The sequence below is a fragment of the Sulfitobacter sp. 15WGC genome (assembly GCF_005068605.1).
In the GTDB taxonomy this organism is placed as follows: Bacteria; Pseudomonadota; Alphaproteobacteria; order Rhodobacterales; family Rhodobacteraceae; genus Sulfitobacter; species Sulfitobacter faviae.
This window is the reverse complement of sequence record NZ_SZNL01000001.1, coordinates 167,962-274,706: the sequence shown is the minus strand read 5'-3', so window position 1 is coordinate 274,706 and position 106,745 is coordinate 167,962. Positions and strand designations below refer to the sequence as shown.

95 protein-coding genes and 4 pseudogenes (1 of these 99 running past the window's edge) are annotated in these 106,745 nt (G+C 63.5%); 57 read left to right on the top strand and 42 right to left on the bottom strand.

Annotated elements, in window-relative coordinates; genetic code table 11:
* From FCK22_RS01375 to cysE, 17 genes are all read left to right on the top strand, one after another.
* On the top strand, positions 1-1,250 hold a 1,250-nt coding region (locus tag FCK22_RS01375; protein WP_248646399.1), incomplete at its 5' end, for a terminase family protein.
* 131 nt (positions 1,251-1,381) lie between these two features.
* Entirely contained in the window at positions 1,382-2,560 is a 1,179-nt protein-coding gene (locus tag FCK22_RS01370) for a phage portal protein (RefSeq protein WP_067261861.1), read from the top strand.
* On the top strand, positions 2,553-2,777 hold the full coding sequence (locus tag FCK22_RS01365) for a hypothetical protein (protein ID WP_067261871.1): 225 nt from the start codon (positions 2,553-2,555) through the stop codon (positions 2,775-2,777). Before FCK22_RS01370 ends, FCK22_RS01365 begins: the two co-directional genes overlap by 8 nt.
* Before the next feature lie 23 nt (positions 2,778-2,800).
* A complete protein-coding gene (locus FCK22_RS01360; protein ID WP_067261863.1) occupies positions 2,801-3,415 on the top strand; it encodes an HK97 family phage prohead protease in 615 nt (204 codons plus the stop codon).
* 29 nt (positions 3,416-3,444) lie between these two features.
* Complete coding sequence (locus tag FCK22_RS01355; protein WP_067261865.1) at positions 3,445-4,623, top strand: phage major capsid protein; 1,179 nt, start codon at positions 3,445-3,447, stop codon at positions 4,621-4,623.
* Positions 4,624-4,789: 166 nt separating this feature from the next.
* Entirely contained in the window at positions 4,790-5,389 is a 600-nt protein-coding gene (locus FCK22_RS01350; protein ID WP_067261866.1) for a head-tail connector protein, read from the top strand.
* On the top strand, positions 5,386-5,724 hold the full coding sequence (locus tag FCK22_RS01345) for a head-tail adaptor protein (protein WP_136720133.1): 339 nt from the start codon (positions 5,386-5,388) through the stop codon (positions 5,722-5,724). The genes FCK22_RS01350 and FCK22_RS01345 overlap by 4 nt, the downstream gene beginning before the upstream one ends.
* On the top strand, positions 5,721-6,131 hold the full coding sequence (locus tag FCK22_RS01340) for a DUF3168 domain-containing protein (protein WP_067263138.1): 411 nt from the start codon (positions 5,721-5,723) through the stop codon (positions 6,129-6,131). Before FCK22_RS01345 ends, FCK22_RS01340 begins: the two co-directional genes overlap by 4 nt.
* A gap of 35 nt (positions 6,132-6,166) precedes the next feature.
* Positions 6,167-6,589, top strand: coding sequence for a phage major tail protein, TP901-1 family (locus tag FCK22_RS01335; RefSeq protein ID WP_067263135.1), 423 nt, complete (start codon positions 6,167-6,169; stop codon positions 6,587-6,589).
* A gap of 2 nt (positions 6,590-6,591) precedes the next feature.
* The gene (locus FCK22_RS01330) at positions 6,592-6,906 is read left to right on the top strand and encodes a gene transfer agent family protein (protein ID WP_067263133.1); all 315 of its coding nucleotides are present in this window, start codon (positions 6,592-6,594) and stop codon (positions 6,904-6,906) included.
* A complete protein-coding gene (locus tag FCK22_RS01325) occupies positions 6,903-7,115 on the top strand; it encodes a rcc01693 family protein (RefSeq protein WP_067263130.1) in 213 nt (70 codons plus the stop codon). The genes FCK22_RS01330 and FCK22_RS01325 overlap by 4 nt, the downstream gene beginning before the upstream one ends.
* Positions 7,108-7,767 carry a phage tail tape measure protein gene (locus FCK22_RS01320; RefSeq protein ID WP_067263128.1) on the top strand — a complete coding sequence of 220 codons (660 nt, stop codon included), beginning with the start codon at positions 7,108-7,110 and terminating at the stop codon, positions 7,765-7,767. Before FCK22_RS01325 ends, FCK22_RS01320 begins: the two co-directional genes overlap by 8 nt.
* Before the next feature lie 27 nt (positions 7,768-7,794).
* Positions 7,795-8,427, top strand: a complete 633-nt coding sequence (locus FCK22_RS01315; protein WP_067263125.1) for a DUF2460 domain-containing protein — start codon at positions 7,795-7,797, stop codon at positions 8,425-8,427.
* Entirely contained in the window at positions 8,427-9,314 is an 888-nt protein-coding gene (locus tag FCK22_RS01310) for a DUF2163 domain-containing protein (RefSeq protein WP_067263123.1), read from the top strand. The genes FCK22_RS01315 and FCK22_RS01310 overlap by 1 nt, the downstream gene beginning before the upstream one ends.
* Positions 9,311-9,757, top strand: coding sequence for an NlpC/P60 family protein (locus tag FCK22_RS01305; RefSeq protein WP_067263120.1), 447 nt, complete (start codon positions 9,311-9,313; stop codon positions 9,755-9,757). Before FCK22_RS01310 ends, FCK22_RS01305 begins: the two co-directional genes overlap by 4 nt.
* Positions 9,757-13,686, top strand: a complete 3,930-nt coding sequence (locus FCK22_RS01300) for a glycoside hydrolase/phage tail family protein (protein WP_136720132.1) — start codon at positions 9,757-9,759, stop codon at positions 13,684-13,686. The genes FCK22_RS01305 and FCK22_RS01300 overlap by 1 nt, the downstream gene beginning before the upstream one ends.
* Positions 13,687-13,784: 98 nt before the next feature.
* The gene (gene cysE, locus FCK22_RS01295; RefSeq protein WP_067265375.1) at positions 13,785-14,597 is read left to right on the top strand and encodes a serine O-acetyltransferase; all 813 of its coding nucleotides are present in this window, start codon (positions 13,785-13,787) and stop codon (positions 14,595-14,597) included.
* A 72-nt stretch (positions 14,598-14,669) separates the two neighbouring features.
* Here the strand turns inward: cysE and FCK22_RS01290 are convergent, their stop codons facing one another.
* The 5 genes and pseudogenes from FCK22_RS01290 to FCK22_RS01270 all read right to left on the bottom strand — a co-directional run bounded on the left by FCK22_RS01290 (position 14,670) and on the right by FCK22_RS01270 (position 20,243).
* Positions 14,670-16,025, bottom strand: a complete 1,356-nt coding sequence (locus FCK22_RS01290) for a pyruvate dehydrogenase complex dihydrolipoamide acetyltransferase (protein ID WP_067265378.1) — start codon at positions 16,023-16,025, stop codon at positions 14,670-14,672.
* A gap of 10 nt (positions 16,026-16,035) precedes the next feature.
* Positions 16,036-17,427 (bottom strand): pyruvate dehydrogenase complex E1 component subunit beta, encoded by a 1,392-nt coding sequence (locus FCK22_RS01285; RefSeq protein WP_067265379.1) that lies wholly within the window; start codon positions 17,425-17,427, stop codon positions 16,036-16,038.
* Between the two features lie 4 nt (positions 17,428-17,431).
* On the bottom strand, positions 17,432-18,439 hold the full coding sequence (gene pdhA, locus FCK22_RS01280) for a pyruvate dehydrogenase (acetyl-transferring) E1 component subunit alpha (RefSeq protein ID WP_067265381.1): 1,008 nt from the start codon (positions 18,437-18,439) through the stop codon (positions 17,432-17,434).
* Between the two features lie 205 nt (positions 18,440-18,644).
* Complete coding sequence (locus FCK22_RS01275) at positions 18,645-18,944, bottom strand: septum formation initiator family protein (RefSeq protein WP_067265383.1); 300 nt, start codon at positions 18,942-18,944, stop codon at positions 18,645-18,647.
* A 112-nt stretch (positions 18,945-19,056) separates the two neighbouring features.
* Positions 19,057-20,243: pseudogene (locus FCK22_RS01270) on the bottom strand (phosphoglycerate kinase).
* A gap of 127 nt (positions 20,244-20,370) precedes the next feature.
* Here FCK22_RS01270 and FCK22_RS01265 point away from each other — a divergent pair.
* Entirely contained in the window at positions 20,371-20,877 is a 507-nt protein-coding gene (locus FCK22_RS01265; RefSeq protein ID WP_067265388.1) for a peptidylprolyl isomerase, read from the top strand.
* A complete protein-coding gene (locus tag FCK22_RS01260; protein WP_067265390.1) occupies positions 20,870-21,424 on the top strand; it encodes a peptidylprolyl isomerase in 555 nt (184 codons plus the stop codon). The genes FCK22_RS01265 and FCK22_RS01260 overlap by 8 nt, the downstream gene beginning before the upstream one ends.
* A gap of 229 nt (positions 21,425-21,653) precedes the next feature.
* Here the strand turns inward: FCK22_RS01260 and FCK22_RS01255 are convergent, their stop codons facing one another.
* The 4 genes from FCK22_RS01255 to FCK22_RS01240 all read right to left on the bottom strand — a co-directional run bounded on the left by FCK22_RS01255 (position 21,654) and on the right by FCK22_RS01240 (position 24,955).
* A complete protein-coding gene (locus FCK22_RS01255) occupies positions 21,654-22,154 on the bottom strand; it encodes a polymer-forming cytoskeletal protein (RefSeq protein WP_067265393.1) in 501 nt (166 codons plus the stop codon).
* Complete coding sequence (locus FCK22_RS01250; protein ID WP_067265396.1) at positions 22,144-23,472, bottom strand: M23 family metallopeptidase; 1,329 nt, start codon at positions 23,470-23,472, stop codon at positions 22,144-22,146. Before FCK22_RS01250 ends, FCK22_RS01255 begins: the two co-directional genes overlap by 11 nt.
* 194 nt (positions 23,473-23,666) lie before the next feature.
* Positions 23,667-24,485: a ferritin-like domain-containing protein gene (locus tag FCK22_RS01245; protein ID WP_067265398.1), complete on the bottom strand. Its 819-nt coding sequence runs from the start codon at positions 24,483-24,485 to the stop codon at positions 23,667-23,669.
* Positions 24,482-24,955: a peroxiredoxin gene (locus tag FCK22_RS01240; protein ID WP_067265401.1), complete on the bottom strand. Its 474-nt coding sequence runs from the start codon at positions 24,953-24,955 to the stop codon at positions 24,482-24,484. The genes FCK22_RS01245 and FCK22_RS01240 overlap by 4 nt, the downstream gene beginning before the upstream one ends.
* A 108-nt stretch (positions 24,956-25,063) precedes the next feature.
* Between FCK22_RS01240 and FCK22_RS01235 the strand changes: the two genes are divergently transcribed.
* The 8 genes and pseudogenes from FCK22_RS01235 to uvrA all read left to right on the top strand — a co-directional run bounded on the left by FCK22_RS01235 (position 25,064) and on the right by uvrA (position 37,846).
* Entirely contained in the window at positions 25,064-28,405 is a 3,342-nt protein-coding gene (locus FCK22_RS01235) for a DUF3971 domain-containing protein (protein WP_067265404.1), read from the top strand.
* Positions 28,406-28,445: 40 nt separating this feature from the next.
* Positions 28,446-29,510 (top strand): tRNA preQ1(34) S-adenosylmethionine ribosyltransferase-isomerase QueA, encoded by a 1,065-nt coding sequence (gene queA / locus FCK22_RS01230; RefSeq protein WP_067265406.1) that lies wholly within the window; start codon positions 28,446-28,448, stop codon positions 29,508-29,510.
* Between the two features lie 72 nt (positions 29,511-29,582).
* Entirely contained in the window at positions 29,583-30,917 is a 1,335-nt protein-coding gene (locus tag FCK22_RS01225) for an MFS transporter (RefSeq protein WP_067265408.1), read from the top strand.
* Between the two features lie 66 nt (positions 30,918-30,983).
* A complete protein-coding gene (locus FCK22_RS01220; protein WP_067265411.1) occupies positions 30,984-31,583 on the top strand; it encodes a DUF924 family protein in 600 nt (199 codons plus the stop codon).
* A gap of 97 nt (positions 31,584-31,680) precedes the next feature.
* Entirely contained in the window at positions 31,681-33,075 is a 1,395-nt protein-coding gene (gene lpdA / locus FCK22_RS01215) for a dihydrolipoyl dehydrogenase (RefSeq protein ID WP_067265413.1), read from the top strand.
* Positions 33,076-33,147: 72 nt separating this feature from the next.
* Positions 33,148-33,711: a methyltransferase domain-containing protein gene (locus tag FCK22_RS01210; RefSeq protein ID WP_067265416.1), complete on the top strand. Its 564-nt coding sequence runs from the start codon at positions 33,148-33,150 to the stop codon at positions 33,709-33,711.
* Between the two features lie 6 nt (positions 33,712-33,717).
* Entirely contained in the window at positions 33,718-34,893 is a 1,176-nt protein-coding gene (locus FCK22_RS01205) for an MFS transporter (RefSeq protein ID WP_067265419.1), read from the top strand.
* 66 nt (positions 34,894-34,959) lie between these two features.
* Positions 34,960-37,846, top strand: a pseudogene (gene uvrA, locus FCK22_RS01200) (excinuclease ABC subunit UvrA).
* Between the two features lie 35 nt (positions 37,847-37,881).
* Here the strand turns inward: uvrA and FCK22_RS01195 are convergent.
* From FCK22_RS01195 to FCK22_RS01170, 6 genes are all read right to left on the bottom strand, one after another.
* Positions 37,882-38,946: a hypothetical protein gene (locus FCK22_RS01195; protein WP_067265424.1), complete on the bottom strand. Its 1,065-nt coding sequence runs from the start codon at positions 38,944-38,946 to the stop codon at positions 37,882-37,884.
* An 80-nt stretch (positions 38,947-39,026) separates the two neighbouring features.
* A complete protein-coding gene (mmsB, locus tag FCK22_RS01190) occupies positions 39,027-39,911 on the bottom strand; it encodes a 3-hydroxyisobutyrate dehydrogenase (protein WP_067265427.1) in 885 nt (294 codons plus the stop codon).
* Positions 39,908-40,951: an enoyl-CoA hydratase/isomerase family protein gene (locus FCK22_RS01185; RefSeq protein ID WP_067265436.1), complete on the bottom strand. Its 1,044-nt coding sequence runs from the start codon at positions 40,949-40,951 to the stop codon at positions 39,908-39,910. Before FCK22_RS01185 ends, mmsB begins: the two co-directional genes overlap by 4 nt.
* A gap of 8 nt (positions 40,952-40,959) precedes the next feature.
* A complete protein-coding gene (locus tag FCK22_RS01180) occupies positions 40,960-42,102 on the bottom strand; it encodes an acyl-CoA dehydrogenase family protein (RefSeq protein WP_067265439.1) in 1,143 nt (380 codons plus the stop codon).
* A gap of 81 nt (positions 42,103-42,183) precedes the next feature.
* Positions 42,184-43,293 (bottom strand): carboxylate-amine ligase, encoded by a 1,110-nt coding sequence (locus FCK22_RS01175; protein ID WP_067265459.1) that lies wholly within the window; start codon positions 43,291-43,293, stop codon positions 42,184-42,186.
* A 55-nt stretch (positions 43,294-43,348) separates the two neighbouring features.
* Positions 43,349-44,848 carry a CoA-acylating methylmalonate-semialdehyde dehydrogenase gene (locus tag FCK22_RS01170; RefSeq protein ID WP_067265442.1) on the bottom strand — a complete coding sequence of 500 codons (1,500 nt, stop codon included), beginning with the start codon at positions 44,846-44,848 and terminating at the stop codon, positions 43,349-43,351.
* Positions 44,849-44,958: 110 nt separating this feature from the next.
* Between FCK22_RS01170 and FCK22_RS01165 the strand changes: the two genes are divergently transcribed.
* From FCK22_RS01165 to coaD, 3 genes are all read left to right on the top strand, one after another.
* Positions 44,959-45,879, top strand: a complete 921-nt coding sequence (locus FCK22_RS01165) for a LysR family transcriptional regulator (protein WP_136720131.1) — start codon at positions 44,959-44,961, stop codon at positions 45,877-45,879.
* A gap of 61 nt (positions 45,880-45,940) precedes the next feature.
* Complete coding sequence (locus FCK22_RS01160) at positions 45,941-46,375, top strand: CBS domain-containing protein (RefSeq protein ID WP_067265447.1); 435 nt, start codon at positions 45,941-45,943, stop codon at positions 46,373-46,375.
* Between the two features lie 124 nt (positions 46,376-46,499).
* Positions 46,500-46,997 (top strand): pantetheine-phosphate adenylyltransferase, encoded by a 498-nt coding sequence (gene coaD / locus FCK22_RS01155; RefSeq protein ID WP_067265450.1) that lies wholly within the window; start codon positions 46,500-46,502, stop codon positions 46,995-46,997.
* Between the two features lie 121 nt (positions 46,998-47,118).
* Here coaD and FCK22_RS18815 read toward each other — a convergent pair whose 3' ends face one another.
* Positions 47,119-47,262: a hypothetical protein gene (locus FCK22_RS18815; RefSeq protein ID WP_169306043.1), complete on the bottom strand. Its 144-nt coding sequence runs from the start codon at positions 47,260-47,262 to the stop codon at positions 47,119-47,121.
* 59 nt (positions 47,263-47,321) lie between these two features.
* The gene (gap, locus tag FCK22_RS01150) at positions 47,322-48,323 is read right to left on the bottom strand and encodes a type I glyceraldehyde-3-phosphate dehydrogenase (RefSeq protein WP_067265452.1); all 1,002 of its coding nucleotides are present in this window, start codon (positions 48,321-48,323) and stop codon (positions 47,322-47,324) included.
* Positions 48,324-48,542: 219 nt separating this feature from the next.
* Here gap and FCK22_RS01145 point away from each other — a divergent pair, with 219 nt between their 5' ends.
* Positions 48,543-49,517: a DUF808 domain-containing protein gene (locus tag FCK22_RS01145; protein ID WP_067265454.1), complete on the top strand. Its 975-nt coding sequence runs from the start codon at positions 48,543-48,545 to the stop codon at positions 49,515-49,517.
* 78 nt (positions 49,518-49,595) lie between these two features.
* Here the strand turns inward: FCK22_RS01145 and tkt are convergent, their stop codons facing one another.
* On the bottom strand, positions 49,596-51,611 hold the full coding sequence (tkt, locus tag FCK22_RS01140; protein ID WP_067265456.1) for a transketolase: 2,016 nt from the start codon (positions 51,609-51,611) through the stop codon (positions 49,596-49,598).
* Between the two features lie 338 nt (positions 51,612-51,949).
* Here tkt and FCK22_RS01135 point away from each other — a divergent pair, with 338 nt between their 5' ends.
* From FCK22_RS01135 to rpiB, 4 genes are all read left to right on the top strand, one after another.
* Entirely contained in the window at positions 51,950-52,531 is a 582-nt protein-coding gene (locus FCK22_RS01135) for a hypothetical protein (RefSeq protein ID WP_156505810.1), read from the top strand.
* Positions 52,531-52,923 (top strand): cell division protein ZapA, encoded by a 393-nt coding sequence (locus FCK22_RS01130; RefSeq protein ID WP_067268217.1) that lies wholly within the window; start codon positions 52,531-52,533, stop codon positions 52,921-52,923. The genes FCK22_RS01135 and FCK22_RS01130 overlap by 1 nt, the downstream gene beginning before the upstream one ends.
* Positions 52,920-53,255: an MliC family protein gene (locus FCK22_RS01125; RefSeq protein WP_082852169.1), complete on the top strand. Its 336-nt coding sequence runs from the start codon at positions 52,920-52,922 to the stop codon at positions 53,253-53,255. The genes FCK22_RS01130 and FCK22_RS01125 overlap by 4 nt, the downstream gene beginning before the upstream one ends.
* Before the next feature lie 98 nt (positions 53,256-53,353).
* Positions 53,354-53,803 (top strand): ribose 5-phosphate isomerase B, encoded by a 450-nt coding sequence (gene rpiB, locus FCK22_RS01120; RefSeq protein WP_067268219.1) that lies wholly within the window; start codon positions 53,354-53,356, stop codon positions 53,801-53,803.
* 94 nt (positions 53,804-53,897) lie between these two features.
* On the opposite strand, the gene grxD is transcribed toward rpiB, so the two are convergent.
* From grxD to FCK22_RS01105, 3 genes are read right to left on the bottom strand one after another with little or no spacing between them, the layout of a single operon-like run.
* On the bottom strand, positions 53,898-54,260 hold the full coding sequence (gene grxD, locus FCK22_RS01115; protein WP_067268220.1) for a Grx4 family monothiol glutaredoxin: 363 nt from the start codon (positions 54,258-54,260) through the stop codon (positions 53,898-53,900).
* A 1-nt stretch (position 54,261) separates the two neighbouring features.
* A complete protein-coding gene (locus FCK22_RS01110; RefSeq protein ID WP_082852170.1) occupies positions 54,262-54,606 on the bottom strand; it encodes a hypothetical protein in 345 nt (114 codons plus the stop codon).
* 2 nt (positions 54,607-54,608) lie between these two features.
* Positions 54,609-54,845: a BolA/IbaG family iron-sulfur metabolism protein gene (locus FCK22_RS01105; protein ID WP_067268222.1), complete on the bottom strand. Its 237-nt coding sequence runs from the start codon at positions 54,843-54,845 to the stop codon at positions 54,609-54,611.
* Positions 54,846-54,990: 145 nt separating this feature from the next.
* Here FCK22_RS01105 and FCK22_RS01100 point away from each other — a divergent pair, with 145 nt between their 5' ends.
* The 6 genes from FCK22_RS01100 to FCK22_RS01075 all read left to right on the top strand — a co-directional run bounded on the left by FCK22_RS01100 (position 54,991) and on the right by FCK22_RS01075 (position 62,959).
* Entirely contained in the window at positions 54,991-55,950 is a 960-nt protein-coding gene (locus FCK22_RS01100; protein ID WP_067268224.1) for an XdhC family protein, read from the top strand.
* On the top strand, positions 55,947-56,948 hold the full coding sequence (locus FCK22_RS01095; protein ID WP_067268226.1) for a molybdopterin-binding protein: 1,002 nt from the start codon (positions 55,947-55,949) through the stop codon (positions 56,946-56,948). The genes FCK22_RS01100 and FCK22_RS01095 overlap by 4 nt, the downstream gene beginning before the upstream one ends.
* An 86-nt stretch (positions 56,949-57,034) precedes the next feature.
* Positions 57,035-57,520 carry a (2Fe-2S)-binding protein gene (locus FCK22_RS01090; RefSeq protein ID WP_067268228.1) on the top strand — a complete coding sequence of 162 codons (486 nt, stop codon included), beginning with the start codon at positions 57,035-57,037 and terminating at the stop codon, positions 57,518-57,520.
* A 115-nt stretch (positions 57,521-57,635) separates the two neighbouring features.
* On the top strand, positions 57,636-60,011 hold the full coding sequence (locus FCK22_RS01085; RefSeq protein ID WP_067268230.1) for a xanthine dehydrogenase family protein molybdopterin-binding subunit: 2,376 nt from the start codon (positions 57,636-57,638) through the stop codon (positions 60,009-60,011).
* Between the two features lie 65 nt (positions 60,012-60,076).
* Entirely contained in the window at positions 60,077-60,865 is a 789-nt protein-coding gene (locus FCK22_RS01080) for a xanthine dehydrogenase family protein subunit M (RefSeq protein WP_067268232.1), read from the top strand.
* 162 nt (positions 60,866-61,027) lie between these two features.
* A complete protein-coding gene (locus tag FCK22_RS01075) occupies positions 61,028-62,959 on the top strand; it encodes an OmpA family protein (protein WP_067268233.1) in 1,932 nt (643 codons plus the stop codon).
* A 108-nt stretch (positions 62,960-63,067) separates the two neighbouring features.
* Here the strand turns inward: FCK22_RS01075 and infC are convergent, their stop codons facing one another.
* A complete protein-coding gene (gene infC / locus FCK22_RS01070) occupies positions 63,068-63,616 on the bottom strand; it encodes a translation initiation factor IF-3 (RefSeq protein WP_067268235.1) in 549 nt (182 codons plus the stop codon).
* Positions 63,617-63,815: 199 nt separating this feature from the next.
* Between infC and FCK22_RS01065 the strand changes: the two genes are divergently transcribed.
* The gene (locus FCK22_RS01065) at positions 63,816-64,085 is read left to right on the top strand and encodes a hypothetical protein (protein WP_067268237.1); all 270 of its coding nucleotides are present in this window, start codon (positions 63,816-63,818) and stop codon (positions 64,083-64,085) included.
* A gap of 84 nt (positions 64,086-64,169) precedes the next feature.
* On the opposite strand, the pseudogene purF reads toward FCK22_RS01065, so the two are convergent.
* The 5 genes and pseudogenes from purF to alr all read right to left on the bottom strand — a co-directional run bounded on the left by purF (position 64,170) and on the right by alr (position 70,066).
* Positions 64,170-65,655: pseudogene (purF, locus tag FCK22_RS01060) on the bottom strand (amidophosphoribosyltransferase).
* 233 nt (positions 65,656-65,888) lie between these two features.
* Positions 65,889-66,443, bottom strand: a complete 555-nt coding sequence (locus FCK22_RS01055) for a CvpA family protein (protein ID WP_067268241.1) — start codon at positions 66,441-66,443, stop codon at positions 65,889-65,891.
* Positions 66,444-66,472: 29 nt separating this feature from the next.
* Positions 66,473-67,840, bottom strand: coding sequence for a DNA repair protein RadA (gene radA, locus FCK22_RS01050; protein ID WP_067268243.1), 1,368 nt, complete (start codon positions 67,838-67,840; stop codon positions 66,473-66,475).
* Positions 67,841-67,944: 104 nt separating this feature from the next.
* Complete coding sequence (locus FCK22_RS01045; protein WP_067268244.1) at positions 67,945-68,742, bottom strand: DNA repair protein; 798 nt, start codon at positions 68,740-68,742, stop codon at positions 67,945-67,947.
* A gap of 280 nt (positions 68,743-69,022) precedes the next feature.
* On the bottom strand, positions 69,023-70,066 hold the full coding sequence (gene alr / locus FCK22_RS01040) for an alanine racemase (RefSeq protein WP_067268246.1): 1,044 nt from the start codon (positions 70,064-70,066) through the stop codon (positions 69,023-69,025).
* Positions 70,067-70,195: 129 nt separating this feature from the next.
* Between alr and FCK22_RS01035 the strand changes: the two genes are divergently transcribed.
* Both FCK22_RS01035 and FCK22_RS01030 read left to right on the top strand, forming a co-directional pair.
* Positions 70,196-70,921 carry a sterol desaturase family protein gene (locus tag FCK22_RS01035; protein ID WP_067268248.1) on the top strand — a complete coding sequence of 242 codons (726 nt, stop codon included), beginning with the start codon at positions 70,196-70,198 and terminating at the stop codon, positions 70,919-70,921.
* A 100-nt stretch (positions 70,922-71,021) separates the two neighbouring features.
* Positions 71,022-72,329, top strand: coding sequence for a dienelactone hydrolase (locus tag FCK22_RS01030; protein WP_067268250.1), 1,308 nt, complete (start codon positions 71,022-71,024; stop codon positions 72,327-72,329).
* A gap of 427 nt (positions 72,330-72,756) precedes the next feature.
* On the opposite strand, the gene FCK22_RS01025 is transcribed toward FCK22_RS01030, so the two are convergent.
* From FCK22_RS01025 to FCK22_RS00990, 8 genes are all read right to left on the bottom strand, one after another.
* Positions 72,757-74,256 carry a replicative DNA helicase gene (locus FCK22_RS01025; protein ID WP_067268251.1) on the bottom strand — a complete coding sequence of 500 codons (1,500 nt, stop codon included), beginning with the start codon at positions 74,254-74,256 and terminating at the stop codon, positions 72,757-72,759.
* Between the two features lie 150 nt (positions 74,257-74,406).
* Positions 74,407-75,084 carry an orotate phosphoribosyltransferase gene (locus FCK22_RS01020; protein WP_067268253.1) on the bottom strand — a complete coding sequence of 226 codons (678 nt, stop codon included), beginning with the start codon at positions 75,082-75,084 and terminating at the stop codon, positions 74,407-74,409.
* Positions 75,085-75,139: 55 nt separating this feature from the next.
* The gene (pyrC, locus tag FCK22_RS01015) at positions 75,140-76,171 is read right to left on the bottom strand and encodes a dihydroorotase (protein ID WP_067268255.1); all 1,032 of its coding nucleotides are present in this window, start codon (positions 76,169-76,171) and stop codon (positions 75,140-75,142) included.
* A gap of 45 nt (positions 76,172-76,216) precedes the next feature.
* Complete coding sequence (locus FCK22_RS01010) at positions 76,217-77,176, bottom strand: phosphoadenosine phosphosulfate reductase (RefSeq protein ID WP_067268257.1); 960 nt, start codon at positions 77,174-77,176, stop codon at positions 76,217-76,219.
* Between the two features lie 143 nt (positions 77,177-77,319).
* Positions 77,320-78,015, bottom strand: a complete 696-nt coding sequence (locus tag FCK22_RS01005; protein WP_331711067.1) for an FkbM family methyltransferase — start codon at positions 78,013-78,015, stop codon at positions 77,320-77,322.
* 3 nt (positions 78,016-78,018) lie between these two features.
* The gene (locus FCK22_RS01000; protein ID WP_067268264.1) at positions 78,019-80,373 is read right to left on the bottom strand and encodes a glycosyltransferase family 2 protein; all 2,355 of its coding nucleotides are present in this window, start codon (positions 80,371-80,373) and stop codon (positions 78,019-78,021) included.
* Complete coding sequence (locus FCK22_RS00995) at positions 80,373-80,999, bottom strand: sulfotransferase (protein ID WP_067268266.1); 627 nt, start codon at positions 80,997-80,999, stop codon at positions 80,373-80,375. Before FCK22_RS00995 ends, FCK22_RS01000 begins: the two co-directional genes overlap by 1 nt.
* Positions 80,996-82,015: a glycosyltransferase family 2 protein gene (locus FCK22_RS00990; protein ID WP_067268268.1), complete on the bottom strand. Its 1,020-nt coding sequence runs from the start codon at positions 82,013-82,015 to the stop codon at positions 80,996-80,998. The genes FCK22_RS00995 and FCK22_RS00990 overlap by 4 nt, the downstream gene beginning before the upstream one ends.
* Positions 82,016-82,200: 185 nt before the next feature.
* On the opposite strand from FCK22_RS00990, the gene FCK22_RS00985 reads away from it, so the two are divergent.
* Positions 82,201-83,109, top strand: coding sequence for a MoxR family ATPase (locus tag FCK22_RS00985; RefSeq protein WP_067260723.1), 909 nt, complete (start codon positions 82,201-82,203; stop codon positions 83,107-83,109).
* A 5-nt stretch (positions 83,110-83,114) separates the two neighbouring features.
* Complete coding sequence (locus tag FCK22_RS00980) at positions 83,115-84,374, top strand: VWA domain-containing protein (RefSeq protein WP_067260720.1); 1,260 nt, start codon at positions 83,115-83,117, stop codon at positions 84,372-84,374.
* A 211-nt stretch (positions 84,375-84,585) separates the two neighbouring features.
* Here FCK22_RS00980 and purL read toward each other — a convergent pair whose 3' ends face one another.
* Positions 84,586-86,745: a phosphoribosylformylglycinamidine synthase subunit PurL gene (gene purL / locus FCK22_RS00975; protein ID WP_067260719.1), complete on the bottom strand. Its 2,160-nt coding sequence runs from the start codon at positions 86,743-86,745 to the stop codon at positions 84,586-84,588.
* 285 nt (positions 86,746-87,030) lie between these two features.
* Entirely contained in the window at positions 87,031-87,942 is a 912-nt protein-coding gene (locus FCK22_RS00970; protein WP_067260717.1) for a LysR family transcriptional regulator, read from the bottom strand.
* A gap of 169 nt (positions 87,943-88,111) precedes the next feature.
* Here FCK22_RS00970 and FCK22_RS00965 point away from each other — a divergent pair.
* The 10 genes and pseudogenes from FCK22_RS00965 (at position 88,112) to FCK22_RS00920 (ending at position 99,371) form a co-directional block, all read left to right on the top strand.
* A pseudogene (locus tag FCK22_RS00965) lies at positions 88,112-91,527 on the top strand (indolepyruvate ferredoxin oxidoreductase family protein).
* Between the two features lie 57 nt (positions 91,528-91,584).
* The gene (locus FCK22_RS00960) at positions 91,585-92,457 is read left to right on the top strand and encodes a lysophospholipid acyltransferase family protein (protein WP_067260712.1); all 873 of its coding nucleotides are present in this window, start codon (positions 91,585-91,587) and stop codon (positions 92,455-92,457) included.
* A gap of 9 nt (positions 92,458-92,466) precedes the next feature.
* Positions 92,467-93,276: an aspartate/glutamate racemase family protein gene (locus FCK22_RS00955; protein WP_067260710.1), complete on the top strand. Its 810-nt coding sequence runs from the start codon at positions 92,467-92,469 to the stop codon at positions 93,274-93,276.
* Positions 93,277-93,314: 38 nt separating this feature from the next.
* Positions 93,315-94,343: an N-acetyl-gamma-glutamyl-phosphate reductase gene (gene argC / locus FCK22_RS00950; protein WP_067260708.1), complete on the top strand. Its 1,029-nt coding sequence runs from the start codon at positions 93,315-93,317 to the stop codon at positions 94,341-94,343.
* Positions 94,340-94,783, top strand: coding sequence for a cytochrome c maturation protein CcmE (gene ccmE, locus FCK22_RS00945; RefSeq protein ID WP_067260705.1), 444 nt, complete (start codon positions 94,340-94,342; stop codon positions 94,781-94,783). The genes argC and ccmE overlap by 4 nt, the downstream gene beginning before the upstream one ends.
* 81 nt (positions 94,784-94,864) lie before the next feature.
* Positions 94,865-95,476, top strand: coding sequence for a holin-associated N-acetylmuramidase (locus FCK22_RS00940; RefSeq protein ID WP_067260702.1), 612 nt, complete (start codon positions 94,865-94,867; stop codon positions 95,474-95,476).
* Positions 95,467-96,042: a holin family protein gene (locus tag FCK22_RS00935; protein WP_067260701.1), complete on the top strand. Its 576-nt coding sequence runs from the start codon at positions 95,467-95,469 to the stop codon at positions 96,040-96,042. Before FCK22_RS00940 ends, FCK22_RS00935 begins: the two co-directional genes overlap by 10 nt.
* A gap of 74 nt (positions 96,043-96,116) precedes the next feature.
* On the top strand, positions 96,117-98,081 hold the full coding sequence (locus FCK22_RS00930; RefSeq protein ID WP_067260698.1) for a heme lyase CcmF/NrfE family subunit: 1,965 nt from the start codon (positions 96,117-96,119) through the stop codon (positions 98,079-98,081).
* Positions 98,078-98,530 carry a cytochrome c-type biogenesis protein gene (locus FCK22_RS00925; RefSeq protein WP_067260697.1) on the top strand — a complete coding sequence of 151 codons (453 nt, stop codon included), beginning with the start codon at positions 98,078-98,080 and terminating at the stop codon, positions 98,528-98,530. The genes FCK22_RS00930 and FCK22_RS00925 overlap by 4 nt, the downstream gene beginning before the upstream one ends.
* A gap of 67 nt (positions 98,531-98,597) precedes the next feature.
* On the top strand, positions 98,598-99,371 hold the full coding sequence (locus tag FCK22_RS00920) for an enoyl-CoA hydratase-related protein (RefSeq protein ID WP_067260694.1): 774 nt from the start codon (positions 98,598-98,600) through the stop codon (positions 99,369-99,371).
* 3 nt (positions 99,372-99,374) lie between these two features.
* Here the strand turns inward: FCK22_RS00920 and FCK22_RS00915 are convergent, their stop codons facing one another.
* The 3 genes from FCK22_RS00915 to gltX all read right to left on the bottom strand — a co-directional run bounded on the left by FCK22_RS00915 (position 99,375) and on the right by gltX (position 102,956).
* Positions 99,375-99,674, bottom strand: a complete 300-nt coding sequence (locus FCK22_RS00915) for a hypothetical protein (protein WP_067260691.1) — start codon at positions 99,672-99,674, stop codon at positions 99,375-99,377.
* 471 nt (positions 99,675-100,145) lie between these two features.
* Entirely contained in the window at positions 100,146-101,441 is a 1,296-nt protein-coding gene (locus FCK22_RS00910; protein WP_067260690.1) for a citrate synthase, read from the bottom strand.
* Positions 101,442-101,555: 114 nt separating this feature from the next.
* The gene (gene gltX / locus FCK22_RS00905; protein WP_067260687.1) at positions 101,556-102,956 is read right to left on the bottom strand and encodes a glutamate--tRNA ligase; all 1,401 of its coding nucleotides are present in this window, start codon (positions 102,954-102,956) and stop codon (positions 101,556-101,558) included.
* A 115-nt stretch (positions 102,957-103,071) separates the two neighbouring features.
* Here gltX and FCK22_RS00900 point away from each other — a divergent pair, with 115 nt between their 5' ends.
* A complete protein-coding gene (locus FCK22_RS00900; protein WP_067260683.1) occupies positions 103,072-105,099 on the top strand; it encodes a ComEC/Rec2 family competence protein in 2,028 nt (675 codons plus the stop codon).
* Here FCK22_RS00900 and lexA read toward each other — a convergent pair.
* Positions 105,093-105,788: a transcriptional repressor LexA gene (lexA, locus tag FCK22_RS00895; protein WP_067260680.1), complete on the bottom strand. Its 696-nt coding sequence runs from the start codon at positions 105,786-105,788 to the stop codon at positions 105,093-105,095. The two genes, FCK22_RS00900 and lexA, sit on opposite strands and share 7 nt — an antisense overlap.
* Before the next feature lie 72 nt (positions 105,789-105,860).
* Positions 105,861-106,745 carry the 3' portion of a gephyrin-like molybdotransferase Glp gene (gene glp, locus FCK22_RS00890; protein ID WP_067260678.1) on the bottom strand. It continues 288 nt past the right edge of the window, so only the last 885 of its 1,173 coding nucleotides appear in the window; its start codon lies beyond the right edge, outside the window; it ends in the stop codon at positions 105,861-105,863.

The following is a 106,745-nucleotide window of genomic DNA, read 5'->3' as shown; positions in this document are numbered from 1 at the left end:
CTTTTTTGTTTGAGTTCTGGGCGCTCAACCACCAACTGCCGCCCGAGGGCGATTGGCGGACATGGGTGATCATGGGCGGGCGCGGCGCGGGCAAGACGCGGGCCGGGGCGGAATGGGTCCGCAGCAAGGTTGAGGGGAGCCGACCGCTTGACCCCGGTGCGTGCAGTCGCGTGGCGCTGGTGGGCGAGACCATCGAGCAGGTGCGCGAGGTGATGATCTTTGGCGACAGCGGCATTCTGGCCTGTAGCCCGCCGGATCGGCGGCCCGATTGGGAGGCGACGCGCAAGCGGTTGGTCTGGCCGAATGGGGCGATTGCCACGGTGCATACGGCGCATGACCCCGAAGGGCTGCGCGGGCCGCAGTTCGATGCGGCTTGGGTGGATGAATTGGCAAAGTGGAAGCGCGGGCAGGAGGCTTGGGACCAGTTGCAGTTTGCGCTGCGTTTGGGGGAGCGCCCGCAGGTCTGCGTGACGACGACACCGCGCAACGTAGATGTGTTGAAGGCGCTTTTGGCCGCGCCCTCGACGGTCACGACCCATGCGCCGACGGAGGCGAATGCGGCCAATCTGGCGGGGTCGTTCCTTGAAGAGGTGCGGGCGCGCTACCGGGGCACGCGGCTGGGGCGGCAGGAGTTGGACGGGGTTCTGTTGGCCGATGCCGAAGGGGCGCTGTGGACCTCGGCCTTGTTAGAGGCGGGGCGGCTGCGGGAGGCGCCGGAGTTGGACCGCATCGTGGTGGGCCTTGACCCTGCCACGACCAGCGGGGCGGGATCGGATGAATGTGGCATCGTGGTGGTGGGGGCGCAGACCAAGGGGCCGCCGCAGGATTGGCGGGCGGTGGTGCTGGCCGATTGCACGGTGCAGGGGGCCACGCCGATGGGCTGGGCGCAGGCGGCGATTGCGGCGATGACGCGCTACGGGGCGGATCGGTTGGTGGCTGAGGTCAATCAGGGCGGGCAGTTGGTGGCCGAGGTCTTGCGGCAGGTCGATCCGCTGGTCTCGCTCAAGACCGTGCATGCGGCGCGGGGCAAGGTGGCGCGGGCCGAGCCTGTGGCGGCGCTTTATGAGCAGGGCCGGGTGAGCCATTTGCCGGGGCTCGATGCGCTGGAGGATCAGATGTGTCTGATGACGGCGCGGGGGTACGAGGGCAAGGGCAGCCCGGACCGCGCCGATGCGCTGGTCTGGGCGCTGCATGAGCTGATGATCGAGCCTGCCGCGCAGTGGCGCAGCCCGGGGGTGCGGAGCCTGTGAGCGGGCTGTTGCGCGGGGCAGCGCACGGTGGGTTTCTCCAGCGTTAAGGGATTTCAGGGAAAGTCTGACAACGCCGGGCAATGCGGGGCAGGTCTTCGCCGCCGGGGCCGGGCAGAATGAGGAGCGACGACATGGTATTCGATTTTCTACGGCGTGGGGCGGCAGGTGAGACAGCAGAGCGCAAAGCATCCGCCACGGGGCCGGTCGTCGCCTATCAGTCCTCGGGCCGTGTCGCTTGGAGCCCGCGCGATAGCGTGAGCCTGACGCGTGCCGGGTTCTGTGGCAATCCGGTTGGGTTCCGCTCGGTCAAGCTGATCGCTGAGGCTGCCGCAGCGTTGCCGCTGGTCGTGCAGGACAGCGCGCGGCGCTATGACGAACACCCGCTGATCGAACTGATGCGCCGCCCGAATGCGGGCCAAGGCCGGGCGGAGATGCTTGAGGCGCTGTATGGGCAGATGCTTTTGAGCGGCGATGGCTATGTCGAAGCCGTGGGCGGTGAGAGCGGTTTGCCGGTAGAACTGCATGTACTTCGCTCGGACCGGATGAGGGTGGTGCCGGGGGCGGATGGCTGGCCTATCGCCTATGAATATGCGGTGGGCGGGCGCAAGCACCGTTTCGATGCAAGCGGTGCGGCGACGCCGGTTTGTCATATCCGCAACTTTCACCCCCAGGACGATCACTATGGGTTCAGCCCCATGCAGGCGGCGGCCATGGCAATGGATGTGCATAACGCGGCGAGCCGTTGGTCGAAGGCATTGTTGGACAATGCCGCGCGGCCCTCCGGCGCGATCGTCTATCGCGGGGCCGAGGGGCAGGGCAAGCTGAGCGAGGATCAGTATGACCGGCTGGTGAGCGAGATGGAGAGCCATCACCAAGGCGCGCGCAATGCCGGGCGGCCGATGCTGCTGGAGGGTGGGCTCGACTGGAAGCCGATGGGATTTTCGCCCTCGGATATGGAGTTTCAAAAGACCAAGGAGAGTGCGGCGCGGGAGATTGCGCTTGCCTTTGGGGTGCCGCCGATGCTGATCGGGGTGCAGGGCGATGCCACTTACGCGAATTATCAAGAGGCGCATCGGGCGTTCTATCGTCTGACAGTGCTGCCTTTGGCGACACGGGTGACGGCGACGCTGGCGGAGTGGTTAAGCGGGTATTTGGGGGCGGCGGTGAGTTTGAAGCCGGACCTCGATCAAGTGCCTGCATTGGCTGCGGAGCGTGATGCGCAATGGGCGCGGGTGTCTGCGGCGGCGTTTCTGAGCAATGCGGAGAAACGCAGCCTGTTGGGGCTTCCAGCGGTGGCCGATGATGCCTGAGCTGCGTGAAATCGAGCGCTTCGAATGCGCGCCGGGGTTGCGGCTTCAAGCGCATGAGACGCTCAGCGCGGTGCACCGGGAGAACATGCAAAAGCGGCTCGACCGGATTGAGCAGATGATGGAGCGGTTGGAACGGCGGCTGTGGCTTACGGTCTACGGCGTGGTGGCGGTGATCTTGGCGCAGGCGGTGCAATCCTTTCTGGCGGTGGCACCATAGCGGGCTGAACGAGGAAAAATACGATGACTTATCAATTGGATGCCTCCGGCGGCTGGCCGGAGAACGGGGAAGTTGCGCCTACGGGCAGCGGGTTGGAGCATAAATTTGCCCGCTTCGGCAGCGTGACGCCGGTCGAGGATGGGCTGGAAATCAGCGGCTATGCCAGCCTCTTTGGCGCGGTCGATCAGGGCGGCGATGTGGTCGAGCCGGGGGCCTATGCAGCGAGCCTTGCGGCGGTCGCGAAGGCGGGACGCAGCGTCAAGATGCTGTGGCAGCACGATCCGGCCCAGCCCATCGGCGTTTGGGACGAGGTGCGCGAGGATGGCCGGGGCCTTTGGGTCAAGGGGCGCATCCTTAGCACTGTGGCCAAGGGCCGGGAGGCGGCGGCGCTGATCGAGGCGGGGGCCATCGACGGGCTCAGCATCGGCTACCGCACCGTGAAGGCGGGCAAGACCACCAAAGGGCTGCGGCTGTTGTCGGAACTGGAGCTTTGGGAGGTGTCTTTGGTGACCTTTCCGATGCTGCCCTCGGCGCGGGTCGGGGCGAAGGGGGAGTTCAGGGCCGTGGGCTATGTGCTGCGCGAGATGGCGGCGGCCTTTGATGCCGCGCGGGCCGAGATGGTGCGGGGCAGAGCCTGAGTTTGACTGAGCAGATCGAAGGAAAAGCGATGACCAAGAGTGAGATGAGCACAAAGGCGGGCAAAGACCTGTCTCCGGCGGAGGAAGTGCGGCAGGCCGTGAGCGGTTTTGTCAGTGACTTCAACGGCTTTCGGGCCGAGATCGATACGAAACTTCAACAATCAGAAGAGCGAATTGCCATGATCGACCGCAAGATGACCCTGCCTGCCCGCAGCCCTTTGGGGGGCGCGATCGATCACGATGCGCCGCATAAGAAAGCCTTTGACGCCTATCTGCGCAACGGCGATGACGACGGGCTGCGGGGGCTGGAACTGGATGGCAAATCGATGTCGACGGCGGTGAATTCGGATGGCGGCTATCTGGTGGATCCGCAAACCGCCGACCGGGTGCAATCTGTGCTGAATGCGGGCGCGTCGATCCGCGCAATTGCCTCGGTGGTGCAGGTGGAGGCCACGTCTTATGACGTGTTGGTCGATCACGCCGATGTGGGCGCTGGTTGGGCGACCGAGAGCGGCGCGCAGGCCGAGACGGACACGCCCCAGATCGACCGGATCACCGTGCCGCTGCATGAGTTGAGCGCGCTGCCCAAGGCGAGCCAACGTCTGCTGGATGACAGCGCCTTTGATATCGAAGGTTGGCTGGCGGGGCGTATCGCTGACAAATTTGCACGGGCCGAAGCGGCGGCTTTTGTCAGCGGTGACGGCATCGACAAGCCTACCGGTTTTCTGAGCCATCCGGCGGTGGACAACGGCGTCTGGACCTGGGGCAATCTGGGTTATGTCCCCAGCGGCACCAACGCCAACCCCGAGGCGGATGCGATCATTGAGTTGGTCTATGCCCTTGGCGCGGCTTACCGCAAGAATGCGGTTTTCGTGATGAACTCAAAGACCACGGCAAAGGTGCGCAAGTTGAAAGACACCGATGGACGGTTCCTGTGGTCCGACGGGTTGGCGGCGGGGGAGCCTGCGCGGCTGATGGGCTATCCGGTGCTGGTGGCCGAGGACATGCCCGATCCGGCGACCGATGCGATGGCCATCGCCTTTGGCGACTTTTCGGCAGGCTACACCGTGGCCGAGCGCCCCGATCTGCGCATCCTGCGCGATCCGTTCAGCGCCAAGCCGCATGTGCTGTTCTATGCCACCAAACGTGTCGGCGGCGACGTGAGCGATTTCGCGGCGATCAAGCTGATGAAATTCGGCCTGGCGTAAGCCGGTGCCGAAGCCGGGGCCGGGGCAACTTGGCCCCGGTCCGGACGTGCGCCTGCGAGGTTGCGTTGTCTAGCTGCTCCCCTCCGACCGAGCAATGCAACCGGTGCGCGTCCGGGAATAACCGCATGGCCCCGAGGGGCGCGGGAGCGATTTTTGGAGACGTTCGATGATGTTGATCGAAGAGACAAATGTGCCGGATGCGGTCTTGCCGGTTGAGGCCTTCAGAATGCATCTGCGCCTTGGCACCGGCTTTGCGCAGGACGGCCTTCAAGACCCGGTGTTGCGCAGCTTCCTGCGCGCGGCGATGGCGGCGGTGGAGGCGCGGACGGGCAAGGTGTTGATCATTCGGCGTTTTGCCCTGTCGCTGACCTTTTGGCGCGATGCCGCGGCGCAGGTCTTGCCCGTGGCCCCTGTGCAAGAGATCGCGCGGGTGGCGCTTGTGGCGCGGGACGGGGTGGAGACGGCGGTGGACCCCGAGCGCTATTGGCTGGAACGCGATGCGCAAGCGCCGCGTCTTCGGGCCAGCACCGCCGCCCTGCCGCGCATCCCGAGTGCGGGGGCCGCGCTAATCAGTTTCGACGCGGGCATGGCCGCTGATTGGGGCGGGTTGCCGGATGATTTGGCCCAAGCGGTGATGCTGCTGGCCGCGCATTACTATGAATACCGCGACGATACGGCGCTTGGCGAAGGGTGCATGCCCTTTGGCGTCAGCAGCCTGATCGAACGCTACCGCCGGGTGCGCCTCGGCTTTGGGGGAACGGCATGAGCCGCCCGCAGTTGAACCGGCCCCTTGTATTGGAAGCGGCGCAGCGGGTGAGTGATGGCGCGGGAGGGCATCACGAGGTCTGGCAGCCCGTGGGCACCCTCTGGGCCGAGGTGCGCGCGCGGACGGGGCGGGAGACTGCGCAGGGCGGGGTGGCCGTCAGCCGGATGGGGGTCAAGATCACAGTGCGTGCGACGCCGGAAGGTGCCCCGCAGCGACCAACCCCCGAGCAGCGGTTTCGCGAGGGCACGCGGGTCTTCGTAATCCGGGCGGTGGCCGAAAGCGATGCGGGCGGGCGGTATCTGATCTGCTTTGCCGATGAGGAGGTGGCGGTATGACCTATGCGCTTTCAGGGGCATTGCAGGCGGCGGTTTATGACCTGTTGCAGAGCGATCCGGGGCTCACCGCGCTGATCGGTGACGCGGTCTATGACGCGGTGCCAGGGGGGAGCCTGCCAGAGACCTATGTGCTCTTGGGCCAGGAGGTGGCGAAGGATCTGTCGGATCCCGAAGGTGCAGGGGCGGAGCATCGGCTGACCCTGTCGGTGGTCACCAGCGCGCCGGGGTTCAGCACGGCGAAGGGCTGCGCGGCGGTGATCTCAGACCTGCTGCATGGGGCGGTGCCGGCGCTCAGCCGGGGGCGCGTGGTGGATATGGCCTTTCTCAAAGCGACGGCGCGGCGGATCGATGGGGCCTCTGCCCGACGGATCGACCTGCAATTCCGCGCCCGGGTCGCGGACGCATAAGACTTTAGATTTCAGATTGGTGCGAGGAGACAGTGATGGCAGTTCAAGCGGGCAAGGACCTTTTGGTCAAAGTGGATATGACCAGCGATGGGCAGTTCGAGACGATCGCCGGGCTCAGGGCCAAACGGGTGAGTTTCAACGCCGAAACGGTGGATGTGACCTCGCTCGATTCAAGCGGCGGTTGGCGGGAGTTGCTGGCGGGTGCCGGTGTCCGCTCAGCCGCGATCAGCGGGTCGGGGGTGTTCCGCGATGCGGGCACCGATGAACGGGCGCGGCAGTTGTTTTTCAACGGGCTGACGCCGGATTTTCAGGTGATCATTCCGGATTTCGGCGTGGTGCAGGGGCCGTTTCAGGTCTCCGCTTTGGAATACGCGGGGTCGCTGAATGGGGAGGCCACCTTTGAGCTTAGTCTGCAATCGGCGGGGGAGCTGATCTTTACGCCCGATGTGGTGGTGTGAGCATGGCGAACCCGTGGCGCGGCGAGGTGAGCCTCGTGATTGATGGTGAACGTCATGAGGCACGGCTGACCCTTGGGGCCTTGGCCGAGTTGGAGGCGGGGTTGCAGGCCGACAGCCTTGTGGCCCTGGTAGAGCGGTTTGAAAGCAATCGTTTTTCGAGCCGCGATGTCTTGGCCCTGTTGCTGGCCGGGCTGCGCGGAGGTGGGGCGGAGATGGATGCCGCAACGCTTGAGCACGCGCAGATCGAGGGCGGGCCGATGGCGGCGGCGCGGGCCGCGGCTGAATTGCTGGCGCGGGCCTTTACGGTGCAGGCGTGAACGCGGCAAGCGGCTTTGACTGGCCCGCGTTGCTGCGGGTGGGGCTGTCACGATTGGGGCTGCTGCCGGATCAATTCTGGGCGCTGACGCCGGCGGAGTTACAGTTGATGCTGGGGCCGAAGTCTGGCCCCGCGCCACTGCTGAGCGACGGTCTCGCCGCGCTGATGGCGGCCTATCCAGATGAGACGAAAGGGGCCGGTGATGGCTGACTTTGACGATTTCGATGACCTTGAGAGCCGCGCCGAGGGGCTGAATGAGACACTGGCGCAGACCAGCGGTTTGGTGGCCGGGTTCGACGGTGAGCTGCGGCGGATGCGCGGCGCGCTTGCCGCGACGGGCAAAGACGTGGCGACCCTTGAGAAAGGGCTGAGCCGTGGGTTGCGGCGGGCCTTTGATGGGGTGGTCTTTGACGGGGCCAAACTCTCGGACGCGCTAAGCGACTTGGCGCAGTCGATGATCCGCACGACTTACAATGCCGCGATGCGCCCGGTGACGGACCATTTCGGCGGGCTGATCAGCGAGGGCGTGGGCAGCATCGTAGAGGGGATATTGCCCTTCGCCGATGGCGCGCCTTTCTCGCAAGGTAAGGTCATGCCTTTCGCGCAGGGCGGGGTGGTTACCTCGGCGACCGCCTTTCCCATGCGCGGCGGCACGGGGCTGATGGGTGAGGCCGGGCCGGAGGCGATCATGCCCTTGGCGCGGGGGGCGGATGGCAAGCTGGGCGTGCGCGGTAGCGGCGGCGGCGCGACGACCATCGTGATGAACATCACCACTCCCGATGTGCAGGGGTTTCAACGCAGCCAAAGCCAGATCGCCGCACAGTTGAGCCGTGCCCTCAGCACCGGCAACCGCAACCGATAGGCCGCGCGGCGGATAAAGGAGCAGATCATGCAGTTTCACGAGGTCAGATTTCCCCCGTCGCTGAGCTTTGGCTCTGTCGGGGGGCCGCAACGGCAGACAGATGTGGTCAGCTTGGCCAACGGTCATGAGGAGCGTAACACGCCCTGGGCCCATTCGCGGCGGGTCTATGATGCCGGGCTGGGGATGCGCTCGATCGATGATCTGCAGGTGCTGATTGCCTTTTTCGAGGCGCGCATGGGGCAGATGTACGGGTTTCGCTGGAAGGATTGGGCTGATTATAAGTCGGGCAAAATGGCGCTTCCGGTGGCTTTCGACGACCAGAGCATCGGCTATGGGGATGGGGTTCGGGCGGCGTTTCAACTGACCAAGACCTACCGCTCGGGCGCGCAGTCTTATCGCCGTCCGATCACCAAACCGGTCGCGGGGACCGTGCGCGTGGGGCTTGAGCAGGATGAGCTGCGCGAGGGCGTCGAATATGAGGTCGACGCAGAGAGCGGGATTGTCACCTTTGCCCATCCGCCTGACCCTGAAATCGAGATTTTTGCGGGCTTCGAGTTCGACGTGCCGGTGCGATTTGACACCGACCGCATTCTGGTCTCGGTCGAGAGTTTTCAGGCCGGACAGGTGCCCGACGTGCCGGTGATCGAGGTGCGGGTCTGATGGCGGGGCTGGACAGGGGCTTTGGAGCCCATATCGCGCAGGGTGTGACGACACTCTGCCATTGCTGGCAGGTGACGCGCGCGGATGGGGCGATATTTGCCTTTACCGATCACGACATGCCGCTGATGTTCGACGGGGTCACTTTTCGCGCCGATACCGGGCTGAGCGCGCGGGCGCTGGCACAAACCAGCGGGCTGGCGGTTGATAACACAGAGGCGCTTGGCGCGCTCAGCGATGATGCGATCCGCGAGGGTGAGATCGAGCAGGGGCGCTTTGATGGGGCCGAGGTGCAGGCGTGGCTGGTGAACTGGGCAAACCCCGCGCAGCGGCGGCTGCAATTTCACGGCTCAATCGGTGATCTGCACCGCGCGGGGGGCAGCTTTCGCGCCGAGTTGCGGGGGCTGACGGAACCGCTCAACCGGCCCATGGGGCGCGTCTATCAAAAGCCCTGCTCGGCGGTGTTGGGGGATGGTGATTGCCGGTTCGATCTCACCGCGCCCGGCTATGCTGAGACGCGTGTGGTCGAGACGGTGGCGGAGGCGCAGTATTTCCGTTGGACCGCGTTCCCGGGCTACGAGGAAGGTTGGTTCGCCCGGGGGCGGCTCGATGTGCTGGAGGGGCCCGCGGCGGGACTCTGGGGCATGGTAAAACGTGACTACCATGAGGACGGGCAGCGCGTGATCGAGCTTTGGCAACCGATCCGCGGGGCGGTGGCGTCGGGCACCCGTGTCCGGCTTACCGCAGGCTGCGACAAGCGGATGGAGACCTGTCGGCTGAAGTTCAACAACCTGCTGAACTTTCGCGGCTTTCCCGATTTGCCGGGGGAGGATTGGATGATGGCGGTGCCCCGGTCGGACGGTGTGAACGGCGGCGGGTCGCGCCGATGAGTGCTGCGGGAGAGCGTTTGGTGCAGGCCGCCCGCGAATGGATTGGCACGCCCTATGTGCATCAGGCCGCGACAAAGGGGGCGGGCTGCGATTGTCTGGGGCTGATCCGGGGGCTTTGGCAGGAGTTGCTGGGCGCGGACCCTGAGGCGGTGCCACCCTATTCGATGGATTGGTCCGAGCCGCAGGGGGAGGAGCGGCTCTGGGCGGCGGCGCTACGGCATATGGCGGTGAAAGACAGCGGTGATGCTGCCCCCGGTGACGTGCTGCTTTTCCGGATGCGGCAGGGTGCGGTGGCAAAGCACCTTGGACTGCAGGCGCGCGTCGGGGCCAGCGCCAGTTTCATTCACGCCTATGCGCGGCACGGGGTGGTGGAAAGCCCGCTCAGCCCGCCATGGCAGCGGCGCATCGTGGCGCGATTTGTATTTCCTGAGGAGGCCTCCTGATGGCGACGATTGTTCTTTCGGCAGCAGGGGCGGCGGTTGGCGGCTCCATCGGGGGCACGCTGGCGGGGCTGTCTTCGGTCGCGGTGGGCCGCGCGGTGGGGGCGAGCCTTGGGCGATTGGTGGATCAACGCTTGCTGGGCCAAGGCGGAGAGGCGGTCGAGACCGGTAAGGTGGATCGCTTTCGCCTGACAGGCTCGGGCGAGGGGGCGGCGATCCCGCAGCTTTACGGGCGGATGCGACTGGCGGGGCATGTCATCTGGGCGTCGCGGTTCCAAGAGGTCACCGAAGTCAGTGGCGGCGGCAAGGGTGGCCCGCCAAGGCCGAAGACGTCCGAGTACAGCTATACCGTCAGCCTTGCCATCGCGCTCTGCGAAGGGGAGATCACCAGCGTTGGGCGCATCTGGGCGGATGGGGAGGAGATTGCCCCGGACGATCTGAACATGCGCGTTTACCGAGGCGCGGCGGACCAGCAGCCCGACCCGACCATCGCCGCGATCGAGGGCGCGGACCGGGTGCCCGCCTATCGCGGCACGGCCTATGTGGTGATGGAAGACCTCCCGCTTGCGCAATTTGGCAACCGGGTGCCGCAGTTCTCTTTCGAGGTGATGCGCCCCGAACAGCCGCAAGCGCCGGGCTGGGAGCACGCCCCCGCCTATGGGGTTCAGGGGGTCGCCTTGATCCCCGGCACGGGGGAATACGCGCTGGCGACGACCCCGGTGCATTACACCGACGGCCCCGGCAGCCGGTGGAGCGCCAATGTGAACTCGCCCGCCGCCAAGACCGATTTTGCGGTTTCCTTGGAAAGCCTGACCGAGGAATTGCCACGGTTGGAAGCGGCCTCTCTCGTCGTGTCGTGGTTTGGCAGCGATCTGCGCTGCGGTGACTGTCGCCTGCGGCCCAAGGTCGAAGACCCGGATATTGACGGCGAGAACATGCCTTGGCGAGTCTCTGGCGTGACGCGTGGCACGGCAGAGGTGATCACCCAGCAAGACGCGCGTCCGATCTACGGCGGCACGCCCGCCGATGCCGCGGTGGTCGAGGCCATCCAAGCGCTGAAGGCGGCGGGTAAGGCGGTGATGTTCTATCCCTTCATCTTGATGGATCAGACCGAAGGCAACGGGCTGCCGGACCCCTATAGCGATGCCGAGGACCAGCCCCGCCTACCGTGGCGCGGGCGGATCACGCTTTCGGTGGCCCCGGGGCGGCCGGGCAGCCCGGATGGTACGGCGGCGGCAGAAGCTGAGGTGGCGGCGTTTTTCGGAACCGTCACGGCTGCGGATTTCGCGGTGGGCGACGGCTCGGTCGTCTACAACGGCCCCGAGGAATGGACCCTATCGCGCTTCATCTTGCATTACGCCGCGCTTTGCGCCGCGGCGGGCGGGGTCGAGGCGTTTTGCATCTCCTCGGAAATGCGGGGGCTGACGCAGACACGCGCGGCGGGCAACAGCTTTCCCGCGGTGCCCGCGCTGCGGGCCTTGGCCGGAGAAGTGCGCGCCTTGTTGGGGCCGGAGGTTAAGATCAGCTATGCCGCTGATTGGTCTGAGTATTTCGGCTATCACCCGCAGGATGGCAGCGGCGATGTCTTCTTTCACCTTGATCCGCTATGGGCCGATCCGCAGATCGATTTCATCGGGATCGACAACTACATGCCGCTGTCCGATTGGCGCGATGAGGAAGGGCATCTGGACGGCGAGAACTGGCCCGCGATCTACGATGTCGGCTATCTGAAATCCAACATCGAAGGCGGCGAGGGCTATGACTGGTACTACCATTCGCCCGAGGCCCGCGACGCGCAGATCCGCACGCCGATCACCGATGGCGCGCATGATGAGCCTTGGGTGTACCGCTACAAAGACCTGCGCCAATGGTGGGAGAGCCCGCACCACCCCCGTATCGGCGGGCAGCGGCAAGCCGCTCCAACGGAATGGCAGCCGATGTCGAAACCGATCTGGTTCACGGAATACGGCTGCGCGGCCATCGACAAAGGGGCGAACCAGCCCAACAAGTTTCTCGATCTGAAGAGCTCGGAAAGCGCCTTGCCGCATTATTCCACTGGCGCACGGGACGATCTGATGCAGATGCAATATCTGCGGGCGATCTCGGACTACTGGCGCGATCCGGCGCATAATCCGATCTCGGAAGAATATGGCGCGCCGATGCTGGATATGACACGTGCTTTTGTCTGGGCATGGGACACGCGGCCTTTTCCCTTTTTCCCCAATAATGTCGATCTCTGGAGCGATGGAGAGAATTACAGCCGTGGCCACTGGCTGAACGGGCGGGCCTCGGCGCGGTCGCTGGCCTCGGTCGTGGGGGAGATTTGCCGACGGGCGGGTGTGGCGCATTTCGATACCTCCGCGCTGTTCGGCTATGTGCGCGGCTACACAGTGGCCGAGGTTGGCGAGGCACGTGCCGCGCTGCAACCGCTGATGCTGCGTTATGGGTTTGACGCGATTGAACGCGACGGGATCTTGCAGTTTCGGATGCGTGACGGGGCAGATGCGCTGCCCCTCGACCCCGATCGCCTCGCGGTTCACCCCGATCTGAGCGGGGTGACCGAGCAGTCGCGTGAGGCGGAGGCCGAAGTCTCGGGCCGTGTGCGGCTGCGGTTCATTCAGGCCGATGCGGATTTTGACCCGATTGCCGAAGAGGCGGTTTTGGCGGATGAGGCGACCCATGCGGTCACCGGGACCGAGCTGAACATGGCCTTGACCCGAGGTGAGGGGCGGCAGGTGGCCGAACGCTGGCTGACCGAAGCGCGCGTCGCGCGTGAGATGCTGCGGCTGGCATTGCCGCCGTCGGGGATGGCTGTCGGGGCGGGGGATGTGATCGAACTGCCGGGCGATGGGGCGGAGGGGCCGGGGCACTACCGCGTCGACCGGGTGGAACAGGCCGGTTCCCTGCTGATCGACGCCGTTCGGATCGAGCCCGAAGTCTATGATCCCGCACCGCTTGAAGAAGAGCTTGCAGCGCTGCGCCCCTTCGTCCCCCCGCTGCCGGTTCTGCCGCAGTTCATGGACCTGCCGCTTTTGCGTGGGGATGAGGTGCCCCATGCGCCGCATCTGGCGGTGACGGCGACCCCTTGGCCGGGGTCCGTCGCGGTCTATCGCTCTGCCGTGGATTCGGACTATGCGCTAAACGCCATCGTGGCGAACCGGTCGATCATGGGCGTTACCCAAACGCCGTTGCACGCAGCACGACCAGGGTTGATTGACGCGGGGCCGGTGCTGGAGGTCAAATTAACCAGCGGCAGCCTTCAGTCCGTTAGCAGAGAGGCGCTTTTGAATGGGGCGAACCTTGCCGCCATTGGGGATGGGAGCGCGGACCGTTGGGAGTTGTTCCAGTTTGAGGAGGCGCAGCTTGTCGCCCCGATGACCTATTGGCTGACGGGTCGTTTGCGCGGGCAGGCGGGCAGCGATGGGTTGATGCCCGAGGTTTGGCCCGCCGGGTCGCGCTTTGTGCTGATGAACGGCACGCCACAGCAGGTCGAGCTGAGCCCGCATCTGCGCCGCGTGGCACAGCATTACCGCATCGGGCCTGCGCGGCGACCGGTGGATGACCCCTCTTACCTGCATCAGGTTCATGCCTTTGACGGGAATGGTCTGCGGCCCTACAGCCCCTGTCATCTGCGGGCCGAGGCTGGGGCCAGTGGCGATATCACCCTTAGCTGGATTCGCCGAACGCGGACCGACGGCGACGCTTGGGAGGGGCCGGAGGTGCCGCTAGGTGAGGAGAGTGAACGCTATCTCTTACGCGTTTTCGAAGGCAACGAGCAGCGGCGGGAGGTGCTGCTTGATACGCCGCGGTGGACCTATAGCACCGCGGCACGGGCGGCTGATGGCGTCAGCGGAGCGTTTGACGTGACGGTGGCGCAGGTCTCGGCCACATATGGCGCGGGGCCGACTACAGGTTTGACCATCCCCGGATAGGCCCGCGCGTTATCACGATTTTGAGCATGTGCGGATTTACAAATGGTCCTACGCTATTGCATGAGCTACCCTTACGGCAGAGTGAAGGAGCCCGTGCCATGGCGCAGACACGCAGAAATATCTCGAAAGTGGACCCGGTCTGGGACCAGATTCAGCAAGAAGCCGAGGATGCGGTGCGTGATGAGCCGTTGATCGGCGGCTTTGTGCATGCCTGTATCCTGCACCATAAATCTATCGAGAATGCGCTTTCCTACCGCATCGCGGCCAAGCTTTCGTCGAACGAGATGTCGATGATGGTCGTGCGCGAGATGGTCGAAGAAGCCTATGCCGAAGACCCCGATCTCGTCGCCGCGGCGCGTGCCGATCTCGTGGCCATCTATGACCGCGACCCGGCCTGCCACCGGCTGTTGCAGCCGATTCTGTATTTCAAAGGCTATCAGGCGGTGCAGGCCTACCGTGTGGGCCACTACCTCTATGCTAAGGGCAAGCGCGATCTGGCCTATTTCATCCAGATGCGGGTGAGCGAGATTTTTGGCTTGGATATCCATCCGGCGGCCAAGATGGGCAAGGGCATCATGATCGACCACGCGCATTCCATCGTCATCGGTGAGACGGCGGTAGTGGGTGACAATGTCTCAATGCTGCATTCGGTGACCCTTGGCGGCACCGGCAAAGAGGAAGAGGACCGTCACCCCAAGATCGGCAATGGCGTGTTGATCGGTGCAGGCGCGAAGGTTTTGGGCAATATCTCTATCGGCCATTGCAGCCGCATCGCGGCGGGGTCGGTTGTGCTGGAGCCTGTGCCCGCCTGCAAAACCGTCGCCGGGATCCCCGCGCGGATCGTTGGGGAGGCGGGCTGTGATCAACCGTCAATGTCGATGAACCATCTCTTCGGGCCAGACGCCGAATAGGGTCAGATGCCAGTATCGCAATAAAAAAAGCCGGGGCATGCCCCGGCTTTCTTCGTTTGTGAGGTGCAGCCTTTAGGCCAGCATGATCATCGGATTTTCAAGGTTCTCGACAATCGCGTTCAACAGCTGGGCCCCGAGCGCCCCGTCGATCACGCGGTGATCGACCGAGAGGGTCACGGACATGACTGTCGCCGCTGCGATCTCACCGTCCTTGCCGATGATCGGCTTTTTGACACCAGCCCCCACGGCGAGGATCGCACCATGCGGCGGGTTGATGACCGCGTCGAAATTGTCGATCCCGAACATGCCGAGGTTGGAGATCGCGAAGCTGCCGCCCTGATACTCATGCGGTGCCAGCTTGCGGTCGCGGGCGCGGGTTGCGAGGTCTTTCATCTGCGCCGAGAGGGTCGAGAGCGACTTGGTGTCGGCGTCCTGAAGGACCGGGGTGAAGAGCCCGCCTTCGATGGCCACGGCCACGGCCACGTCCGAGGGTTTGAGCTTCAGAATACGATCCCCGGCCCAGACCGCATTGGCATCGGGCACCGATTGCAGCGCCAACGCACAGGCTTTGATGATGAAGTCGTTGACCGAAAGCTTCACGCCCCGGGCTTCGAGCTGCTTGTTGACCTCAGCCCGGAACGAGAGCAGCGCGTCGATCTGGATGTCGCGGCGTAGGTAGAAATGCGGGACCGTCTGCTTGGCCTCGGTGAGGCGCGCGGCGATGGTCTTGCGCATCCCGTCGAGCTTGACCTCTTCGACCTCGCGGTCCTCGTACATCTTGCGCACGGCGTCGGAGGAGGGGCCAGCAGGAGCAGGCTGTGTCACCGGCGCGGCGTCTTTGGTGGCGGCGGGGCTGTCAGCCTTGGCAGCCGTCGGCTGGGCGCTTTCCACATCGGCTTTGACAATCCGACCGCGCGGGCCGCTGCCTTCGATCTGGGCGAGGTCGAGACCCTTGTCCGCAGCGATCCGGCGGGCGAGGGGGGAGGCGAAGATGCGCCCACCCTTGTCGTCCTTGGGCGCGGCGGGGGCTTTGGCGTCGCTCTTGGGCGGCGCGTCATTCGCATCCGTCGCACCGCGGCCATAGCCCGCTTCGGGCGTTTCGGCCTCGGCTGCTTTGGGCGTTTCCTCTGCCTGAGGTTTCTCTTCTTTGGCCGGGGCGGCGCTGTCGATGGCGTCGGCGCTTTCGCCTTCTTCGAGCAGCACGGCGATCGGCGTGTTTACCTTCACGCCTTCGCTGCCTTCTTCGATCAGTATCTTGCCGATGGTGCCTTCGTCGACGGCTTCGAACTCCATCGTGGCCTTGTCGGTTTCGATCTCGGCGAGGATGTCGCCCGAGGCGACCTCGTCACCCTCTTTGACCAGCCACTTGGCGAGCGTGCCTTCCTCCATCGTGGGCGAAAGGGCGGGCATGAGAATTTCTGTGGGCATGATCCGCTCCTTACCGGTAGGTGACTTTGCGCACGGCCTCGATCACCTCGTCGGTGGTGACCAGCGCGTGTTTTTCGAGGTTGGCGGCATAGGGCATGGGCACGTCCTTGCCGGTGCAGGTGATGACCGGAGCGTCGAGGTAGTCGAACGCCTCCTGCATGATCACGCCGCTGATGTAGCCGCCGACCGAGCCCTGCGGCCAGCCTTCTTCGACGGTCACGCAGCGGTTGGTCTTCATCACCGATTTCAGCACCGTTTCGGTGTCCATCGGGCGCAGGGTGCGCAGGTCGATGACCTCGGCCTCGATACCGTCCTCGGCCAGTTTCTCTGCCGCTTCCAGCGCATAGGTCATGCCAATGCCGAAGCTGACGATGGTGACATCCGCACCCTCGCGCCAGATCCGGGCCTTGCCGAAGGGGACCGTGTAATCCTCAATGTCCGGCACGTCGAAGCTGCGACCGTAGAGGATCTCGTTCTCAAGGAAGATCACCGGGTTCGGGTCGCGGATTGCGGACTTCATCAAGCCTTTGTAATCGCTGGCCGAATAGGGCATCGCGACCTTGAGGCCGGGGATCTGCATGAACCATGCGGCGTAGTCCTGGGAGTGCTGGGCGCCGACGCGGGCCGCCGCGCCGTTGGGGCCGCGGAAGACCATGGGCGCGCCCATCTGCCCGCCGGACATGTAAAGTGTCTTGGCCGCGGAGTTGATGATCTGGTCCATCGCCTGCATGGCGAAGTTGAAGGTCATGAATTCGACGATGGGGCGCAGACCGCCGAAGGCCGCGCCGACGCCGATGCCGGCAAAGCCATGCTCGGTGATCGGCGTGTCGATCACGCGCTTGGCGCCGAATTCGTCCAGAAGACCTTGGGAAATTTTGTAGGCGCCTTGGTACTCGGCCACTTCCTCGCCCATGAGCAAGACGTTCTCGTCGCGGCGCATTTCCTCGGCCATGGCGTCGCGCAGCGCTTCGCGGACGGTCTGCTGCTTCATTTCGGTGCCCTCGGGCCAATCGGGGCTGGTATCGGGCTCGGGCTGTTTCTTGCCCTCGGCAGGCGTTTCGCGGTCATCGTCCGGGGATTTGGCCTGCGCGGGCTTAGCCTCTTCGCCCTTGTCCTCGGCGGGGGCGGATTTCGCGGTGTCGATGTCGTCGGCGCTTTCGCCTTCTTCGAGCAGCACGGCGATGGGGCTGTTCACCTTCACGCCTTCGGTGCCTTCCTCGACGAGGATCTTGCCGATGGTGCCTTCGTCCACGGCTTCGAATTCCATCGTGGCCTTGTCGGTCTCGATCTCGGCGAGGATGTCACCGGAGGAGACTTCGTCGCCTTCCTTGACCAGCCATTTCGCCAGCGTGCCTTCTTCCATGGTGGGGCTGAGGGCGGGCATGAGAATTTCGGTTGCCATTGCTTCAGGCCTCCTGCGGAACTTCGGTTGCGTAGATGTCGGTCCAGAGCTCGTCGAGGTTGGGCTCCGGGCTTTCCTTGGCGAAATCGGCGCTTTCGTTCACGATCTGCTTGATCTCCTTGTCGATGGCCTTGAGATCTTCTTCGCTCGCGTGGTTGCCCTCCAAGAGCAGGCTGCGCACGGCCTCAATCGGGTCGCGTTCGTCGCGCATCTTCTGCACTTCCTCGCGGGTGCGGTATTTCGCGGGGTCAGACATGGAGTGGCCGCGGTAGCGGTAGGTCTTGATCTCCAGAATATAGGGTCCGTCCTTGCGGGCGTGTTCCACGGCCTTCTGACCGGCTTCCTTGACCGCCAGCACGTCCATGCCGTCAACCGCCTCACCGGGGATGCCGAAGGCGCGGCCACGTTCCCAGATCTCGGCCGAGGAGGTCGAGCGCTGCTGCGAGGTGCCCATGGCGTATTGGTTGTTCTCGATCACGAAGATCACGGGCAGTTTCCACAGAGCGGCCATGTTGAAGGTCTCGTAGACCTGGCCCTGGTTCGCCGCACCGTCGCCGAAATAGGTGAAGGTGACGCGCCCGTTGCCCTTGTATTGATCGGCAAAAGCAAGGCCCGCGCCAAGCGGCACCTGCGCCGCGACGATGCCATGGCCGCCGTAGAAGTGCTTCTCTTTCGAGAACATGTGCATCGAGCCGCCCTTGCCCTTGGAATAACCGCCCTCGCGGCCCGTCAGCTCAGCCATAACGCCGTTAGGGTCCATGCCGCAGGCCAGCATATGCCCGTGGTCTCGGTAGGAGGTGATGCGCTTGTCGCCTTCCTCGGCGGCAGCCTCAAGGCCGACAACGACCGCTTCTTGTCCGATATAGAGGTGACAGAACCCCCCGATCAGCCCCATGCCGTAAAGTTGTCCGGCTTTCTCTTCAAACCGCCGGATCAGCAGCATGTCGCGGTAGTAGCTGGTCAGCTCCTCCGCCGAGACATTGGGTTTCTTGCTCGATTTCCTCGCGGCCATGGACGTCTCCTCCGTCGGCTTTGGTTAGGTGCCAAAAGTAGTTTAGCGTTAAACTATTCCCTAACGCATTCCAGAATGGATTGCGAGAGACTTTGTGACGTGGTGCGCGCACCACGGCTGACAAGGCGAAGGAGGCCAGAGATTTCGTGTGATTGCAAGGCCGCAGGCGCGGGGCAGGGGCCGATAGACGATAAGCCGCGAAAGCTTAGCGAATGACGATCTCATCGGTGCGGACCATGCCCAGCACCTTGCGCGCGCGTTCGTCCAGAAGATCAAGGTCGAGGTAGTCGTCCGACAGGCGGCGGGTCAGGTTCTCCATCCGGGCCACCTCGGCGCGGACCTCGGCCAGACGGTCGCTCAGCTTTTGGTTCTCGGCCACGATCTCGGTCCGGCGGAACAGGCCGAAATCCCCCTGCACGGCGGCGAAGGTGAAATACAGGCTCAGCGCGAAAGCGATTGCGAAGAACAGCAATGTGCCGAAAGCCGGACGGGTGTTGCGTGTCATGGTTCTGCCTCTGCGTCTCTTGGCGGACGTGACATCAGTATGACACAGGCGATTCGTTATGGGAATCCCACAATTGCGGGAAACCCGTTGTTTTTAGCGGTAAATCGCCTTTCTACGCAGCCGACCCATCCAATGCGGCCACGCCGGGCAGGGTCTTGCCTTCCATCCATTCAAGGAAGCGCCCCCGGCGGTGGAGATATAGGTGAAATCATCCGCCACGCCCGCTTGGTTCAGCGCCGCGACCGTGTCACCGCCCCCGGCGACGGAGGTCAGCGTGCCCTCGCGGGTCTTGGCGGCGGCGGCTTGGGCCGCGGCGACGGTGGCGGTGTCGAAGGGCGGGATTTCAAAGGCTCCCATGGGGCCATTCCAGATCAGGGTGCGCAACTCGGCGAAGGCCGTCTCGACCAATGCAACGGTCTCGGGGCCCGCGTCGAGCACCATCTGATCTGTCGCGAGTTTCGCATCAGGGCCAAGCGGGGCGACCTCATGGGCCGCACCCTTGGCGAACTCCCGCGCGACCAGACCGTCGACTGGCAGGATGACCCGGCAGCCTGCCTTTTCGGCCTGCGCCATGATGTCCTTGGCCGTGTCGTAGTAGTCCGGCTCTTCCAACGATTTGCCCAGATCGGCCCCGAGTGCGGCGAGGAAGGTGTTCGCCATGCCGCCGCCGATGACCAAGACGTCGAGCCGGTTCACGAGGTTTTCCAAAAGCGCGATCTTGGTCGAGACTTTGGCCCCGCCCACGACAGCGCCCACCGGGCGCTTGGGCTTGGCCAGTGCCGCCTCCAGCGCCGAGAGCTCCGCCTGCATCAAGCGCCCTGCGCAGGCGGGCAGCAGCCGCGCCAGCGCCTCGGTCGAGGCATGGGCGCGGTGCGCGGCAGAAAAGGCATCGTTGCAATAGATATCGCCGAGCGCGGCCAATTGGCGGGCGAAATCTTCGTCATTGGCCTCCTCACCGGGGTAGAAGCGGATGTTTTCCATGAGTTGCAGATCGGCCTGCGCGTCGCCTGCGGCGTCTAGCGATGGCAGGAATGCCACGTCGCGGCCCAGTGCCTTTTCCAGTGCGGGAAGGACTTGGCGCAGGCTCATCTCTTCGACGACCTTGCCCTTGGGCCGTCCGAAATGCGCCAGCAGCGTCACCTTGCCGCCGCGCGACAGGATGTCGTCCACCGTGGGCACGATCCGCTCAATCCGCGTGGCATCGGTGACGCGGCCCTCTTCGACCGGCACGTTGATGTCGACCCGCAAGAGCACGCGCTTGCCGTCCAGTTCCATATCGTCCAGTGATTTCCAGCCCATCGGTCTTCTCCCAATCCAATCTCTTGCGCTGTGTTTTGCTGTTATCTGGCCTCAGGTCAATGCGCGGCTTGGCAATCGCGGCCAAGCTCCTTAGGTATCTGGCAAAGACAAAGCAAAGGATTGCCCCATGGCCGAGATCAAAGACCCCGAGAACACCATCCTGATGGAACTGAAAGGCGGCACCGTCGCCATCGAGTTGATGCCCGACCTTGCGCCCAAGCACGTGGAGCGGATGAAGGAACTGGCCCGCGCCGGTAAATACGACAACGTCGCCTTCCACCGCGTAATCGAAGGTTTCATGGCCCAGACTGGCGACGTGGCCAATGGCAACATGGAAGACAACTTCAACCTGCGCGCGGCGGGCACTGGCGGGTCGGACCTGCCGAACCTGCCTGCAGAATTCTCCAAGGTTCCGCACGCGCGCGGCACCATCGGTGCGGCCCGTTCGGCCAACCCCGACAGCGCCAACAGCCAGTTCTTCATCAATTTCAAGGACAATGACTTCCTCAACGGTCAATACACCGTTTACGGGCAGGTCATTTCCGGCATAGAGCATGTCGACGCAATCACCCGTGGCGAGCCGCCTGCGAACCCTGACCGCATGATCTCCGTCAAGGTGGCCGCAGATGCCTAAGATTGCCACCTCCAGCGCAGTTCTCGCGCTTCTCGGCTCGGCGGCGATGGCCACCGGGCTTGAGATCGAGGTCGCGGGCGAGGCCAATGGCACCGTCAAGATCGACCTGCTCGAAGACGTCGCGCCTAACCACGTGGCGCAGATCACCGAACTGGCCGAGGAAGGCGCCTATGACGGGGTGGTCTTCCACCGCGTGATCGACGGTTTCATGGCGCAGACCGGCGACGTGCAGTTTGGCCGCGCCGATGGCGACACCGCACGCGCCGGCATGGGCGGCTCCGAGAAGCCCGACCTCAAGGCCGAGTTTTCGGACATCGCCTATGAGAAAGGCGTCGTCGGCATGGCCCGTAGCCAGAGCCCGAACAGTGCCAACAGCCAGTTCTTCATCATGTTCGACGAAGCACCCTTCCTCAACGGTCAGTACACCGTTGTCGGCAAGGTTACCGAAGGGCAGGACGTGGTCAATGCCATCAAGCGCGGCACCGGCCCGAACGGCGCCGTCGTGGGCACGCCGGACGTGATGAAAACGGTCACCGTGACCGAGTAACGTCCCAACTAGCGGCGCGTGGGGTGGGTTTGCTCTCCCCACGCATCGGCGAGCTCAGGCCGTGATGAAATGAGCTTTATCGCCAGTGGTCTGCCAGCAGCACAGCGCGGCGCATATTCCGACCTACTGATATTGGCGAAGCGGGCAGGGCGCAGCGTAGACCGTCCCCCCAAAAGCAAACAGGCGCCGCATTGTCTGCGACGCCTGCGACTGTTCAGCCTGCCGAAGCTTAGGACGCGGGGTTCGGCTTCTGCGCCGGTGCGGATTTCGCGCCGGGGTTCAGCGGATCGTCCTGACGCTGCACAGATCCTTCGAAATGCGCGCCGGATTCGATCGCGATGGTTTTGTGGATGATGTCGCCCTCGACCCGTGCGGTCGATGTCAGGCGCACCTTGAGGCCCCGCACGCGGCCCACGATGCGGCCATTGATCACCACGTCATCGGCAACCACTTCGCCCTTGATCGTCGCCGTCTCACCGATGGTCAGCAGATGGGCGCGGATGTCGCCTTCGACGGTGCCTTCAACCTGAACGTCGCCCGTCGTTTTCATGTTGCCGGTCACATGGAGATCCGAAGACAGAACGGATGCAGGGGGCTTGGCCTTGGGCGCGCTGGCCTTGAATTCGCTCTGCTTAGAGGGCGCGGGGGCCGAGGATGCACCGGAGGGTGCCGGTTTTGACACTTCTGCATCCTGAGGGGCGGGATCGTTGATTTTGCTTTTAGAAAACATCGTTTGCAGCCTTGATATAGATCATGGGGTTAACAGCCTTGCCACCTACGCGGACTTCATAGTGGAGATGGACACCGGTGACCCGTCCTGATGCTCCCATATCACCAATATGCTGCCCGCGCGAGACTCTTTGACCAACTTTCACGCGCAGCTTGGACATGTGGGCATAACGGGTCTCAATGCCGAACTCATGCTGGATCTTGACCAGACGGCCATAGCCCGAGGACCAGCCTGCGTGAATCACCACGCCATCGGCGGTCGCATAAAGCGGCGTGCCCATCCCGGCGGCAAAGTCGACGCCCTTGTGCATCCGGCGGCCGCCGGTCTTGGGGTCGCGACGATAACCGAACTGGCTGGTGAAGCGGAAAGCGTTTTTGACCGGGTTCGCGAAGGGCGCCTTTTCGGCGGCGATGCGGTAGAGGTTCAACCGGTCCATCTGGCCCAGCAGCTTGTTCGCGCGCAGCGTGTCGGGGCTCAGCTCTTCGCCGCGGGTGGTGAAGGAGAGCGGCGTCATCGGCCCGCCTTGGCCCGAATAGCCCCGGCGCACGGTGGCGAGGATCCGGTCGGTCGGCATGCCCGCGCTGCGGAACATCTTGTCGAGCGGGGCGACGGAAACGCTCATCGCCTCTTCCAGCTGGCGGAAGATCGCGTCGTTCTGATCGCGCATCAGGGCGATTTCCTGGGCCATTTCGTCGGCTTGCAACAGCGCATCCTGCGCGTCGACCACGACCTTGTCGCGCTCTGCCGCGGTCCGGGCAAGGGCTTGGGCAAGGAAATCGACCGGCGCTTGATCGGCATCGGCGCGCAGGCTGCCCGCTTCGCCATTCTCAAGGCTGCCTTCCAGTTCGGCCAGTTTCAGCCGGGCCTTCTGGCGGTCTTTCATCGTGTCGCGCAGGGTGGATTGGATCACCTCGATCCCGGTTTCCAATTCGCGGCGGCGGGTCTCAGAGGCCAGCAGTTCGGACTGCATGACGGAAATCTGCGTGAGCGCCGCGTTAAAGCGGTCTTGGGCGGCAAGCGCTTCTTCGGCGCGCAGGTCACGCTGTGCGGAAAGCTCGTTCAGCCGGGCTTGATAGGTGCGCTGGTCGCGTTTGGCCTGTTCGCGAAAATTGCCGGAGCCAATGCTGTCCATCAGGATGATGGCGGTGGCAATGATGGCCCAAGAGACCAGAAAGGCCGATCCCGCCAGCCCGAGGATCTGGGTGCCGGGCCGCAGGCGGATGAAACGTGTGTCGCTGTCGGATTTCAGAAAGACGCGGCGTTCGGGAAAGTAATGCTCAAGCAGAGCATGCGTCTTGATGGCAATCCGTGTGCGCACGTTTTCGTCCTTTGTCCCGTCCCGTCGGTGCGCGGGGCCTCGCCCCCTTCGCGCCCAACGTCAATAGCCAGTGCCCGCGAATGGGGCAACCCTATTGACCCGCGCCTGCGCGGCATTCCCCCATTCGCCCAAAAAAGCGCTTTTTCGTTGGCAAAAATCCGCCGATACCAAGCACTTGCTGCGTCAGACCCTGATCAGCTTGGCCCGCCATCCGCGGTCAGGGGCCAGTAGAAATCGGGCGGGATTCCCGCCTCGGCGCGCTTTTCCTCGTTGAAGGGCGGCTTGAGATCGCCGTGGAAATACTTGCGCACGAGGGCATGAAAACGGTCCTTTGGGTCGTCATCATGGCGGCCACAGAGAAAGTGAAACCACTTGCTGCCATAGGCCACATGGGCGACCTCTTCGGCATAGATCGTTTCAAGCGCGGCCACGGCGCTGTCGGCCTTCGCCTTGCGGAAAATCTCGATCATGCCGGGGGTCACATCAAGGCCGCGGGCCTCCAGCACCATGGGCACCACGGCGAGGCGGCCCATCAGATCGTCCACCGTGTCTTCGGCGGCGCGCCACATGCCCGCATGGGCGGGCATGGCACCGTAATGGCTGCCCATTTCCTCAAGACAATCGCACATCAGGTTGAAATGTTTGGATTCGTCATCCGCCGCTTTGACCCAATCGTCATAAAAGCCCAAGGGCAGCGGCACATGGGAGAAGCGGGCGATCACATCCCAATGCAGGTCCACTGCGTTCAACTCGATATGCGCCACGGCATGAAGCAGCGCCGCGCGGCCTTCGGGCGTGCCGGGACGGCGGCGCGGGACGTCGCGGGGCGAGAGCAACTCGGGCTGTGCGGGCCGGGCAGGGTGCAGCGGCGGGTCGGCGCGGCCCACCTCGGGGCGCTCACCTGCCGCGCGGGCCGAGAGCCACTGCGCCGCATATTTCCGCGACAGCGCCGTCTTCTCGCGCCCATCCGCCGTGCGCAGCACCGCCTCGGCCATTTCTGCCAGCGGCATCATGCGCCGCGCACCGCGTCGAGCACGGCATCCACATGGCCCGGCACCTTCACCTTGCGCCAGACCTGCGCAATCTGCCCTTCGGGGTCGATCAGATAGGTCGCGCGTTCGATGCCCATCGATTTCTTGCCGTACATGTTTTTCTCGACCCAAACCTCATAGGCTTCGGTCACCGCGCCATCGGTGTCAGACAAAAGCGGCACCGTCAGCGCGTGTTTGGCGGCGAATTTGTCGTGTTTGTCCATACTGTCGCGCGAAATGCCAAAGACCTGCACGCCTGCCTCGGCGAACTCAGACAAACGCTCGGAAAAGCCGATCGATTCCTTGGTGCAGCCGGGCGTGTCGTCGCGCGGGTAGAAGAAAAGAACCACCGGCGCGCCGCGCAAGGCAGAGAGCGTGATCTCGCCACCGCCGGTCACGGGAAGGGTGAAATCCGGGGCCGGTTGGCCGGGCTGGGGTCCGATCTGCGACATGGGGCGGTTCCTTTGGCTTGTGAAGGGTCGTTCAGGGCTGTCATACTGCATCTGATTTGACAACGTCAAAGCCGCCCCAGAAAGCCGCCCTATCCGAACCGGAGCCCGATGCGCGACCCGTCCCCTTCCAGCCCCCCTGCGCCAGATGGCGAAGGGCCGCCGCGCCGCCGGTCGCGCCGCCGCGCGGGGATCGTTTCGGCTGTGGTGCTGGTGCTCTTGGCGGCGCTGGCCACCGGGGCGGCGGTCTATTTCACCGGGCGTCCGATTCCGGCGCCGCTTTGGGTGCAGACACGGATCGAGGCGCGGATTGCTTCGGCCCTGCCGCAGGCGCGGGTGGATTTCGGCGCGATGGAATTCGTTGTCGATGAGGGTTGGCGCCCCCGCGTGCGTTTGCAAGACATCTTTGTCACCACGCCCGAGGGCGATGAGATCGTCAGTTTCAATGAGTTCAAGGCCAGCCTGTCGATGCGGTCCTTGCTGCGCGGTATGGCGCAGCCGCGGGCGATTTCGCTATCGGGCGTGGTGGCCAACCTGCGCCGCGGGGCGGATGGCCGGGTGAGCCTGAGCGCCGGGGCCGGGATCGCCCCACCGGAGCGGGAGGCGGCGACCCTGCCGCAACTTATCGGCCAGATCGACGAGGTATTGGCCGCCCCCGCGCTATCCGCCCTCCGCTCAGTCGAGCTGCGCGCGCTGACGCTGCGGTTCGAGGATGCCCGCGCGGGCCGCGCTTGGACCGGAGATGGCGGGCGGCTGCGCCTGTCGCGCAATGGTGACGCGCTTGACCTCTCGGCGGACCTCGCGGTGCTCAGCGGGGGCGCGGGGGTGGCCACGCTCACCGCCAATTACAGCAGCCAGATCGGTGAGAATGCCGCGACCTTTGGCGTGACCTTCGACGGGGTCGATGCGCGCGACATCGCGGCGCAGGGGCCAGCCTTTTCGTGGCTCGAAGTGCTGCGGACCAATATCTCGGGCGCGGTGCGCAGCGGCATCGATAGCGCGGGCCGTTTCGCACCGATCAACGCTTCTTTGCAGATCGGCAAGGGCGTGTTGCAGCCCAACCCGCAGACCAAGCCGATCCCCTTCGATGGGGCGCAGAGCTATTTCAGCTACGACCCCGCGCGCCAGCTGCTGCGCTTTGACGAGATGTCGCTCGACAGCCCTTGGGTCTCGGGCAATATCACCGGGAGCTCGCAACTGGGCGATGTCACGGGCGGCATTCCGGGACGGATGGTGGGGCAGTTCAGCCTGCGCGACCTGCGGGCCAACCCGGCGGAGGTCTACCCCGAAACGGTGGCCTTGGACCAGGCGGATATCGATTTTGAACTCAGCCTTAATCCGTTTCAACTGAAGCTGGGGCGTCTGGAGATCAGTGATCAGGGCCGCAACCTGCGCCTTGATGGCGCATTGGTGGCCGAGGCGGCGGGCTGGAACCTGTCTCTCGATGGGCGAATGGACCGGCTCAGCCCCGAACGCCTGCTGGCGCTCTGGCCCGAGGGGGTGAAGCCCAAGACCCGCAAATGGCTGGATGAGAACCTTCACGCGGGCCGAATGCGCAACCTCGATCTGGCGCTGCGCATGGCGCCGGGGCAGGCGCCCCAGACCTATGTCGCCTTTGACTATGCCGGGGCCGAGGTGCGGTTTCTGAAGACCCTGCCGCATATCACCGATGGCAGCGGCCATATGAGCCTGCTCGACAACCGCCTTGTCGTCACGGTGGACGCGGGCGAGGTCATCGCGCCGCAGGGCGGGGCGGTGACGCTGGATGGATCCTCCTTCATCATTCCCGATGTGCGGGTGAAAGACGGCAGCCCCTCGGTGATCCGGCTCAACACGCGCTCCACCCTGACCGCGGCGCTGTCGCTGCTGAACCAGCCGCCGATGCGGGTGATGGATAAGGCCGGGCTGCCCGTGACGCTCGCGGATGGGGAGGCGGTGCTGAAAGGCACGCTGGCGCTGCCGTTGAAAAAGGGCGGCAAGCCCGAAGATGTGCGCTATCACTTCGCGGGGGATCTGCTGGCGCTCTCGACCGATACGCTGGTCAAAGACCGGAGCCTTCAGGCCAGCAAACTGTCCATCACCGCCGACAATGACCGTATCACCATCGGCGGCGCGGGGCGTATCGACGGGGTGGGCTTCGACGGGGAATGGTCGCAGGCGATCGGCCCCGGCTCGGATCAAAGCCGTCTAACGGCTCAAGTGGCGCTGACCCCGGCGGGGCTCGAAGCCTTTGGCGTGGCACTGCCCCCCGGCAGCCTTCGTGGCGAGGGGCGCGGGCAGATTGCCGTGGACCTCAAGAAGGGCGAAGCGCCGCGCTTCACCTTGCAGAGCGATCTGGCGGGCTTGGGTGTCTCCGTACCGCAACTGTCATGGAGCAAGGCGCCGGGCACCGAGGGCAAGTTGCGACTGGCGGGGCGTTTGGGCGAGACGCCGAATATCGACGCCTTTCAGCTAAACGCGCCGGGGCTGCGGGTGGCGGGCTCCATCCACCTTGCCCCCGGCGGCACATTGGACCGGGTGCGGATCGACCGGCTGCGGCGGGGCGACTGGCTGGATATCCCGCTGCAACTGATCGGGCAGGGCAAGGGCAACCCGGTGCAGGTGGTGCTGGGCGGCGGCACGCTTGACATGCGCCGGGCCGAGTTCGGCGCGGCCGAGGGGCAAGCCGGGCCGCCGATGCGCGTAGCGCTGGACCGGTGGCAGATCACCGACACGATTTACCTGACCGATCTTTCGGGCACATTCGACACCGCCAAGGGGATGGACGGCGCCTTTACCGCCCGGCTCAATGGCGGCACGCCGGTGCAGGGGCGGGTGCTGCCCCAAGCGGGGCGCAGTGCGGTGCGGGTGGTCTCGGATGACGCGGGCGGGGTTCTGCGCTCAACCGGGTTGGTGAAACAGGTGGTCGGGGGGAACCTGTCGCTCACCCTGCTGCCGGTGGGTTCGGGCGGCGCCTTTGACGGGCAGCTCACGGTCAGCGATGTCGCTATTCAGGACGCGCCGGGGATCGCGGCGCTGGTCAATGCCATCTCGGTCGTCGGGCTAATCAACGAGCTCAACGGCGACGGGATTTACTTTGACGATGTGGAAGCGAACTTCCGCCTGACCCCGAACCGCCTGACCCTGACCGAGGCCAGCGCCGTGGGCGCCTCCTTGGGCCTGTCGATGGATGGGGTCTATGCGCTCGACAGCGGGTTGATCGACATGCAGGGCGTGATCTCTCCGGTCTATATGTTCAATGGGATCGGGTCCCTTTTTACCCGCAAGGGCGAGGGGCTGATCGGGTTCAACTACCGGCTCACGGGGGCCGCGAAAGACCCCAGCGTTTCGGTCAACCCGCTCTCGGCGCTCACCCCCGGCATGTTCCGCGAGTTGTTCCGCCGCCCGCCGCCCCAGCCGCCACAGGTGCAGGGCCAAGCGAATCCGGTTGCCCGGGTGCCGGAGGAGCGCTAAGCGCCGGGGCGACCCTGCCGCCAGACCCGGAGCCGCGCCGATGAAGCTTTCCGATTTCGATTTCGATCTGCCTGAGACCCTGATCGCCACCCGCCCCGCCAACCCGCGCTCCTCTGCGCGGTTGCTGGTGGCGGAGGGCGCCGCTCTGCACGACCGACGCGTGACCGATCTGACCGACTGGCTGCGCCCCGGCGACCGATTGGTGCTGAACGACACCCGCGTGATCCCCGCACGGCTGAGCGGCATTCGCCACCGCGCCTCGGCCCAAGGGGCGGTGCAAGCCAAGATCGAAGTCACCCTGTTGGAGCCGCGCGGGAACGGCACTTGGTCGGCGCTGATCAAACCGCTGCGCAAGCTGAAGATCGGCGAAGAGGTCGTCTTTTCCGATGATTTGCGTGCCACGTTGGAGGCGGTGGAAGACGGGCAGGGGCATCTGCGGTTCAACTGTTCGGGCGACGATTTCGATGCGGCGCTCAATGCCGCGGGGGCGATGCCGCTGCCGCCCTATATCGCCGCCAAACGCGCCGCCGATGCGCAGGACATGACCGACTACCAAACCGTCTTTGCCCGCCACGCGGGCGCGGTCGCGGCGCCCACAGCCTCGCTGCATTTCGACGAGCCGCTGCTCGAAGCGCTGGCCGCGAAGGGCGTGAGTTTTAGCCATGTTACCCTGCATGTCGGCGCGGGCACCTTCCTGCCGGTCAAGGTCGACGACATCTCGGAACACAAAATGCACGCCGAATGGGGCCGGGTCAGCGCAAAGGCCGCTGAAGAGATTGCCGCCACCCGCGCCGCCGGAGGGCGCGTGATCCCCGTGGGCACCACCGCCCTGCGCCTGATTGAGACGGCGGCGCGCGAGGGTGAGATCACCGCATGGGAAGGGGATACCGATATTTTCATCACGCCGGGGTTCAAGTTCAACGTGACCGACGGGCTGATGACGAATTTCCACCTGCCTAAATCGACGCTGATGATGCTGGTCTCGGCCCTCATGGGGGTGCAGCGGGTGAAAGACATCTATGCCCATGCCATCGGCGAGGGCTATCGCTTTTTCTCCTACGGCGATTCCTCCCTTCTGCTGCCTGAGGCGCAAAAACCCGCTTGAATGTCGCGCCAGGGGGTGACTAGCCTGCGATTGCCGTCCATGGGAGGGCTTGGGCGAACAAGGAATTGACTGATGATTCAAGTGGTTTCAAGCGCATGGGCGCTTTTGCTGGGCATGTGCCTTTTGATGGTCGGCAACGGCATGCAGGGCACATTGCTGGGTATCCGTGGCGGCATCGAAGGCTTCTCGACCTTCCAGATGTCGATCGTCATGTCTGCCTATTTCTTGGGCTTCCTTGGTGGGTCGCGCATGGCGCCTGGGATGATCCGGCGGGTGGGCCACGTGCGGGTCTTCGCGGCATTGGCCTCGCTGATCTCGGCGGTGATGATCATCTATCCGACCTTCCCCAACACCATCGTCTGGTCGCTGGGTCGGGTGCTGATCGGCTTTTGCTTCTCCGCCGTCTACGTCACAGCGGAAAGCTGGCTGAACAACGCCGCCACGAACGAAAACCGCGGGCAGGCGCTCTCGGCCTATATGATCGTGCAGACACTGGGCATCGTGATCGCGCAGGCGCTCTTGCTGACCGCCGACCCCTCGGGCTTCGTGCTCTTCGTCATCCCCTCGGTGCTGGTGAGCATCGCGGTGACCCCGATCCTTCTGTCGATCAGCCCGACACCGCCTTTTGACACCACCAAACCGATGAGCCTGCGCGAGTTGATGGATTTCTCGCCCTTGGGCTGTGTGGGCATGTTCCTTCTGGGCGGCGTCTTCTCGGCGCAATTCGGCATGGCGGCGGTTTACGGCGCCGAAGCCGGGCTGAGTGTCGGGCAGATTTCACTTTTCGTGGCCATGTTCTTCGTCGGCTCCGTAATCCTCCAATACCCCATCGGCTGGATCTCGGACCGCATGGACCGCCGTAGCCTGATTGTCATCGTTGCCACGCTCGGCGGTATCGGCTCGGTCATCGGGATGACGCTGGGCCATGTCTTCCCGATCCTGCTGGCCACGGCCTTTCTGGTGGGGGGCATGTCGAACCCGCTCTACTCGCTGCTCATGGCCCACACCAACGACTTTCTGGAGCATGAGGACATGGCCTCGGCCTCGGGCGGGATGATATTTATCAACGGCTTGGGTGCGGTTCTGGGCCCGGTGATCACTGGTTGGATGATGGGCACGGCGCTTGGGCCGGGGGGCTTTTACCTGTTCACCGCCGTGCTTTTCGCCGCTCTGGCCGCCTATGCCTCCTATCGTAAGACACAGCGTGCCGCGGTACCGGTCGACGAGACAGGCAACTACGTGCCGATCTACCCCTCGGCCACTGCCGTGGCCGTGGAGATCGCGCAGGAATATATCATTGAAACGGAACAGGAGGCCGCCGAGGAAGCTGCCCAAGAAAACGCCGAAGCAGAGAAAAACGCCCCTGATAGCGATAACGATGTCGCGGATGACATAAAACGTGACTAGGCTTTTTGCGGTAAGACGTTCTTAACTTTAACGAAACGCCCAGATTGCGGCAAAGGAGTGTGCGGGATGGCTGCCACAAATGCAGAACCCCAAGATGTACTGAATTTCTGGCTCGAAGACGTAGGTCCGGCCGGATGGTACAACAGTTCCGAAACGCTGGATGCCGATATCCGTGCGCGTTTCGAGGGGCTTTGGGATGAGGCGCAGGCTGGCAAGCTGAACCATTGGCTGACCAATCCCACCGACGCGCTGGCCTTTCTGATCCTGACCGATCAATTCCCGCGCAACATGTTCCGCGACACGGGCAAGGCGTTTTCCAGCGACCGTATCGCGCTGGCGGCGGCAAAACTGGCGATCGAGAAAGGCTGGGACATGCGCGTTGAGGCGCCCGCGCGGCAGTTCTTCTATCTGCCGCTGATGCATTCCGAGAACCTCTGCGACCAAGATCGCTGCGTGCGTCTGATGTGCGAACGGATGCCGAAAAGCGATGGCAGCAACCTGTTGCATGCCCGCGCCCACCGCGAAGTGATCCGCCAGTTTGGCCGCTTTCCCTATCGCAACGCGGCGCTGTCACGCAGTTTCACCGCGCAGGAGACCTCCTATCTCGACGCGGGCGGCTATGGCCGGACGGTCAAGGACCTGCGCGCGGAACTTCAAGCGGCCTGAGCCTTGGGCAGGCCGGGGCAACACGCGTGGTTGTGGCGATTGCAAATATGGTTTAGCGGTAAACTATATTTGCAAACCCTAACGCGAGGTCCTTGCCATGGCTGCCAAATCCTTTGATCTGATCGTGATCGGTGCGGGGCCGGGCGGCTATGTCGCCGCGATCCGTGGTGCCCAGCTCGGCCTGAAGGTCGCGGTGGTCGAACGGGAGAACCTCGGCGGCATCTGCCTGAACTGGGGCTGCATCCCCACCAAGGCGTTGCTGCGCTCTGCCGAAGTGTTCCACCTGATGCACCGTGCCAAAGATTTCGGTCTGGCGGCGGATAAGATCGACTATGATCTTGCCGCCGTGGTCAAACGCTCGCGCGGCGTGGCCAAACAGATGGAAGGCGGGGTCAAACACCTGCTGAAGAAAAACAAGGTCGAGGTCTTCATGGGCGAAGCCTCGATCCCCGCAAAGGGGAAGGTCTCCGTTAAAACCGACAAGGGCAGCGAAGAGTTGACGTCCAAGAATATCGTGCTGGCCACCGGCGCGCGCGCCCGCGAATTGCCGGGGCTAGAGGCGGACGGCAAACGCGTCTGGACCTATCGCCACGCCCTGCAACCTGTGCATGACCCCAAGAAACTGCTGGTCATCGGGTCCGGTGCTATCGGAATCGAATTTGCGAGCTTTTACAACACCCTCGGCGCCGATACCACCGTGGTCGAGGTGATGGACCGCGTGCTGCCGGTCGAAGACGAAGAGATTTCGAAATTCGCCAAAAAGGCATTCGAAAAACAGGGCATGACCATCATGCAAAAGGCCACAGTCAAGAAGCTCGACCGTGCCGAGGATAAGGTCACCGCCCATATCGAACGGGACGGCAAGGTCGAGAAGCTTGAGTTCGACACCGTGATCTCCGCCGTTGGCATCGTCGGCAATACCGAAGGGCTGGGGCTGGAAGAGCTTGGCGTCAAGGTTGACCGCACCCATGTCGTGACGGATGAATACTGCCGCACCGGGGTCGATGGGCTCTTTGCCATCGGCGACATCGCCGGCGCGCCCTGGCTTGCGCATAAGGCGAGCCACGAGGGCGTCATGGTGGCCGAGCTGATCGCGGGCCAGAAACCCCATCCCGTCAAACCCGAAAGCATCGCCGGCTGCACCTATTGCCACCCCCAAGTCGCCTCCGTCGGGCTGACCGAGGCGAAGGCCAAAGAGCAGGGCTATGACATCAAGGTCGGGCGCTTCCCCTTCATCGGCAATGGCAAGGCCGTGGCTTTGGGGGAGCCTGAGGGGCTGGTGAAAACCATCTTCGACGCCAAAACCGGCGAACTTCTGGGCGCGCACATGGTCGGGGCCGAGGTGACGGAGCTGATCCAAGGCTATGTCGTGGGCCGCCAGTTGGAGACCACCGAAGAAGACCTGATGAACACCGTCTTCCCGCATCCAACGCTCAGCGAGATGATGCATGAATCCGTGCTCGACGCTTTCGACCGCGTGATCCATATGTAAGGTGCGCGGGGCAGGGCGCGCCCAACGCGCCTCGCCCCCTCGCACTTCGGCCAAACCGTCGGGAGCCATGTCGTGGTCAGCCTAAACCGTGTCGTCATGCACCGCAGCACCCGCCGGATGATTGACCGTTTGAACCCTGAAGCGCTGGATGCCGCCGAGATCTCCGGCAAGTTCGGCAAACGGTTCACGTTCAAGAGCTACACCCAGTTCGCCTATCCGACCTATGACATCTGCGCAGGGCCCTTCACCGATCCTGCGAGCGGTGCCGCGCGGCAGTTCGATCTGATCCTCGCCAATCAGGTGTGGGAGCATCTCGACCGGCCCTATACGGCCTTGGGGCATGTTCAACAGATGCTCAGGCCGGGCGGATATTTCTGGATCGCCGTGCCGTTTTTCATCCCCTTTCATGCCGCCCCAAATGACAACTCCCGTTGGTCCGCCCGGGGCCTGAAGAACCTGCTGATCGAGGCCGGGTTCGACGCGCACCGGATCACCGCCAAACAATGGGGCAACCGTGCCGCCGCCGCACGCAATCTAGAACCCGACTGGCCCCCGGCTTTCGACAAGACCACAGATGATCTGACCAACGATCCCGAGATGCCACTCTGCGCATGGGCGCTGGCCCAAAAGGCTTGAGGGCGGATGGCTGAACAAACCTCCTTTCCGCGCGTCTTCGCGCTTTGGGCTGCGGGGCTGGGGGCGGCAGCGCAATATGGCAAGATGAGCGTCATCTTCGATCTGTTGCCGGATATCTACCCGCAGGCCGGGGCGGCGCTCGGGTTTTTGGTCTCATTGGTGGGTGGTGTCGGTATCCTCCTTGGTGTCGTGGCGGGGCTGGTGGTCGCCCGAGTCCGCTATCGCCGCGCGCTTCTCTTCGCCCTCTGGCTCGGCGCGGCCGTGTCGGCTTTTCAGGCGTTCTTGCCGGGCTTTGGCTGGATGCTGGCCAGCCGTGTCGTCGAAGGGCTGTCGCATCTGGCCATCGTCGTCGCCGCGCCGACCCTCATCGCGCAGCTGAGCGCCGTGAAAGACCGCGGGTTTACCCTGACCCTCTGGGGCACCTTCTTCGGCGTGGCCTTCGCGGTCCTGACGCTTTTCGGCCGTCCGCTCGCATTGAGCTGGGGTGTGCCAGCGCTCTTCGCTGTTCACGCGGCTTATATGGCGGGCTGCGCGCTGGTGCTCTCCGCCAGCCTGCGCAGCTTGCCGGAGGAGGGCGCGCAGCCCCCGTTCTCCCTGCCGCAGATGCTCCGCGATCACCTTGCGATTTACCGGTCACCCTTTCTCTCCGCTCCGGCGGCGGGTTGGCTGTTCTATACATTCAGCTTCGTCTCCATCCTCACTGTCTTGCCGCCCTACCTCCCCGAGGCATGGCGCGCGGTCACAATGGCCGCGATGCCGCTCACCAGTATCGCGGTGTCGATGACCATCGGCGTGGCACTGCTGCGCCGCCTGCCAGCGGTCTACGTCGTGCAAACGGGCTTTGGCCTTTCGGCCCTTTCAATGGTTTGGCTCTGGCTCGCCCCCGGCACCCCGCTGGCCTGTCTGGCACTTGCAGGGGCCATGGGGCTGATCCAAGGGGCAAGTTTCACCGCTGTGGCGCAGCTAAATACCGGCGCCACCGCGCAGGCGCAGGCCAACGGCGCGGTGGCGCAGATGGGCAACCTCGGCAACAGCCTTGGCACGCCGGTCATGGCCTTCGGCCTGGCAAGCTTCGGCGCTGCGGCGCTGCCGCTACTCGCGGGCGGGGCTTTCGTTATGGGGCTTGTGGCACATCTTCTCCTCGGTGCGGCCCGACGTCGCAGGCGGCACGTTCCTGTTTAGTTCTCACTTTTCCGTTGGAAAACACTGCATCAGCACCTATGTACAAATCGTTAAGAGGGGCATGTGATGGCTGAGCTGAAGAATATTGAAGTGCGCGGCGCGCGCGAGCACAATTTGAAGAACATCGACGTGGATATTCCACGGGACCAACTGGTTGTAATCACCGGGCTTTCTGGTTCCGGTAAGTCGAGCCTTGCCTTCGACACGATCTATGCCGAAGGGCAGCGGCGCTATGTGGAATCGCTCTCGGCCTATGCGCGGCAGTTCCTTGATATGATGCAAAAGCCGGATGTGGATCACATTTCCGGCCTCAGCCCCGCCATCTCGATCGAGCAAAAAACCACGTCGAAGAACCCGAGGTCGACCGTCGGCACGGTGACCGAGATCTACGATTACCTGCGTCTGCTTTTCGCCCGCGTCGGCACGCCCTATAGCCCCGCCACCGGCAAGCCTATCGAGGCCCAGCAGGTGCAGGATATGGTCGACCGGATCATGACGATGGAAGAGGGCACGCGGGCCTATCTGCTGGCCCCCATCATCCGCGACCGGAAAGGCGAATACCGCAAGGAATTCATTGAGTTGCGCAAGCAGGGCTTCCAGCGGGTCAAGGTGAATGGCGACTTCTACGATCTTGATGAGCCGCCCACCTTGGATAAGAAATTCCGCCATGACATCGACGTCGTCGTCGACCGGATCGTGGTGCGTGAAGGTTTGGAAACGCGGCTTGCGGACTCGCTCCGCACAGCGCTCGACCTTGCCGATGGGATCGCCGTTTTGGAGACGGCCCCCAGTGAAGGCGAACCGGAACGCCATACGTTCTCTGAGAAATTTGCCTGTCCCGTCAGTGGCTTCACCATTCCAGAGATCGAGCCTCGGCTGTTCTCTTTCAACGCGCCCTTTGGGGCATGCCCGTCTTGCGACGGCCTTGGGGTTGAGCTTTTCTTCGACGAACGTTTGGTGGTGCCAGATCAAAACCTAAAGATCTATGATGGGGCGTTGGCACCATGGCGTAAGGGGAAGTCTCCGTACTTTAAGCAGACCATCGAAGCCATTGCGAAACATTATAATTTTGATCAGAAGACACGTTGGAAAGACCTGCCTGAAAAGGTTCAGAACGTCTTCCTCCACGGCTCCGGCAAAGAAGAGATCATCTTCCGTTATGACGAAGGCGGCCGCGTCTATGAGGTGAAGCGGGTGTTCGAAGGTGTCATCCCCAACATGCAGCGGCGCTACCGCGAAACCGATAGTAATTGGGTGCGCGAGGAGTTCGAACGCTATCAGAATAACCGCCCCTGCGGCACCTGCGGCGGCTATCGCCTGCGGCCCGAAGCGCTGGCGGTGCGGATTGGCCCGCGCGACGGCGGTGAAGATGAATTGCTGCATATCGGCAAAGTGGTCGAGATGTCGATCCGCGAGGCTTTCGACTGGTGCAAGACGGTACCAGACCATTTGACCGATCAGAAGAACGAGATTGCCCGGGCCATTTTGAAGGAAATCCGGGAGCGTCTCGGATTTCTAAATAACGTTGGTCTTGAGTACCTTACGATGTCACGTTCAAGCGGTACTTTAAGTGGTGGTGAGAGCCAGCGCATTCGTTTGGCGAGCCAGATCGGCTCGGGGCTGACGGGCGTTCTCTACGTTCTTGATGAGCCATCGATTGGTCTGCACCAGCGTGACAATGACCGTCTCCTCGATACACTGAAGAACCTGCGCGATCAGGGGAATACCGTGATCGTGGTGGAGCACGATGAGGAAGCCATCCGCGAGGCGGATTACGTCTTTGACATCGGGCCGGGGGCTGGGGTCCACGGCGGGCAGGTTATCAGCCATGGAACGCCGCAAGAGGTTGCAGCCGATCCGAATTCTGTGACGGGTCAATACCTTACCGGCGTTCGCGAGATCTCTGTCCCGGCGAAGCGGCGCAAGGGGAATAAGAAGAAGTTGCAGGTGGTAAAGGCCACTGGCAACAACTTGCAGAATGTGACGGTGGACTTTCCGCTGGGGAAATTTGTCTGCGTGACGGGCGTGTCGGGGGGCGGCAAATCAACCCTGACGATTGAGACCTTGTTCAAGACCGCTTCGATGAATCTGAACGGTGCGCGACAGACACCTGCACCGTGTCAGACGATCAAAGGGTTGGAGCATCTCGATAAGGTCATCGACATTGACCAACGCCCGATTGGGCGGACTCCGCGTTCTAATCCAGCGACTTACACCGGGGCCTTCACCCCAATCCGCGACTGGTTTGCCGGTCTGCCGGAGGCCAAGGAGCGCGGCTACAAGCCCGGGCGCTTCTCCTTCAACGTGAAGGGGGGGCGTTGTGAAGCCTGTCAGGGCGACGGGGTCATCAAGATCGAGATGCACTTCCTGCCGGATGTCTATGTGGAATGTGAGACCTGTAAGGGCGCGCGCTATAACCGCGAGACGCTGGAGGTGAAGTTTAAGGGCAAGAGCATCGCCGATGTTCTTGATATGACTGTAGAAGATGCGCAGAGCTTCTTTGCCGCAGTGCCGTCGATCCGTGAGAAGATGGATGCGCTGATGCGGGTTGGACTTGGGTATATCAAGGTCGGTCAGCAGGCGACGACCCTTTCCGGCGGCGAGGCGCAGCGGGTGAAGCTTAGCAAGGAACTGAGCAAGCGTTCCACGGGTCGCACGCTCTATATTCTCGATGAGCCGACCACCGGTTTGCATTTTGAAGATGTGCGTAAGCTCTTGGAAGTGCTTCATGAATTGGTGGATCAGGGCAACTCCGTTGTGGTGATCGAGCATAATCTCGACGTGGTGAAAACCGCGGATCATATCATTGATATTGGCCCCGAGGGGGGGGGACGGCGGGGGTCGGGTCGTGGCCACGGGCACGCCGGAGAAGGTCGCCGAAGTGGCTGAGAGCTACACGGGCAAATACCTGAAGCCGATGCTGCATAAACAAACGAAAGTGGCGGCGGAATAACCGCCGCCACCCACTCCCTTCGCCAGCGCTGTGTTTTAGAGCACGGCGCGGGCGATGCGGATCAACTGCAAGGTTTCATAGGCGCTGTCTTTCAGCGCGATGACCTGACCGTTCAAAACCGCGTAGTTATAGCCGTCTTGTGGTGCCTCCAAGCCGTAGAGGTTAATCAGATCGGCCTGAGTAAGCGCTGCGGTCGGTGCGACGTTGATACCCGATCCGATGGTCGGCACCCGGGCCAGTTCGTTAATGCGCAGCAGAGCGGTGTGATCTTCGTTGCTGAGCAGCACAGGCTGGCCGTCGATCAAGGCGTAGCGATGCCCGTCGGGGGCAGCGTCTAGGTTGTAGAGTTGCGCGATTTGATCCGACCGCAACAAAAGCAATTCGCGTTCCGTAAGGGGGTCGGCCTCCAGATAGGGTTCGCGGCGCTCTTCCAACAGCGCATCGAGTTCATCATCGGAATAGCTTGCCCATTGTTCATAGGACACGCCTTGTTTTGCCAAGCCCGGCGGGACACAGGGCGGGTCTTTCTTGGCCAGTCCGGGCGGGCAATTGCGATAGGTGATCAACTCCTCCTCGGGAAGCGCGGCGGCATTCAGGTCAGGCGCGGCCAATGCCAAGGCTGCGGCGCCGAGGATGACGGCCATGTCGCGCCCCTCGGGGGCGGGGGTGTTCAGAAGACGGGTGACGGTGGTCTCGCGATCTTGGGTAAATCGGGTCACGCGCTGATCAAACTCGGCACGGTCAACGCCCTTCGGCAGTCCGACCTTATCGCCCTTGATCTTGACCTTGTCGCCATTGAGCTTGATCTCGACCTTGTCGTCCTTCTTGTTTTTCTTGGCCTTTTTCTCTTTGTGCTTTTCAGCCGTCTTGTCGCGCTTGTCTTTCTTTTTCTCCGCCTTCTTTTCGTGCTTTTCCTTCTTCTTTGCCTTTTTGTCTTTCTTGTCCTTGCCCTTATCGTCTTTGGCGAGCCAAAGCGTCCCAGGGCCATTGGTGTCGACAGCGGTGGCAGACAGGGCGGGGGTAAAGCCGGTTCCGGCGGCGGCCAGCGGGCCCGCCGCGCAGGCGATCGTCAGGATCGTGGTGATGAGCAGGCGTCGCATCAGGTGATCTCCATAGATAGTGTCATTCTGAAGCCAACGCCTGCCCGGATCAGGTCGTTCCCGAGAAGAATGCGATCAGCTTAACCTTGCCAACCGCGCTGTTCGAAACGAGGTAGCATGGCAGAGAAATCTTTGCCCTTGCCGCCTTCCTCTTCGACGAAGCGGGTGTAGAGCTCTTTCGCCAGCGCGCCCATGGGCGTGTCGGCGTTGGCCATTTCAGCAGCTTGTTGCGACAGGCCGAGGTCTTTCAGCATCAGCTCCGCCGCGAAGCCCGGTTTGTAGTCATTGTCGGCAGGCGACTGCGGACCGACGCCGGGGGCAGGGCAGTAGGCGTTCATTGACCATGAATAGCCGGAGGACGTGCTAACCACGTCGAACATCCGCTCCCGATCTAGGCCCAGCTTGTCGGCGAGTGCGAAGGCTTCGCAGGTGGCGATCATCGTGGCGCCGAGGATCATGTTGTTGCAGATCTTCGCGGCTTGGCCCGCGCCCGCGTCGCCGCAGTGCACGGCCTTCTGACCCATGATGTCGAAAAGCGGCTTGGCTTTCTCAAAGGCCGCCTCGGCACCGCCTGCCATGAAGGTCAGCGTGCCGCCCTGCGCGCCGCCGATGCCGCCCGAGACGGGGGCGTCGACGAAGAGCAGCCCGGCTTTCTGCGCCGCCTCTGCCGCGAAACGCGCGCTTTCAACGTCCACGGTGGAGCAGTCGATCAGCAGCGCGCCGGGGGCCATATGGGCGACCGCCTCCTCGGCGACTTGGCGCAGGATCGCGCCATTGGGCAGCATGGTGATGACGACATCGGCCTCGGCGACCGCTTCGGCGATGGTCTTGGCTTCGGCGACCCCTTCGGCGGTGGTGCCAGCCACGTCATTGCCGCGCACCGTATGGCCCGCGGCAGCGAGGTTGGCCGCCATCGGGCCGCCCATATTGCCCAGACCGATGAAACCGATTGTGAGTTTGCTCATGAATTTTCCTCCAACTTCAATTCGTTGTCGCCCAAGGGGGCGAGCATGGCTTCGACATCGGCCTGCGGTACGTCCCAATCGGCATGTTGCCAGTTGGGGCTGCGATCCTTGTCGATGATCGCGGCGCGCACGCCTTCGATGAAGTCGCCTTTTTCCAGTGACCGCGTGGTAAAGCGGTATTCCTGTTGCAGCGCCGGGACCATGCCGATGCCCGGGCCGCGCAGACGGCGGAGCATTTCCAGCGTGCAGGCCATCGACAGGGGGGAGTTGCGGCGCAGGGTCTTCAACGTCTCGGCGGCGAAGGCGCTTTCCGATATGGAAAACGTGGCTTCGATCTTTGCTAAACTCTCCGGGGCGAAGAGGTGGTCTACCTCATCCTGAACCTCGGCCAGTTTGGACGGGGGCGGGGTGGTCGCCGCGCGGTCGAGGATGAAGGGATCGCCGTTTTCTTCCAATTGCGCGATCAGCGCGGGCCATTGGTCTTCGGGGATGAAGTAGTCGGCAAAGCCCGCGTGCAGCACATCAGCCGGACCCATGCGTGCGCCGGTGAGGCCGAGGTATTCGCCCATTCGCCCCGGCGCTTGCGCCAGCAGCAGCGTGCCGCCCACGTCTGGTACCAGACCGATGCCGCATTCCGGCATGGCGATCTTGCTGCTCTCGCCCACGACGCGGTGCGAGCCGTGGCAACCGATTCCGACGCCGCCGCCCATCGTGAAACCCTGCATGAAGGAGATCACCGGCTTGGGGTAGCTATGTAGCTTGTTGTTAAGCCGGTATTCATCGGCCCAGAACTGCCGGGCGAAGTCGAAGTCGCCGTCCTTGCCGGTCTGGTAGAGCTGCGCGACGTCGCCGCCGGCGCAGAAGGCTTTTTCGCCCTCGGCGTCCAGCACCACTACGGCAACCTCGGGGTCGTCGCGCCAGTCGTCGATTGCCTTCTCGATGGCGATACACATGTCGTAGCTCAGCGCGTTCAGCGCTTTGGGCCGGGTCAGGGTGATGCGGCCCGCGCGACCCGTTTTTCGGACGTCGATGTCACTCATGGGTGGCCTCAGCGGTTCTTGAGCATGTCGCGGGCGACGATCACGCGCATGATCTCATTGGTGCCTTCGAGGATCTGGTGCACCCGCAGGTCGCGGACCAGCTTCTCGATCCCGTAGTCGGCGAGGTAGCCGTAGCCGCCGTGAAGTTGCAGACATTGGTCGACGACCTTGCTGCCGGTCTCGGTCACGAATTTCTTGGCCATGGCGCAGAACTTGGTGGCGTCCGGCGCACCGGTGTCGAGCTTCCACGCCGCTTGGCGCAGGAAGGTGCGCGCGGCCTGCAACTCGATCTCCATGTCGGCGAGGCGGAATTGCAGCCCCTGGAACTGGTCGATGGTCTGGCCGAAGGCCTTGCGATCGCCCATGTAGTCTAGCGTCTTGTTCAGCGCGGTTTGCGCCGCGCCAAGCGAGCAGGCGGAGATGTTGAGACGCCCACCGTCGAGCCCGGCCATGGCGTATTTGAAGCCCTTGCCCTCTTCGCCGACGAGGTTCTCGGCCCCGATCTTGCAATCGTCGAACTGCACCAGCGCGGTCGGCTGGCTGCGCCAACCCATTTTGTCCTCGAGCCCGCCGAAGCTGAGGCCCGGGGTGCCATCCTCGACATAGACGGTGGAGACGCCGCGCGCGCCCTCGTCGGAGGTGCGCACCATGGTGACATAGGCGTCCGAATAGCCGCCGCCCGAGATGAAGGCCTTGGTGCCGTTCAGGGTGTAGCCCTCGTTGCTGCGCTCGCAGCGGGTTTTCAGCGCCGCCGCGTCGGAGCCAGAGCCGGGTTCGGTCAGGCAGTAGCTCAGCACCGTCTCCATGGTCAGCACCTTGGGCATGACGCGCTCTTTCATCTCGTCACTGGCGAAAGTGTCGAGCATCTTGGCGCACATGTTGTGGATCGAAAGAAAAGCCGCGACCGAGGGGCAGGCCATCGACAGCGCCTCGAAGACCAGCGTGGCGTCGAGGCGCGTGAGACCCGCGCCGCCGGTTTCCTCGGAGACGTAGAGCCCGCCGAAGCCCAGCTCGCCGATCTGCGGCCACAGCTCCTTGGGGATGGTGCCGTCCTTTTCCCACTGCTGGGCATGGGGGGCGATATTGTCCTGCCCGAAGGCATGCGCCATGTCGAAAATGGCGGTCTGTTCCTCGTTCAATGCGAAATCCATCGCGGCTCCTCCCTGAAGTCATGTGTCCTTGGAACTGAACACTTGTTTAATTCTATCAGCCGAAAGGAGCGGCAACAAGCGTCACAGATCGGCGTGGTATTCCTCTATCAATTGGCGCACGACCGCTTCGCCGCCTTTGCCCTCGGGCGCTTCGGCCCAGACTTTGCGCTGCCGGTCGGCGGAGGTGCCTTGTTTGACGACATCGCGCAGGGCGCAGACCTCATCCAAACAGCCAAGCGCCTCAGCGTCTTCGGCGATCAGGCCAATGATCTCTTCAAACAGTTGGTCAAAGGGTTTGAGCGTCGGCCCGCCAAAGTCGATCAGCGTCTCGTTCACCCCGTAGCGCTGCGCGCGCCAGCGGTTTTCTTCGATCAGGAAACGGTCATACTCGCGCCAGCGCAGATTGCTGTCGCGCAGGCGCAGCAGGAAGCGCGCGATGGATTGGGTCAGACCCGCCAGCCCAAGCGCATGCGACAGGCGCGGTTGCACATCGCAAATGCGGCTTTCCAGCGTGGGGTAATGGGTCGAGGGGCGCAGGTCCCACCAGATTTTAGACTGATCAGGGATGATGTCGAGGTCGATCAGCGCCTGCGTGCTGCGCTCATATTCCCCCCAGCTATGAAGCAGCGGTGGCAGGCCGGTGCGCGGCATGCTCTCCATCACCGCAAGGCGGTAGGAGGCTAGGCCGGTATCGGCGCCCTGCCAATATGGGGAGGAGGCCGAGAGCGCGAGCAGATGGGGCAGGAAATAGGAGAATTGCGGCATCAGGTCGACCCGCAGGTCGTCGCCGTCGATGCCGACATGCACATGCATGCCGCAACTCAGCATCCGGCGGGCGATGTTTTCCAACTCGCTCTCGATCTTGGCGTAGCGTTCCTTGTGGGTGATCTCTTGGTTCTTCCAATCCGAGAAGGGATGGCAGGACACGGCGATGGGGGCGAGGTTGTGTTTGGCGGCATGTTTGGCGATGGTGCTGCGCAGGTGGCGCAGATCGTCGCGGGCCTCGGCCACAGTGCCACAGGGTTTGCTGCCAATCTCGATCTGGCAGAGCAGCATTTCGGGGCTGACCTGATCGCCAAGGTCTTTTCGGCAATCCTCCATCAGCCCTTCTGGCGTGTCGGCCAGCGCCAGTGAATCCTTGTCGACCAGAAGATACTCTTCTTCGATACCGATGGTGAATTCTTTTTGCATGGCGCTGGCCTCGTTCATTGGGGCCGACCGCCGCTGGGGCAGCCGGCGTGATGGATCACTCCATCACGGGGATGGAGAACTCGCCACCCTCCTTGATGCCGCTCGGCCAACGGGCCGTGACGGTTTTGGTGCGGGTGTAGAACTTGAACGCATCGGGGCCGTGCTGGTTCAGATCGCCGAAGACGGATTTCTTCCAGCCGCCGAAGGTGTGATAGGCCAGCGGCACCGGGATCGGCACGTTCACGCCGACCATGCCGATGTTGATGCGGTTGGCGAAGTCACGCGCCGCGTCACCGTCACGTGTGAAGATCGCCGTGCCGTTGCCGTATTCGTGGTCCATCGCAAGGCCAAGCGCCTCTTCATAGTCCTTGGCGCGGACGCAGGTCAGCACGGGGCCGAAGATTTCCTGCTGGTAGATGTCCATGTCCTTGGTCGCGCGGTCAAACAGGTGCGGGCCGACGAAGTAACCGTTCTCGTAGCCCTGCAGTTTGAAGTCGCGCCCATCGACGACCAGCTCCGCGCCCTGATCGATGCCGGTCTGGACCAGACGCTCGATGTTGGCCTTGGCGGCGGCGGTGACCACGGGGCCGTAGTCCACGTCATTGCCCGCGGTGTAGGGGCCAACTTTCAGCTTTTCGATGCGCGGCACCAGCTTCTCGATCAGGCGGTCGGCGGTTTCCTCGCCCACCGGCACGGCGACGGAGATTGCCATGCAGCGTTCGCCAGCTGCACCGTAGCCTGCACCCACCAGCGCGTCGGCGGCCTGGTCGAGGTCGGCGTCGGGCATGATGATCATGTGGTTCTTGGCACCGCCGAAGCACTGCACGCGTTTGCCGTTGGCGCAGCCGGTGGCATAGATGTACTCGGCGATCGGGGTGGAGCCGACGAAGCCGATGGACTGGATCACGTCGTGGTGCAGGATCGCGTCGACCGCTTCCTTGTCGCCGTTGACGACCTGAATGATGCCCTTGGGCAGACCGGCTTCTTCCAGAAGTTCGGCCAGCATCAGCGGGACGGAGGGGTCACGCTCCGAAGGCTTGAGGATAAAGGCATTGCCGCAGGCGATGGCGGGCGCGAACATCCACATCGGGATCATGGCCGGGAAGTTGAAGGGCGTGATGCCCGCGGTGACACCCAAGGGCTGGCGCATGGAGTACATGTCGATGCCGGGGCCCGCGCTGTCGGTGAAATCACCCTTCAGCAGTTCCGGCGCACCGATGCAGTATTCCACCACTTCGAGGCCACGCTGCACGTCGCCGGCGGCGTCGGGCAGGGTCTTGCCGTGCTCGCGGCTCAGCGCCTCGGCCAGCTTGTCCATGTCGCGGTTCAGCAGGGCCACGAATTTCATCAGCACGCGGGCGCGACGCTGCGGGTTGGTGGCGGCCCATTTCGGCTGCGCGGCTTGAGCGTACTCCACGGCCTTGTTCAACTCGTCGCCATTGGCGAGCGGCACCTTGGCCTGCACCTCGCCGGTGGCGGGGTTCATCACATCGGCAAAGCGCCCGGAGGTGCCCTTGACGTGTTCGCCGTTCAGGTAATGCGTCATCTCTTGCATGATCGGTCTCCTCTATGGTTGGCGGCACGATAGCCTTGCAAAAAGAACCGGAACAGAGGAAGGATGACAAAACCGTCTTGCATTTTTGCAAAGCGTAGGAGGGCAGGTAAATGGATCAGAATTGGGACGACCTGCGGCTGTTTCTGGCCGTCGCACGAGAGGAAAGCCTGTCTGGCGCGGGCAAGCTGCTGCGGCTCGATCCCGCAACGCTGGGCCGCCGCATGGCGCGGTTGGAAAAGGCGCTGCAGACCGTCCTCTTCGTGAAATCGCCACAGGGCTATATGCTGACCGAGGCGGGGCGAGACCTGATGCAGCGGGCAGAGCGGGCTGAACAGGCGATGCGCGCGGCCACCGCCGGGGTGCAGGTGCAAAGCGATCAGCTTTCGGGGCAGATCCGTGTCGGCGCGCCCGATGGGGCGGCGAACTATCTGTTGCCTCAGGTCTGTGCGGCGATTGCCGCGAAGAACCCCGATCTGGACGTGCAGATCATCGCATTGCCGCGCGTATTCAACCTATCCCGGCGCGAGGCGGATATGGCCATCGGGGTGAGCGCCCCCACGGCGGGGCGGCTGGTGGTGCAGAAAGTGACGGACTACCACCTCCATCTCGCCGCCGCCGAAAGCTACTTGGCACAGCATCCTGAGGTGACCGCCGTGGGCGATCTGCAAGGGCACCGGATGGTCGGCTATATCCCCGATATGATCTTTGACCGTGAGTTGGATTACCTTGCGGACCTTGGCATCAGCCGGGTGGCGCTGGCGTCGAATTCCGTCTCGGTACAGGTGCGGATGATCCAGCAGGGCGGGGGGATCGGGGTCGCGCATGACTTCTCGCTCGCCGCGACGCAGGGGGTGCGGCGCATCCTCACCGATGCTATCAGCCTCAAACGCGCCTTCTATCTGATCCGCCACGCCGATGACCGCCGCAATGCCCGGTTGGCGGCTTTTGCCGAGGCGCTGGCCACCGGGCTGCGGGCCGAGACCGCGCGGCTGGAGGCGCTGGCCTCGGGCAGGGCTGCGCCAAAAGCTTGACAGAAAAGGATTTCGCGGTGACGCTGGAGGTGACTTTGCCCTGTACCCAAGGAGGCGCCAGATGCTCGTATCGCAGATTCTCAAGACCAAGCCCGATGACAAGGTGGTGACGGCCAAACCCGGATTGGCGATCTCCGAGGCGGCGGCGATGCTGGCCGAGAAACGGATCGGGACGCTGGTGATCTCGGCGGATGGCAAGACGCCGGATGGGATCCTGTCCGAGCGGGACATCGTGCGCGAGCTGGGCCGCGCGGGCGCGGGCTGTCTGGAGCAGGCGGCCGAAACCCTCATGACCCGGAAATTGGTAACCTGTAGCCGCGACGACCGGTCCGATGCGGTGCTGCAAAAGATGACCGATGGTCGCTTCCGCCATATGCCGGTGCTTGAGGACGGCGAATTGGTGGGGCTGATCTCCCTCGGCGATGTGGTCAAAGCACAATTGCAAGAGCTGTCGATGGAGAAACAGGCCCTTGAAGGCATGATCATGGGCCACTGAAGCGGCCTTTGAACTGTGGTCCCCGCCGACTGACGGCGGGGCAATGCTACCGCTAACCGACTTGCGCTTGGGGCGGTGAAATGATTGGCTGTGCCGCAACGCAGCAGATACGCAGGAAAATTACATGCGCATAGCCCTTTACCCCGGTACGTTCGACCCGATCACGCTGGGGCATATCGACATCATCCGCCGCGCGGCCCGTATGGTCGACCGGTTGGTGATCGGCGTGGCCATCAACCGCGACAAGGGGCCGTTGTTCACCCTCGAAGAACGGGTCGCCTTGATCGAAGCGGAATGCGCGCAATTGGCCGAAGAGACCGGGGTCGAGATCGTGGTGCATCCTTTCGAAAACCTGCTGATCGACTGTGCCCGCGACGTGGGCGCCCAGACCATCGTGCGCGGCCTGCGCGCCGTGTCCGATTTCGAATATGAGTTCCAGATGGTTGGCATGAACCGGCAGTTGGACGATTCCATCGAGACGGTCTTCTTGATGGCCGAGGCCACTCATCAGGCGATTGCCAGCAAATTGGTGAAAGAGATCGCGCGGTTGGATGGGGATGTCAGTAAGTTCGTGACGCCGGCGGTGAATAAGGTGCTGATTGAGCGGTTTTCGCAGAGGTAGCGTTTGAAGTGGTGAGTGGGTCGCGTGAGGCGCGGTTCTGCGAGGTATTTTTAAAAGGATGAAGGGGGAGGGGCGTGGTGCTTGATTGGTGGCCGCGTCTTTTTGGTTCTGCGGGGGGAGGTTACCGCCAGAAGGCCATCCATTCGATCAGCGCGAAGAGTTTCTTGCCGAGATAGATCATATGGTCGGCCCCATAGACATAGAGGTCGACCGCCATCGCCCCGGCAATGACGAGGGCCAGCACGATGGCGATTGGATTGGTCATGGTGTGGCTCCGGCCGGGGAATGGCCTGATATTACAGGCACATCCCCGCCGTGCAAGCCTCAGCCCAGTTTGCCCATGGCGACGGCGACGTCGGCCATGCGCACCGAGAAGGCCCATTCGTTGTCGTACCAGCCCAGCACGCGCACCGTGCGGCCTGCCACGACGATGGTCTGGTCGGGGGCGAAGATGCAGCTTTCCTCGGTGTGGTTGAAGTCGATGCTGACCTTCTGCTCGGGGTCGTAGGCCAGTACGCGTTTCATCGGGCCATCGGCGGCAGCGCGGGCGGCGGCGTTGATTTCCTCGACCGTCACGTCGCGGCTGGCCTGGAAGGTCAGGTCAACGGCGGAGACATTGGGGGTGGGCACGCGCATTGCTGTGCCGTCGAGTTTGCCTTTCAATGCGGGCAGCACCTCGCCCAGGGCCTTGGCAGCGCCGGTGGAGGTGGGGATCAGTGCCATGGCGGCGGCGCGGGCGCGGTAGAGGTCGTTGTGGCGGCGGTCGAGCGTCGGCTGGTCGCCGGTGTAGCTGTGGATCGTGGTCATCAGGCCGCTTTCGATGCCCACGGCCTCATGCATCACTTTGGCCAGCGGCGCGAGGCAGTTGGTGGTGCAGGACCCGTTGGAGATCATCCGGTCGGAGACCTGAAGCTGGTCGTCGTTGACGCCGTAGACGATGGTCTTGTCGACGTTCTTGCCCGGCGCCGAGAGCAGCACGCGTTTGGCGCCGTTCTCGAGGTGTACGTTTGCTTTGTTGCCGTCGTTGAATTTGCCGGTGCATTCCAGCACCACGTCGCAGCCGGACCAGTCAAGCTCTTCGAGGTTGTAGGTCGACATCATCTCGATGTCGTTTTGGCCGAGGTTCATGTAGCCGTCGTCGATCTGCACCTCGCCCGGGAAACGGCCATGGACGGAATCGTATTTGATGAGATGCGCCGCGGTGCTGAGCGGGCCGGTGGCATTGACCTTGATCACTTCGATATCATCGCGTCCCGAGGCCGCGATATGGCTGAGCGTGCAGCGGCCGATGCGGCCAAATCCGTTGATGCCAACTTTGATGGTCATGGTGCATTCCTTGTCTCGGGCCGCGCAGGTGGGGGGCCGTATGTCGGGGTCGCGGGTTCTATATCCGGCAGGGGCGGTCAGGGGAAAGGGGCAAAACCAAATGATTTCCATATGTTAGCGTTAAACTTACATGTTAGCGGTAAAGGTCGCAGTGGCTTCGGACTTGCCAGATGGGCTGCACATGCTACTTCGGATGCAGCACGCAAAAAGGGGCATGGAATGAGCGGTTTACTGGCACTTGTGGATGACGTGGCGGCGATCGCCAAGGTTGCAGCGGCGAGCGTGGATGACGTGATCGGGCAGGCGGCCAAGGCGGGCTCCAAGGCCGCGGGCGCGGTGATCGACGATGCCGCCGTGACGCCGAAATATCTGCATGGGTTCAAGGCCGAACGTGAATTGCCGGTGATCTGGCGGATCACCAAGGGGTCGTTGCGCAACAAGCTCGTGTATTTGCTGCCCGTGGGTCTGCTTTTGGCGAATTTCGCGCCATGGGCGATCCCGCCGCTTTTGATGCTGGGCGGGGCTTACCTGTGTTTCGAGGGGGCCGAGAAGGTCGCCCATGCGCTCGGTTGGGGGCATGGACATGAGGATTATCCCGATAAGGAGAAGGTGGTCGAAGATCCTGCGCAGCTGGAAGAGAAGAAGGCCGCGGGCGCGATCAAGACTGACTTTATCCTGTCGGCGGAGATCATGACCATTGCCCTTTCTGCGATCCCGGAGAGCAACTTTTGGATGGAGGCGGCGACGCTTGCGGCGGTGGCAATCATGATTACCGTGGCGGTCTATGGCTCTGTCGCCTTGATTGTCAAAATGGACGATGTGGGCTTGGTGATGGCGAACAAGGGCCGTTTTGGCCTGACGCGGAGCATTGGCCGGGCGCTGGTGCGCGGGATGCCGGGGTTTTTGAAGCTGCTCACCATCGTTGGCACGGCGGCCATGCTTTGGGTCGGTGGGTCGATTATCATTCACGGGTTGGAGCAGATGGGCTTTGCCGCGCCCTATAAATGGATCCACGACATCGCCGCGACCGTTGGCCATGCGGTTCCGGCCCAGTTCGAAGGGGCGGTCGAATGGATCACCACGGCGGGGATCGACGGGCTCTTCGGTTTGGCGCTTGGTCTGGTGCTGATCCCGATCGGGGAGAAGATCGTGACGCCGATCTGGCGCAAGGTGTTTCATAAGGCAGCCGTTTAAGAGCGACCTTATCTCGCAAATGAAAAAGGGGGCGACGGATGAACCGTCGCCCCCTTTTTGTATTGTATGACCCGCAGATCAGAGCAGCGCTTTGGCCTTCTCTGCCACGTTCTCTGCGGTGAAGCCGAAGCGCTCAAAGAGTTCTTCCGCCGGGGCGGAGGCGCCGAAACGGTCCATGCCGACGAAATCGGCTTTGCCGTATTTGCCACGTTCGCCAAAGAGCCACTGGTCCCAGCCCTGACGTGCGCCAGCCTCAATCCCGACGCGCACGGCGCCACCGGGCAGCACGCGCTTGCGGTAGGCTTCGTCCTGCGCGGCGAAGAGTTCCATGCAAGGCATGGACACGACGCGGGTGCCGATGCCTTCGGCTTGGAGCAGCTCGCGCGCGGCCAGTGCGACATGCACCTCAGAGCCGGTGGCAATCAGGATCACCTGACGTTTGCCCTCGGCATCGGCCAACACATAGGCGCCTTTTTCGGTGAGGTTGTTGTTTTTGTGCTCCAGACGCACGGTGGGCAGGCCCTGACGGGTCAGCGACAGAACCGATGGCGTGGTTTTCGCGGTGAAGGCGATTTCCCAAGCCTCTGCCGTTTCCACCGCGTCGGCGGGGCGGAAGACATAAGTGTTGGGCGTGGCGCGGCTGATCGCCAAATGCTCGATCGGCTGGTGGGTCGGGCCATCTTCGCCAAGGCCGATGCTGTCATGGGTCATGACGAAGGCCGTGGGGATTTGCATCAAGGCCGCCAGACGCATCGCGGGGCGCGCGTAGTCGGTGAAGCACATGAAGGTGCCGCCATAGGGGCGCAGGCCGCCGTGCAGCGCCATGCCGTTCATCGCCGCTGCCATGCCGTGTTCGCGAATGCCCCAGTAGACATAGCGCCCGCCACGGTTGTCGACGTCGAAGATGCCAAGATCGCTGGTCTTGGTGTTGTTCGAACCGGTCAGGTCCGCCGAGCCGCCAACGGTTTCCGGCAGGATCGGGTTCAGCACTTCGAGGGCTTTCTCGCTTGCCGCGCGGGTTGCCATCTTGGGCGCGCCTTCGGTGATCTGCTTTTTGAAGGCCTTGACCGTCGCGCTCATCTTTTTTGGCGCGTCGAGGGCGAGCGCACGGTTGAAGGTCTCGCGCTTGGCGCGGGGCAGTTTGTCGAAACGCTCTTCCCAGTCGCGGCGGGCGTCGGCGCCGCGTTTGCCGATCTCTTCCCAAGCGGATTTCACGTCAGCGGGCACTTCGAAGGGGCCGGTGGTCCAGCCATAGGCGGCTTTGGCTTCGGCCATCTGGTCGGCGTCGGTCAGCGCGCCGTGGCCTTTCGACGTGTCCTGTGCTGCGTGGCCGAGCGCGATATGCGTCTTACAGGCAATCATTGAGGGCAGGTCAGTAGATTTCGCTTCGGTCAGGGCGGCGTCGATCTCATCGGGGTTGTGGCCGTCGATCTCAATCACATGCCAGCCTGCGGCCTTGAAGCGGGTGACCTGATCGGTGCTGTCCGACAGGGTGACGGGGCCGTCGATGGTGATGTTGTTGTTGTCCCACATCACGATGAGCTTGCTCAGCTTGTGGCGGCCCGCCAGCGTGATTGCCTCTTGGCTGACGCCTTCCATCAGGCAGCCGTCGCCAGCGATGACATAGGTGTAATGGTCCACGACCTTTGCGCCGTATTGCGCGCGCAGCATCTCTTCGGCCATGGCGAAACCGACGGAGTTGGCGATGCCTTGGCCCAGCGGGCCGGTGGTGGTCTCAATCGCATCGGCGAGGAAGTTCTCCGGGTGGCCCGCGGTGCGCGCGCCCATTTGGCGGAAATTCTTTAACTCTTCGATGGGGAATTGCTCATAGCCCGTCAGGTGCAGCAGCGAATAAAGCAGCATGGAGCCGTGGCCTGCCGACAGGATGAAGCGGTCGCGGTCGGGCCAAAGCGGGTTGGACGCGTCGAATTTCAGGTGTTTCTCAAAGAGGACGGTGGCCACATCGGCCATGCCCATCGGCATGCCGGAGTGGCCGGAATTGGCGGCGGCCACGGCATCGAGGGTCAGCGCGCGAATGGCGGTGGCCTTGGACCAGTGGTCGGGGTTTGCGCTTGCGAGGGCTGTCAGATCCACGGGGGCTTCCTTTGGGGCTGTGGCAGATTGGGCTCGTGCATACCAGCGATGGGGCAAAGTTCAAGCACAACTGGGTGCGCGGGCGGGTCCGGGGCGGCCCATAGCGGGGGCGAGAGTGAACTTGGCGGCTCAAGTCGCTGAAACGAAAGGGGGGGGCGCAATTTGAGCGCGCTTTGGCTAGGATTGCGAAAACCGGCTGATACGGGCGATTCGCGCGCGTGACATTGGGCGGGGCGCGCGCTATCTGCGGGACGGGCCGCCGTAACAGGGCGCAGCCCGGGGCACGGCAGGCGAAAACGCCGCCGAGAGAGCAGGACGAGTGAGGAGAATTCATGCGGATGAGTGAACTTGAAGACTATCAGCGCCGCATCACGGCCGCGATGGACCAGATGGCCAAGGGGGTGGACCGGCTGAGCGCCGCGCCCGCAGAGCCGGATGAGGATATCGTGCAGGCCTTGGAAGAGGAGCGGCAAGCCAACGCTCAGCTAACCGACCGGGTCAAGACGCTGAAGGAAAGCCATCAGGGCGAGTTGGACGACCTGCGCGCGCAGATGGACTTCAACAACGACCGGGTGACCCAGCTTGATATGGACGTGCAGCGTCTGCGTCAGGCGAATGAGCAGCTGTCGGCGGCCTGTGAGCAATTGCGGCTGGCCAATGCCGAGGGGCTGGCCGATCCCAAGCTGATCGACACCGCCGTGATTGCAGAGTTGGAGAGCCTGCGCGCCACCCGCGCGATCGAGATGGCCGAGATCGACGCGGTATTGACCGCGCTGGCCCCCTTGGTCGAAGAGGGCGAGCTGGAAGTTGAAGCTGCGGATGAAACGGGGGCAGAGGCCAAAGCCGAAGCGCCCGCGCCCGAAAGCGCTGCGCAAGACGACAGCGCCGAAGAAGAACCCAAGTCAGGAGGGGCCGACTGATGCCCGAGGTACGGATCACCATTGGCGGCCGCCATTTCGAAGTCGCCTGTCAGGAAGGTGAAGAAAGCTATCTGCAAGCCGCCGCGAAGATGCTGGACGACGAAGCCCGCGTGCTGAGCGATCAAGTGGGCCGCATGCCCGAGGCGCGGATGCTGTTGATGGCGGGCCTGCTTTTGGCCGACAAGACTGCCAGCGTTGAAGATCGCATCGCAGAGCTGCGCGCGGAACTGGCCGAACGTGAGGCCGAACTCACCAGCCTGCGCAACGTCAAGGTCGAGCCTGAGCGGATCGAAGTGCCGGTGGTGCCGCAGGGGGTGAAAGACACCCTTGCCGAAATCGCCGCCCGGGCCGAGGCGCTGGCCGCCGAGATCGAGGAGAAGGCGGGCAAATGAGCCGGGTCCTCAGGGCAGCCCTTTGCGCGCTGCTCTGGGCCGCGCCTGCGGGCGCCGAAACCTCCGCCGTTACTTACATTTGTGAGCGCGGCGTTTCGGTGCCGGTGGTCTATGTGCCCGATGCCGATCCGGGCGTGGCAGTGCTCTATGTCGAGGGGCGGTTGATCCAGTTGCGCCGCCTGCCGTCCGCCTCGGGCACGCGCTATGGCTGGCCCTCGGACGGCGCGGGCTATGAGTGGTGGGAGCATCAGGGCCGTGCTTCGCTGGCTTGGCGAGCAACGACCGATGGCGAAGTGACCCCGATCTACACTGACTGTTTGCCGCAAGATTGAAGGGGCGGGATTGCGGCGCGGGCTGCAATATGCTCTGGGGGGCGCGAAACGCGCCCTACGGCGCGACCCTCCATGACGCAAAATCAGGACGCCCTCAGATGACCACCAAACCCCGCATCATCATCTCAAGTGACCACGCCGACATCGCCCTGCGCCAAGACATCGCGCGCCATGTGGCCGAACGCGGGTTCACTGTCGAAGACATCGGTCCCGCGACGGCGGAAAGCACCGATTACCCCAAACATGGTGAGGCCGCCGCACGGCGCATCGCGGTGGGGGAGTTCGATCTGGGCATTCTGATTTGCGGCACGGGGCAGGGCATCATGATGGCCGCCAACAAAGTCAAGGGCATCCGCTGCGGCGTGTGCAGCGATACCTTTTCGGCCAAGATGATCCGGGCACATAATGACGCGAATATGCTGTCGATGGGCGCGCGGGTGATCGGCGGCGGTCTCGCGCTTGAGATCGTGGATGCCTTTCTCGATACCGAATTCGAAGGCGGGCGGCATGGCCGCCGTGTCGATATGATCTCGGCCATCGAAGACTGAGGCACCGCCGGAAGCGCAGCTTGCGCGTAGCGCACAAAAAACACCCCGGAGGGCCAAGCCGCTCCGGGGTGTTTTCGTTTAAACTGTCACCGCTTCAGCCGTTGGCTTCGCGGATCTTGTCGGCGGCGTCCTTGTCGAAGGCGACGCCGTTCTCGTCGAACAGTGTGTCCAATTCGCCCGACAGCGTCATCTCGGTGATGATGTCGCAGCCGCCGACGAATTCGCCTTTGACGTAGAGCTGCGGGATGGTCGGCCAGTCGGAGAAATCCTTGATCCCCTGACGCAGGTTCTCATCCGCCAGCACGTTCACGTCGCTGTAGTTCACGCCCATGTAGTTCAGCACCCCGGCCACGCGGCTGGAGAAGCCGCACTGCGGCATTTCCTTGGTGCCCTTCATAAACAGAACCACGTCATTCTCGGTGATCTGTTCCTTGATCTGGCTTGCGGCATCGCTCATGTCATTCGTCCTTCGTATCTGGTTTTTTGAACGCAGCGTGATAGCGCCGCGCATAGGTTTCGTTGTCGGCCCAGGGTTTGACCTCGACCTCGGCCCCGCCGAGGAAAAAGCCGCCCCGTTTCTTGGTCCAATTCGTATGCCCGCGCTCTAGGCTTTCGTTGCGCCGTGCGGTGCGGGCCACGGCATCCAAATCCAGCGCCTCCATCCCCAGCGGCACCTTGCCGGTCTCAGGCCGGGGCGGCTGGCGCTGCGACAGCGGCACATGCTGCCCGCGCCGGGCGCGGTGCTGGGCATAGGCGGTGGCGGCGATCCCGCCCACGAGAGCCACAGCGACCCAGCCCCACATGGTTAGTCCGGGGTCCGGGTGGTCAGCGCCAGCGCGTGCAATTCGCCGTTTGACCCGTCCATCTTGCCCTTGAGGGCCGCATAGACGGCGCGCTGCTGTTGGACCCGGTTCATGCCGCGAAAGCTTTCGTCCACGACCATGGCCGCCATATGCACGCCATCATTGCCTTCGACGGTGATCTTGGCATCCGGAAAGGACGCGCGGATCAGGTCTTCGATTTCGCTGGCTTGCATGGGCATGGGGTGGCTCCGGCTGTTGTGAGTGCTTGGGCTAGATGTAGTGCCGCAGGCCACGGCGTGCAAGGCGAAGCCGAAGGCCGGATCGGCCATTGACCTTTGCCCCTATTGCGACACACTTTGCGCCCTCACGTTGAAAGGACAACCGATGGACCGGATCCCCGAACAAGCGCTCGACTGGGCCGAAGCCGGAGAGCCTGTGGCCCTTGCCACGGTGGTGGAAACATGGGGCTCCGCCCCCCGGCGCGCTGGCGCGCAGCTGGTCGTGGCGGGGGATGGGACGATGATGGGGTCCGTCTCGGGCGGTTGCGTCGAAGGGGCGGTGGTGGTTGAGGCTTTGGAGGCGTTGGAGGATGGCCGCACGCGGCTGTTGGAATATGGCGTCAGCGATGGTGATGCCTTTGCCGTAGGGCTGGCCTGCGGCGGCACGATCAAGGTGCTGGTAGAGCCGGTGGGGCCGGAGGCGCTCAGCCTTGAGATGCTGCGGGAACTGGTGGCAAGGCGCGCGGCCCGTAAGCCGGTGGCCTATGAGGTGGCGTTGGACGGCAGCGACCGTCGGCTGACAGGGGCGGGGCATGAGGACCGCTTTCGCCGCGACCGCTCAGGCGTCGAGGATGACACGGGGCGGTTCATTGCCATCCACAATCCGCCGCTGCGGCTGGTGATCGTGGGTGCCGTGCATATCGCGCAGCATCTGGTGCGCATGGCGACAGAGACGGGGTTCGATCCGATCGTCGTCGACCCGCGGGAGGCTTTCGGCTCACCCGCCCGTTTCCCCGATTGCCAAGTGGTGAACGATTGGCCCGACGCCGCCCTGCGCGAGATCGGGGTTGATGCGCGTACCGCCGTGGTTTTGCTGACCCATGACCCGAAACTCGACGATCCGGCGCTGCATGTGGCGCTCGGGTCCGAGGCTTTCTATATCGGCGCGCTCGGCTCGACCCGGACGCAGGCCAGCAGGCTTGACCGGCTGGCGGAAGCAGGTATGGCGGCAGAGCAAGCGGCGCGTATCCACGGGCCGGTCGGCCTCGATATCGGCGCGGCCAGCCCGGCTGAGATCGCCGTGTCGATTCTTGCCCAGATGATCCAAAGCCTGCGCCGCCCATGAGGTTTGGCCCGGTTCCTCTAAGCGCGGCTTTGGGCGCGACGCTGGCCCATTCCGTCGCCGTTGAGCAGGGGCGGCTGCGCAAGGGCCGCGTGCTGACCCAAGAGGATATCGCAGCACTGAAAGGCGCAGGCATCGAAGAGGTGATCGTCGCCCGGCTCGACCCCGGTGATATTGACGAGAACGCAGGCGCCGCGCGATTGGCCGAAAGCCTCTGCGGTGCAGGGCTGCGGATGTCAAAACCCTTCACCGGGCGGGTGAACCTGCTGGCCGATGGGCCGGGGGTGGTGGTGATGGACCGCGCGGCGCTTGAGGCGGTCAATGCGGTGGACCCGATGATCACGCTGGCCACCGTGCCACCCTATCAGCAGATGGGCGAGAGCGGCATGGTGGCGACGATCAAGATCATCTCCTACGCCCTGGCTGAAAGCACAGTCGAGGCCGCCTGCGCGGCGGCGGGAGAGGGCGCCTTGCGCCTCGCGCCGCCTGTGCTGCGCGATGCCACGCTGATCATTACTGATGTGCCCGGCGGCGCCGGTGACAAGGGCCGCGCCGCGGTGGAGGGGCGGCTGACGGCGCTTAATGTGACCCTTTGCGATGTTGTAACCGTTCCCCATCGCAGCGCCCCGCTGGCCGAGGCGATTGCCGCGGCAGAGACCGATCTGGTCCTGATCCTCACCGCCTCCGCCACGTCGGACATCAATGACGTGGCCCCCTCCGCCCTGCGCGCGGCGGGGGGCGAGGTGACGCGCTTTGGCATGCCGGTCGATCCGGGCAATCTGCTTTTTCTCGGCCAACTTGGCACCCGCGCCGTGATCGGCCTGCCGGGCTGTGCCCGTTCGCCCGCGCTCAACGGAGCCGATTGGGTGCTGTCGCGGCTGGTCTGCGGCATTCCCGTCACCAGCGCGGATATCGCGGCGATGGGGGTGGGCGGCTTGCTGAAAGAGATCCCCACGCGCCCGCAGCCGCGCAACCCCGGCAAAAGCGCGGGCAACGGCTGAGGCAAAACCTTAGGAAAATATATGTTCTCAACTAGGGCTTGTCGTGCTTAACTGATCGCAACAAGCGTCAGACTGGGAGGAAGAACATGACACAGGTCAAGATGACCGTGAACGGCAAACCCGCGTCGGGAGAGGTCGAAGGCCGCACGCTGCTGGTGCATTTCCTGCGCGATGATCTGGAATTGACGGGCACCCATGTGGGCTGCGACACCAGCCAATGCGGCGCCTGCGTGGTCCATGTGAACGGCAATGCGGTCAAAGCCTGCACCATGTTCGCGGTCGAGGCCGATGGCGCCGAGGTCGAGACCATAGAAGGGCAGGCGGCGCCCGATGGTACGCTCAGCACCATCCAACAGGCGTTTCAGGATCACCACGGGTTGCAATGCGGCTTTTGCACACCGGGCATGGTGATGTCGGCGGCGGCGCTGCTCAAGGAAAACCCGAAACCTTCGGAGGCCGAGGTGCGCCATTACCTTGACGGCAACATCTGCCGCTGCACCGGCTACCACAATATCGTCAAAGCGATCATGGCGGCCAGCGGCCAAGAGGTCAGCGCGCTGGCGGCAGAGTAACGTTGGAAGCAGTGTCGCGCCGGGCAGGCCGGTGATGGCGGAGGGAGGACCGCCAGAGCCGGGCGCCGCGTGACGGATCAGGTGCATCCGCACCGCCACCAAACGGGAGGATATTATGCCAAAGGATTTTGAACCGAGCAGCGGAATTGGGGCCAGCAGCAAACGGCGGGAGGATATTCGCTTTCTCACCGGGTCGGGGCGCTATACCGATGACATCAACCTGCGCCGCCAGACCCATGTGTTTTTCCTGCGCTCGGATGTGGCGCATGGGCGGCTGACCGGGGTCGATACCTCTGCCGCCGAAGGCATGCCCGGCGTGCTAAAGATTTTCACCGGCGCGGATTTCGCCGAAGTGGGCGGGATGCCCTGCGGCTGGCAGGTGACCGACAAACACGGCCAACCGATGCAAGAGCCGAAACACCCCGTGCTGGCCCATGAAAAGGTCCGCCATGTGGGCGAGCCTATCGCCGCCGTAGTGGCCGAGACTTTGGCGCAGGCCCGGGACGCTGCCGAGGCGATTGTCGTCGATATTGACGCGTTGCCCGCCGTGGTGAACATGAAAGACGCGGTGAAAGAGGATGCGCCCAAGGTGCATGACGACCTGACCAGCAACCTCTGCTACGACTGGGGTTTCGTGGAAGAGAACAAGGAGGCGGTGAACAAAGCCTTTGACGAGGCCGCCCATGTCACCACGTTGGAACTAGTGAACAACCGCCTCGTCGCCAACCCGATGGAGCCCCGCGTGGCCATCGGCGACTACAACCGGTCGGACGGGGAACACACGCTCTATACCACCAGCCAGAACCCGCATGTGATCCGCCTGCTGATGGGCGCCTTCGTGCTGGGCATTCCCGAGCACAAGCTGCGCGTGGTGGCTCCCGATGTCGGCGGTGGCTTTGGCACCAAGATCTTCCACTATCAGGAAGAGGCCTTTTGCACCTTCGCGGCCAAGGCGGTGGGGCGTCCGGTGAAATGGACCTCGAGCCGCTCGGAATCCTTCATGTCCGACGCCCATGGCCGCGACCATGTGACCAAGATCGAACTGGCGCTGGATGCCGACAATAACTTCACCGCCCTGCGCACCGATACCTATGCCAATATGGGGGCCTATCTTTCGACCTTCGCGCCCTCGGTGCCGACCTGGCTGCACGGCACGTTGATGGCGGGGAACTACAAAACGCCGCTAATCTACGTGAACGTTAAGGCGGTCTTTACCAACACCGTGCCAGTAGATGCCTATCGCGGGGCCGGTCGGCCCGAAGCGACCTATCAGTTGGAGCGTTTGATCGACAAGGCCGCGCATGAGTTGCAGGTCAACCCGATCAAACTGCGCCGCCAAAACTTCGTGACGGAGTTTCCCTATGCCACCCCGGTGGCGGTGGAATATGACACGGGCGACTACCACGCCACGATGGACAAGCTGGAAGAGATCGCCGACCACGCAGGCTTTGCGGCGCGGCGCCGCGAGAGTGAAGCGAAGGGCAAGCTGCGCGGCTTTGGCGTGAACTGCTATATCGAGGCCTGCGGCATTGCGCCGTCGAACCTTGTCGGCCAACTCGGCGCGCGGGCGGGGCTTTATGAAAGCGCGACGGTGCGGGTCAACGCCACCGGCGGGCTGGTCGTGATGACCGGCAGCCACAGCCACGGGCAGGGGCATGAGACCTCATTCGCGCAGGTGGTGGCCGATATGATCGGCATCGACGAGAATATGGTCGAGATTGTCCATGGCGACACCTCTAAGGTGCCGATGGGCATGGGCACCTATGGCTCGCGCTCGCTCGCGGTGGGCGGCAGCGCCATGGTGCGGGCGACCGAAAAGATCATCGCCAAGGCCAAGAAGATCGCAAGTCACCTGCTCGAAGCCTCGGAAGGGGATATCGAGTTGAAGGATGGGGCCTTTAGTGTTGCGGGCACGGATAAATCCGTGGCTTGGGGCGATGTGACGCTTGCCGCCTATGTGCCGCATAACTACCCGTTGGAAGAGATCGAACCGGGGCTTGAGGAAACCGCCTTTTACGACCCGTCGAACTTCACCTATCCGGCGGGGGCCTATGCCTGCGAGGTCGAGTTGGACCCCGAAACCGGCCATGTCACCGTCGAACGTTTCACTGCTGCCGATGATTTCGGCAATGTGGTGAACCCGATGATCGTGACCGGCCAAGTCCACGGCGGTTTGGCCCAAGGCATCGGTCAGGCGCTTTTGGAGAACTGCGCTTACGATGAAGACGGCCAACTCCTCAGCGCGTCCTACATGGATTACGCCATGCCGCGCGCCAGCGATTTGCCGTTTTATGACGTGGATCACTCCTGCCAGACGCCCTGCACCCACAACCCCTTGGGCGTGAAAGGCTGCGGGGAGGCGGGGGCCATCGGCTCGCCGCCTGCGGTGGTCAACGCAGTGCTCGATGCCATGCGCTCGGGCGGGAAGGACATCGGCCATATCGACATGCCGGTCAGCCCCGCGCGGGTCTGGGAGGCGATGAATGGCTAGGCGTCTGCTGACGATTGGTTTGAGAAGAGAGGCAACGCTCGGGCGGCCTCTGGGAAGGATGAAAGATGTATGATTTCGAAGTAGAGCGCCCCGGCAGCGTGGCGGATGCGGTCAAGGTCTTGGGGCAGGAGGATGCGCAACCGCTCAGCGGCGGGCAAACGTTGATCCCCACACTGAAGGCGCGGCTGGCGATGCCCTCGGTTCTGGTGTCGCTGGCGGGGATTGATGCGCTCAAAGGGGTTGAGATGCGCGATGGCGCGCTGTGGATCGGTGGCGGCACGACCCACGCCACGGTCATGCGCGAGGCGGCGGAAAGCTACCCGGCGCTCGCCAGCCTCGCCGCACGGATCGGCGACCCGGCGGTGCGCAACCGGGGCACCATCGGCGGATCGCTCGCCAATAACGACCCCTCTGCCTGCTACCCGGCGGGCGCTCTGGCCAGCGGTGCGACGATCGAGACCGACCGCCGCGAGATTGCCGCGGATGACTATTTTCAAGGCATGTTCACCACCGCGTTGGAGGAAGGGGAGATCGTCACCGGCGTCCGTTTCCCCATTCCTAAGGCCGCGCATTACGAGAAATTCATCCAGCCCGCCTCGCGCTTCCCGCTGGTCGCAGCCTATGTCGCGCGCCTCGGCGATGGGGTGCGCGTGGCGATCACGGGCGCGTCGAACGACGGTGTCTTCCGTTGGACCGAAGCCGAAGCTGCCCTGACGGAACGGTTCGCGCCGGAAGCCTTGGAGGGGCTGACACTCGACGCGGGTGACATGATCAGCGATCTGCACGGCAGCGGCGCCTACCGCGCCCATCTGTGCGGCGTGATGACCCGCCGCGCCGTGGCCGCCATCGCCTGATAGCCGATAACAGCAGCGTAAACTCTTGCCGCGTCCCCATAGGGGGCGCGGTATTTTCATGGGGTAAGCTCTTGATATTGGATAGCGGAACCAGTGCCCCCATCATGCGTTGGGTGACAAGCGCTGCCCGAACGGCGTTCCCGTAATGATGAGGACGTGAACATGAAAAACCTACTGAGATCTACGACTTCGCTGGGTCTGAGCCTTGCCTTGGCTTTCCCCCATGGCGCCTTTGCGCAGGAGCAGAATCTGAATGAATGCGGCCCCGTGGGCGAAGCGACCGAATTCCCCTGCGCATTCGACGATCAGACGGTAGAGAGCGCCGAAGAGCTTCGTGTTATGGCCGGGCTAAGCGGTGAGGCCGAGGCGGAAGTCGAAGCCGAAGGTGAAGCAGAGGTCGAGGCCGAGGCGGAAACCGAAGCCGAGGCGGGTTCGCTGCTGGATCAGGCGACCGGCGCGGTTGAAGCGACGGGTGACGCGGCCGCGGCTGCTGTGAATGACGTGACCGAACAGGCCGAAGAGGCCGCTGATGCAGCAGAGGCGCAGGCTGAAGCCGCAGCCGAGGCGGCAGAGGAAACCGCAAGCGAAGCGGAAGCGGAGGCCGAAGCCGAAATGACCGCCGAGGCTGAGAGCGAGGTCGAAGTCGAGGAAGAGGTTGAGACCGAGGCCGAAGTGGAAGCTGAGGAGGAAAGCGAAGCCGAGGTTGAGGAAGAGGCCGAGATTGAAGAAGACGCCGAGGCCGAGACCGCACTGGACGTGGAAGCTGAAGCCGAAGCGACCGCTGAAGTTGATGCTGAGGCGACCGAAAGCGAAGAAACCGACGAAAACGCCGAAGCCGCGGCTGACGCGGAAACCAATGAGACTGCCGTCGAGACCTCGGAAGAAGCCGAGGCCGAAATGGAAGCGGAAACCAGCGGCGAAGCGGTCGGCGAGGAAGACAACGCCGGTCTGACCGAAGAGCAGATCCAAGCCCGTGAAGAGCGCCGCGAAGCCCGCCGTGCCGAACGCCGCGAAGAGCGCCGTGAGCAACGCCGCGCCGAGCGTGAAGCTGCCGCCGCCGCCGCCGCTGCCGCCGAAAGCGATGCGGACGCCGAAGTCGTGACCGAGGAAGTGACCGAAGAAGACGTGCGCAGCTCGGACGAGGACTTCGAAACCGAAGTGACTGCCGCAGGTGACGCCAATGCCGCCGCCGCTGATGACGACGACAGCGGGATGTCGGACTTCGAAAAAGCGCTGCTGCTCGGCCTTGGGGCCGTCGCTGTCGGCTCGGTTCTGAACAACGGTGAGAAAATCGTCAGCCGCTCCGGTGATCGTGTGGTCGTGCAGGACGACGCGGGCGAGTTGCGCGTGCTGAAGGACGATAACGCACTGCTTCGCCGCCCCGGTGACGAAGTGCAGACCCAGACCTTCGACGACGGCTCCACCCGGACCATCGTGACCAAAAGCGACGGAAGCCGGGTCGAGACCATCCGCTCGCGCGATGGCACCGTGCTGCGCCGGACGAACTTCGATGCGCAGGGCCGTGAATATGTGCTGGTCGATGACCTCGTGGAAGAGCGCGAAGTCGTCGTGAACGATCTGCCGCAGGTTCAGCAGACCCAGCAAGCACAGCGCGCCAGCACCCAAGACGAAGCCGCGCTCCGTCAGGCTCTGCAAGCTGAGATGCGCAACGATCAGGGGCGGACATTCTCCCTGCGTCAGGTGCGCGAAATCCGTGAGGTACGCTCCCTCGCGCCGGAACTCGAACTAGATGCCGTGCGCTTCCCCACCGGCTCCGCCGCGATCCAGCCAGAACAGGCCCGCGCGCTTGCCAATATCGGCACCACACTGCGTGACCTGATCCAGAAGGACCCGCGCACCGTGATCCTCGTCGAAGGTCACACGGATGCGGTGGGCGATGCGAGCTATAACCTCGCCCTGTCGGACCGCCGTGCCGAGACCGTGGCCCTGGCACTGACCGAGTACTTTGACGTGCCCCCCGCCAACCTGATCACGCAGGGCTATGGCGAGAGCCAGCTGCGCGTGCCGACCACATCGGCGGAACCCGCGAACCGGCGCGCCGTGGTGCGCAACATTACAGGTCTGCTGCGCTAAGCAGACCAAGCCCCCAAACAGAAAACGCCGGAGCGATCCGGGGGCGTTTTGCGTTATTGGATGGTGAATGTGGCAGTCGGGCCCGTCATGCGGACCCGATTGAGCTGATCACTTGTTGGGCAGCGGCCCGATCACCATGACCATCTGGCGGCCTTCCATCTTGGGGAAGTTCTCCACCCGGCCGATCTCTTTGGTGTCGGCAGCGACGCGTTCCAAAAGCTCACGACCGAGGTTCTGGTGCGCCATCTCACGGCCACGGAACCGGAGGGTAACCTTCACCTTGTCGCCACCTTCAAGAAACTTGAAGACATTGCGCATCTTCACATCGTAGTCGTTCTTGTCCGTGTTGGGACGGAACTTGACCTCTTTGATCTCGATGATCTTCTGTTTCTTGCGGGCTTCGCTCTCGCGCTTTTGCTGTTCATATTTGAACTTGCCGAAATCCATGATCTTACACACGGGCGGCTTGGCATTGGGCGAAATTTCAACAAGGTCGAGGCCGGCGTCATCGGCCATTTCCATGGCACGCTGCGGCGTGACAACGCCGACGTTTTCGCCATCGGCACCGATCAGGCGGATTTCGGGGGCACGGATCTTGTCGTTGACGCGCGGGCCGGTGTCACGTTGGGGCGGCGCGTTATGAGGTCTGCGAGCGATGGTGATGGTCCTTTGATTGTTACCTAATTCGAGAATGCAAGGTAAACCCGCGTGGGGCCATCTTCAAGTCGCAAAATCACGCTATGCGTGGGGTTTGGGGCGATTTCCCCTTGATCTAGGGCGATTGTGGCGCAATTCACGGCTATGCGGCCCCGGGGGAAATCTTTAACCTCGCGGGGCGTAGATTAAGGGGAATGGAATGAAGAATCTGGTCTGGTTGGTCGTGGCGGCGCTGATTGCGCTGGCGGGCTATATGCTTTTCACCGGCAAGGGGCCGCAGGAAGTGGCCATCGACGCTTCCGAGGCGATCAATGCGCCCGAAGTGGCCGAAGATATGACCAATGCCGCCGAAGACGCCGCCGATGCAATCGCAGGCAGCGTGGATGCCGCCGGGGAGGCGATCAGCGATGCGGTGGATGACGCGACCGAGAGCGCCAATGACGCGGCGGAGCCTGCGGCGCAGAATTAAGCGGCTCCGCGCAACGCGGAAAAGCAAAGGCCGCGTCCGGGGAACCGGGCGCGGCCTTTGCTTTGGTTTGATCCCTCTGGCGGGTTACTCGGCGGCGGGCTTCATCTGGAAACCTTCCTTAACCTGATCGGCAGGGGTCACCGGGTAGTCGCCAGAGAAACAGGCGTCACAATACTGCGGGCAGTCGGTGTTGCGGCCTTCGGCTTCGCCCACCGCGCGGTAGAGACCGTCGAGCGAGATGAACTTGAGACTGTCGACTTGCAAATGGTCGCGCATCTCATCCTCGGACATGGTCGCCGCCAGCAGCTTTTCGCGCTGCGGGGTGTCGACGCCGTAGAAACAGGGCCAAGCCGTGGGGGGGGGAAGCGATGCGGAAGTGCACCTCTTTCGCGCCCGCGTCGAGGATCATCTCTTTGATCTTGCGCGAGGTTGTGCCGCGCACCACCGAGTCGTCGACCAAGATCACCCGCTTGCCTTTGATCAGCGCGCGGTTGACGTTGAGCTTGAGACGGACACCCATGTTGCGGATCTGCTCGGTCGGCTCGATGAAGGTCCGGCCCATATATTGGTTGCGAATGATGCCCATCGCGTAGGGGATGCCGGATTCCAGGCTATAGCCAATCGCCGCCGGGGTGCCGCTGTCGGGCACGGGACAGACGAGATCGGCCTCCACAGGGCTTTCTTTGGCCAGTTCGCGGCCAATATTCTCACGCGTTTCATAGACCGAGCGACCGCCGAGGATGCTGTCGGGGCGGCTGAAGTAGACATGCTCAAAAATACAGAACCGCGAGGCGACACGACGGAAGGGGAAGTGGCTCTCAACCCCTTTTTCGGTGATCACCACCATCTCGCCGGGTTCGATCTCGCGGACGAATTCCGCGCCGATGATGTCGAGCGCGCAGGTCTCCGAGCTCAGCGCCCAGCCATCGCCAACACGGCCCAGCACGAGCGGGCGGACGCCCAGCGGATCGCGCACGCCGATCAATTTGGTGCGGGTCATGGCAACGACCGAAAAGGCCCCCTCGACCCGGCGCAGCGCATCTTCCATCCGCTCGGGGATGTTCTGCTGCAAAGACCGGGCCATCAGGTGAATGATACACTCACTGTCGGATGAGGATTGGAAGATGGAGCCCCGCTCGATCAACTCACGGCGGAGCGCGTTGGCATTGGTGATATTGCCGTTATGGGCGATCGCGGCCCCGCCCATGGCGAACTCACCAAAGAAGGGCTGCACGTCGCGGATCGCGGTGGGGCCCTTGTTGCCAGAGGTCGAATAGCGGACGTGACCGATGGACAGCTCGCCGGGCAGGGTTTGCATGACATCCTGCGAGGTGAAGTTGTCGCGGACATAGCCAAAGCGGCGGGCCGATTGGAAACCGGCGGCGGGATCGTAGCTGACGATGCCGCCAGCCTCTTGCCCACGGTGCTGGAGGGCGTGCAGGCCAAGGGCCACGAAAGTGGCGGCATCGGCAACGCCAACCACGCCAAAGACGCCGCATTCCTCCTTCAGTTTATCCTCATCTCCGCTGTCACGCAGATAGGAAGTGTCAAAGGGATGGGCGGGCGGCATGTGCTTGGACAACGGGGCAACTCCGAATCCGGGTGAGGTCGCTGCCTATGTAGGGGCTTCGCAAGCGGCTGTCACCCCGCATGTCGCCTGCGGGGGGCATGAGGCAGGATAAAGCGCCGCATTGCCCGCCGAGGAGGCGGCCCCCGTAACCTGCCAAGCCCAAACGCAAAACAGGCGGCCATGATGCTCTGGCCGCCTGTCTAAAAGGATTGTGTTAAGAGATTATGAAGGCCTTAGGCGCTACATTTGCCGACCAGCGCCTCATAGCGGTTGGTGATCCAGCCGAGCGCCTCTTGCGGGTCTTTTTCTTCGATCTGGCCGGTGAAGCGCGAGAATACGGCGGCGGAGCGGCTGTTTTCGACCATGGTGGTCCGCTCACCAGTGATGACGGTGTCGTAGACGAAGAAGGCAATCGCGACGAGCAGCACGCCGCGCACAACGCCGAAGATGAAGCCAAGCCCTTGGTCCACGCCACCCAGCATTGAGCGGTGCACAAGCGAAGAGAAGAGCGGCGTGAAGAGCGAGACCACGATCAGCGCCGCGGCAAAGACCAGCGCGAAGGCACCGATCACCGACAATTCGCAGCTATCGGCCAAGAATTCGCCCACATAGGGCAGTTCACGCACCAGCGGTTCGACCTGCGGCGCAAAGAGAAAGGCCAGCACGGCCGCTGCAATCCAGCCGACAATCGCCATCAACTCGCGCACCAGCCCACGGCCATAGGCCAGCAATGCCGATAGCACGATGACAACCGCGACCACCCCGTCAATAATGGTAAAACCGTCCATGCGCGTTCTCGCCCTCGTCTAAGGGGGGATCAGCCCGCCCCGAAAATTTCGCCAACAAATCCGGTCAGATCGCTCATCGTATTCAGCGCAATTCCGGTCACACCCACAGCCTTGCCGCCGCGCGGTGCAATAGCGCTCGTAAAACCAAGTTTCTGCGCCTCTTTCAACCTGTTTTCCGTCTGGCTGGCCGGGCGCAGCGCACCGGAGAGGCTAATCTCACCGAAAACAACGGTTTCGGCGGGCAGGGCCGCGTCTTCCCGCGCCGAGAGGATCGCGGCGGCCACCGCGAGATCGGCGGCGGGTTCGGAGATCTTCATCCCGCCCGCCACATTGAGGTAGACATCCAGCCCTGCGAAAGGAATTCCGCAACGCGCTTCCAACACCGCAAGGATCATCGCCAGACGCCCCGAATCCCAACCCACCACCGTGCGGCGCGCTTGGGAATGGGGCGAGGGGGCCACCAGCGCCTGAAGCTCAACCAAGACAGGCCGGGTGCCTTCGATGCCTGCAAAGACGACCGAACCGGGGGAGGGTTGCCCGCGTTCCGACAAGAAGAGCGCCGAGGGGTTGATCACCTCTGACAGACCGCCGCCCGTCATTTCGAAAACGCCGATCTCATCCGCCGGGCCAAAGCGGTTTTTCACCGCGCGCAGGATGCGGAACTGGTGGCCACGCTCGCCTTCGAAATAGAGCACGGTGTCGACCATATGCTCCACCACGCGGGGGCCAGCGATCTGGCCCTCCTTGGTGACATGGCCCACGAGGATCACCGCGACCCCGCGGCGTTTGGCGAAGCTGGTCAGCTCATGCGCCGCCGCGCGGACCTGACTGACCGAGCCGGGCGCGCTTTCGACGTTGTCGGCCCACATGGTCTGGATCGAGTCGATGATGGCAAGCTGCGGGCGCTCGGCCTCAAGCGTGGTTAGGATGTCGCGCAGGTTGGTTTCCGCGGCCAGTTTCACCGGCGCTTCGGACAGCCCCAGTCGTTGCGCGCGCATGCGGACCTGCGCGCTGGCTTCCTCCCCGCTGACATAGATCGTCTTGAGGCCAGAATTGGCGAAATGCGCGGCGGCTTGCAGCAGAAGGGTCGATTTACCGATGCCGGGATCGCCGCCCACAAGGATCGCCGAAGCAGGCACCAGCCCGCCGCCCAACACGCGGTCCAACTCCGCAATGCCCGACTGTGCACGCGGGGGCGGGGTTTCTTGTGTGGCAAGATCGGTGAGTTCAATGGCAGAGCCGCGCCGTGCGCCCAAGGATTTGCTGGGCGGGCCTGCGGAAATGCCTTTGTCTTCGACGATGGAGTTCCAAGCGCCGCAGGCGTCACAGCGCCCGGACCATTTGGAATGTTTCGCGCCGCATTCGGCGCAGGAAAAACTGGAGGAGGATTTGGCCATGGGCCCTTTTCGCGCAGGTGCCCGATGGCGTCAAAGGAAAAGCATCCGGCCCTTGGGTGATGATCCCGGGGGGGAACCCAATGGGCCGGATGCCGCCGCTGGCATTACTCAGCGGCTTTGGGCGGCAGGTCGATCACGATATTGTCGAGCGATGTGGTTTCGGGCTTGCGCTCGGGTGTTTCGGTTTGGACCACACGTTCAAGGCCAAGCTCAGGCATGATCTCACGCATTTCCTCGCGCAGACGCTCAAGCTGGGCCACGGCGACGCTTTCTTCGAGTTCGACTTCGTGCAGCCAATGTTTCATCTCGGTCGAGATCGCTTTGGCCTGATCGAGGCGGCTGTTGAAAAGCTCGACCTCTTCCTGACGCTGCTTGAGGAAGCTGCGGGCGCGGGCCAGTTTCTCATCCGAATAGACTTCGGCCAGATCGCGGGCCACATGGCTCATCTGAGCGGCCATTTCCAGCACGGCAGGCTCCAGCGTGGCGAGGTCGGGATGATCGCGGAGGTACGCCAGACGTTCGCGCACCGAATCGAATTCCGAGCTCATCTGAAAGGTTTCGGCCCGGTCGGCGGCATGCACGGCGGCATAGGCGCGGGCCACGTCCTGCATGCCGACATTGAACTGACGGTGCGAGGTCTCAAGCTGCATGACGCGGCGGTTGGTGGGTAGGAAAAAGCACAGGCCCACGGCAAGGACGGTCAGCGCCAGTTGGGCGTACATCCCGGCGTTTTCGACAGGCTCACCGCCGTATTGCAGATCAAGGCTGATCCAATTCCACAGGCCAAGGGCCGCCATGATGCTGGCCCCGGTAAGGGCAAGCGCCGCGAGGGCAAAGACCACAAGGGCGAGCCGCTGAAAGGCGAATTGGATAAGGTAGGCAAAGGAACGAAGCTGGGACATACTTTCTCCCCCCTGGAAGAGCTACTAAGCAAGTTTCTGCCGACCAACGCCTCCTTATCCTTCTTTGTTCCCATTCCCTGCGGAATTATGCTGAGGATTTAACGTAGTTTTGCCGAGATAATGGCACAACCGCAGGTTTTTCGGAAGTTATTTGCGCCTGCGCAGTGCAATTCGTGATCGGCAGCGCAGGGCAGAGGCGAGGCGTGCCGTGGGGGAGTGGGGGTGAGTCGCCCAGCGACGCTCTCGGCGGCGTGCTGCGATGCGGGGGAAAATCGCCGACCTAACCGGCGTAGTTTCGCGCGTATCTTGCGCCCAATGAGGTCAGCACCTCATAGCCGATCGTGCCCGCCCAATCCGCCAAATCGTCAACGCCTTGGCTTTGCCCCAGCAGCTGCAAGGTCGCGGGCACCTCCTCCAATGCAGAAACATCTACCGTGATCAGGTCCATCGAGACGCGCCCGAGGATGGGCAGGGTAACACCCTCATGTTGGAAACAGGCGGTGCCGGTCGCATTGCCCATCGCGCGCAGAAGCCCGTCGGCGTAGCCCGCGGCCACGGTGGCGAGCTTGACGGTGCTCTCCGCCGTCCATGTGTTGCCATAGCCCACAGTCTCACCGGGGGTGACGCTGCGTGTCTGGATCACTGGCACGTCGAGGGTGACCACGGGCCGCGCCTCTGTGAATGGGCGTCCGCCGTAAAGACCGATGCCGGGCCGGGTGACGTCGAAATGATACTCCGGCCCCAGCAGAATGCCCCCCGTGGCGGAGAGCGAGCGCGGCACCTCGACCCCTTCGGTCATCTCGCGGAAACTGCGCAGTTGCGCGTCGTTCATCTCATGATCCGCCGCGTCCGAGCAGGCCAGATGCGACATGATCAGCCTGGGGTTCTGGCTCAGCGCGATGTCGCGCAGGGCCGCCCATTCCGCAGGCTCCATCCCGAGCCGGTTCATCCCGCTGTCGAGTTGGATGCCGAAAGCATGGCCGGGCAGGGTCTCAAACTGGCGCAGCAGCTGCTCTGTCGAGTTGATCATCGGCGTCAGCGCGGCACCGGCAATCGCCTCTGCATCGCCCGGCATATGCCCGGAAAAGACATTGATCACCGGGCCTTCGCCCAAGGCTTGGCGCAGGGCCACGCCCTCTTCGGTCAGGGCCACGAAGAACTGCCGCGCACCGGCCTCGGCCAATGTCTTGGCCACACGGGCGGCGCCCAGCCCATAGCTGTCGGCTTTGACCACGGCGGCGGTCTCGGCCTTTGTCATACGGTCGAGGGCGCGCCAGTTGTCGGCGATGGCTTGTAGGTCGATGGTCAGGGTCGCTTTGCTCATGCGCGGATGTGGGCCGGAATGCGGGGGGAGGTCAAGCGGCCAAGGGCACCTAACGTCATGCGCGACAGGCAGGCGTGGGATTTGTTACAGTTTTGCCTACCGGATGCGCAGGATGGGGAGGTCAGGCGGATGTCACGGATCAAGATCATGTTCGGCCATGCGGGCGTGTCGCTCATGGCGCTGGCCGCTGTGGTGGCCTTTGTTGCGATGCTTTGGGGGGCGCCGCTGTGGTCTTGGGCGCTGGTCCCGCTGGGGGTCGCAGCGCAGATGCTTAATGAGTACAACCTGCACCGGCATGTCTTTCACCTTGCCCCGCCCAAGCAGCAATGGGCCTTCGATCTGCTGTACCGCGCGCATTACGGGCACCATGACTTCCCGACCAATCACGGGCTGTTCTTCGTGCCGGTCTGGGTCGCGCTGCCGATGCTCGTGGGGAATTTCCTTCTGGTCTGGGGCATCGCGGCGCTTCTGGGCTTCGAGGCGAGCGTCTGGATCGCCACGGCGATCGTGCCTCTGGGCGGGGTGCTGACCTTTCTGGGCTATGAGTGGTTTCACATGACGGCGCATTTGACGGTGCCGAAAACGGCGGTGGAGCGGCATGTCACGCGGCTGCACAACCAGCATCACTTTCGCGACTTCAACAAATGGTTCCACGTCAGCCCGGGCGGGGAGATCATTGACCGGGCCATGGGCACCGATATTGACACCGAGGCTTTGAAACAGCAGCAGCGCATTGCCTTCATCCGCACCTTGGGTATGAGGCCCGACGATCCAAGACTGCTAGCCGCTCGCGCGCGGTTCGCTGGGAAATACGGGTTGAGCGAGGCCGAAGTGGCGCGCGCCGCGCGGGGGTAGGTGTGAAACTTCCGTGACGTTACCCGAAGGGCGCTTGCCTGTCCCCGTGGCGCGGGTAGGCTTGGCCCAATTCAAGGGAGGACGAACCATGCACCGACATATGACCACCACAGCCCTGCTTGCCGCGGGCCTTACCGCTGGCGTGGCGCAGGCGGAAAACCGGATCGACCGGCAATTGCCGAATGCGCCCGAACTTGCGGCCTATGGCGACCATGCCGTGGGGGTGCGCACTTTGGAGATGGTCAACCCCGACCAGATCGACATCCTCGCCATCGACCCCGCCGCCGACAAGCCCAAGGAGATGCCGCGCTACGACCGGCCGCTCACGGTTGAGATGTATTATCCCGCCGCCGAGGGGGCGGAGGGCGACACCTCCTTCAAGGCTTATCTCCGCGACGGCACCACCGAGGTCACGCTCGAGGGACAGGCCATGCGCGACGTCGAGCCGGCGGAGGGCGAGACCTTTCCGCTGGTGCTGATCAGCCATGGCTATCCGGGCAACCGTTACCTCATGTCGCATCTGGCAGAGAACCTCGCCTCCAAGGGCTATGTCGTGGCCTCGATCGACCATACCGACAGCACCTACCGCACGCAGGCGGCCTTTGGCTCGACGCTGGTGAACCGCTCGCTCGATCAGCTGTTCGTGCTGGAGCAGATGGCGCAGAAGGCCGCGGAGGGCGGTGATTTCGCGGGGCTCTATGACGCCGAGAACACCGGTCTGATCGGCTACTCCATGGGCGGCTATGGCGCGATCATCACCGCCGGGGGCGGGGTGACGGAGACCTCGGTCGGCTATACGTGGGGCGGTCCGCATGGAACGCTCGGGATCCATCAGGCGGGCTCCGAGACCCATGACGCGCTGCCCGACCCACGCATCAAGACCGCGGTGGCCTTCGGCCCCTGGGGGATGAACCGTGGCTTCTGGGATGCCGAGGGATTGGCGGGCGTGCAAATCCCGATGCTCTTTATCGCAGGCTCGCAGGATGATGTCTCGCTTTATAAGAACGGCATCCGCGCGATCTGGGAAAACACCTCGAACGTCGACCGGGCGCTTTTGACCTACATGAACGCAGGTCACAACGCGGGCGCCCCGATGCCGGCGCCGGAGGAGGCCTATTACTTCAGCGAAGACAAGGGCTTCAACATCTCGGAGCATTACACCGACGCGGTCTGGGACACGGTGCGGATGAACAATATCGCCCAGCATTTCGTGACCGCGTGGATGGACAGTCATTTGAAGGGTGAGGAGGCGAAGGCGGCGTATCTCGATCTGGTAGAGAACTCGAACGACGGCGTCTGGTCGGCCGAGGAGGATGGGACCGAGAAGGAAGACCACAGCTATTGGAAGGGATTCCCGGAGGGGACCGCGAAGGGGCTGATGTATGAGGTGAAATCGGCGGCTGAGTGAGGGGCGTGGCCCGGTGGAAACGCCGGGCCTCCTTGCCACCCTGGCCCGGAACAAGCCGCAGGCGCCGGGCCATCGCCTGCCCGCCCGGCCGGGTAGGCGATTTGGTGAGGCTGGGTGATGCCTTGCGGAACGCACATCATGGTTGAACCATAAAGTGGCACGATGCTACCGGGGATCGCCGACCCGCGGGCAAGCGATGGCCCTTGGTCAAAGTTGCCACTCAGCCCGGAATCAAGCCGTAGGCGCCGGGCCATCGCCTGCCCGCCCGGACGGGTAGGCGATTTGGCGAGGCTGGGTGATCCCTCGCGAAACGCACATCAGGTTTGAAAAATAAAGTGGGGCGAGGCTACCGGGGATCGCCGACCCGCGGGCAGGCGATGGCCCTTTTTCCTATGGTTCCGGTTAGGAAAACTGCAGACGATAGCCCTCAAAACTCCTGATCGTCCCCGCCACCCTGCTGCCAAGGCTGCACGAGGTTGCCGAAGCGGGTGAACTTGCCCTCGAAGCTGAGGTCCACCGTGCCGATGGGCCCGTGACGCTGCTTGCCGATCACCACCTCGGCGCGGCCGTGCAGACGCTCCATCTCTTCCTGCCAGACCGCCATCTTGTCGAGCTCGTGATCGCCGGGCTTCTCGCGTTCCTTGTAGTATTCCTCGCGGTACACGAACATCACCACGTCGGCGTCCTGTTCGATCGAGCCGGATTCCCGAAGGTCCGAAAGCTGCGGGCGTTTATCGTCGCGGCTTTCAACCTGACGCGAGAGCTGCGACAGGGCGATCACCGGGATGTCGAGTTCCTTGGCGATGGCCTTGAGACCCATGGTGATCTCGGAAATCTCGTTTACCCGGTTCTCGGATTTGCCGGTGCCGCGCACGAGCTGTAGGTAGTCGATGATCAGCACGTCGAGCCCGTGGGTCCGCTTCAGGCGCCGCGCGCGGGCGGCAAGCTGGCTGATCGGCAGGGCGGGCGTGTCGTCGATGAAGAGCGGGCAGGCCTCGAGCGCCTTGGCGGCATCAACGAAACGGCGGAACTCGGCCTCGGTCATGTCGCCGGAGCGGATCTGGTGGCTGGGGATCTCGGCAGCTTCCGACAGAATCCGCGAGGCAAGCTGTTCGGCGCTCATCTCAAGGCTGTAGAAGCCCACGACGCCGCCGTCGATGGCACCCTCAGTGCCGTCGGGCTTCATCCCGCGCTTGTAGGCCTTGGCCACGTTGAAGGCGATGTTGGTCGCCAGCGAGGTCTTACCCATCGAAGGACGCCCCGCGAGGATCAGAAGGTCCGAGCGGTGCAATCCGCCCAGTTTCTTGTCCATGTCGATCAAACCGGTGGAAACGCCGGAGAGGCCACCGTCACGCTGGTAGGCGGCATTGGCCACGTTGACCGCATCCGTGACGGCCTTGAGGAAGGACTGGAAACCGCTTTCCACCTGACCCTGTTCGGCCAGCTTATAAAGCTCCTGCTCGGCCTCGACGATCTGCTCGCGCGGCTCGGAGGAGACATCGACCTGTGCGGCCTTGGCCGAGATGTCACGGCCCAGCTGGATCAGATCGCGGCGCACGGCGAGGTCATAGATCATCTGCGCGTAGTCACGCACGGCGAAGGCGCTGATTGCCGCACCCGCGAGACGGGCCAGATAGGCCGGGCCGCCCAGCTCCTTCAGCCCCTCGTCGTCTTCCATGAAGGCCTTGAGCGTGACTGGGGAGGCGAGGTTGTTTTTGGCGATCCGCTGAGCCGCGATGTCGAAGATGCGGGCGTGGACCGGCTCGTAGAAGTGCTTGGGCCCGATGACGGAAGCCACGCGGTCGTAGACGTCATTGTTGGTCAGGATCGCGCCCAAAAGCTGCTGTTCGGCCTCGATCGAATGCGGCATCGACTCCGGTGCCTGCACGGCCAATTGGTTCGCGTTCAGCGATGTAATCTCGTTCATGACCTCACCCATTTCTACCCAGATGGACCTCATAGCCAGTGGGTTCGCCCGGCGCAAATTGTATCTTTTGTGGATATCTTTACCAACAAAAGGCCCCACCACATTTTGCCTTGTGGTGGGGCCTTCGGTCAACATTTTGCGGAAATTCGGTTAACTTTTGCGGGATTCCTGCCAGTCGCGCGGGGCGTTCAGGAAGGCTTCGACCTCCGTCAGCGTGGCCGCGTCAAAGGCCCCTTGGGCGCGGGCCTCGGCCAGCACGTCCCACCATGTGCAGAGCGCGTGGAGCGTAACGCCATGGTCGCCAAGGGTCTTTTCGGTCTGGGGGAAGATGCCGTAGTGAAAGATCACCGCCGTATGGGCACAGGTCGCCCCGGTTTCGCGAATCGCGTCGACGAAGCTGAGTTTCGAGCCGCCATCGGTGGTGAGGTCCTCGACCAGCAGCACGCGCTGGCCCGGCGTCATCTCACCTTCGATCCGCGCGTTGCGACCGTAGCCTTTGGGCTTTTTGCGCACATAGGTCATCGGCAGGGCCATCCGTTCGGCGACCATGGCGGCGAAGGGGATACCCGCCGTCTCGCCCCCGGCGATATTGTCGAAGGCCTCAAAGCCTGCGTCGCGCATGACGGTGACGGCGAGGAAATCCATCAGCGTGGACCGGATGCGCGGGTGAGAGATCAGCTTGCGGCAGTCGATATAGGTGGGCGATGGCAGACCCGAGGCCAGCGTGAAGGGCTCCTCCGCGTTGAAATGCACCGCGCCGATCTCCAGCAACATGCGCGCGGTGAGGCGGGCCATTTCTTGGGGGCTTGGGTGGCTGGTGGGGATCATGGCAGACGTCCTTGGGTGGAGAGAGGTCGGAGCGGTATTTAAGAAAGGATGAAGATCAGGTGGTCCAGTGCAGATCGAAACCGGGGTCGAAGACCGTGACCGGGCCATCGGGCGTGTCGATGCTGTCGGGGTGCTGGGGCGCTTCGCGGCGCAGGGTGATTTGTGTTTCGTTTGGCGGCAGGCCGTAGAAGGCGGGGCCATTGAGCGAGGTGAAGGCTTCGAGCTTGTCGAGCGCGCCGTCTTCTTCGAACACCTGAGCGAGGATCGACATCGTGTTGGGCGCGGTGAAACAGCCCGCGCAGCCGCAGGGCTGCAGCTTGGCGCCATCGGTATGGGGCGCGCTGTCGGTGCCGAGGAAGAAGCGCGGATCGCCGGAAGTGGCCGCTTGGCGCAGGGCGCGGCGGTGGGTCTCGCGTTTGGCGACTGGCAGGCAGTAATAATGCGGGCGGATGCCACCGGCGAGGATGTGGTTGCGGTTGATCACCAGGTGGTGCGTGGTGATCGTGGCGGCAAGACCGCTGTCGTTGCTGCGCACATAGTCGGAGGCCTCGGCGGTGGTGATATGTTCCATGATCACGCGCAGCGCGGGGTGGGCGCGGCGGATCGGGTCGAGCACGCGGTCGATGAAGACAGCTTCGCGGTCGAAGATGTCGATCTCGCTGTCCGTGACCTCGCCATGGGTGCACAGCGGCAGGCCGATCTCGGCCATGCGGTCGAGCACCGGGGCGACATTGTCGAAGTTCGACACGCCGCTGGCGGAGTTGGTGGTGGCGCCTGCGGGGTAGAGTTTGACGGCGTGGATCAACCCCTCGGCATGGGCGCGGGCGACATCGTCGGGGTCCGTCTCCTCGGTCAGGTAGAGGGTCATCAGGGGCGTGAAATCCGCGCCCTCGGGCAGGGCGGCCATGATCCGGTCGCGGTAGGCGGCGGCCTGGGCGCCTGTCACCACGGGGGGCACGAGATTGGGCATGATGATGGCGCGGGCAAAGTCGCGGGCACTGTGCGGGACCACGGCGCGCAGCATGTCGCCGTCGCGTAGGTGCAGGTGCCAGTCATCGGGGCGGCGGATCGTGAGGCTTTGTGTCATGGGCGCGGGGCTAGCACAGAGCGGGGCCGCGCGCCAGATTGAAAACTATCCGGTGGCGGTCGCGGCCTCGGCCACGCGGGCCTTGCGTCTGGCGCGGATGCGTTCTAGGCGGCGGGCAAAGCGAGGGGCTTTCATCCGGGCTGAGACATTGGCGCAGAGCGCTTCGAGCAGCAGTTCGCGCCCTTGGGTGTTGATCGCTTGGCTGAGGTTGCGCAGATAGGGCAGGTAATCGCGCCGCGCGCGGTAGAGGGCGGCGAAGCGGGCTGCGTCCAACGTGCCCTCGGCGGCGGCTTGCAACAGTGGGTCGAGCTGGTCGATCTCTAGCAGGTCGGTTTGCAGCGCATCACCCATGAAGGGCATCCGCAATTTGGTGACATTGGCACGGGTGAAGAGCGCCGCATGCATCGCGTCGAGCCTCTCGCGCGGGTCATAGAGGACGAAGACCCGTTCGGCGGCGTCGAGCATATCGGGCGCATAGCCATAGCGCGACGTGAAATCGAGGATGCGCATATCGGCGAAACGGTCATCCCATTCGGTGATGCGCGGGTTTAACGTGGCTTGCGGTTGGATTGCCACCACCGCCGCGCCGGGGGCGGCCACGGAATAGGCGGCGGCGGCATAGGCGCAGGGGCCCGCGCCGTAGAAGAGCACTTGATCGAATTCGTCGAAGAAGCCGTCGTCGATCAGCCGGTCGAAATAGGCATAGACCTCTTCGGCGCGGAACCATGTGTCTCCGTCGCTGGCAAGGCACAGATGCGACCAGTCGTGATTGCGCACCATGTCCCAGCCCAAAGGCTGCGCCTTGTCAGAGAGCGCATGCATGCCTTGATAGGTCTCGAAGGTGACGAGCAGGGTCGTTTCACGCTCGATGAAGGCGGAAAAATGGCTTTCGCCCAGCGATTGAAAATAGCCATCTTCTTCGGCCACGGCCTCAATCGCGCGCAGCCATTTGCGTTTGGGCATATCGGCCAGTGAGCTTTCGATCGTGGGCGTCTCGCGCGGCATCGGGCATCCTCGGGCTTGTCGGGGCGGGGCAGAACCGCCGTTTCAGCTGGGTGTAGCCGGATATTAGGGCGAAAATGCGGAAAATCCGTGAGAAATTGAAGAGAATGTGACGGTTTTCCGGGGGCGCGGCTGTCGAAGGCGCGTTACCAGCTACGGCGGAAAGCCACGACTTTGTTGTGCGAGCTGCGGTGATAGTAGGCCATGCCCGCCCGCATGAAGGCGGCGAAGACCTTGTTGACGCCATCGGGGCCGATCCATTGCGGGTGCAATTCGATGATCGCGGCGCGGAGGGTGTCGAGGGGCAGATTGGGAATGAGATCGACCTCGGCCCCTTCAATGTCGCAGATCAATACGCTTGGGGTGAGGGCGGCAAAGACTTGGGCCGCGTCGAGCACGTCGATCTGATGGGCTTCAGGTGGGTCTTCGTCTATGAACCGGGTCAGGGAAGACGACAGGATGCGGTCGCGCACATAGAAATCCGCCTTGCCGGGGTTGGGGCCGAGGATCGCGTTGGTGACATGGGCGTTGGACAGCCCATTGGCCGCGTGGACCCGCCGGATATAGGGGATGAGGTTGGGGTTCGCCTCAAAGCTATGGACCGAGGCGACATTGCGTTTGCTGGCCACCAGCGTCGACATATAGCCAACCCCGCCGCCTAGTTCGATCACCCTGTCGCCTTCGCGGACCACGCGCAGCGCGGCCTCACTCTCCTTGGCTTCATAGGCGTTCTGTCGGAGCAGCTTGCGGATCCGCCCGCGCAGGATCGCCGGATCGTCGGGAAACTTCATGCCGCGGGAGTAGATGAAATTGGGTTCAGACGGGGGCGCGGCCTGTGTCACGGGTCAGCTTTCCATATCAAGGGCAAGGGCATAGGCAGCGCGTTCGGTTGCGGTTAACTTGATGTTAAGCGCATGGCGGTAGAGATCGCGGAACTCCGGTCTCTGGCGCAGTTCTTCGGCCTTGGCGCGGTGCCAGTCGAGGCCCGTTTGGTGATGTTTGCGCAGTTCGGCGTCGGCGAGGAGGTGGTTCATCTCTGCGCGCAGACGGGGCAGGTTGCGCTGGATCGACAGGTCGCGGTGGTCGTTCCAGTCCATTCGGATCCAATAGTTGATCCCGATGGATCTGTCGACATGAAGCGCGCGCCCGCGCTGGCGTTTGATAAGGAAGGAGTCGGCTGACCGGAGGGCATAATGGTTTAACTGTAGCAGGTCATAGCCGATGTTGCTGCGCGAGGACCGCCAGCCGTTGCGCAGCGCGTCGCGTGTCATGTCGTGGCCCGCGCCGTTGACCCATTTGACCTCGGATACCGCGGCCTCGTCCAATTTGTTTGGCCGGTGGCAGGACAGCTTGCCATAGGCGCCGAGGTTGCGGAACATCGTTTTGAACCCCCATGCGGTATGGGGTTTGGGGCAGAAGCTCGGCGCGCAGTGGTTGAATTGGCCGATCACGGGGGCCTCCGACAGGGCGGTCACGCCGTTGTGGCCGAAGAGGCGCCACGTCATTGCGATATTCGTGGCCTCAGGGGCGGCGGCGAAGAAGTCTTCGAGCCTGCCGTTGCCGGTGCGGATGTTGACGAATTCGTCCACGTCGATATGCGCGATCCATTCCGCTTGGCGGACGAGCGGTTCCTCCAGCGCTTGGTTCAACGCGTGTTGTTGGGGGGAGTTGCCTTTCCAATCGTCGTTGTTGCGGTGCTGGAGAATGCCCATGTCTTGCAGACGCCCCAAAACGGCATCGGTGCCGTCGCTGCAATCATTGGTGTAGATTAGGAAGTTATCAAAGCCCACGGCGCGGTGATAGGCCACCCATTCGACGATATAGGGCGCTTCGTTCTTCATGCAGGCGACGATGACATTGCCGCTACTGCCGGGCGGCAATGTGCGCGGGGGCACGGCGGTATAGGCGGGCGCGGGTTGGTCTTCGCCCGCAGGGGCTGCGCCGTTGTGGGGGCGGAAGGGGCCGCGCAGAATGGTTTCGTGGTTGACCTTTAGCCGGGTGAGGAGCCGATCATTGGCGGCGCGTGTCTCTTCGGGGGCGTCGGGATCGTGCAACAGCACCTCGAACCTCGCCGCGGAGCGGCGGGCCTCCTCGGCATCTGCGCGTTTTTGCGCGAGCGGGGTCGCGGTGCTGCGGATGCGGTGGGCGAAGGCGGCGAGGTATTGGGTGGCGCGAAAGCCGAACTGGGGGTCGGCTTCTTGCCACGGGGCCTCGGGCGTGTCGGGGGTAAGCGCTTGATCCAGCGCTGGAAAACGGGTGATGAGTGCGGCGTTGTCGCGGGCGAAATGGTCGGAGATCGCGGCGAGGCTCCCGGGTTTGATCACGGGGCCGCCGATTTGCAGCGCTTGCAACATCTGGCTCCATGTGCTGCGCGGGCAGGCGAGGTCATGGGTCTGTTGATAGCGGACCAGCACATCGTTGAACTGCCGCATCCGTGTCAGCCAAGGCGCGGGCAGGGCCGCGAGGGCGCGCCCGGGATCGACGGGGCCGAGGGGCGTGGAAAGGCCTAGGCTCTCGGTGATCTCGCTGGCCCCGGCCCTTGACATAAGATGGGGCAGGTCGAGCGGGCGAAACGTAATGTTGTCGGCTCCGAAGGCGGCGGCCCAATGGGCGTGCAGCGCTTGATAATCGAGCCAAAAGGGCGGGGCTTGCACCTCGGGGAAAAGGCCGAAATCCGGCGCGGTCTCTCTCTGGGCAAGCGCGCCATGCCACCAGTCGCCGCGCTCGGCCAAGGCCAGTTCCTGCGTCAGCGGATGACGGCGGCTTTCGGCCACAGCAAAGCCGTAATGCGCGACCAGCGTCCGCGCCTGTTCATCCAGATGCGCGACCACGCGGATATCGTCGAAATAGGGGCGCAGCAGATCGTGCAGGGCGCGCAGTTCCTCGGGCCGCGACAACAGGTTGCCCAGTTGCGCCGCGCTCAGCACCACATGATCGGCGCGGGTCTTGGCCAACTCATGCGGGATCAGCGCGTGAAATTCATCGCGCAGGGTGGTGCCGATCAGGGGGCTGTCCAAGCCGCGGCGGTGCCGTAGCAGACCCACCGCTTCCGGGGCGGCGCAAGCGGCATAGAGGCGGACGTGGTTCCAGTCGGGCGCCAGAACCCCCTGCTCGAGCAGCGCGTCCTTTTGCTGTTGCAGGATGTTGCGCAGCCGGGCGGCAGCGCGTTCGGTCGGACCGATGAAGAGGGTCAGCCGCATTACTCGGCCTCCGCTTTGCCGGTGTTGCTTTGGCCCCACCACGGCAAGTCAATCTCAAGATAATTTGCGATCTTGTCGCGCGCATCGGGGTCTTCGATGTCGAACTCCAGAAAGTTGGCACAACCGGCAAAGACACGGCGGCAGAAGGCGAAATGCCCTTCGATCCACCGGGCAAGCTCGGCCTCGTCGCGGCCAAAGCCGCGGGGCAGCCCCGGCACATCGGCCTGTGGCAAGCGTCGGCGGCCCAGATTATTCCAGCGCATCATGCTGTTGGCCGTCTTGGCCGGATCGCGGTGCGAGAGCAGAAACTTGACCTCGGGGTGGTGGTGCTGAATGGCACTTAATACGCCCCAATCTGTCTGCGGCCAGAGACTGCGGTCACGGCGCACGGCGCTCATCTCATTGATCACGTCGAACTCGTGCAGCCGCGCCAGCGGGTCGCCGCTGGCAAAGTAATCGGCATAGATGATCCGCCCCAGATGCGCGCCGGTGATCTCGGGAGAGTTGCTTTGGCCCTTGCGAATGCGCCAATCCGCGACCTTGAGTCCGGCGTGGCGCAGCGCATCCGTGAGCGTGGTTGTCCCGGTCTTGGGCAGGCCGAGGTTGACGATCCGCGGTCCTGTCATGTGAGGCCGATCTCGGCGCGGATCCGCGCTTCGGCGGCGCAGAACGGGCTGGCTTCGCGCAGTTGGGCCTGCATTTCGCGGTAGCTCGGATCGGTCAGCAGCGCGTCGCGGCGCGCGCGGTGGGCGGCGACGGAAGCGGCGTGCAGATCGGCGACGCCGGGCAGCGCTTTCAGGCGGTCGATTTCGGCCTGCAAGGCAGGCAGGTAACGCTGGATGGAGCGATCCTCCCAAGCCGCGTCGTTCCGGTCGCGCCAATAGCTGTCATCAAAAGCGCGGTGTTCGCGGTTCACGTCGCCACGGTCGTTCTTGACCAGATAGCTGTCGAGCGAGCGCAATGCGTAGTGGTTCAGCGTGGCAAAGCGCCGTGCACCGCGGGCGGGAAAGGCCCGGATGCGGCGTTTGGTGGCGGCACTGCGGAAGGGCTTAGGCACCTGACGGCCCGCGCCATCGGTCCAATGCGGCTGGTGCTTCGTGTCGTCGTGGAAGGGCCGGTGCGCCCCGTAGTAGCCCAAGGGGAAATCTCGCCGGACCAAGGTCTTAACCTCAATCGCCGTATCGGCGCAGCAGATGTCGGGGTTATGGCTATGGGTGAATTGCCCGATGACGGGGGCGTCGGTGAAATCCTCGACCCCGCCATTGGCGAAGAACTGGAAATTCAGCGAGATCGCCTGCGGGTTGCCGCAGGCCGTGATCAGGGCGGGCAGGCGGTGGTCGCCGACATGAATGTTCAGAAACTCATCCACATCGGCAATCCAGACCCAATCGGCCTGCGTGACGATGGGGTGACGCCGCGCATCCTTGAGCGCCTGCATCTGGTAGTTTCGATTGGTGGCCGGATTGGGCAGATGGGTGACGATACCGTGGCGGGCAAGCACGTCGAGCAGGGCATCGGTGCCATCGCTGCAATCGTTGGAGTAGAACAGGAAATCCGTGACCCCGATCACCCGGTTGAAGGCAATCCATTCCAGCAAAAACGGGCCTTCGTTCTTGACGCAGGTGACAGCGGTGATGCGCATGTCAGACCCCGCCGCGCCGGATCGCGATGAAAATGCTCTGTCCCATATCCGCCCCTGTGACCCCCTTGTTGCCGGAAGCCGTCGTTTATTGCGCAGGACTATGCCAGCGCGGGGAAATCCCGTCAATCTGCCGCCGCGCGGTCTGCCCTCTTGACGGGGCGGGGCGGGAATGCACCACTGGGGCCATGAAAAACATAGATACGATCGACGCGGTCCAAGAGATGCTGAGCGCTGAGGGCTATGTCTGCGACCGCGCGCTTGGGGTCGTGGTGTTCCTCAGCCTCACGCTGGGGCGGCCCCTGTTTTTGGAGGGCGAGGCGGGCGTCGGCAAGACCGAGATCGCCAAGGCGCTGGCCGCCGGTCTGGGTCGGCGGTTGATCCGGTTGCAATGCTATGAGGGGCTCGACGCTTCCAGCGCGGTTTACGAATGGAATTTTCCCGCTCAGATGGTGGCGATCCGCACGGCGGAGGCGGGTGGTGGCGCAGACCGGCGGGCGCTGACTCAGGAGTTGTTCAGCGACGACTACCTGATCGAACGCCCGCTGTTGCAGGCGTTGCGCCCGGATGAGAATGGCGCCCCGGTGCTGCTGATCGACGAGTTGGACCGCACCGATGCGCCTTTCGAGGCGTTCTTGCTGGAGGCGTTGAGCGATTTTCAGGTGACCATCCCCGAGCTTGGCACGATCCGCGCGCCCGAGCCGCCAATCGTGATCCTGACCTCGAACCGCACGCGTGAGGTGCATGACGCGCTGAAACGCCGCTGTCTTTACCACTGGGTCGATTATCCGGATGTGGCGCGGGAGATGGCGATCCTTGCTGCCCGCGCGCCTGAGGCGGCAGAGGCGCTTAGCCGCGAGGTGGTGGCCTTTGTCCAGCAATTGCGGACCGAGGATCTGTTCAAGAAGCCGGGCGTGGCGGAGACGATTGACTGGGCGAAATGCCTGCTGGCCTTGGATGTCACTACGCTCAGCCCCGAGGTTATCGCCGATACGCTGGGGGCTGTGCTGAAGTATCAAGATGACATCGCCAAGCTGCAAGGCTCTGAGGCGGCGCGCATTCTCGATCAGGCCCGCGCATCGCTGGCGCCTAGCTGAGCGTGATGGCCGAAGACCTACCTTTGGACCTGCCCGAGGACCCCAAGCTTGCGGGGAATATCACGCATTTCGCCCGCGCCCTGCGCCGGGCGGGGTTGTCAATCGGGCCGGGCCGGGTAGTGGAGGCGGTGGAGGCTGTCGCCGCCGTGGGCTTCACCAGCCGCCGCGATTTCTATTGGACGCTCCACGCCTGTTTCGTGAGCCGCCCCGAACAGGCGCGGGTCTTTGCGCAGATATTCCGGCTTTATTGGCGTGACCCGCGCTATCTGGAGCATATGATGGCCGCGATGCTGCCTGCGATCCGCGGCGTGCAAGAGGATCGCCCCGCCACGCCCGCCGAGAAACGCGCGGCAGAGGCCCTGTTAGACGGGGCCGAGGCACCGAAGCGGGAGGACGCGCCTCAGCCCGAGGAGACCCTCGTCGAGGTGGATGCAAGCCTGACCATGTCCGCGCGGGAGCGGTTGCGGACATTGGATTTCGAACAGATGAGCCTCGCGGAGATGGCTGAGGCGAAACGGATGTTGGCCAAGCTCGACCTGCCGGTGCCGCCGATGCCGAGCCGCCGCAATGAGGCGGCGGCGCGGGGGCAGATCGATGTGGCGCGCACGATGAAAGCGGCGCTGCGGCGGGGTGGAGAGGCGGACCGGCTTTATCGGAAGACACCGCGCGCGCGCTACCCGAACCTCGTTGTGCTGTGCGATATTTCCGGCTCGATGAGCCAATACAGCCGGGTGATCCTGCATTTTTTGCATGCGGTGGCCAACCGCAGGGGCAAAGGCTGGGCGCAGGTGCATGGTTTCACCTTTGGCACCCGGCTGACCAATATCACCCGGCATCTCGCGACCCGCGATGTGGATGCGGCGCTCGCCGCGGCGGGGGCGCAGGCGCAGGATTGGGAGGGCGGCACGCGTATCGGCGCGGCGTTGGCGGCCTTTAATCGAGACTGGTCGCGGCGGGTCATGGGGCAGGGGGCGGTGGTCTTGTTGATCACTGACGGGCTGGACCGGGACGACCCGGCAGAACTGGCGCGGCAAATGCAGCGGCTACATCTGACCGCGCGGCGGGTGATCTGGCTGAACCCGCTGCTTCGCTGGGACGGTTTCGCGCCCAAGGCGGCTGGCATTCGCGTGATGCTGCCCCATGTCGATAGTTTTCGCGCCGGGCACTCGATTGCATCTTTGGAAGCGCTGGCCGAGGCGATCTCGCGCCCCGATGATGCGGGGGAGAAGGCGCGGATGTTGGCGGGGTTGAACGCAGAGGTTTAGCCAATGAGGGGCAGGCGGAGGGCTGCGGGTCTCTCCAAAACCAGAGGGGTTTCGAAGCCACCCTTGATTGATCCCGGCCTGTCACCCGCCTGTCGTCGGTTCAAGCGAAATAGCCGTATCCCCTAAAGGGGCCCCTCGGCGATTTAGCCTGCCCCGCCGCCCTGCGCGCGACCGTTTGGTCTCAAGCAAGGGCGGCTCCGAAACCAGAGGTTCAGGCGAAGGTCTGGGCGAAAGTGGTCCGGTAGATCGTGCGCAGGTCCGACAGGGGCGCGGAGGCGCTGCCGAAGCTGACCTTGTCGCCGCCAAAGGCGCCGACGGCGGTGACCGCTACGCCCGCTTCCTTGCCCGCGGCGATCAGGGTTTCCGCGGCGTCGGCGGTGCAGGCGACGAGGTAGCGGGCTTGGTCTTCGCCGAAGAGGGTGGCGGTGTCTTCGCTTTCGATTTCCACGCCGATGCCTGCGGTTTCGGCCAGCTCGAAGGCCGCGAGGGCGAGGCCGCCGTCGCCGAGGTCGGTGCAGGCGGAGATTTGGCTGGCTTGGGCGCGGATGAATTCGCCGTGGCGGCGTTCGGTGCCGAGGTCGACATGGGGGGCGTCGCCCTCGGCCCGGTCGAAGGCTTCGGCGAGCAGAGCGGATTGGCCGAGGTGGCTGCCCGCCGCGCCGATCATGAGGGCGACATGGCCGTCGCGCAGCTGATTGCTGATGACTTGGTCGAGGCTGTCGATCAGGCCGACCGCGCCGATGGTGGGCGTGGGCAGGATGCCCTTGCCGTCGGTCTCGTTATAGAGCGAGACGTTGCCGGAAACGATGGGCATGTCGAGCGCGCCCACGGCCTCGCCGATGCCTTTGATGGCGCCGACGAATTGGCCCATGATCTCGGGCTTTTCGGGGTTGCCGAAGTTGAGGTTGTCGGTTGTTGCCAAGGGTTTGGCGCCCACGGCGCAGAGGTTGCGATAGGCTTCGGCGACGGCCTGTTTGCCGCCTTCGGTCGGGTTGGCCTTGACGTAGCGCGGGGTCACGTCAGAGGTGAAGGCCAGCGCCTTGTCGGTGCCATGCACCCGCACGATCCCCGCGCCGAGGCCGGGCAGGCGGACCGTATCGCCCATGACCATCGTGTCGTATTGTTCGTAAACCCAGTCTTTCGAGGCGTGGTTCACGGAGCCGATCAGGGCGCGCAGGCCTTCGATCGGGTCGATGCTGGGCGCATCGGTCAGCGCGGCGGCGGCGGGTGTTTCCACCCAAGGGCGGTCGTATTCGGGCGCGGTGGAGGCGAGTTTCGACAGCGGCAGATCGGCTTTGACCTCACCATCGAGACAGATGAGGAAGCGGTCTTCGGGGAGGGTTTCGCCCACGATGGCAAAATCGAGGTCCCATTTGTCGAAGACGGCTTTGGCCTCGGCCTCAAGCTCGGGGCGCAGCACCATGAGCATGCGCTCTTGGCTTTCGCTGAGCATCATTTCATAGGCGGTCATATGCGGCTCGCGCGTCGGGACCTTTTCAAGGTCGAGACGCACGCCAAGGCCACCTTTGTCGCCCATTTCCACGGCAGAGCAGGTCAGCCCCGCAGCGCCCATGTCTTGGATTGAGATCACGGCGCCGGTGGCCATCAGCTCGAGTGTGGCTTCCATCAGGCGCTTTTCGGTGAAGGGGTCGCCGACTTGAACGGTGGGGCGTTTCTCTTCGATGGTGTCGTCGAATTCGGCGCTGGCCATGGTGGCGCCGCCGACGCCGTCGCGGCCCGTCTTCGCACCGAGGTAAACCACCGGCATGCCCACGCCGGAGGCGGCGGAGTAGAAGATCTTGTCGGCATCGGCGAGGCCCGCCGCGAAGGCATTGACGAGGCAGTTGCCGTCATAGGCTTTGTCGAAACGCACTTCGCCGCCAACGGTTGGCACGCCGAAACAGTTGCCATAGCCGCCGACGCCTTCGACGACGCCGTGCACAAGCTGGCGGGTTTTGGGGTGGTCGGGGCGGCCGAAGCTCAGCGCGTTCATCGCCGCGATGGGGCGCGCGCCCATGGTGAAGACATCGCGCAGGATGCCGCCGACGCCGGTCGCCGCACCTTGGTAGGGTTCGATGTAGGAGGGGTGGTTGTGGCTCTCCATCTTGAAGACCAGCGCTTGGCCATCGCCGATGTCGACCACGCCTGCATTCTCGCCCGGGCCGCAGATCACCTGCGGGCCGGAGGTCGGCAGGGTGCGGAGCCATTTCTTGGAGGATTTATAGGAGCAGTGTTCGTTCCACATGGCCGAGAAAATGCCCATCTCGGTGTAGTTCGGCTCGCGCCCGAGGATGTTGACGACCTCGGCGTATTCCTCGGGGGTGAACCCGTGGCTGGCGATGAGGTCGGGCGTGATGGCTGGATCTTGCATGGAAATTCCCCGGCTGGCGCGTTTGCGCCCTCATACAAGGGGAAATGCCGGGGGGGGAAGTGGCTTTGGCCGCCTGCGGGCTGAAAGAAGGCGATGGGCCAAAAAAAAAGGCCGAGCTAAAAGCTCGGCCAAGTCCAACAGGGAGGTATGAAGCGACGCGCCCTCAGGCTGTCAATCTTCATGATGGTGAAATAGGAGGCAGGGCTGCCCAAATCAAGGCTATTTAACATCGCAAGTCATCATGGCCGATATGCGCCTATTGCATGGCTGGCCATGGGCTGCGGTTCAGCCTTCGCCCTCTACCCGTTCGCGCCATTGTTTGCGGTAGGTAATGATCTCTTCCTGAACGAAATCCTTGAATGCGGCGACGCGTTTGGATTGGCGCAGCTCTTCTGGATAGGCGAGGTAGACCGGCACTTCGGCGGATTCGATATCGGGCATGACCTGCACGATATGGGGGAAGTCTTGGATCAGGTAGTTGGGCAGCACGCCGAGGCCAAGGTGGTGCACCACGCCTTGCAGCACGCCGAAATAGTTGTTCACCGTCAAAAGCGAGCGCAGGTCGTACATCATCAGCTCTTTGACCAGTTGCAGCCCCGCGCCGACCTGATCGCTGTCGGTGTTCTGACAGATCAGCCGGTGATCGGTCATATCCTCCATCCGCGCGGGCGTGCCGTGTTTTTCGAGGTATTCCGGGCTGGCGTAAAGGCCCATGCGCACGGACATCAGCCGTTTGCGGACCAGATCGGCCTGACTCGGTTCCTTCATGCGGATCGCCACGTCGGCCTCGCGCATCGGGAGGTCAAGCACGCGTTCTTCGAGCATCAGGTCGACTTTGAGGTCGGGATATTGCTCGTAGAGTTTGGGCAGACGCGGGGCGAGCCAAAGGGTGCCGAAGCCGGTCGTCGTCGTGACACGTAGCTCGCCAAAGACCTCTTCTTCGCTGTCACGGATGCGTGCGGCGGCGGCGTCAAGGCGTTTGGCCATGGCCGAGGTCGCGTCGAACAAAAGCTCCCCCTGTTCGGTCAGGATCAGCCCGCGCGCATGTCGGTGAAAGAGGTTGGTGTTGAGCTGCTCTTCGAGCCCGCGAATCTGTCGGCTGACGGCGGATTGCGACAGGTTGAGCTTGTCCCCCGCATGGGTCAGCGACCCGGCATCGGCCACGGCGTGAAAAATTCTGAGTTTGTCCCAATCCATGGCCCGTACTTTCCTTGCCCAGCCTTTCTCCTACCTTAATAGCCGGGAGAAAACAGCACAAACCGTCGCCTGCGGGACTGCCGTTGCGGAATAACTGCTATACAGGTCAGCAACTGTGACCTATAATCCGGGCAATCATGCAAGACTGACGTGCTAGGGAGGGCCCGCCATGACGACGCAAAAGATTTCACTGAACGACCGTTTCGACCTCGACAAGAGCCCGGTGCTGCTGAACGGCACGCAGGCGCTGGTCCGGCTGATGATGATGCAATCGGCACGGGATCGCGCCGCGGGGTTGAATACCGCGGGCTATGTCACCGGCTACCGGGGCAGCCCGCTGGGGGGCGTGGATCTGCAAATGCAGCGCGCCGAGAAGAAGCTGGCCGAGCATAACGTGCGCTTCGAGCCGGGGCTGAACGAAGACCTCGCCGCGACCATGCTCTGGGGCAGTCAGCAGGCGGAACTGCGCGGGGAGGGTAAATACGACGGCGTCTTCGGCCTGTGGTACGGCAAGGGGCCGGGCGTGGACCGAACCGGCGACGTGATGCGCCATGCCAACATGGCGGGCACCTCGCCCCATGGCGGTGTGCTGATGGCCATGGGCGACGATCACACCGGCGAATCCTCCACCGTGCTACACCAGTCCGAATGGGCCATGGTCGATGCCTATATGCCCGTGGTCTCTCCTGCCGGTGTTCAGGAAATCCTCGACTACGGCATCTACGGCTGGGCGCTCAGCCGGTTCTCGGGTCTCTGGGTCGGTCTCAAGACCATGAAGGACACCGTGGAGGCCACCAGCGTGGTCAACGGCGATCCGAACCGGATGAAGCTGGTGCTCCCTGAGTTCGACATGCCCGACGGCGGCCTCAGCATCCGGCTGAACGACACGCCGCATCTGCAGGAAGCGCGGATGATCGACTACAAGCGCTTCGCGGCCGAGGCGTTCTCTCATGCCAACAAGATGGACAAACGCGTCTGGGGCAAGCGCGGGGCCAAGATCGGCTTTGCCGCGGCGGGCAAGAACTGGCTCGACCTCGTGCACGCCATGAGCCTGCTGAACATCGACGCGAACGAGGCCGAGCGGCTCGGAATCACCACCTACAAAATCGGCCAGACCTTCCCGCTCGACATGCAGGGTTTCCATGATTGGGCCGATGGGCTCGATCTGGTGGTCGTGGTCGAGGAGAAGCGCAAGCTGATCGAGGTGCAGATCAAGGAAGCGCTCTTCAACGACACGCACCGCCGGGTTTACGGCTGGCACAAGGGTGGTGCGGGCATGGAGCATGGCGAGGAGCTGTTCCCGACGCGCGGCGCGCTCGACCCCATCCTGATCGCCGAGAAGATCGGCGGCATCCTGCTGGAGGAAGGCCGCGAGACCGATGGCATCCGCGCGGGCCTTGAGGCGCTCAACGAAGCGCGCCGCTCGGACAATGCCGAGGATATCGCAGCCCGCCTGCCGTATTACTGCGCGGGCTGCCCGCATAACTCTTCGACCAAGGTGCCGGATGGCTCCCGCGCCTATGCGGGCATCGGCTGTCACTACATGGTGCAGTGGATGGACCGCGAGACGACGGGTTTCACCCATATGGGCGGCGAGGGCGCGAACTGGATCGGCGAGGCGCCGTTTTCGAACACCGAACATGTCTTCCAGAACCTCGGCGACGGCACCTACAACCACTCCGGCGTGCTGGCGATCCGTGCGGCTATCGCGGCCGGGACCAACATCACCTACAAGATCCTCTACAACGATGCCGTCGCCATGACCGGTGGCCAGCACAACGAGGGCGATCTCGACGCTTATCGCATCGTCGAAGAGCTGAAAGCCATGGGCGTGAAGAACGTCGCCGTGGTCTATGACCAGAAGGAAGACGTGGACCTTGCCCGCTTCAAGGGCGTGGAAATTCATGAGCGCGCCGAGATGCCGAACGTGCAAAAGGCCTACCGCAAGCACAAGGGCGTGTCGGCCATCGTCTACATCCAGACCTGCGCCGCCGAGAAACGCCGCCGCCGCAAGCGCGGGCTGTTCCCGGACCCCGACAAACGCGTCTTCATCAACGAGGACGTCTGCGAGGGTTGCGGCGATTGCGGCGTGCAGTCGAACTGCGTGGCCGTGGTGCCGAACGAGACCGAGTTGGGCCGCAAACGCGCCATCGACCAGTCGCAGTGCAACAAGGATTTCTCCTGCCTCGACGGGTTCTGCCCCTCTTTCGTGACGCTGGAAGGCGCCAAGATCCGGAAAGATCCGACCACCGATCTCAGCATTCCCGACCTGCCGATGCCGGACCTGCCCAAGATCGACGGCACCCATAACGTCGTCATCACCGGCGTGGGCGGTACCGGCGTCGTGACCATCGGCGCGCTCCTGGCGCAGGCGGCACAGCTCGACGGCAAGGGCGCGGGCATGATGGAGATGGCGGGCCTCGCCCAGAAGGGCGGTGCGGTGCATATCCACTGCCGTCTGGCCGAACGCCCCGAGGACATCAGCGCGATCCGCGTGGCCACCGGCGAGGCGCATGCGCTCATCGGCGGGGATCTGGTGGTTTCGGCTGGCCACAAGACGCTGGGTCTGACCGCGCGGGCCGTACCGGTGCAGTGGTGAACTCGCACCAGATCATCACCGGCGACTTCACCCGCGACACCGAGTTTCAGATGCCCTACGACCGGCTGAGCCTCGCGCTCGAGGCGCGGCTGAAGGATGACGTGACGATGTTCGATGCCTCGGATCTCGCTAAGGCGACTTTGGGCGACTCGATCTTCTCAAACATGATGATTTTCGGTGCCGCGTGGCAGCGTGGCCTGCTGCCGCTGACGTTCGAGAGCCTGATGCAGGCGATCGAGATGAACGGCGCGGCGGTGGAGCGCAACAAACGAGCCTTCGAGATCGGTCGCTGGGCCGTGCTCTACCCTGAAGATGCTAGAGCGGTGAGCCAGCCCGATAACGTGGTCGAACTGCCCAAATCGCTGGGGGAGAAGATCGCCTTCCGTGAGAACCACCTGACCGACTATCAGGGCAAGGGACTGGCCAAACGCTATACCAAGATGCTCGACGGTATCGAGGACCGTGACGTCAAGGCGGCGGTGGCCTTGGGGTATCACAAGCTCTTGAGCTACAAGGACGAATATGAGGTCGCCCGCCTTCTGATCACCAGCCGTGACAAGGCGCGGGCGCAGTTCGATGGCGACTTCAACATGACCTTCCACATGGCGCCGCCGCTGATCTCGAAGATGGGGCCGAATGGCCGCCCGCAGAAGCGTGAGTTCGGCCAGTGGCTGGAAGGGCCGCTGCGGGTCATGGCGAAGTTCAAAGGGCTGCGCGGCACGCCGCTCGATCCCTTCGGCTATACCGCCGAGCGCAAGATGGAGCGTGCGTTGATTAAGCAATATGAGGCCGATATGGCCGAGGTGCTGCCAAATCTGACCGATCAGACCCGCGACGCCATCGTGGCGCTGGCCGAACTGCCGCTACAAATCCGCGGCTTCGGGCCGGTGAAACAGGCCAATGAGGCCAAGGCCGCGAAACGGCGCGAGGAACTGCTGGCGGTGATCCGCGCAGGCGGCACCGCCACGGCCAAGGCGGCGGAGTAATACCGCTGTTACATCTTTGCCTTAAGGTGTCCGCCAAGACGATCCTGAGGCCGAGATGTGACCTACGCCCCTGACATAAGCTATGCCCATTCCGCCCGAACCCGGGGCGGGAGGGCGCTCATTCGATTGATGGAAAACACCACCGGGCGCGTGTCTTTGCTGAAACGGGCCGAAGGCTACGAAGACGATCTGGCCGCGGGGCTGGGGTTCTTCGATGCGATGGTGCAGCGCTGTGGTCTGACGCTGGACGTGATGCGCGGCGCTTTGGCGGATATCCCGACGCGGGGGCCGGTCATTCTGATCGCCAATCACCCCTACGGCATTCTGGATGGGCTGATGCTGGGCCATATCCTGAGCCAGACGCGCGGCGATTTTCGCATCATGGCCAATGCGGTTTTCAGCCAAGCGCCGGATCTGGCGCATCATCTGTTGCCCATCAGCTTTGCCGAAGACCGCGCCGCACTGGCGCTCAACCTCGCCACCCGCCGGACCGCGTTGAACTATCTGGCGCAGGGCGGGGCGATTGGCATCTTTCCCGGAGGCACCGTCAGCACCGCCGCACGGCCTTTTTCGCAGCCGTTGGACCCCGGCTGGCGCAGCTTCACGGCGCGGATGATCGCCAAGTCTGACGCCACGGTGGTGCCGATCTACTTTGACGGTCACACCAGCCGCTTGTTCCAGATCGCCAGTCACCTGCATGCCAACCTGCGCATGGGGCTGCTGATCAAAGAGTTCCGCGCCCGCGTCGATACGCCTGTGCGCGTGGCCATCGGCGCGCCCATTCCGCGCGCCACGCTCGACCCTCTGGCGGGGGACGCAAAAGCGATGATGGATTTCCTGCGCAAAGCCACCTATGAGTTGTCACCAAAGCCGGGCCAGTATCAGGGCCTCGGTTACGAGTTTGAGGAACGGCATAGAGCCGACAGGTGACGACAGACCATGGCAGTTGGTATTTTCGATTCGGGGCTGGGCGGGCTGACCGTCTGGAACAAGGTGCAAGAACGGCTGCCGGAGGTGGATTTTGTCTACCTTGCTGACAGCGCCCATGCGCCCTACGGCGTGCGCGACGCCGATGACATCTATGAGCTGACCTGTGCCGCCGTGCAGCGGCTGTTCGATGCGGGCTGCGATCTGGTGATCCTTGCCTGCAACACCGCCTCTGCCGCCGCGCTGCGCCGGATGCAAGAGGGGTGGATCCCGCGCGACAAGCGGGTGCTGGGGGTTTTCGTGCCCTTGATCGAAGCGATGACCGAGCGGCAGTGGGGCGACAACTCTCCCCCGCGCGAGGTGGCCGTCAACCATGTGGCGCTCTTCGCCACGCCTGCCACGGTGGCAAGCCGCGCGTTTCAGCGTGAACTGTCTTTCCGCGCCATCGGTGTGGATGTCGAGGCGCAGGCCTGCGGTGGGGTGGTCGATGCCATCGAAGAGGGTGACATGATCCTTGCCGAAGCGCTGGTGCGCAGCCACGTCGACGCGCTGAAGCGCAAGATGCCCAACCCCGATGCGGCGATCCTTGGCTGCACCCATTACCCGCTGATGCAGGAAGCTTTTCAGGCAGCCTTGGGCGGGCAGGTCAAAGTCTTCAGTCAGGCCGAGTTGGTGGCGGATTCCTTGGCCGATTACCTTGAGCGGCATCCTGATATGACAGGCACGGGTGAAGCCGCCTTTCTCACCACCGGTGATCCCGCCCGGGTGAGCGACCGCGCGACGCAGTTCCTGCGACGACAGATCACATTCACCGCCGCCTGAACTCCAATTACATTTCGTTCCGAACAAGGGGACAGACCATGACCCAGAACATCGCCATTCTTGGCGCCTCCGGCTATACCGGGGCAGAACTCATCCGGCTGATCGCTGGCCATTCCTCTATGCAGATCACGGCTTTGGGCGCGAACTCCAAGGCCGGCCAGACCATGGCCGAGGTCTTTCCGCATCTGCGCCATCTCGATCTGCCCACATTGGTCACGGTTGATGAAATCGACTTTTCCCAGATTGACCTGTGCTTTTGCGCATTGCCGCATAAGACCAGCCAAGAGGTGATCGCGGCGCTGCCGAAAGACCTGAAGATCGTCGATCTCTCCGCCGACTTCCGCCTGCGCGACCCTGAGGATTATGCCAAGTGGTACGGCAATGAACATGCTGCTCTTGAGCAGCAGAAAGAGGCGGTCTACGGCCTCACCGAATTCTACCGCGATGAGATTGCCGCCGCGCGGCTGGTGGCGGGGACGGGCTGCAATGCGGCCACGGGGCAGTTTGCCCTGCGCCCGCTGATCGCGGCGGGGGTGATCGACTTGGACGATATCATTCTGGACCTGAAATGCGCGGTCTCGGGCGCGGGGCGGTCGCTCAAGGAAAACCTGCTGCATGCGGAGTTGAGCGAAGGCTATCACGGCTATGCGCTTGGCAGCACACACCGGCATCTGGGGGAGTTCGATCAGGAGTTTTCGGCCCTCGCCGGGCGGCCCGTGCAGGTGCAGTTCACCCCGCATCTGGTGCCTGCGAACCGCGGCATTCTGGCGACCTGCTATGTCAAAGGTGGCGCGCAGGCGATCTATGAGACAATGCAAAAAGCCTATGCCGATGAACCCTTTATCGAGGTGCTGCCCCTCGGCGAAGCGCCCAGCACGCGGCATGTGCGCGGCTCGAACTTCTGTCATATCGGTGTGGTCGCTGACCGCCAGACCGGGCGGGCGACGGTGGTCGCAGCGCTCGATAACCTGACCAAGGGCTCCAGCGGGCAAGCCTTGCAAAACGCGAACCTGATGCTGGGTCTGCCAGAAACCGAGGGGCTGATGATGGCCCCGCTCTTCCCATGAAGAGCCTCAAGAAACAGCGCCGGATCCAGATCATCGCCGTGGCGGCGGTGGCCTTGGTCCTGTCGACCGCACTGATCGGCTATGCGCTGCGCGACGGGATCAACTATTTCCGCGCCCCGAGCCAAGTCATCGCCGAGCCGCCCGGCCCGACAGAGGTGTTCCGCATCGGCGGGTTGGTTGAAGAAGGGTCGCTGAAGCGCGGGCAGGGGGAGCAGATAAGCTTTGCCGTGACCGATGGCGGGGCCTCTGTCCCGGTGGTTTTTACCGGCGTCTTGCCTGATCTCTTTGAAGAGAACCAAGGCATGGTCGGCACCGGCAGCTATGTCGGCGGCGTGTTTGAAGCCACTGAAATCCTTGCAAAACATGATGAGACCTACATGCCCAAGGAAGTGACGGACGCGCTGAAAGAGCAGGGCGTTTATCGCGAATCCGAAGGCTGACCGCTGCGCAACGCGCGGGGGCGTGAGCATCGGTTAACCAATCCGGCGGAGCCTGTTTGCATGCAGAACAGGAGAGCCGCGATGCAGTCCGTGCGTGAGATCGCCAGCGCCATCGTCGCCCGCGAGGGCGGCTTTGTGAATGACCCCGACGACCCCGGCGGGGCGACGAAATACGGGGTCACGATCTACACCATGCGCCGCTTGGGATTGGACCTGACCGGCGATGGGGCGGTCGATGTGGCGGATGTGCGCCGCCTTGGCCGCACGCAGGCGGTCGATATTTTTGTCCGGCATTACTTCAACGCGCCGCGCATCGCCGAACTGCCCGCACCTTTGCAGCCGAGCGTTTTCGACATGTATGTCAACGCTGGCAGCAACGCGGTGAAAATCCTGCAAAGCCTGCTGCGCGAGATGGGGCAGGACATCACCGTTGACGGGGCGATCGGCCCGCAGACGATCCGCGCCGCCCATGCCGCGTGGCAGGCCGCCCCCGAACATCTGGTCGACGCCTACGGCATCGCGCGGCGCAACTATTACTTCCGCCTTGCCGACCGCCGCCCCGCCAGCCGCAAATACGCGCGCAGCCGGGCAGGCGGCAAGGGGGGTTGGATACGCAGGGCCGAAGAGTTCATCGCGCCGCGGTATCACATGAGCGAGGCCGATTTTGCACGGAGGGTGGCACAATGGGGCTGATCGAACGTATCTTCACGACAATCTTCGGCGGTGAGCGGAACGTCATCCGGGACACGGTCGAAGTGTTCCGCGAGAATGCCGAGGCCGGGGCGCGGCGCGCCCATGCGGTGCAGGGCCAAGCCATGGCGCAATATGGGGCCGAGTTCGCCCAAGCGCGGCAAGGTGGCTTTGATCGCTTCATGGATGGGATCAACCGGCTGCCGCGCCCGATGCTGGCGCTCGGCACGCTCGGCCTGTTCGTCACCGCCATGGTCAACCCGCTGTGGTTCGCCGAACGAATGCAGGGCATCGCCTTGGTGCCCGAGCCGCTTTGGTGGTTGTTGGGGGTGATCGTCTCTTTCTATTTCGGCGCGCGGCAGCAGGTAAAATCGCAGGAGTTTCAGCGTGCCATCGTCGGCACCATCGCGCGGGTGCCGCAGGTGGTCGAGAATATCGAAGCCTTGCGCGAGATGCGCGCCGACAGCCCTCAGGTTGCCGACACCGGTGCCGACAGCCGTCTGGCCCTCGCTGCGGTCGCGCCATCGGAGAATGCGGCCCTTGATGCTTGGCGTCGCAGCCGGGGCTGACTGCGACCGATTGACCATATTTCACGTTTGATTTGCCATGGCTTAGGGGGCTTCGGCCCCCTATAGTCCGGCCCATGATTACAGAGCTTGGACATTTCGCGCTTGTGCTCGCCTTTGGCGTGGCGCTTGTACAGATGGTGGTGCCGATGTGGGGCGCTTGGCGGGGCCGCGCGGGTTGGATGGCGGTGGCCGAGCCGGCGGCGGCGGCGCAATTTATCCTGATCGCCCTGTCCTTTGGCGCGCTGATGTGGGCCTTCGTTACCTCGGATTTCAGCCTGCAACTGGTGGTGGCCAACAGCCATTCCGCCAAGCCGATGCTTTATAAAATCAGCGGCACATGGGGCAATCACGAAGGGTCGATGCTGCTTTGGGTGTTGATCGTGGCGCTTTTCGGGGCGATGGCCGCGTGGTTTGGCGGCAACCTGCCGCCGCGCCTGCGCGCGCGGGTGCTCTCGGTACAGGCGGCGATTGGGGTGGCCTTTCTGGCGTTCATTCTTTTCACCTCGAACCCCTTTCTGCGCATGGGTACGCCGCCCTTTGATGGCCAAGACCTAAACCCGCTTTTGCAAGACCCCGGTTTGGCCTTCCACCCGCCGTTTCTTTATCTCGGCTATGTCGGCCTCAGCATGGCCTTCAGCTTTGCCGTGGCGGCGCTGATTGAAGGGCGCGTGGATGCGGCTTGGGGCCGGTGGGTGCGGCCGTGGACGCTGGCGGCTTGGGTGTTTCTGACCATTGGCATCGCGCTTGGGTCTTGGTGGGCCTATTATGAGCTTGGCTGGGGCGGTTTCTGGTTCTGGGATCCGGTCGAAAACGCGAGTTTCATGCCTTGGCTCTTGGCGGCGGCGCTGCTGCATTCCGCCATCGTGGTCGAGAAACGCGAGAGCCTGAAAAGCTGGACCATCCTGCTGGCGATCCTCGCCTTCGGCTTTTCGCTGATCGGGACTTTCATCGTGCGCTCTGGCCTGCTGACTTCCGTCCATGCCTTCGCCAACGACCCCGAACGCGGGGTCTTTATTCTGGCCATTCTGGGGGTCTTTACCGGTGGGGCGCTGGTGCTCTATTCGCTGCGCGCCTCGGCGCTTGAGGCGAAAGGCGTCTTTGGCCTGCTGAGCCGCGAGACGGCCCTCGTGGTGAACAACCTGCTGCTCGCAGTGGCCTGTTTCGTGGTCTTCGTGGGCACCATGTGGCCGCTGGTGGCCGAGATGTTCCTCGACCGGAAACTCAGCGTCGGGCCGCCGTTCTTTAACGCCGCGTTTACCCCTTTCATGGTAGCGCTTGGGCTGATCCTGCCGATTGGCAGCGCGATGCCATGGAAACGGGCCAAGATCATGCGCGCGCTCTACCCGTTGCGCTATGCCTTCCTGCTGGCACTGGCGCTTGGGGGGCTGGCCTTTGCCATGCAGACCGGGCGCGGCCTGCTGGGGCCTGTGGGCCTGTTCCTCGGGGCGTGGCTGGTGATGGGCACTGTGGTGGATGTGATGCAGCGTCTTGGGCGTGGCCCGGGCAAGCTGCGCCGTTTGCGCCGCCTGCCGCGTGCGGATTGGGGTAAGGCCACCGCGCATGGCGGGCTGGGCGTCACCATGGCCGGGATCGCGGGGCTGATGGCTTGGGCCGTGGACGACATCCGCGTGGCCCGGATCGATGAACCTTTTGACGTGGGCAGCTACACGCTGACCCTGCGGGATGTGAGTGACGTGCGAGGGCCAAACTACCTCAGCACCATGGCCGAGATTACGCTGGCGCAGGACGGCGCGGTGATCTCTACCCTGCGGCCTGAAAAACGGTTCTACCCCGTGGCGCAGATGCCGACGACTGAGGCGGCGATCGACTATAACCTCGCCCGCGACGTCTATGTGGTGATCGGCGATGCGCAGGACGGCGGCGGTTGGGCGGTGCGGACCTATATCAAGCCGATGACCAATTGGATTTGGATCGGCTGCGCGCTCATGGCACTTGGCGGGGTGCTGAGCCTCAGCGACCGGCGCTTCCGGGTCGCGGCGGGTGCGCGCAAGCAACCGGCGGGGGTGCCCGCGGAATGAAACGGCTGCTGCTGATCTTGACCCTGCTCGCCAGCCCCCTCTGGGCGGTGCAGCCTGACGAACTGCTCGACGATCCCGCGTTGGAGGCCCGTGCGCGGGAGTTGAGCCAAGGTCTGCGCTGCCTAGTTTGCCGGAACGAAAGCATTGATGAGAGCAACGCGAGCCTTGCGCGTGACCTGCGCATCTTGCTGCGCGAGCGGCTGGGGGCGGGCGACAGCGATGAGGAGGCGGTGGATTTCATCGTCGACCGATACGGTGAATATGTCCTGCTGAGCCCGCAGGCGACGGGGGCCAATTGGCTGCTTTGGGGGGCAGGGCCGCTGATGCTCTTGCTGGCCGGGGGGCTGGGCGTGATCTATCTGCGCGGCCGCGCCCGCAGCAAAACCCCAAGCGAAGCGCCCCTTTCGGCAGAGGAAGAAGCCCGCCTGCGCGATATTCTTGACCGCTGACGCCCCGTTGCACTGGCAGCGGCACATTGCTTTGATATGCTGCGGCCAAGCAATCGAGGATAGCAAGATGGACTATGAAACGATCACCTATGCGCTGACCGACGATGTCGCGCTGATCACGCTGAACCGCGCCGATAAGATGAACGCGCTCACCACGCAGATGCGGGCGGAGCTGACCCATGCGGTGACCGAAGGTGGGCGCGCGGCGCGGGTCGTGGTTCTGACGGGTGCGGGGCGTGCCTTTTGCTCGGGCCAAGACTTGGCCGACCGGGCGGGCGGCGTGGCCGATCTGGAGAAAACGCTGCGCGAAGAATATGCGCCGCTGCTGCGCGCCATCATCAACTGCCCTGTGCCGACCATCGCCGCCGTGAACGGCCCGGCGGCAGGAGCAGGGGCGAATATCGCGCTGGCCGCCGATGTCGTCTTTGCGAGCGAGAGCGCCTATTTCATGCAGGCTTTCACCCGCATTGGCCTGATCCCCGACGCGGGCGGCACCTATGCGCTGCCGCGGCAAATGGGCATGGCCAAGGCAATGGGGGCGGCCCTCTTCGCCGATAAGATCACCGCCCGTCAGGCTGACGACTGGGGGATGATCTGGCAGGCCGTGCCGGATGCGGAGTTCGATGCCCATTGGCGCGCCAAGGCCGCGCAATTGGCCGCTGGTCCGACCGCTGCCTATGCCGAGGCCAAGAAGGCGATCCGCGCGTCATGGGACAATGGGTTGGAGGATCAACTCTCGCTGGAGGCCCAGGCGCAGGGCCGCTGCGGCAAGTCGCAAGACTTCGCCGAGGGGGTGACGGCCTTTACCCAAAAGCGCAGCCCCAAGTTTCAGGGGCGCTGAGCGCTAGCAGCTTCGCTCAATCAGCAGCACATCGCTGGCCGAAGGTGCCGGGCCATTGGCCCGCGCCACCACCGCCACAGCGACGCCATCCGCCAAAACCGTATGGACCGAGTTCGAGACCTGCGCGATGGTGATGCGCGGCGGGGTCTGGCCCTTGTCATAGACCACGGCGATTTGGTCGCAGTCATGCAATGTATCGGGGACGAGCGCACCCTGAGGGCCGGGAACGTCGTCGGCCTTTGCAGACGTCAGACCGGTGGCGCAGTCCCAGCGAAGCCCTTTGGTCCGGTCCGTTGCGGTCATCCTGCATCCTCTCGTCGCGGCCCGGCTGTACTGCTGGGCGTCTACAATGGGGTGAACGCCGGTCGGACTGCCAAAGAGCGAACCCCTTCGGCAGTGCCGCAATGATGCCCTTCCCACCCCGAAAAGACATCGTGAAGGGAGGCTACCGCCGCGGGGGGAATCCCGTCAAGCGGGGCGGTGGCATTGTCACGAGGTGTGAAACAGTGCCGCAATTTGGCCGTATTTTCGGCTCCGGTGTTTCGTGTCCGGCAAAACGCTTGGAAACATTCACTGATTTTTCACGCCATTGCCGACAGTGCGTTAAAGGGCACCGGTTTTCGCGATTCGGGCGTGCGGAATCAGTCTCCCCACCGGCGGGTTCATTGTTGCCCTAGGGTCAACAACTTCAATCATAGGTATTGTGAGCAGTGGCGGTCGAAACGCGAAACGCCCCGGAAATCCGGGGCGTTTGCATGGTCTCTGAAGGTCGCTTCAGCGGTTCTCGATATCGACGTAATCGCGCTTGTCCTCGCCGAGGTAGAGCTGACGCGGACGGCCGATTTTGAGCTGCGGATCGCTGATCTGCTCTTTCCACTGGGAGATCCAGCCCACGGTCCGCGCTAGCGCGAAGATCGGGGTGAACATCGACGTGGGGAAGCCCATGGCTTCTAGGATGATCCCGGAATAGAAATCCACGTTCGGGAAGAGTTTCTTCTCCGCGAAATACGGATCCTCCAGCGCGGCTTTCTCCAACTCCTTCGCAACCTGAAGGATCGGGTTGTTCTCCACGCCCAGCAGTTCGAGAACCTCGTCGGCGCTTTCCTTCATCACGGTCGCGCGCGGGTCGTGGTTCTTGTAGACGCGGTGGCCAAAGCCCATCAGGCGGAAGGGGTCGTTCTTGTCCTTGGCGCGGGCGATGAACTCAGGGATGCGATCGGGCGTGCCGATTTCCTTGAGCATCTCAAGGCAGGCTTGGTTCGCACCACCATGCGCCGGACCCCAGAGGCAGGCGATGCCAGCGGCTATACAGGCGAAGGGGTTCGCACCGGAAGACGACGCCAAACGCACGGTCGAGGTCGAGGCGTTTTGCTCGTGATCGGCGTGGAGCGTAAAGATCCGGTCCATCGCGCGGCTGAGGATCGGGTTGACCTCATGCTCTTCGGCCGGAACCGCAAAGCACATGCGCAGGAAGTTCGACGCGTAGTCGAGATCGTTGCGCGGATAGACGAAGGGCTGGCCGATGGTGTATTTATAGGCCATCGCCGCGATGGTTGGCATCTTGGCGATCAGGCGGATCGTGGCGACCTCGCGCTGGTGCTCATCGTTGATGTCGGTGCTGTCGTGATAGAAGGCCGACATCGCACCGACCACGCCCACCATGATCGCCATCGGATGCGCATCGCGGCGGAAGCCGCGGAAGAAGTTCATCATCTGCTCGTGCAGCATGGTGTGGTTGGTCACCAGACACTCGAAATCTTCCAACGCCTTGGGGGAGGGCAGCTCACCATAAAGCAGCAGGTAGCAGACTTCGAGGTAATGCGACTTCGACGCCAGTTGTTCGATCGGGTAGCCCCGGTGCAGCAGCACGCCTTTGTCACCGTCAATGAAAGTGATCGTGCTGTCGCAAGCCGCGGTCGAGGTGAAGCCCGGGTCGTAGGTAAAGACACCCGCCTGCGCATAGAGCTTGCGGATATCGACAACATCGGGCCCGTCAGTGGGGCTGTGAATCGGCAGATCGAAGCTTTGATCGTCGATCGTCAGCGTTGCGGTTTTATTGTTATTGGTCATGAAATCCCTTCCCGAATGTAGGCTGCGGAGATGCCCCCGCCGTCTGGGCCTAGCCCCATATGGGGCTGTCCCGTTCAGTTATACCTGCCGCCCAAAGAAGTGGTGAACCAAAACTTAGGCCGCGGCGTCCGTCAGTCGGGCAAGGGTCTCATCGCGCCCCAGCACCAACATCATGTCAAAAACCGATGGGGTGACTGCCCTGCCAGCCAAGGCCGCCCGAAGCGGCCCCGCCAGCTTGCCAAATTTGGTGTCATGCGCGGCAGCAAAGCCGTTCAGTACCTCCTCCAGCGTTTCTTTGTTCCAGCTAGCATTTTGCAATTGCGGCGTCAATTCCGACAGTATGCCACGGGATACCGTATTGAGATTCTTTGCCGCTTTCTCATCTGGGGTGATCGGGCGTTCGGCCAAGACAAAGGTCGCTTTTTCAAGCAGTTCGGGGAATTTCTTCGCGCGATCTTTGAGGCAATACATCGCCCGTTCCAACCCCTCGGCCTGACCTTCGGTCAGCGCAGGCTCTCCTGCCGCTTCAAGATAGGCTTCGATCTCGCGCCGCAGCGCGGCATCATCGGCCTGTGCGATATGCTGACCGCAGAGGTTTTCCAGCTTTTTCAGGTCAAACTGTGCGGGGCTTTTGCGGATCCCGTCCAGATCGAACCATTCCTGCGCCTGTGCGTCGGTAAAGAATTCGTCATCCCCATGGCTCCAGCCCAGACGGGCGAGGTAGTTGCGCATGCCCGCCGCGGGATAGCCCATCACCTGATATTCCTGCGCGCCCAAGGCGCCGTGGCGTTTCGACAGCTTCTTGCCATCCGCGCCGTGAATCAGCGGGATATGCGCCCAGACCGGCACGTCCCAGCCCATCGCCTCATAAATCATCATCTGGCGGGCGGCGTTGTTGAGGTGATCGTCGCCGCGCACGACATGGGTCACGCCCATGTCGTGATCGTCCACCACGACGGCCAGCATATAGACCGGCGTGCCGTCCGAGCGCAGCAGGATCATATCGTCGAGCTGGTCGTTGCGGATTGTAACATCGCCCTGCACCTGATCGCGGATCACGGTGGTGCCTTCCAGCGGCGCCTTGATGCGGATGACATAGGGTGCGTCCGGGTGGCTCGCCGGATCGGCATCGCGCCAAGGGGAGCGATAGAGCGTGCTGCGCCCTTCGGCCTTGGCCGCCTCGCGGAAGGCGGTGATTTCTTCTTGGCTGGCGAAGCACTTATAGGCTTTGCCGGCGGCCAGCAGTTCCTGCGCGACTTCGGCGTGGCGCGGGGCATTCTCGAACTGGCTGACGATCTCGCCATCGTGGTCGAGGCCGAGCCACGACATGCCCTGCAGAATCGCCGCCGTCGCTTCGGGGGTGGAACGGGCGCGGTCGGTGTCTTCGATGCGCAGCAGGAATTTACCCCCCCGGCCACGGGCATAGAGCCAGTTGAACAGGGCGGTCCGCGCCCCGCCGATATGCAGGAACCCGGTGGGAGAAGGGGCGAAACGGGTCACAACAGGGGCGTTCATGGCGGAGGGCCTTTCGGTCAGAGATATGGTGTTCGGAGCGGCGTTTACCAATTGGTAACCATCCCGGTCTTAGGGTTTGACGCCTGTCTACCCAGTGCGATCCGCGGGGGCAAGCATGGGCCTTTGGAACCAGTTTAGCGCCGTGATGCTGCGCCAGCGCGGGCATCTGTTTTGCTGGGTGCCGGTCTGCCTCGCCTTGGGGATCGGCTGGTATTTTTCGCTGCGGGCGGAGCCTTCGGAGGTGATGCTGGCGGCGGGGGCATGTGTCGTGGTCGTGCTGGCGGTCGTCGCGCGGGCGCTGCCCGAGATCACGGCCCCCTTTGCTGTCGGCGCGGCTTTGGTCTTGCTGGGGCTGCTGCTGGCGGCGTTTCGGGCGCATTCGGTGGCGGCCCCAGTTCTCGGCTGGCGTTACTATGGCCCGGTCGAGGGGCGTGTCGTGGCGCTTGACCGAAGCCAGTCCGACGCGGCCCGCGTGACGCTCGATCAGGTCCGGTTGGATCGGGTCCCGCCCGCGCGCACGCCGCCCCGGGTGCGCGTCTCACTCCATTCGACGCTCCCCGGCGCAATTACGCCACGGCCCGGCATGCAGGTGATGACCACGGCGCATCTGTCGCCCCCCGCAGGCCCGGTCGAGCCGGGCGGCTTTGATTTTCAGCGCCATGCTTGGTTTGCCGAATTGGGCGCGGTGGGCTACACCCGCGTGCCGCTCTTGGGCATGGCGGACCCTGTGGAAGGGGGCATCGCGTTGATCCTTTTCCGATTGCGCATGGCCGCCTCCGCGCGGGTGCGCGCCCATCTTTCCGGCGATATCGGCGGTTTCGCCGCCGCCATCACCACCGGTGACCGCAGCGCCATCTCACAAGACGCCCTGCAAGACCTGCGCAGCAGCAATTTGGCGCATCTATTGGCGATCTCGGGCCTGCATATGGGGTTGCTCAGCGGAGTTGTCTTCGGCGCAGCGCGATTGCTTCTCGCGTTGCATCCGGTCACCGCTACCCGTTGGCCAAGCCGAAGCATCGCCGCGGGGGCCGCTCTGATCGCCGCCACCGGATACCTCGCGCTGTCGGGCGGAAATGTCGCGACCGAGCGGGCCTATGTCATGTGCGCCGTGGCGCTATGCGCCCTGATGATCGGGCGGCGGGCAATCTCTCTGCGCGCGGTCGCCATCGCGGGCATCATCGTGCTGACCCTGCGACCCGAGGCGCTAATGGGGCCGGGGTTTCAGATGTCATTCGCCGCGACCACGGCGCTCGTCGCCGTCTTTGGCTGGATCCGCGACTTCGAAGGCGAGGTCATTCCCAAACGCCTCCGCCCCGTTGCCGCGGTGGTGATCTCTTCGACCGTGGCAGGCATCGCCACCGCGCCTATATCGGCCGCGCATTTCAACACGATCGCGCATTATGGATTGGTCGCGAACCTGCTTTCGGTTCCCTTGATGGGGGTCTTGGTTATCCCCGCCGCCGTGCTGGCGGCGATCCTTGCGCCCTTCGGCGGTGAAGGGATACCGCTTTGGGCGATGGGTCTGGGCCTTGAGTGGATCCTATCGGTCGCGGATGTGGTGGCACATCTCCCCGGCGCGCGCAGCTTCGTGCCAGGGCCGGGGGGATGGGTGCTGCCGCTCCTGTCGCTCGGGTTTCTCTGGCTCGTCCTGTGGCAAGGTCATCTACGTTGGTTCGGCCTGCCCGCGATCATGCTGTCTTTCACCCTCTGGCAAGGAACCACACGCCCGGACGTGCTTGTCGCCGACACGGGAACGCTCGTGGGCGTCATGACCCCGGCGGGCAGGGCGCTCAGCAAAGACAAAGCCGCAGGTTTCGTCGCGCGCAATTGGTTGGAGAATGATGGCGACGGCGCGGATCAAGCCTTGGCTGCCCAAAGATGGGCGGGCCGAGAGGAGGGTATCATCCATCTGTCAGGAAAACGCGCGGTCGCCGCCTTTAGCGGCTGCCAGCCCGAGGAGGTCGTGGTTGCGTCCGCCGATATGACGACCGCCCGAAATTGGGGCTGCCAAGTCTACGATCCCTTGCGCCTGCGTGAAACCGGCGCAATCGCGCTGAACAAATCGGCGCAGGGTTGGGAAGTCACCACCGCGAAAGACCGCGCCGGGACGCGTTTATGGAACAGCCGCCAGCAGCGTCAGTAAGTGCGGATCAACCCGACCAGTCGCCCCTGAACCTTCACCTTGTCCGAGGGCAGGACTCGCGTTTCATAGGCGGCGTTGGCGGCTTCCAAAGCGACCGAAGACCCTTGTCTGCGGAAACGCTTCAGTGTCGCTTCCTGATCTTCGACCAAGGCCACCACGATATCGCCATTGTCGGCGACAGAGGTTTCTCGGATCACCACGATATCGCCATCGTTAATACCCGCCTCGATCATCGAGTCGCCGCGCACTTCGAGGGCGTAATGCTCCCCCTGACCAGCGATCATCCCGCCGGGCACCGTGACGCTATGGGAAACTTGGGAGATCGCCTCGATCGGGACACCGGCAGCAATCCGGCCCATGACCGGCACATCGAACGCATGATGCGCCGTGACCGGTTGCGCCGCAGGCGGGGGCGGGGCATCGGGCCGGTCCCCGTCGATCACGCGGGGGGCGAAACCGGGCGCACCGCCAAGGCTTTCGGGCAATTTGACCACTTCGATCGCACGCGCACGGTGGGCAAGGCGCCGGATAAAGCCCCGCTCCTCCAATGCCGTGATCAGCCGGTGGATGCCGGATTTCGACCGCAAGTCGAGGGCCAGTTTCATCTCATCAAAGCTGGGCGGGACGCCGTCGCGCTGCACGCGTTGGTGAATGAAAGAAAGCAGATCGAGTTGTTTTTTGGTCAGCATCGCGCGGCCCCTGAAGCTTTTGTTGCTTTTGTTCTAGGGATGTTCTTGTTTTGTGTCAACCGTGGGTTGGCGTTAAATCAAGATGTACTTTTGCAAATCGCCCGCCTTGCGCGCCGGTTCATTAGGCGGGCGGATCATCAGTGCATCGGCCTGCGCGAGCACGGATAGAAGTGACGAATCCTGCCGATCATCCGGGTAGAGCGCGCCATCCCGAAGATGGGCGCGCATGTAATGCGCACGCGGCCCATTCGGGCCAATCTCGCGTCCAAGGGGGGCTTCGCGCATGACAGCATGTACTTCGGTCAGCCCAAGCATGCGCCGCAGCATGGGCAACACGAAAATCGCACCGCAAACCATTGCAGAAACTGGGTTTCCCGGCAGCCCGATCATCGCGGCATCACCGATCTTGCCTGCCATCAACGGCTTGCCGGGGCGCATCGCGACCTTGTAAAATGATTGCTCCATGCCAAGCTCAGCCGCCACGGGCGCGATGAGGTCATGATCACCCACCGACGCGCCGCCGATGGTGACAATCAAATCAGCGCCACGGGCCAGGGCGAAGGCCTGTTTGAGCGATGCTGTGGTGTCCCGCGCGATGGGCAGCATGCGTACCTCGGCGCCCGCCTCTTCGAACATCGCGGCGAGACCGTAGCTGTTGGAGGCGATAATTTGGTCGGGGCCGGGGTTTTCACCGGGTTGCACCAATTCATCCCCCGTAGCGAGGATTGCGATGATGGGTTTGCGGGTGACAGGCACCTGTCCCACGTTCATGGCGGCGAGCAGTGCCACATCGGCGGGCCGGAGAATGCGCGGGGCGGTTAGGTCTTCGCCTTTGGTGAAGTCTCCGCCAGCGGGGCGAATATTGTCTTTGTCATCAATATGGTGGCCGAGGGTGATAAGGTCGCCGCGCCGGGTCACATCCTCTTGGATCACCACGAAATCGGCGCCTTCGGGCAC

Bases quoted from the DNA above. Each gene is read 5' to 3' on its own strand.
- FCK22_RS18815 (WP_169306043.1), bottom strand. From the start codon at position 47,262: ATGACCAATCCAATCGCCATCGTGCTGGCCCTCGTCATTGCCGGGGCG.
- cysE (WP_067265375.1), top strand. From the start codon at position 13,785: ATGGCGCAGACACGCAGAAATATCTCGAAAGTGGACCCGGTCTGGGAC.
- FCK22_RS01320 (WP_067263128.1), top strand. From the start codon at position 7,108: ATGGCTGACTTTGACGATTTCGATGACCTTGAGAGCCGCGCCGAGGGG.
- FCK22_RS00995 (WP_067268266.1), bottom strand. From the start codon at position 80,999: ATGACAGGACCGCGGATCGTCAACCTCGGCCTGCCCAAGACCGGGACA.
- FCK22_RS01020 (WP_067268253.1), bottom strand. From the start codon at position 75,084: ATGATCCCCACCAGCCACCCAAGCCCCCAAGAAATGGCCCGCCTCACC.
- pdhA (WP_067265381.1), bottom strand. From the start codon at position 18,439: ATGGCCGCGAGGAAATCGAGCAAGAAACCCAATGTCTCGGCGGAGGAG.
- grxD (WP_067268220.1), bottom strand. From the start codon at position 54,260: ATGAGCGATGCCGCAAGCCAGATCAAGGAACAGATCACCGAGAATGAC.
- FCK22_RS01090 (WP_067268228.1), top strand. From the start codon at position 57,035: ATGACACAGGTCAAGATGACCGTGAACGGCAAACCCGCGTCGGGAGAG.
- FCK22_RS01085 (WP_067268230.1), top strand. From the start codon at position 57,636: ATGCCAAAGGATTTTGAACCGAGCAGCGGAATTGGGGCCAGCAGCAAA.
- FCK22_RS01245 (WP_067265398.1), bottom strand. From the start codon at position 24,485: ATGATGCCGCTGGCAGAAATGGCCGAGGCGGTGCTGCGCACGGCGGAT.
- FCK22_RS00900 (WP_067260683.1), top strand. From the start codon at position 103,072: ATGGGCCTTTGGAACCAGTTTAGCGCCGTGATGCTGCGCCAGCGCGGG.
- FCK22_RS01300 (WP_136720132.1), top strand. From the start codon at position 9,757: ATGGCGACGATTGTTCTTTCGGCAGCAGGGGCGGCGGTTGGCGGCTCC.
- queA (WP_067265406.1), top strand. From the start codon at position 28,446: ATGAAGCTTTCCGATTTCGATTTCGATCTGCCTGAGACCCTGATCGCC.
- FCK22_RS01075 (WP_067268233.1), top strand. From the start codon at position 61,028: ATGAAAAACCTACTGAGATCTACGACTTCGCTGGGTCTGAGCCTTGCC.
- purL (WP_067260719.1), bottom strand. From the start codon at position 86,745: ATGCAAGATCCAGCCATCACGCCCGACCTCATCGCCAGCCACGGGTTC.
- argC (WP_067260708.1), top strand. From the start codon at position 93,315: ATGACCCAGAACATCGCCATTCTTGGCGCCTCCGGCTATACCGGGGCA.
- FCK22_RS01260 (WP_067265390.1), top strand. From the start codon at position 20,870: ATGCCTAAGATTGCCACCTCCAGCGCAGTTCTCGCGCTTCTCGGCTCG.
- FCK22_RS00980 (WP_067260720.1), top strand. From the start codon at position 83,115: ATGGCCGAAGACCTACCTTTGGACCTGCCCGAGGACCCCAAGCTTGCG.
- FCK22_RS01080 (WP_067268232.1), top strand. From the start codon at position 60,077: ATGTATGATTTCGAAGTAGAGCGCCCCGGCAGCGTGGCGGATGCGGTC.
- coaD (WP_067265450.1), top strand. From the start codon at position 46,500: ATGCGCATAGCCCTTTACCCCGGTACGTTCGACCCGATCACGCTGGGG.
- FCK22_RS01225 (WP_067265408.1), top strand. From the start codon at position 29,583: ATGATTCAAGTGGTTTCAAGCGCATGGGCGCTTTTGCTGGGCATGTGC.
- FCK22_RS01235 (WP_067265404.1), top strand. From the start codon at position 25,064: ATGCGCGACCCGTCCCCTTCCAGCCCCCCTGCGCCAGATGGCGAAGGG.
- FCK22_RS00910 (WP_067260690.1), bottom strand. From the start codon at position 101,441: ATGACCAATAACAATAAAACCGCAACGCTGACGATCGACGATCAAAGC.
- FCK22_RS01095 (WP_067268226.1), top strand. From the start codon at position 55,947: ATGAGGTTTGGCCCGGTTCCTCTAAGCGCGGCTTTGGGCGCGACGCTG.
- FCK22_RS01275 (WP_067265383.1), bottom strand. From the start codon at position 18,944: ATGACACGCAACACCCGTCCGGCTTTCGGCACATTGCTGTTCTTCGCA.
- rpiB (WP_067268219.1), top strand. From the start codon at position 53,354: ATGACCACCAAACCCCGCATCATCATCTCAAGTGACCACGCCGACATC.
- FCK22_RS01265 (WP_067265388.1), top strand. From the start codon at position 20,371: ATGGCCGAGATCAAAGACCCCGAGAACACCATCCTGATGGAACTGAAA.
- alr (WP_067268246.1), bottom strand. From the start codon at position 70,066: ATGAGCAAAGCGACCCTGACCATCGACCTACAAGCCATCGCCGACAAC.
- FCK22_RS01100 (WP_067268224.1), top strand. From the start codon at position 54,991: ATGGACCGGATCCCCGAACAAGCGCTCGACTGGGCCGAAGCCGGAGAG.
- FCK22_RS01310 (WP_067263123.1), top strand. From the start codon at position 8,427: ATGGCGGGGCTGGACAGGGGCTTTGGAGCCCATATCGCGCAGGGTGTG.
- FCK22_RS01000 (WP_067268264.1), bottom strand. From the start codon at position 80,373: ATGCGGCTGACCCTCTTCATCGGTCCGACCGAACGCGCTGCCGCCCGG.
- FCK22_RS01170 (WP_067265442.1), bottom strand. From the start codon at position 44,848: ATGCAAGAGATGACGCATTACCTGAACGGCGAACACGTCAAGGGCACC.
- FCK22_RS01220 (WP_067265411.1), top strand. From the start codon at position 30,984: ATGGCTGCCACAAATGCAGAACCCCAAGATGTACTGAATTTCTGGCTC.
- FCK22_RS00955 (WP_067260710.1), top strand. From the start codon at position 92,467: ATGGCAGTTGGTATTTTCGATTCGGGGCTGGGCGGGCTGACCGTCTGG.
- FCK22_RS00915 (WP_067260691.1), bottom strand. From the start codon at position 99,674: ATGACCGCAACGGACCGGACCAAAGGGCTTCGCTGGGACTGCGCCACC.
- FCK22_RS01365 (WP_067261871.1), top strand. From the start codon at position 2,553: ATGCCTGAGCTGCGTGAAATCGAGCGCTTCGAATGCGCGCCGGGGTTG.
- FCK22_RS00985 (WP_067260723.1), top strand. From the start codon at position 82,201: ATGAAAAACATAGATACGATCGACGCGGTCCAAGAGATGCTGAGCGCT.
- FCK22_RS00930 (WP_067260698.1), top strand. From the start codon at position 96,117: ATGATTACAGAGCTTGGACATTTCGCGCTTGTGCTCGCCTTTGGCGTG.
- FCK22_RS01305 (WP_067263120.1), top strand. From the start codon at position 9,311: ATGAGTGCTGCGGGAGAGCGTTTGGTGCAGGCCGCCCGCGAATGGATT.
- FCK22_RS01350 (WP_067261866.1), top strand. From the start codon at position 4,790: ATGATGTTGATCGAAGAGACAAATGTGCCGGATGCGGTCTTGCCGGTT.
- FCK22_RS01175 (WP_067265459.1), bottom strand. From the start codon at position 43,293: ATGCAAAAAGAATTCACCATCGGTATCGAAGAAGAGTATCTTCTGGTC.
- lpdA (WP_067265413.1), top strand. From the start codon at position 31,681: ATGGCTGCCAAATCCTTTGATCTGATCGTGATCGGTGCGGGGCCGGGC.
- ccmE (WP_067260705.1), top strand. From the start codon at position 94,340: ATGAAGAGCCTCAAGAAACAGCGCCGGATCCAGATCATCGCCGTGGCG.
- FCK22_RS00925 (WP_067260697.1), top strand. From the start codon at position 98,078: ATGAAACGGCTGCTGCTGATCTTGACCCTGCTCGCCAGCCCCCTCTGG.
- FCK22_RS00940 (WP_067260702.1), top strand. From the start codon at position 94,865: ATGCAGTCCGTGCGTGAGATCGCCAGCGCCATCGTCGCCCGCGAGGGC.
- FCK22_RS01030 (WP_067268250.1), top strand. From the start codon at position 71,022: ATGACCACCACAGCCCTGCTTGCCGCGGGCCTTACCGCTGGCGTGGCG.
- FCK22_RS01195 (WP_067265424.1), bottom strand. From the start codon at position 38,946: ATGCGACGCCTGCTCATCACCACGATCCTGACGATCGCCTGCGCGGCG.
- FCK22_RS01105 (WP_067268222.1), bottom strand. From the start codon at position 54,845: ATGCCCATGCAAGCCAGCGAAATCGAAGACCTGATCCGCGCGTCCTTT.
- radA (WP_067268243.1), bottom strand. From the start codon at position 67,840: ATGGCCAAATCCTCCTCCAGTTTTTCCTGCGCCGAATGCGGCGCGAAA.
- FCK22_RS01185 (WP_067265436.1), bottom strand. From the start codon at position 40,951: ATGAGTGACATCGACGTCCGAAAAACGGGTCGCGCGGGCCGCATCACC.
- pyrC (WP_067268255.1), bottom strand. From the start codon at position 76,171: ATGACACAAAGCCTCACGATCCGCCGCCCCGATGACTGGCACCTGCAC.
- FCK22_RS01125 (WP_082852169.1), top strand. From the start codon at position 52,920: ATGAGCCGGGTCCTCAGGGCAGCCCTTTGCGCGCTGCTCTGGGCCGCG.
- lexA (WP_067260680.1), bottom strand. From the start codon at position 105,788: ATGCTGACCAAAAAACAACTCGATCTGCTTTCTTTCATTCACCAACGC.
- FCK22_RS01180 (WP_067265439.1), bottom strand. From the start codon at position 42,102: ATGGATTTCGCATTGAACGAGGAACAGACCGCCATTTTCGACATGGCG.
- FCK22_RS00920 (WP_067260694.1), top strand. From the start codon at position 98,598: ATGGACTATGAAACGATCACCTATGCGCTGACCGACGATGTCGCGCTG.
- FCK22_RS01055 (WP_067268241.1), bottom strand. From the start codon at position 66,443: ATGGACGGTTTTACCATTATTGACGGGGTGGTCGCGGTTGTCATCGTG.
- FCK22_RS01035 (WP_067268248.1), top strand. From the start codon at position 70,196: ATGTCACGGATCAAGATCATGTTCGGCCATGCGGGCGTGTCGCTCATG.
- FCK22_RS01240 (WP_067265401.1), bottom strand. From the start codon at position 24,955: ATGTCGCAGATCGGACCCCAGCCCGGCCAACCGGCCCCGGATTTCACC.
- gltX (WP_067260687.1), bottom strand. From the start codon at position 102,956: ATGAACGCCCCTGTTGTGACCCGTTTCGCCCCTTCTCCCACCGGGTTC.
- FCK22_RS01285 (WP_067265379.1), bottom strand. From the start codon at position 17,427: ATGGCAACCGAAATTCTCATGCCCGCCCTCAGCCCCACCATGGAAGAA.
- FCK22_RS01355 (WP_067261865.1), top strand. From the start codon at position 3,445: ATGACCAAGAGTGAGATGAGCACAAAGGCGGGCAAAGACCTGTCTCCG.
- FCK22_RS01345 (WP_136720133.1), top strand. From the start codon at position 5,386: ATGAGCCGCCCGCAGTTGAACCGGCCCCTTGTATTGGAAGCGGCGCAG.
- FCK22_RS01130 (WP_067268217.1), top strand. From the start codon at position 52,531: ATGCCCGAGGTACGGATCACCATTGGCGGCCGCCATTTCGAAGTCGCC.
- FCK22_RS01205 (WP_067265419.1), top strand. From the start codon at position 33,718: ATGGCTGAACAAACCTCCTTTCCGCGCGTCTTCGCGCTTTGGGCTGCG.
- FCK22_RS00970 (WP_067260717.1), bottom strand. From the start codon at position 87,942: ATGGATTGGGACAAACTCAGAATTTTTCACGCCGTGGCCGATGCCGGG.
- FCK22_RS00990 (WP_067268268.1), bottom strand. From the start codon at position 82,015: ATGCGCATCACCGCTGTCACCTGCGTCAAGAACGAAGGCCCGTTTTTG.
- FCK22_RS01315 (WP_067263125.1), top strand. From the start codon at position 7,795: ATGCAGTTTCACGAGGTCAGATTTCCCCCGTCGCTGAGCTTTGGCTCT.
- FCK22_RS01370 (WP_067261861.1), top strand. From the start codon at position 1,382: ATGGTATTCGATTTTCTACGGCGTGGGGCGGCAGGTGAGACAGCAGAG.
- FCK22_RS01330 (WP_067263133.1), top strand. From the start codon at position 6,592: ATGGCGAACCCGTGGCGCGGCGAGGTGAGCCTCGTGATTGATGGTGAA.
- FCK22_RS01335 (WP_067263135.1), top strand. From the start codon at position 6,167: ATGGCAGTTCAAGCGGGCAAGGACCTTTTGGTCAAAGTGGATATGACC.
- FCK22_RS01135 (WP_156505810.1), top strand. From the start codon at position 51,950: ATGAGTGAACTTGAAGACTATCAGCGCCGCATCACGGCCGCGATGGAC.
- FCK22_RS01110 (WP_082852170.1), bottom strand. From the start codon at position 54,606: ATGTGGGGCTGGGTCGCTGTGGCTCTCGTGGGCGGGATCGCCGCCACC.
- FCK22_RS00935 (WP_067260701.1), top strand. From the start codon at position 95,467: ATGGGGCTGATCGAACGTATCTTCACGACAATCTTCGGCGGTGAGCGG.
- mmsB (WP_067265427.1), bottom strand. From the start codon at position 39,911: ATGAGCAAACTCACAATCGGTTTCATCGGTCTGGGCAATATGGGCGGC.
- FCK22_RS01165 (WP_136720131.1), top strand. From the start codon at position 44,959: ATGGATCAGAATTGGGACGACCTGCGGCTGTTTCTGGCCGTCGCACGA.
- FCK22_RS01025 (WP_067268251.1), bottom strand. From the start codon at position 74,256: ATGAACGAGATTACATCGCTGAACGCGAACCAATTGGCCGTGCAGGCA.
- FCK22_RS01010 (WP_067268257.1), bottom strand. From the start codon at position 77,176: ATGCCGCGCGAGACGCCCACGATCGAAAGCTCACTGGCCGATATGCCC.
- FCK22_RS01065 (WP_067268237.1), top strand. From the start codon at position 63,816: ATGAAGAATCTGGTCTGGTTGGTCGTGGCGGCGCTGATTGCGCTGGCG.
- FCK22_RS01045 (WP_067268244.1), bottom strand. From the start codon at position 68,742: ATGTCCCAGCTTCGTTCCTTTGCCTACCTTATCCAATTCGCCTTTCAG.
- FCK22_RS01255 (WP_067265393.1), bottom strand. From the start codon at position 22,154: ATGTTTTCTAAAAGCAAAATCAACGATCCCGCCCCTCAGGATGCAGAA.
- FCK22_RS01360 (WP_067261863.1), top strand. From the start codon at position 2,801: ATGACTTATCAATTGGATGCCTCCGGCGGCTGGCCGGAGAACGGGGAA.
- FCK22_RS01160 (WP_067265447.1), top strand. From the start codon at position 45,941: ATGCTCGTATCGCAGATTCTCAAGACCAAGCCCGATGACAAGGTGGTG.
- FCK22_RS01340 (WP_067263138.1), top strand. From the start codon at position 5,721: ATGACCTATGCGCTTTCAGGGGCATTGCAGGCGGCGGTTTATGACCTG.
- FCK22_RS01290 (WP_067265378.1), bottom strand. From the start codon at position 16,025: ATGCCCACAGAAATTCTCATGCCCGCCCTTTCGCCCACGATGGAGGAA.
- gap (WP_067265452.1), bottom strand. From the start codon at position 48,323: ATGACCATCAAAGTTGGCATCAACGGATTTGGCCGCATCGGCCGCTGC.
- FCK22_RS01145 (WP_067265454.1), top strand. From the start codon at position 48,543: ATGAGCGGTTTACTGGCACTTGTGGATGACGTGGCGGCGATCGCCAAG.